Here is an 89290-nt window from a genome sequence, read left to right as displayed (position 1 = left end):
CGGCCCGGACGCGCCCGCCCGGTTCCTCACCGCCGACGCCCTCGACACCGAGGCCGTCCCGGCCGGCTCGGTCGACCTCGTGCTCAACAACCCGCCGTTCCACTCCCACATGGCGACCACCGACGCCACCGCCCGCACGATGTTCGTCAGCGCGCGCACCGCGCTGCGGCAGGGCGGCGAACTCTGGGTCGTGGGCAACCGGCACCTCTCGTACCACACCCACCTGCGCCGGATCTTCGGCAACTGCACCACGGTGGCGGGCGACCCGAAGTTCGTGGTCCTGCGCGCCGTCAAGCGCTGACCCCGAGGAGCCGCGTCCCCGGCCCTTCCGGATTCTTGCAACACGTTCTACTGTGTGCGCCGCCGCACACGGGCGACGCCGACGCGAGACTCCGGAGGGGCCGTGCACCTCGAATACACGCCTGAACAGCAGCGGTTGCGTACCGAACTGCGCCACTACTTCGCCGGCCTGGTCCCCGACAACGCCTACGCCCGTTACGCGGAACCCGCCGCCCAGAAGCGCTTCTACCGCGAGACGATCCGCCGGCTCGGCGCCGACGGCTGGCTGGGGGTGGGCTGGCCGAAGGAGTACGGCGGCCGGGGGCTCACCCCGATGGAACAGTTCATCTTCTTCGACGAGGCGGCCCAGGCGGGCGTACCGCTGCCGCTGATGGCCCTGAACACCGTCGGGCCCACGATCATGCAGTTCGGCACCGAGGAGCAGAAGAGCCACTTCCTGCCGAAGATCCTCGCCGGGGAGATCGACTTCGCGATCGGCTACAGCGAACCGGACGCCGGCACCGACCTGGCCGCCCTCAGGACCCGCGCGGTCCGCGACGGGGACACGTACATCGTGAACGGCCAGAAGATCTGGACCACCAACGGCGACACCGCCGACTGGGTCTGGCTCGCCGTGCGCACCGACCCCGGGGCCCCGCCGCACAAGGGCATCACCATGCTCCTGGTCCCCACGAGCGACCCCGGCTACTCCTGCACCCTGATCAACACGCTCGCCTCGCACGACACCACGGCCAGCTACTACGAGAACGTCCGCGTCCCCGTCTCCCACCGCGTCGGCGAGGAGAACAAGGGCTGGCGGCTCATCACCAACCAGCTCAACCACGAACGCGTCACCCTCGCCGCCCACGGCACGATGGCCGTCCGCGCCCTGCACAACGTCCAGCGCTGGGCCGCCGAAACGAAGCTCACTGACGGCCGCCGCGTCATCGACCTCGGCTGGGTCCGCACCCGCCTCGCCCGCACCCACACCCGCCTGGACGCCATGAAGCTGCTCAACTGGCAGATGGTCTCCGCCCTCCACGACGCGACCCTTACCCCGCAGGACGCCTCGGCGGTCAAGGTCTACGGTTCCGAGGCCCGCCGCGACGCCTACGCCTGGCTGATGGAGATCGTCGGCTCGGCGGGCCCCCTGAAGGAGGGCTCCGCGGGCGCGGTCCTCCACGGCGAACTCGAACGCGGCTACCGGTCCGCGGTCATCTTCACCTTCGGCGGCGGCAACAACGAGATCCAGCGCGAGATCATCTCCTGGATCGGGCTGGGGATGCCGAGGGTGCGGCGCTGAGAGCCCGCGACGAGCCGACCCCGGCGAACGTTCCCGGTCACAGCACGGGGTGGGCTCGGGGCGGTCAGCGGTCAGCGGCCCTCGGGCGTCGTCGTCGGGGCGTCGCGCAGTGCGGCCTCGACGCGGTCGACGTCGCCGCGTTCCCCGGGTGGCAGGGGCGCTCCGACGGAGGCGCGCAGCCGCGTCGCCGCGCCCAGCGTGGTCCTCGCGCGCCGGGGCCTCCCCGCCAGCAGCCGGGCTCCGGCCAGCCCTTCCAGCGCGAGCGCCACCGCCCTGGGGTCACCGGTGCGCCGTGCCGCGGCGAGTCCCTGGGCGTGCAGGTCGAGCGCGCTGTGCGGGTCACCGCGCTGCTCGGCTGCGAAGCCGAGTTCCGCGAGGATCAGCGCGGTGCCGTTGTCAGCCGCGAAACGGCGGTTCCACTCCAGCCACGGCAGGAGCAGCTCCTCGGCCCGGGCGGGGTCGCCGCGTCGCCGTGCGCTGAGGGCGAGGCCCACATCGGCGAACTCCTGGCCCGCCGGATCGCCGTGCGCGACGGCCACGGCGCGTCCGCGCTCGTGGAGGGCGTCCGCGCGGTCGTGGTCGCCCTCCAGCAGGGCGAGACGGCCCAGTTCGGACCATCGCATCGACACCTCCGGCCACAGCGCCAGCTCCTCCGCGAGCGCGACGCCTTCGCGCTGCCGGAGCGCGGCGGTGCCGTAGTCGCCCGCGATCTCGGCGAGCCTGCCCAGCACCGCGTACGTCTGGACGCGGCCCCACCGGTCCCCGGTCCTCCCGAACAGCGCGAGGCTCCGTTCGGCGTCCGCCGCTGCCGCGTCCAGACGGCCGCGGACCAGGTGCTGGAGGGCGCGCATGCTCGCGGCGGCCGCGACGCCCCAGTCGTCGCCGAGCCGCTGGAACTCGTCGAGTGCGGTCCCGATCAGCATCTCGCCCACCGGCAGGTCGCCGAACCTGGTCGCCGCGTGGCCGAGGAACCATCCGGCCCGCGCGCGCTCGTCCGGGTCGGTGACGGCGGCGTACAGGCGCGGCAGCTCCTGGCTGTCCACGGCCTCGCCGGTCAGCAGGCGGAACCCGGCGTGCCAGGCCGCGGCCACCGCGTCGCCGCTGTCCGCCGTCGCCCGGCGTGCCTCGGTGAGACGGCCGCGCAGGAACCAGTACCAGGTCAGCGCCCTCACCAGCCGCGGCGCCGCGCTCTCGTCCGTCAGCGCCCGGCGCAGATTGCCGGTCTCGGCGTCGAGCCGCCGCAGCCAGCGCCGCTGGTCCGGGCCGCGCAGCTGCCCGGCCGCCTCCTCCGCGAACTCGACGCAGTACGCGGTGTGCGAACGCCGGGCGCGGTCGCGTTCCCGGTCGTCCGACTGCCGTGCCCCGTAGGCGGAAACCGACTCCAGGAGCCCGTAGCGCGGCCCGTCGGCCGTTCGGGAGACGGTGACGAGGGAACGGTCGACCAGGCGTGCCAGCAGATCGAGGACCTCCGAGCGCCGCACACCTGTGCCGGAGCACACGGCCTCCGCCGCGGCGAGCGTGCAGCCGTCGGCGAAGACCGTGAGACGGCGCAGGACCGTCCGTTCGGCCGCGGTCAGCAGCTCCCAGCTCCAGTCGAGGACAGCGCCCAGGGTCCGCTGGCGCGGCGGCGCGTCGCGCGGGCCGCCGGTGAGGACGGCGAACCGGTCGTCGAGACGGTCGGCGAGCGCGGTGGTGTCCAGCACCCGCAGCCGGGCGGAGGCCAGTTCGATGGCGAGCGGGATCCCGTCGACGCGGCGGCAGATCAGGGCGACCGCCTCCACGTCGTCGGCCGACACCGTGAACCCGGGTACGGCGGCGACGGCCCGCGCGGCGAAGAGCCGTACGGCCCCGGACCGCAGCATGTCCGCGGGCGCGGCACCCGGTTCCGGGACGTCGAGCGGCTCCACCTCCCACAGGTACTCGCCCGTGACGCGCAGCGGTTCGCGGCTCGTGGCCAGTACGTGGATGTCCACGCCAGGAGCGCGCCGGATGAGGGAGACGAGGGAGGCGGCGGCTTCGACGACGTGCTCGCAGTTGTCCAGCACGAGCAGCCGCTCCGCGCCCCGCAGCGCGTCGGTGAGCCGCTGGACGGGAGGACACGGGCGGGAGCCGTCACGGATGCCGAGCGCGGCGGCGACGGCGTCCGCCAGACCGTCCACGGTCGTCTGCCGGGGCAGACCGGCGAGTTCGACGAACCGCGCCCCCTTCCACCCGCGTGCCACCTCCAGCGCGAGCCTGGTCTTGCCCACGCCGCCCGGCCCGGTGAGGGTCACCAGGCACCGCGCGCCGAGCAGTTCACGCACCTCGGCGACGGCGTCGTCCCGGCCGATGAGTTCGGTGACCGGGAGGGGCAGCCCGGTGTACGGGGCCTCGGCGGGCTGATCGGGAGGCTGCGGCGGCGCTTCCGAGGGCCCGTCCGAGGGCTCGCCCGAGGGCCGGGAGGATGTGGACGGCTCGGAAGGCGCGGAAGGCGCGGACGGCGTGGAGGACGCGGACGGCTCGGAAGGCGCGGAGGACGCGGACGGCTCGTACGGTTGGAACCGCTCGGGGGGTTCTCCGCGCAGGATACGCCGATGCAGTGCCGCGAGTTCCGGACCCGGTTCGAGCCCCAGCTCGTCGCGGAGGAGGCGGCGCAGCCCCTGGTAGCCGTCGAGCGCCTCGACGGTACGGCCCGCCCCGTGCAGCGCGCTCAGGTGGGCGGCGCGCAGCCGTTCGCGCAGGGGGTGTTGTGCGACGAACGCGCCCAGCTCGGCCGCGAGCGCCGCGTGGTCGCCCTGCCGCAGCCGCGCCTCGGCGTAGTTCTCCCACGCCACGAGGCGATGCTCTTCCAGAGCCGCGGCGGCCGTGAGCGCGAAGGGTTCGTCGGCGAATCCGGCGAACGCGGCGCCGCGCCACAGCCCGAGGGCCTCGGCGAACAGCGCCGCGGCGTCGTCCGGGCCGGTGGACCGCCCCGCCCGTAAGGCGAGTTCGGCGAACCGGACGCTGTCGACCGCGTCGGGCGGCACGTCCAGCAGATAGCCCGGCGGGCGGCGCGCCACCAGTTCTGCCCCGACGGCGCGGCGCAGGCGCGAGACGAGGGTCTGCAGGGCGCCACTGGGGCGGGCCGGGGTGCCGTTGCCCCACAGCTCGTCCACCAGCCGATCGGTGGAGACCACGCGCCCCGGCGTGACGAGCAGACATGCCAGCAGCTTCCGTACCCGCGCCTCGGGCACCGCGACGGGTTCACCGCTCGGCGACCACACGGCGAGCGGCCCCAGCACACCGAATCGCATGCGCACACGATAACCGCAAGAGAACCGACAGAAGATCGACAGCGCCCCCGGCCATCCTTCCCTCACCAACAACGGAGCTTCCCCGACCACCGGCACGGACCGGCGGGAGGGAAGGACGGGAGCAGATCATGAAGAAGGCTGTTGTCACCGGCGGCACCCACGGCATCGGACTCGCGATCGTGCGCGAACTGCTCGCACGCGGTGCCGAGGTGATCCTGACGGGACGCAACGAGCGCACCCTCGAAGAGGCGCGCACCGCGCTCAAGGGCGAGGCCGCACACGTCGTACGGTCCGACGCCGCCAGCATGGCCGACATCGCCGAGCTCGGAGACGTGGTCGGCGAGCGGCTCGGGCGGGTCGACCACCTCTTCGTCAACCACGGCATCGCGCAGTTCGCCGAGCTCGCGGAGGTGACCGAGGAGGCGTGGGACCGGCACTTCGCGGTGAACGCCAAGGGCACGTTCTTCACCGTGCAGCGGCTCGCGCCCCTGCTCAACGACGGCGGCTCGGTGGTCTTCACCACCGTGGCCAACGACGTGGTCTTCCCGGGGCTGAGCGCGTACTCGGCGTCGAAGGAGGCGATGCGCGCCTTCGCGCATGTGCTCGCGGCGGAGCTGCTGCCCAGGGGGATCCGCGTCAACAGCGTGGCCCCCGGCTACATCGACACGCCGACCATGGGCGTGCCCGGCCTGACCGAGGAAGAGCGCGAGGAGTTCCGGCGCGAGGGCGACCGGGCGACGCCGCTGCGCCGCAACGGCACCGTCGAGGAGGTCGCCGTGGCAGCGCTCTTCCTCGCCGAGGGGGCGACGTTCACCACCAACGTCGAGCTGGCGGTCGACGGCGGCTTCGCGCAGGGACTGGGGCGCTGACGTGGGTACGGACACGCACACGGGCACTGACGTGGGCACGGGCACGGACACGGGCCCGGAAACGGACACGGAAACGGACACGGGCATGGGCATGGGCACTGACGTGGGTACGGACACGGGCGAGGTGTTCGACAGCCCGGACCCGTCGGTCGCCGAGCACGTGCGCCGGTACCTCGCGACGGACGGCGCGAGCGGGCACCTGGAAGGAGGCTCGCCCAACCTTGTCCTCACCTACCGGGGCCGGAAGAGCGGCAAGCGGTACCGGACGGGGCTCTTCTACGGCGTGGACGGCGACCGGTACGTGCTGGTGGCCTCCGGATCGGCCATCACCCATACCCACCCCCTCTGGTACCTCAACCTGGTTGCCACCCCCGGGGCCCATGTCCAGGTCCGCGGGGAACACTTCGCCGTACGGGCCCATACCGCGCAGGGCGAGGAACGCGAGCGGCTGTGGCGGCTGATGACCGAGCTGGCACCGGTCTACCTCAGGTACGAGGAACGGACCCGCCGGACCATCCCGGTGGTGGTCCTGGAACGCGTCCCGGACACGGCACCAGCAGGCGGGATGAGGCGCGTGGAGGGCCCGCCGTAGGCTGACGTGGCCGGTGTCGGCGGCGGGGAGCGGCCGGCGTACGTCCATGGAAGAGGAATGCCGTGCACGACGGAGCAGAGCGGTCCGGGGAAAGAGCGATGGCCGGGCAGGCGTCCGAAGGGGAGGTGGCGGCCTTCCGGCTCGTGGGTCTGCACAAGACGTTCGGCGACCACAAGGCCGCCGACCACGTGGAGTTGACGGTGGCACCGGGCTCCTTCTACGGCCTGGTCGGACCGAACGGGGCGGGCAAGACCACCACGCTGTCCATGGCCGTCGGCCTGCTCAGACCGGACGAGGGCAGGGCCCTGGTCCACGGGACCGACGTATGGGAGGAGCCGCTGCGGGCCCGCCGCCTGCTGGGTGTCCTGCCCGACGGACTGGCCATGCCGGAGCGGCTCACCGGCCGCGAACTGCTGACCTACCTCGGCCAGTTGCACGGGCTCGACGCCGAGGAGGCCGACCGGCGGGCCGACGAACTGCTCGCCGTCATGGAACTCGACGGCTCCGCCGAACGCACCCTGGTCGTCGACTACTCCACCGGTATGCGCAAGAAGGTCGGCCTGGCCACCGCTCTGCTGCACGCCCCCAGGATGCTGGTGCTCGACGAGCCCTTCGAGGCCGTCGACCCGGTCTCCGCCGCCACCATCAAGAGGATCCTCAAGAGGTTCGTGGAGCGCGGCGGCTCGGTGCTGATCTCCAGCCATGTCATGGCCCTCGTGGAAGAGCTGTGCGACACCGTCGGCGTGATGGCCCGCGGCCGGGTCGTCGCGGAAGGCCCCCTGGACGAGGTCCGCGGCGGCCGGTCGCTGGAGGACACCTTCGTCGACCTGGTCGGCGTCGAGATCGGCGGCGGGGAGGGACTGTCGTGGTTGGCGTCCTGATCCGGATGAAGCTGGCCGTGCTGCGCCACCGCACGACCGAAGCCGGGACGGCGCTCAGTGGCCTCGGCCGGACCGTCGGCATCTGCCTCGCCGTCACCACCCTCGTGCCGGCCTTCCTCGACTTCTCCCAGCCCCGGCTGCTGATGGACCTGCTCGCGGTGACGTTCGCGCTGTGGGCGCTGGGCTGGATGGTCGGCCCGATCTTCGCGGGCGAACCCCCGCTCAACGGGGAGCACTTCCACCGCCAGCCGATCCCGCGCCGCACCCTGGCCACGGGGCTGCTCGCCGCCGCCCTGGTCGCCGCCACCACCGCCATCACCCTGACGGCCTTCGGGGCGCTGATCGTCTTCGCCGCCCGGCTGGACCCGGTGGCCGTCGTGGTGTCGGTGCCCGCGGTGGTGCTGCTCCTGCTGCTGGTGGTGCTGCTGTCCCGCGTGGTCACGCTGCTGTTCCGCAGCCTGGCCAGGTCCCGCGTCGGCGGGGCCGTCACCGCGACCGTCACGGCGGCGATGGTGTCGCTGTGCTCCTTCTCCTGGATCCTGCTCATCGGGATCCCCCTGCTGCTGGAGTACGGATTCCCGGCCGCCTTCTCCATGGTGGTGCGGGCGCTGCCGTCCAGCTGGGGTCTGCTCGCCGTCGAGGCGGCCGCCCGCGGCGACTGGGTGTGGGCCGTGGGACCGCTGGTGGCCCAGGCCGTGGTGGTGGCCGCGCTCTTCCTCGCCTGGTGCGCCCTGCTCGGACCGCAGCGGCTCGCCCGCCCGGTGATCCGGGGCTCCTCCGCGCGGCGGGCCGCCCGGCGGGGCCCGCTCTTCCGCGGCGACCAGGGGGCGTTCTACCTCAAGGAGCTGCGCACCTGGTGGCGCGACCCGGTGCGCACCCAGGGCATCGTGATGGGCCCGGCCTTCTCGGTCATCACCGTGCTGTTCCCGCTGGTCTTCGGCTTCACCGCCGGGTTCCCCTTCGCCGGTGCGCTGGGCGCGCTGATGGCCGCCGCGACCTGCGCCAACCTCTACGGACAGGACGGCACGGCGCTCTGGCTGACCCTGACGGTGCCGGGCAAGGAGAAGGCTGACGTCCGGGCCCGCCAGCTCGGCTGGCTGACCGTCTTCGGCCCGCTGACGCTGGTGCTGACGCTTCTCGGCCTTCTGCTGCACGGTGACGCCTCACTGGTGCCGTGGGCGCTGGCCGCCACCTTCGCCGCGCTCGGCGGCGGCTCCGGTCTGCTGATCTGGGTCTCCGTCGTCGCCCTGGTCCCCGGCCCGGACCCGCACCGGAGCAAGAACGCGCCGATGGACCACGGGGACGTCACCGGGCAGTCGTTCCTGATGTTCTTCCTGGTCGCCCTCGCGATGTGCCCCGCACTCGGGGTCGCCTGGGCGGGCCACGCCCTGGACCTGCCCGCCCTGCTGTGGGCGAGCGTCCCGGCCGGCCTGCTCACCGGCCTGCTCTGCCATGTGACCTTCGGGTCGCTCGCGGCGCGGGAGCTGCGGGACAGGGGCCCCGACCTGCTGCACCTGATGCGGTCCGGCGCACCGGCCGCCGCCCCCGACGAGCCGGACGGGGCCACGGGCACCTCCCCGTTCGAGACGCTGTCGGGCAGCCGTCTGACCCTCCTGTGGACCTTTCTGGCCGTCGGCATCGTCGGGCTGTTCCCCCAGGGCCTGGTGCCGCTGGCCATCAAGCTCGACGGGGCGCCGGACAAGGTCTGGTTCCTCGCGCTCCATGTGCCGGACCCCTGGCAGTGGCCGGTGGCCGCCATCATGATCGTGATCGGCCTCGCCGGGTTCCGCGGCGCCCATCTGGTGTACCGGACCGAGAAGCGGCGGCTCCAGGCCGTGGCCGACGCCACGACCCCGCACGACGAGGACGGCGGGGACGGCGGGGGCGTGCCGGAACCCGAAGCGGTGATGGCGGACGGGGCCGACCCGGTCGGGTCTGCGAGATGATCACGCCATGAACAAGATCGTCTTGATGTCGGACCCCGAGGTCGCCGCGATACCCGTCGTGGAATGCGGTGAACGCCTCGTGGACGTCCGCCGCACCGGCTCGCTGCTCGTCGACACACGGAAACAGGACCCCGCGGACACCTTCGCGTACCTGCGGGAGGGGGTGCTGGACCGGCTGCTCACGGCCCAGGCCACCCTCCCGCAGGGGCTGCGGCTGCTCTTCGTCGAGGGGTACCGGCAGCCCTCCCTCCAGCGCCGGTACTTCGAGGAGTACGCAGGCGGGCTGCGCGCCCGGCACCCCGACTGGCCCGCCGAACGGATCCACTCGGCGGCGAGCCGCTATGTGTCCCCGCCCGCCATCGCCCCGCACAGCGCGGGCGCGGCCGTGGACCTCACCCTGGCCGACGCCCAGGGGCGTGAGCTGGACCTGGGCACCCGGATGAACGCGGACCCGGAGGAGAGCGAGGGCGCCTGCTACACCGACGCCCCGGCATCGGTGCGGAGGCCCGCGCCAACCGAAGGGTGCTGGGCGCCGCGCTCACCGCCGCCGGACTGGTGAACTACCCGACGGAGTGGTGGCACTGGTCCTTCGGCGACCGGTACTGGGCCCTGCTCTCGGGTGAATCGGGGTCTGAGGAACATCGGTGTCAGATTGTGCGCTAAGCCTTCGTCGGCCCTGGTGGGCGGCCGATGGGTCGCTGGCGGTGGGGCCGGTCTGAAGTCGTTGCACAGATAACACCCCAATATCTGCGGTAGCTTGATCTGTCACCTGCGGTGAAGTTCTCCGGCGGCCGCGTGAAGCGGCCCTGTTATCTGCGGCAAGGGGAAAACGGTGCCCACGCTCGTTCAGTTGCCGACAGGGAAGGCGGTGACCGTCCGGACGGCGGCCGACCTGTTCCTCGAATCGCTCGGCAACTCGAACACCGTTCGGAACTACGGCATCGCCGTCGGGAAGACCGCCGAGCGCCTCGGCGAGGGCCGACCGTTCGCGTCGGTAGGGGACGCCGAGATCGGTGAGGCGCTGGAGCTGCTGTGGGGCCGCTCGGCGGTGAACACGTGGAATGCTCGCCGCGGCGCCGTGCTGTCCTGGACGGGCTGGTGCTCCGAGCGCGGGTACGAGGGCCCGAAGGTCCCGGCCTGGACGAAGCGGCTGGCGGTGCCGGACTCCGAGACCCCGGCCCGCTCGAAGATGGCCGTCGACCGGCTGATCGCCCGGCGCGAGGTGCACCTCCGGGAGAAGACCCTGTGGCGGATGCTCTACGAGACCTCGGGCCGGGCGGAGGAGATCCTCGGCGTGAACATCGAGGACCTGGACTTCGCCGGGCGCCGCTGCCCGGTCAAGGCGAAGGGCGCCCGGACCAAGGCCCGCCGCCGCGGGCAGGCTCGTGAGGACTACGTGCTGGAGACCGTGTACTGGGACGCCGGCACCGCCCGGCTCCTGTCCCGCCTGCTGAAGGGCCGCACCCGCGGACCGGTGTTCGTCACCCACCGCCGCCCTGGTCCCGGCAAGGTCGTCAGCCCGCGCGACGTCTGCCCGGACACCGGGTTCGCCCGTCTCTCGTACGGGCAGGCCCGCGCCCTGCTGGACGAGCACACCGCTGTACGCGGACCCGGGACGGGCTGGGATCTGCACGAGTACCGCCACTCCTCCCTGACTCACCTCGGCGAGCAGGGCGCATCGCTGCTGATGCTGATGGCGAAGTCTCGGCACAAGAAGCCGGAGAACGTCCGGCGCTACTTCAAGCCGTCCCCGGACGCGATCGCCGAGCTCACCAGCCTGCTCGCCCCGGGCGACAGCCGCCGCTGAGTGCGCAGCGGTTGGCCGGGGCGACGACTGGCCTGCGGGTGCTACACGACGTGCCCGTGGGTTCGGACGGGCACGGCCAGCCGGTCGCCGACCGCGGTGAGGACGTCGGGGCAGAAGTAGTACCAGCGCAGGCGCGTGATCCCGCCGTCGGCCGTCTCGGCGTGAAGGACGTCCTCGACCGCCTCAGCTAGAGGAGTGAAAAGCTTGGGTTTGCGGCCTATGGAAGGGGTCCGAGGTTTCCTTCCAGGACAGTCTGGATGATCTGGGGCCGGTCCCAGAGAGCCAGAATTTCGTTGGCGATGGCCACGATGGGCAGGGGGTCGTGGTCGCCGTACGCCTTGATGGACGCAGCCGACAGGCTCCGGGGGACGGCGCTGGAATCCAGAAGGACACGCCAATCCTGCGGGCCTAGTTCCAGGAATTCCAGGCTGGCGAGCTCGGCGATCTCCAGTGGGTCGGCGAGCGTACCGGCGTACGCGGCGAGGGTGCGCAGGCGGGGCAGCCCGATGACCGGGGAGAGGCTGAACGGCGCGCCGTCCCACACCCCAATCGAGAGGACTTCCAGGCCGGGGTGGGCGGCTTCCCGGACACTCTTGATGCTCGCGTGGTTGACGTGGGCCACGAGGGGTGGCTCCTCGCTGCGGTGCCGGTGCTCGTGCGTCTCCCGGTCCAGAACCCAGTCGGTGAGCGAGTCGGCCAGCAACTCGGCGCCGACGCTCTCCTCGTGGCTGAGCAGGATGATCTGCCCGGTGTGTCCGCGGGGGCCGGGCGTCAGGTCGACCGCCAGCTGGTCTCCTCCGCCGTTCTCGCCGAATACGATCCACCCGGGTGACCCGACGACGCCCTGTACCGCGGCGTCGGGGCGCGTGACGACCGCCTCCATGGCAGCGTGCTCCCAGCGGCAGTGGCGGGTCGAGGCTTCGGCGATGTACAGGTCGTCCACGGAGGAAAGTTCGCAGCGGACCGCTTCGAAGACACCGTCCGCCGTCTCGTAGTCGTCGCCCCAGTCTTCCCAGCGCGCCCGGGTCACCCGGTAGAGCACCTTGAGTTCCTCGGGCAGGCAGACGCCCAGGCGTGCTTCGGCGGCGGCGATCTCCCCCTCCGTCGCGCCGATGGCGTCGGGTAGCCGTTCCCACAGCGTCCGCTCCAGCAACTCCGGGTCCGCTGAGGAGGCCGGCCTCGCTTCGTGCGTCGGATCGGGGAGGCGGCGCCAGGGTTCGGGAAGGGAGTCTTCGATCAGAATGAGTGCGCCGGGATGAGGGTTTCCGATCCCGGGTTCGACCGCCGGGCTGGGGCCGAGCAGACGAAGCACGGTCGTCCCGGTCGGTTCGATCTTCGCCGAGAACGAGACGTCGTCGACACCAGCCTCCGTCATCGCGGTCTGCACCCGCTCCACCGCATCGAGCTCGTCCTGTATGTCCTCGGTCTGAAGGGCTCGACCGGGCGGTGGCACCGGGTGCGGGAGGGCCAGACTCCAACCGCTTCGCCCGATGCGACCCGCCACGCGCATGGGCTCGGCACCGGCCTTGTCCGCCTTGGCGGCCCGCAAGAGCCTCAGCACGGGCTGCCAAGTCGCGAAGTCACGTATCGATTGCCCGGGGAGTTTCTGAGTAGCCATGCGCAGACCGTACGCGAGGTGGCTGACGCCCGGTGTCACAGGAGGCAGGGCTGCTCGCAAAGGTAGCCGGTCGGACTCCCAATCCATGGATCGGAGTCACCGCGTACGGCCCGGTCCGGCTTTCCGCCCGATCGCCCCGCGTCGGCACCTACTCCTCGTCGGAGGCAGCGTTCTTGTCCCGCAGGGGCCGCAGGTCGCCGGGCAGGTCGGGGAGCTGGAAGGAGTACCGGCCCAGCATGGTGACGTGGTGCCGCACGAACGGGGAGAGGCGGGCGACGTCCTCGTCCCGAACGTCAAAGCCGTCGGCGCGGAGCTGGGTGACGGCGGCGTCCATGTAGCGGGTGTTGAAGAGGACCAGGGCGTTGAGGACGAGGCCGAGAGCGCCGATCTGGTCTTATCCGAACTAGCCCAGCTCGGCCGCAGGTCCGCTTGCGAGCCGTCGTTCACCACAGAAAGTAGTCGTGAAGAAGTTGGGTGGACAGGTTCCGTCGGGCGTGTCGTGGATGTCGTCCGCGCGCGCATTGCGGTCCTACTTGTCGACATACGAGTGCAAGGCCCCAGCTTGGTACGGATAAACGCCCCCAGTTCGGTGGCTCGGATAGTGATCGTGCGAGGATGTGCGGGTGGGGACTCCGAGGGCTTCTTTCCGCTGGAAGCGCATGATCGAAGCGCTTGCCGTACTTGGTGCGGACTCGGCCGATCAGCTCGCCTGGATCGACAAGCACAAGGTCGTGACCGACGAGCTGGCCCTGGAATTCGATGACGCCTTTCGCCTGATGGCCGACCTCCAGCAGGAAGAATTCCTGGATACGGAAGCCTTGGGCAAGCTGCAGCTGATTGACGCGGTGCTCGAGGAGATGAGCGGCAGAGAGAACGCCGAGCGTTGGTCAAGGGAAGCGCTGGCCACCGACGCAGGGTGGCGTCAGGTTCGGACCCTCGCGCGCGACCTGCTGGTCAGCTTGCAGGGTGATTGGCGCCGGACACTTCCCGAGATTCACGTCGTGCGATGACAGGATCGGGCGGTTCGTTGAGGCCACGTCGGCTCGGCGGCCGGGGGCACGATCAGTCGTCTTCGAGTCGCTGGAAAACCTCAGAGAACTCGTCGTTCTCGATCAGTCCGGCGATTACTTGGGTCATGTTGTCGATGCCGGGATCCCGGACGATCAGGCCGTCCGAGACCCAGAAGTAACGGCCGCCGAGAGCCTCGTCGGTTCCTGCCCAGGTCTGCATCAAGCGTTCGACCTCTGCGACCGTGAAGACGGTTGCGCTCCACCGGGAGCCGTCCGTGAGGTCCACGAAGACGTCGACGTTGCACACCAAGTCCAAGTCCTCGCGTGAGCTGGACAGGAACGATGCCTCGAAGTCGGCCGTCCGGACCCGGTACCAGGGCCCGTCCCAACCTCGTTCGACCGATCCGGCCAATGCACTGTGACTCATCGTGCGAGTGTCTCCGGCCAGCTTGACGATCTCAACCAGGATCCTCAGCCGTGCTCCTGCCCGCGACATAGCTGGGGACGTTCATCCATACGCGTCTGGGGAGCTTAGGTCGTACGCCGACACTACTGGGGAAACGGGTAGGTCCGGACAGGGTCGAGATGCAGTTCGAAGGGCCCGAAACAGTCGGCCGCGAGGGTCGCGACCGGAGCGCCGCAGGGGCAGGCTCGGTTGAGTCCCTCGTCGCCTGTCGGTCCGCAGCACCCACTGCTGTTCTCCCAGTTGGGCAGTGGCTGAAGACCGGCGGCGTCATCAGGGTGCACCAGCACTGTGTGTCGGCTGCCGGCCGAGATGACGAAGCCTTCTTCGCGGCAGACCACAGGTCCGCGCGACTGAGCTGGCTTCGGGTCCTCCTGATCGTTCTGCACCACGTAGGGAGGTCCCCAGGGCTCGGGATCGATCGCGTAGTGGCCCTGCGGAACGGTGGAAGGCGCCCGGCGCGTCTCCTTGTCCCGGTCGCGCTCGTCGTCTGAGACGCCAGGGACGGCGGCAAGCTCGGAGAGCTCCGGCGTGATCGCGGTGCCACACTTGGAACAGAGGAAGATGGTCATCCCCTCGTTGTAGTGCTCAGGGCTGCGGCTTCGCATCTTCGTTTCGCTGTTCGGAGTCGATGCGCGCGACGACGCCGCGGAGATCGGGCATGCCCAGGTGGACGGTTGTGTGCCGGGCCGCGAGGTCGCGCATGGCGGCGAGCTTCTGCTCCGCAGCGGCGAGGCTGGCCTCGATCGCGGCGACCTCGCCGAGCCATCCCTGTTCCTTTGCCTCCTGGAGCCGGTCGAGCAGGTTCGCGTGGATCTCCTCCAGGCGGGGCATCTGGTCGGGATCGGGCCGCAGGACAGGGCAGCGGATGCAGGCGTGTTCATGGACGCAAGGGGTGCCGAAGTCGCGTGCGCAGACGCCGAGGGCGACCTTCCGCAGCTCGAAGTGGGCGAGGAAGTCCTGCCACTCCTGGGCGGTGGGCTCGCGGTACTCCTCCCCGGGTCGCAGCGCCCGGCGGCGGGCGATGAAAGATCGGTGGTGGTTGACGACGTCCTCGGGATAGATCGCGGCATAGCCGAGGGTCGTGTCGACCGTCCGGTGGCCGCAGATGCGGGCGGCGATGTGCGGGGGCAGGCCGGAGCGGAGGGCATCGGTCACGAAGATTCTTCGGAAGTCGTGGGGCGTGTATTGCAGCTGCTCGTTGCCGGGCCCGGTCAGCCCGCTCGCGGCGAGGGCGTCGTTGAGGCAGGTGTAGATGTAGTTGCGCGGGATGGCCCGGTCCTCCGGGCCGCAGCGGCGCTGGAAGAGGAACGGCATCGGTGCACTCCAGAGCCGTTCCAAACTGTCGTAGGCGGAGACCAAGGGCATGGCCTGCTGCCCGCGCCGGACGCGATGAATGATCGCAGTGAGCACCTCGCCGAGCTCTGGTGAGACCAGCAGCAGCCGCTCTTGGTCGAGCTTGGACGGGGCGACCTGGAGCATGGGCACGATCTCGCCTGTGGTGGGCAGCTGGTAGGCGACGAAGCTGTGGTGGGTGAGTTCGAGTGCTTCCTCGTTACGCACGCCGGTGTGGCGAAGGACTTCGACGATGGCCCAGGCCCAGAAGGCGCGTTCCTCTTCCACGGTCAGGTCCCGGCGCTGGCCGGTGGCGGGGTCGTCGGCGTAGATGCGGGAGGACACCCCGGCGCGGCGGAGGAGGGTCTCGCCCGTCGGAGTGGTGAACGGGGCTCCGGCCGGGGTCTCCCGCCCGGTGGCGAGACAGGCCTGGGCGTCCTTGAGCTGGCGCTCGACGGCTTTGACCAGGGCCGGGAGTGCGGGAAGCAGGGTGCGGGTTCGCTGGTCCATGGCCGCCTTGCGGCGGGCGCGGTTCTTACTGTGGTCGGTGTCGCTGTCGCGGACCGGGCAGGGTGCGACCCACGGGCCCCAGCGCGTCGGTTCGTCGGCGGCCCAGCGGGCGAGGTCCTGGTAGAACGTGCGGACCCAGCTGAAAACGGTGTGCGCGTTGACCCGCGGCCGGATGGGGGTGCCGTGCCGGTCACGGACCATGCGGACGCGCTCCCGCCAGGCGGTGACAGCGGCGGCGTCCAGCCGCAGCGAGTCGATGCCCGGGTGGTGTTTCTCCAGGTCGCGCCAGAACAGTCCCGCCAGGGTGCGGGCCATGTCCTCCAGCGTGGTGTAGTCGACATCCACCGCGCGCTCGGTGAGGTAGTCGACCAAGAGGTCGCGTATCGCGGTGCAGGCGATGCCCTGCCGGTGGACCAGGTCTGCCGGGGTCAACTGCCCCGGCAGCATCACCGTCTTCAGCCGTGCCGGGGCGTCGGGGCCGAAGACGCCGAGGCCCGCGAGGAGCGCGTAGAAGAGGTGCTTGCCGTGGTAGCCGTTGGTCTGGTGCTCGCCGATGGCGTGCTGCAACTCGACGCAGTCGCCGATGGTGACGTCGTGGACGGTGCCGCCCTTGGAGGCCACGATCCAGGTGACGCGGTTGAGAGCGTTGTTGCAGTCGTTGGCTCCCGCGTGGCCTGTGGCGGTGTACTGGTCCTTGAGCGCCGCGAAACCGTCGGGATCGGTGACGCTGCGGATGTGTGCCAGCAGTTGCGAGGGGCGCTGCCGCAGCAGCCATCGGTAGGCGGGGCGTACGACTTGTCCGCCCAGCAGAGGGATCATGCCGCAGCACAGATCGGCGCGGTCGTACTTGCGTGCCCGCTGGTGCTCGGCGAGCCACTGCATCGGCAGCCGCGTCCACTCTCGGCCGGCTTCCAGGGCTCCGCTGGCCACCCAGCGCTCCTGCCAGGTGCGGCCGGGCTGATCCTCCAGCCAGTCCAGCAGCTTGATCAGACCGCGCTGCCGGGTGCGTAGGTTGGCGTCGCTGCCCGCGGTGAACGGCAGCGCGAGTGTGCGCTCCAGCACCTGCTCGCGCGGTTCCTCCGTCTGCCACCAAGTCTCCGGCGCTTCGCGTTCCTCCTGGCCGGGAGGCAAGGAAGCGTGACGGACGGGGGCGGAGAGCCGGGCAGTCACGGTGGCGGTGGTCATGCCGGGCCTCCACCGAGGGCAGCCGTGCCGAGCAGCGTCTGGAGAACCTCGGAACGGTAGCCCGGGGCGGGCATCACCGGTTTGACGGGCTCCGCAGCCTGCCGGGCGTGGTGGGCCAGCACGTGCGTGATGACCTCGTCTTCAGCGGGTTCGAGGTACTGCTCCGTGGTGCTGATGTGGAGATGGCCAAGGACCCATTGGACGTCGGTGAGCGAGAGCTTGGGGTCGCGCACCATGCGTTTGGCCGCGCTGTGCCGCAGGTCATGCAGGGCCCAGTTCGCTCCCAGGTTCTCGTTGGCCCGGGTGAACACCATGCGTGCCGCGTCGTAGGTCAACGGCCTGATCGGGCGCCGGAGGGTCCACCACAGCGGTTCCTCCGGCCCGTCGAGGGCCTGCGGGCGGATCTGCTGCTGGTAGAGCCGCAGCCATACGAACGCGTCGCTGGAGGCGGGGATCCATTGCAGGGCCCGGGAGCCCTTGCGGATGACGCCGATCGTCTGGTCACCGGGGCTGACACGGTCGCGGCTGACGCCGAGGAGTTCCGAGGCGCGCGGGCCGGCCGAGATGTAGAAGGCGACCAGTGCGCGGTCGCGGTGCGAGGGCAGGGCCGCGAACAGTTCGTTGAATGCCTGGTCGGGGATGCCGCGCGGGGTTCGCCGGGGTTCCTTTGGCTGGTAGGGGGCCCGGCGGGCAGGGCGTTTGAAGGCGTGCATCGGGTTGTGGTGGGCGTTGAGGTGCTCGTCTTCAGCGCGCTTGGTCTTCGGAAACGGGTTGAGCAGCGGCCGGCCGTGCATGTCGCGGTGGTACTCGTAGAAGCTGCGGACGACTGCCCGCGCGTGCCTCCGGGTGCGTGCCGCGTAGTTCTCGCCCGCGTACCGCTTGCCGGTCACCGGATTGACCGACCCGGGCGCCGGGGCCGCGGCGGCTTTTTGACCATCTTCAGCCACAGTGCGAAGTCTCGGGCCTCTGCCCGGCCAGCCCGGTCCCACGGCACGTCGAGGGCCCACAGGAACCGGAACCACGCCAGCAGCCCGTACGCGTACGAGCGGAGCGAGGCCGGGCTGTCGTCGTCGGCGAGCATGTCGAGCAGGAACTCGCTGACCGCCGCCACCTCAATCCCGTCCCGGTCGAGCAGCCGGTACGGCAGCGACGGATCGCCGGTCTCCTCCACCCGGCCGACCCTCGGCACCGCGAGCGCCGTGACGTCCCGTAACTGCGTGCCCTCTTGCACCTGAGCCTCCACGAGCTGCTTTGGTCTCCAACTGCTCGTGATGACAGCACATCAGGAAGGTGGCGTGGCACGGCTTCCGAGGCAAGCCGACCGGCCTGGTGCTTGGTCCCGTCACCGTGCGTCGATCTCCGGGGGATCGTCGGCTCACACCCCGGTAGTTCGGTCAACAGGTCCTCCATGCCGTCCTGGTAGCGTTGGTAGAGCTGCCCGGCGCGGCCGTGGAAGATCTTCCGGGCGAGTGCGTGGCGGCCTTCCTGGAGGTTGGCCTGGACCTTGATCTGGCGGCGGTAGCCGGGCTCGTCGGCCAGGCGCAGGATGTGCAGGGTCTTGGCGATCCGCCCGTAGTGGGCGATCGCGTCGCCGAGCGGGGTCGGGCGCCCGTCGCGGGAGAGCATCCGGATCACGTCGTAGGCGCGGACGGCTCCGGTGTGGATGGAGCCGATGATCCGCAGGATGTCCTCCCAGTGCCGCTCGATGCGGGCGAGGTCGACCCGGCCGCGGGCCGCGTCCTGGAAAGCTCCGTAGTTGGTCGTGCGGTCGATACGCCACATCTGATCCGGCAGGTCCGCGAGCTGCGGCGCGTACGCGAATCCGGCGAGCGTGAGCAGTCCGAAGACGATGTCGCTGTAGGTGGCGGTGTCCGTGACGATCATCTCCCGGCGCTTGCCTCCGTCGCGGTCGTAGAGGACGTCCAGCACGTACAGGGAGTCGCGCGGGGTGCCGGCCACGACCTTCCCGCCCAGGCCCGCCGCCTGGTCGTTGATCATGTTGAGCCAAGTTGCCCCGCCTCGGCGGCCGAAGTACTTCGGGTTCGGCCGCGCGTAGACCGAGGGGACCGGGACGACGAACCGCATCCCGTCGACCGAGGCGACCAGGCCGCCGCCCCACGCGCTCGCGAGGTCGATGGACGCCTGGTGTTCGATGAGCGTGGCGTTCGCGGCCCGGTAGGTCGCGAGCCGCAGGTAGGTCTGGTCGACGTGGGACAGCCGCCCGTACTTCAGCGCGTCGACCCCGCCGATGACCGGGGTATAGCCAACGTTGCAGCCGTGCGCGACCAGGAGCGCGGCGATGGTGACGTGCAGGTCCTTCAGTCGGGCCTCACCGCCGGTGACCGAGGTGAACGCCTGGTCGGCGCCGGTCCAGGAGAACACCTCCATCAGCACCTCGGGCAGGTCCACGCGGGGCAGCATCGCGTTCACCGCCGCCCGCAGATCGAGCAAGGAGGCCGGTTCGGGCTCCGGCTCCAGCGCGGCGAAGTGCAGTCGGCCGTCGTCGTCGAATACGACCTGCGCGTTGCCCGGCAGCCCAAGGGAAGCCAGCACGGTGGGCTTGGCCTGCTCCCACGCCTTACCGGCCAGCAGCTTCGCCCGCGGGTCCCCCCACTTCGACGAGTTCTTCGCGAACACCTGCTTGCTGCGCAGCATCCGGTGCAGCTGCTCCAGCACACAGAACGTGTACGCCTTCCAGTCCACCGTGCCCGGCTCCAGGTGCGGCGGCGAGAGCACCAGGCGCCGCCATGAGCCGACGAGCAGGCCGGTGTCGATCTTCGGCGGGGCCGACCCTCTTGCGTCCCATCAGGTCCGGCAAAGACTGGAGCGCGGTCAGGACCGGCGCCCCTTCCGGGGTGGCGCCGAAGTCGACGACCTTGACCAGGAGTTTCAGGAACGGCCGGACGGTGCCGAACCGGCTGACCAGCATGGATCGCCACGCCTCGTCCGCGTCGGAGTCCAGCGGCGGCGTCAGCTCGAACAGTGAGGCGATCGCGGCGGCCAGCTCGTGCCGGGGCACGACCGCCTCGATCCGCTCCCACATCGCCTCAAAGCTCTCGACGTGCGGGCCGGTCACCTCGCCGGTGTCGGTGTCGACCAGCTTGCTCGTGGTGTCGAAGACGACCTGGAAGGCGGTCGCGAGCTTCGCCGAGGCCCGCTCGGCCTTGGCCAGCAGCTTCGTCGCGATCAGCACCTCCAGAAGGTCGAGCGCGTCATCGACGGCCCGGGTCGTCAGGTAGACGGTGGTGGCCAGTAGCGTCGCCAGCCGCCGGGAATCGCCGTGTCGGCGCAGCAGCGACGCCTTGCCGTCCACCTCGTACCGGGACAACTCCGCCAGCCGCCGCGGCGGTCCCGCCGACAGGCCCTAGGCCGGAGATCTCCTCGGCGCTGGAGCGCCCACTTCATCTGCGGCCCGGACACGCGCACCGGGCCGCGGCGCAGCCGGTCCAGCTCCGAGACCCGCTCGCTGGGCGGCACCGTCAGCAGCGAGTCCGGCACCGCCCGCTGCCCTGTGTTCAGCAGCCCGTGCAGCGTGTCCCACAGCCGCTGGTTCGCCGCCTCGCGCACCGTGCCCACCAGCCGGGCCAGACAGCTCACCCCCGGCAGCAGCACCCGCTCCTCGCGCAGCCAGCCCGCTGCCGCGTCGAACAGCGCCTTCGGCCCGTCCCCGGTCGTCCACGCCCGCGCGTCCAGCCAGACCACCAGCTCCTCGCGGACCTCGGCGAAGTCCCGCCAGCTCCCGGCCTCCTGGATCTCCCCGGCATGGGTACGGGCCGTACCGGCCCGCTCGCCGTACAGCTTCAAACATGAGGCGTCCGCAATCTCCAACTGCTCGGCCAGGTACTCGGCCACCTCCGTCGGCACTGCCGCGGGTCCGGCATGAACCGGCCCAGGAACCGCATGCACGTGAGCTGGATCGCGAACCCGAGCCGGGTGTGGGCCCGGCGCTTGGCCTGCACCGCCTCCCGGTCCGCGTCGTCCAGGAAGAAGTACCGTTCCAGCTCCGTCTGCGAGGGCACCTCGTGAAAGGACCCATACCGGGCCGCCTGCTCATCCGTCAGGAACTTGACCGCCACAACAGTTCTCCGAAGATCGACAACAACGACCCACGAAGACTCCGACGCTCAATCATCCCAGGTCAAAGGCGCAATCAGCCTGAGGAAGGCTTAGAACTCCTAACGAAATGATCTTCCAGGTGGTTGGATCACTCCGGGGCCGTTGATCTGGGGGTGCGGGGTGGCTCGGCAGAAGCCGTGGGAGGTCGATGACGAGCTGTGGGCGGTGATCGAGCCGCTACTGCCGAAGGGCGAACGTCGCACTCGTCATCCCGGGCGGAAGCGTCATCCGGACCGGCTGGTGTTCCAGGGCATCTTGTTCGTGCTGCATACCGGGATTGCCTGGGAACACCTGCCGCAGGAACTCGGCTTCGGGTCGGGCATGACGTGCTGGCGACGCCTGGCCGAGTGGACCGAGGCCGACGTGTGGCGCCGACTCCATGAAGCACTCTTGGCCAAGCTCCGCAGCGCGGACGCCCTGGACTTCTCCAGGGCGGCGGTCGACGGCTCCCACATCCGGGCGTTAAAAGGGGCCCCAAGACGGGACGAAGCCCTGTCGACCGGGGCAGGACGGGCAGCAAGCACCACCTGATCACGGACGCCACCGGCATCCCGCTCGCCGTCACCCTCACCGGTGGCAACCGCAACGACGTCACCCAGCTCATCCCCCTGCTCCAGGCCGTGCCGCCCGTGCGGGGCAAGCGCGGCCGACCCCGGCGCCGCCCCGACGTCGTGCTCGGTAACCGCGGCTACGACCACGACAAGTACCGCCGCCTCGTCCGCGCGCTCGGCGTGAAGCCGCTGATCGCTCGACGCGGCACCGAACACGGCTCCGGACCCGGTACCCAACGCTGGGTTGTCGAACGTGCCTTCGCCCACCTGCACTGGTTCCGCCGCCTGCGGATCCGCTGGGAGATCCGCGACGACATCCACGAAGCCTTCCTCACCCTGGCCTGCGCGGTCATCTGCTGGCGCCGACTGGTCGCAGTTCAGCGCCGCCACTCATAGGCGCCCGGTGACGTCTGGAGAACCTCGCTCGGCCACTCCCGCTGTACCAGCTGGAGCAGTTTCCGCTGGTCGTCGATCCATCCGTCCTCAAGACACAAAGGAACGAACACAGAGATGCTGGAGCGCGCCACGTCTTCAACGTGGACGGCGGGCGTCTCGTGTTGCTTGTTGAGTGCCTGGACCCGGATCTCGGGACTACGGTCGTCATCTATCCAGCAGACGTCACCGCCCGCGGCAAGCACATCCAGGGCGCGTGACCAGCCAGCCAGATCGTCCGGAAACAAGCCCAGATCCAGCCGTCCGCTCACGAAACCACTCTCGATGAGCACCTCAGCATTGAGCAGGTCGTGCAAGGGCAGCACTCCCGGCATCCGGCGGCCCAGCACACGTACTCGGAAGCTGTTGTCCCCATCCGAGAGATGGATCAGATCCATCACGCACCCCATACCCCTCACCCGTCAACGTTCACAGCCCATCCTGTCGGCCGGCTCTTGTCACCACCACTGAGTTGTCCAAGAGTCATTCCGTTAGGAGCTCTTAGTGCACGATCTGGCACGGATGTTCCTCAGCCCCCGAATCCGCCGCCCGCTACGGCCCGAAGGAGATCACCCCGGACCGCTGACCACCACCCCGGCCCCGGCTGCTGGACAAGGGGCGTCTCCCGGCTCCGTGGGATGATGGCCGGGTGACGCTGGAGGACCTCGTCCGGCTGCGCCGGGCCCGCGACCGGATGGACCGCGACTACGCGGAGCCCCTGGACGTCCCGGCGCTGGCGCGCGGCGCGCTGATGTCGCCGGGCCACTTCTCCCGCAGCTTCCGTGCCGCGTACGGCGAGACACCGTACAGCTACCTCATGACCCGCCGGATCGAACGGGCCAAGGCCCTGCTGCGCCGCGGCGACCTCTCGGTGACGGAGGTCTGCTTCGCGGTCGGCTGTACGTCGCTGGGGTCCTTCAGCTCCCGCTTCACCGAGCTGGTCGGCGAGAGCCCCAGCGCCTACCGGGCGCGTCCCCATGAGGCGGGCGCCGCCATCCCGGCCTGCGTCGCCAAGATTCACACGCGACCGGTCAGGAATGGAGAAGCCAAACCTCCGCCCCCTCCGTAGCGTGAGGGACATGGAAATCAAGCTCGCACAGACCTTCATCGCCGTCGACGACCACGACAAGGCCCTCACCTTCTACCGGGACGTCCTCGGCCTGGAGGTACGCAACGACGTCGGGTTCGAGGGGATGCGCTGGGTGACCGTCGGCTCCCCGGCCCAGCCGGACGTGGAGATCGTCCTCGAACCGCCGCTCGCCGACCCGAACGCCCCGGCCGCCGACCGGCAGGCCATGGCCGAGCTGCTGGCCAAGGGGCTGCTGCGCGGCGTGATCTTCTCCACCGACGATGTCGACGCCACCTTCGAGCGGATCCGCGCCGCCGGCGGTGAGGTGCTCCAGGAGCCGATCGACCAGCCGTACGGGGTCCGCGACTGCGCCTTCCGCGACCCCTCCGGCAACATGCTCCGCTTCAACCAGCCCCGCAAGCACTGAAGTTCGCCGTTGTCTTCGTCTTCTTTCCGCTGTCGGGCGGGACCGGGGCGACGACAATGGGACGTGCTGTTCGAAGCTGGCGAGACCGAGCCGGGGCCGCCGGACCTGAGCGGTGAGCGGCGGCCCCGCGCAACAGATGGAGAGACGATGAGCAAGGCCGAGAGAGCCGGATCGCAGGCGACTGCGCAGCCGGTCGCCGACAGCCATGAAGTGATCCGTGTGCACGGTGCACGCGAGAACAACCTCAAGGATGTCGACATCGAGATCCCGAAGCGCCGGCTGACGGTGTTCACCGGGGTCTCCGGCTCGGGCAAGAGTTCTCTGGTGTTCAACACGATCGCCGCGGAGTCCCAGCGGCTGATCAACGAGACCTACAGCGCCTTCGTCCAGGGCTTCATGCCCACGCAGGCCCGCCCCGAGGTCGACGTACTCGAAGGGCTGACGACGGCGATCATCGTCGACCAGCAGCGGCTGGGCGCCCACCCCCGTTCCACGGTCGGCACCGCCACCGACGCCAACGCGATGCTGCGCATCCTCTTCAGCCGGCTCGGCGAGCCCCACATCGGCTCGCCCAACGCGTTCTCCTTCAACGTGGCCTCGGTCAAGGCGAGCGGCGCGATCACGGTCGAGCGCGGCGCCGGGACGAAGACGGAGAAGCAGACCTACACCCGTACCGGCGGCATGTGCGTGCGCTGCGAGGGCCGGGGCACGGTCTCCGACATCGACCTCACCCAGCTCTACGACGACACCAAGTCGATCGCCGAGGGCGCGTTCACCATCCCCGGCTGGAAGTCGGACAGCTGGTGGACCGTGCGGACCTACGCCGAGTCGGGGTTCCTCGACCCGGACAAGCCGATCCGCGACTACACCAAGAAGGAGATGCAGGACTTCCTCTACCGGGAGCCGACCAAGGTGAAGGTGGAGGGCGCCAACCTCACCTTCGAAGGGCTGATCCCCAAGATCCAGAAGTCGTTCCTCGCCAAGGACAAGGAGGCGATGCAGCCGCACATCCGCGCCTTCGTGGAGCGCGCGGTCACCTTCACCACCTGTCCCGACTGCGAGGGCACCCGGCTCAGCGAGGGCGCCCGGTCCTCGAAGATCAAGAAGATCAGCATCGCCGACGCCTGCGCGATGCAGATCAGCGACCTGGCCGACTGGGTCCGTGAGCTGGACGAGCCCTCGGTGGCGCCGCTGCTCAGCGCGCTGCTGGGGACGCTCGAATCATTCGTGGAGATCGGCCTCGGCTATCTCTCGCTGGACCGGCCCTCGGGCACCCTCTCGGGCGGTGAGGCGCAGCGCGTCAAGATGATCCGCCACCTCGGCTCCTCGCTCACGGACGTGACGTACGTCTTCGACGAACCCACCATCGGCCTGCACCCGCACGACATCCAGCGGATGAACGACCTGCTGCTGCGGCTGCGGGACAAGGGCAACACCGTGCTCGTCGTGGAGCACAAGCCGGAGGCGATCGCCATCGCCGACCATGTCGTCGACCTGGGCCCCGGCGCCGGTACCGCGGGCGGCACCGTCTGCTTCGAGGGCACCGTGGAGGGGCTGCGGGCCGGTGGCACCCTCACCGGCCGCCACCTGGACGACCGGGCCGCCCTCAAGGAGAAGGTCCGCACGCCCACCGGCACGCTGGAGATCCGCGGCGCCTCCACGCACAACCTGCGGGACGTCGACGTCGACATCCCGCTCGGGGTGCTCTGCGTGGTCACCGGAGTCGCGGGCTCCGGGAAGAGCTCGCTCATCCACGGATCGATCCCGGCGGGTGAGGATGTCGTCTCCATCGACCAGACCGCGATCCGCGGCTCGCGGCGCAGCAACCCGGCCACGTACACCGGGCTCCTCGAACCCATCCGCAAGGCGTTCGCCAAGGCCAACGGGGTGAAGCCCGCCCTGTTCAGCGCCAACTCCGAGGGCGCCTGCCCCACCTGCAAGGGCGCCGGTGTCATCTACACCGACCTGGCGATGATGGCGGGCATCGCCACCGTCTGCGAGGAGTGCGAGGGCAAGCGGTTCGAGGCCTCGGTGCTCGACCACCACCTCGGCGGCCGCGACATCAGCGAGGTCCTCGCGATGTCGGTGGACGAGGCCGAGACGTTCTTCGCCGAGGGCGAGGCGCGAACCCCCGCCGCGCACAAGATCCTCACCCGTCTCTCCGACGTGGGACTGGGCTACCTGAGCCTCGGCCAGCCGCTCACCACGCTCTCCGGCGGCGAGCGTCAGCGGCTCAAGCTGGCCACCCACATGGGTGAGAAGGGCGGTGTGTACGTCCTCGACGAGCCGACCACCGGTCTGCACCTGGCCGACGTGGAGCAGCTCCTCGGGCTGCTCGACCGGCTCGTCGAGTCCGGCAAGTCGGTGATCGTCATCGAGCACCACCAGGCGGTCATGGCGCACGCCGACTGGATCATCGACCTCGGCCCCGGCGCCGGACACGACGGCGGCCGGATCGTCTTCGAAGGCACCCCGGCCGACCTCGTCGCCGACCGCTCCACCCTCACGGGGGAGCACCTCGCGGAGTACGTGGGCGGGTGATCGGGGGCTGATCGGGGGGACGGGTGTACGGGGCCGGGGGAGAGGGCCCTTCCCGGGGCCCGGGCTCCGTGCACTCGGGCCGCGTACGTCGGGCTTCGGGCACCGGGCTCCGTGTACTTGGGGCCCGTACTTCGGGCCGCGGGCCTCGGGTTCCGTATGGCCGGGCTCCGTGCACTCGGGCTTCGTGCACTTGGGCCCCGTACGCCGGGCCTCGGGCTCCGGGCCCCGCCCCCGTACGCCGTGCACCGGGCCCCGTACATCGGGGGCGTCGCGACGCGGGCTCTACCGCTGCTGTACGCGGCGGCCGTCGCCGGGGCCGTCGCCGAGGGCTACTTGACCGCCGGACTCGCGGCGCGGGCCCCGCTCAGGACGGCCGGTCGCGGTTCAGCCATGACGGGACCTCGGGGACATCCGCGTCCCACGCCCGTGGCTGCTCCGGCGGGGGCGGCACGGGGCGGCGCACCGGTTCCGGCTCGGGCTCCGGGACGGGCGGAGGCGCGGGCTCCGGATCCGGCGCGGCGCTGTCGTACAGCTGCTCGATCACCGTGAACCGGCAGTGGAAGCTCTGCAACGCCCCGTCCAGCACGAGCACGAACCCGTCCTGCTCCCGGTAGAGCCTCCGCCGCTTCGGACTGGTCGGATGCACCGGCCGGTACGTCTCGGCCCGCTGCCGCAGGACCTCCAGCGCCTCCTCGCGCGTGCCGTCCACATGGTCCAGGACGCTTCCCGACCAGACCCGGCGCTGGCCCCCGAACCCGAGGTTCTGTTCCACCAGCAGACCCCACCTGGGCATGTCTTCCCCCGTTCGCCGACCGTCCCACCGTGCCGCGACCGTCCTCCGCCGTGGAAGGGCCGCGCGGCCCCGCCATTGTTCCTGATCTTGTTACGTGCCCCGGCAGCAGCCCCGCCGCGTACCGGCTCCGCCGGGAGGCCGCCATACTGGACACGGGCCGGGGAGGGTGCAGCGCCGGCAGCGGGGACAACGGGGGCGAGAAGCGGCAGATGGCGGAGAGCAGGCTGATCCAGAGCCGGTACCGGCTGCTCGATCTGATCGGGCGCGGGGGCATGGGCGAGGTGTGGCGGGCCCGTGACGAGTCGCTGGGCCGCCTGGTCGCCGTCAAATGCCTCAAACCCATGGGCCCCCAGCACGACCAGGCGTTCACCCGCATCCTGCGCGAACGCTTCCGCCGCGAGGCCCGGGTCGCCGCCGCCCTCCAGCACCGGGGCGTCACCGTCGTCCACGACTTCGGCGAGCACGAGGGCGTCCTCTACCTCGTCATGGAGCTGCTGGACGGGCAGAACCTGAGCCAGCTCCTGGCGGGGAACCAGCAGCGCCCGCTCCCCGTCGACCATGTCGTCGACATCGCCGAGCAGGTCGCCGACGCGCTCGGCTACACCCACCGGCAGGGCATCGTCCACCGTGATCTGAAGCCCGCCAACATCATGCGGCTGACCGACGGCACGGTGAAGATCTGCGACTTCGGCATAGCGCGCCTCGGCCACGACATCGGCGTCACCTCCCGCCTCACCGGCACCGGGATCGCCATGGGCACCCCGCACTACATGTCGCCCGAGCAGATCGGCGGGAAGGAGGTCGACCACCGCAGCGACCTGTACTCGCTGGGCTGTGTGCTGTACGAGATCGCCACCGGCGTACCGCCGTTCGACCTGGACGACGCCTGGGCCGTACTCGTGGGGCACCGCGACACCCAGCCCGAACCCCCGCGCACCCACCGCGCCGAACTCCCCGGCTTCTTCGACCGGGTCGTCCTGGACCTGCTGGCCAAGACCCCCGACGAGCGGCCCGCCGACGCGAGCGATCTGCGCCGCCGCATCGTGCTCGGCCGGACGGGGGAGCAGTCGGCCCCCGGGCCCGCGCACCCGTCGCCGGCCCTCCCCGGCACCTACCCCGGCCTGGCCCCCGCCGTTCCGCGCCCACGGCCCGAACTGCCCGCCTGGGCCCGGGACATGACCGCCGGACCCAAGGCAACCGGCGCCCCGGCCCCGGGAACCGGACTCCCGGACCCCGCCGCCGGACTGACCGTACGGTGGACCACGGCCACGAGCGCCACCCCCGCCTCCCCGCCCGGCACCGACGGCTCCGCCGTCCTCCCGCCCGCGCACCCCGTCCCCACCCCCGACCTGCTCACCGCGCTCGCGGGCCGCCACAGCGCGGGCATCGACCTGGGACGGCTGGGCCGCTGGGAGGAGGCGGGCGAGGTGCACCGCGCGGTCGCCGCCGAGCGCGAGAGCGTCCTCGGCCCCGACCACCCCGACACCCTCGCCAGCCGGTACGAGATCGGCTTCACCCTCAGCCGCACCGGCCGGGCCGCCGACGCGCTGCGCGAGTTCGGCCAGGTCGCCGCCGGGCGGGAACGCACCCTGGGCCCCGACCATCCGCAGACCCTCGCCGCCCGGCAGGAGACCGCGTACGTGCTCGGGCAGCTCGGCCGCCACTTCGAGGCCCACCAGGTCTACGCGGCGGTCCTCGCCGCCCGGACCCGCTCCATGGGCCCCGACCACCCGGACACCCTGCGCTGCCGCCACAACCTGGCCTTCAACCTCAGCCGGCTCGGACGGCCCGAGGAGTCCTGGCAACTGGCCCGCCAGGTGGCCGAGGACCGGGCCCGGCTGCTCGGCGCGACCCACCCCGACACGCTCGCCACCCGGTACGAAGTCGCCTACACCCTGGGGAGGCTGGGGCGCTGGGCGGAGGCCCTGGAGACCTACCAGGACGTCGCCCGGGCCCGCGCCGCCACCCTCGGCCCCGACCACCCCGACACCCTCGCCGCCCGCTACGAGGCGGGCATCAGCCTCGGCCGGCTCGGCCGCAGCGCGGAGGCCCTGGAGCTGTACCGGGCCCTGGTCGCCGACCGTACCCGGGTGGGCGGCCCGTCCGACGCCGAGACCCTGCGCGCCCGCCACGGACTGGGCGTCAACCTGGGGCGGATGGGGCGCTGGGAGGAGGCGCTGACCGAGGCGCGGGAGGTGTGCGCGATGCGGGGGAGCACGCTCGGCCCCGACCACCCGGACACGGTGATCAGCTGCCGCGAGGTCGCCGTCGCCCTCGGCTGGCTCGGCCGGTGGACCGACGCCCTCACCGCCTACCGGCAGGTCGCCGAGGCGCGCGGCCGGACCCTGGGCCCCGACCACGCGGACACCCTGGCCGCCCGCCAGGACGAGGCGCACTGCCTGGACCGGCTGGGCCGGGCCGAGGAGGCCGCCGAGCTGTACCGCACCCTCGCCGCACACCGGGCCCAGAACGCGCTGCCGCCGCACTGAGGGGGCGCGCCGGGGCTTCCGGTGTTTCCGGGCCGCCGGGAGCGGGGTCCCGGTGTTTCCGGCCCGGCCGGGCGTGGTCGGTCCTGGTGGGGCCGGGCTGGATGTTGTCGGGCCGGGCCCCTGCGTCTCCGGCCAGCCCGGGCGCGCGTACCGGGCACGCGCACCAGGCACGCATCGGGCGCGCACCGGGCACGCGCACCAGCCCCACCGCCTCCGACCGGCGGCCCGAGCAGGCGCGCGACCTGCTGAAACCGGCCCGGGACCTCTGGCCGGGACGGAGCCCCGCATGTTACGAAGGTGCATGCCCGCACCTGAGCCGTCCGCACCCCGGTCCTCCGCACCTCAGCACTCCTCCGCACCCCGGGAGCTCTCCGCACGGGTGCCCGGCGCGCCCGCCCGGGACCGCTACGACGCCGTGATCGTCGGCGGCGGCCACAACGGCCTGGTCGCCGCCGCCTATCTCGCCCGCGCCGGACAGTCCGTCCTCGTCCTGGAGCGCCTGGACACCACCGGGGGAGCGGCGATCTCCACCCGCCCCTTCGCCGGGGTCGACGCCCGTCTCTCGCGCTACTCCTATCTGGTCTCCCTGCTGCCGCAGAAGATCGTCCGCGACCTCGGCCTCGACTTCGCCGTACGCAAGCGGACCGTGTCCTCGTACACCCCGGCCCTGCGCGACGGACGCCCCACCGGACTCCTCGTCGGCGGCGACCGCACCCGCGAGTCGTTCGCCGCGCTCACGGGCGGCGAGCGGGAGTACGCGGCCTGGCAGCGCTTCTACGCCATGACACAGCGCGTCGCCGAACGGGTCTTCCCCACCCTCACCGAACCGCTCCCCGACCGGGACGCCCTGCGCGCCCGGATCGACGACGCGGAAGCCTGGCGGACGCTGTTCGAGGAGCCCATCGGGGTCGTCGTCGAGCGGAACTTCACCGACGACCTCGTACGGGGCGTGGTGCTGACCGACGCCCTGATCGGCACCTTCGCCGACGCCCACGACACCTCACTGCTCCAGAACCGGTGCTTCCTCTACCACGTGATCGGCGGCGGAACCGGCGACTGGGACGTCCCCGTCGGCGGCATGGGCGCCCTCACCGACGCCCTCGCCCGTGCTGCCCGTACGGCGGGCGCCGAGATCCGCGTACGGCACGAGGCGACCCGGATCGAGACCGACGGCACCCACGCCGAGGTCACCGTCCGCACACCCGAGGGCGAACACGTCGTCGCCGCCCGCCGCGTGCTGGTCAACGCGTCCCCGCAGGCGCTCGCCGCCCTCCTCGGCGAGACCCCGCCGGAGCCCGCCGAGGGCGCCCAGCTCAAGGTGAACATGCTGCTCACCCGGCTCCCGAAGCTGCGGGACCGGTCCGTCGACCCCCGGCAGGCGTTCGCCGGTACGTTCCACATCGCCGAGGGGTACGGGCAGTTGGCCGACGCCTACCGGGAGGCAGCGGCCGGACGGCTGCCCGCCGCCCCGCCGTCCGAGATCTACTGCCACTCGCTGACCGACCCCTCGATCCTCGGCCCCGACCTCGCCGCGCGCGGCTACCAGACCCTCACCCTCTTCGGCCTGCACGCCCCCGCCCGGCTCTTCACCGCCGACAACGACGCCGCCCGAGCCGCCCTGCTCAAGGCCACCCTGGCCGAGCTGGACGCCCATCTGGAGGAGCCGATCACCGACTGCCTGGCCCTCGACGAGAACGGCGAACCCTGTATCGAGGCCAAGACCCCGCTCGACCTCGAACGCGATCTGCGTCTGCCCGGCGGCCACATCTTCCACCGCGACCTCTCCTTCCCGTACGCGAGCGAGGCGACCGGCCGGTGGGGCGTGGAGACCGCCCACGCCAACGTCCTGCTCTGCGGGGCGGGCGCGGTGCGCGGCGGCGGGGTCAGCGGGGTGCCCGGCCACAACGCGGCGATGGCGGCCCTGGGTTAGGCACTACCGCAGGTGCCGGCGTTCGACTGCGGCCGCGATGGCGGTGTGGCCTGCGGGCCCCGGGTGCAGGCCGTCGCCGCTGTCGTACGCCGGCAGCAGCCGGGAGGGGCGGTCCGGGTCGCGGAGCGCGGCGTCGAAGTCGGCGACGGCATCGAAGATCCCGCCGCCGCGCACGGCCTCGTTGACCTGTCGGCGTACCGCGTCCTGCTCCGGTGTCCAGCGCGTCCACCCCTCGAACGGGGCGATGGTGGCACCCATCACCCGCAGCCCGGCGGAGCGGGCGCGCAGGGCCAGTTGGCGGTACGCGGCCACCATCCGCGACGGGTCGCGCTCGACGGGCACGTGGTGGAGGTCGTTGACGCCCAGGTGGATCAGGACCGTCCGCAGCCCCGGCAGCGAGAGGACGTCCCGGTCGAAGCGGGCCTGGCCGCTCACGCCGGAGCGGTCGTTGTCGAGCAGCAGCCGGTTGCCGCTGATGCCCAGGTTGGCGACGGCGGAGCCCGGCAGCCTGCGGGCCAGCTGGTCGGGCCAGCGGAGGTCGGCGTCGTCCGGTGTGCCGGTGCCCTCCGCGATGGAGTCGCCCAGCACGGCGAGGACCGGCCCGCGCGCCCCGGTCGTCTCGACCCCGGCCAGCAGGAGGACGGACCGGGTGCGGACGCCGTCGACGGTGTGCCAGGCGTGGGTGTTGCGGTGGAAGGAGAGCGGGCCCGTGGGGCCGGGCAGACGTGTCTCCACGGTCAGCAGGGCCCCGTCCGGCACCTGGAGACCCTCCACCGGGTCGCTGGTGAGGGACGCGCCCGCCGCCAGCCACTCCTGCCGCTGACCGGCGAAGGTGACCGGCCGCCCGTCGGCGGTCACCGGACCCACCAGCACCGGAGCGGCCCCGAAGGCGTGCGCGTACCGGAGTCTGACCTGCCCGCCCGCCGACAGCCGCAGCCGCGTGGTGCTCAGCCCGTCGGTGAGACCGGCGTACGCGACCGGGTCGGCCGTCGTGGGGGCGGTCTGCGCGGTGGCCCAGGAGGTGGTCCAGGGGGTGGCCGAGGGTGCGCGGCTGGGTGCGGACCGCGTGGCCGCGCGTGCGGCCGGGGCGGTGAGGGCCGCCCCGGCCCCGGCCGCCGCCGCGTACAGCAGACCCCGTCTCGCCGGTACGGGGAACCGGCCGCCGGTCACCGGGAGAGCACCCGGGCGGAGGGGGCGGTGCGCCGGACACTGCTCATGGGGTGTGCCTCCTGGGATCGGCCACGGGGAACGGGTGCGCCGAGCGGCTGCGCGCGGCCCGTACCATCCAACGGCCCCCGGATGAACCCGTGGTGACATCGTTCCGCTCCGGGCGCGACGCCATTGTGACGGCAGCGCCCGGCGGGCGGCGGCCCACCACGCGCGGCGCCGCCCGCCCCGCCGCTCAGTCGGCCGACAGCACCCAGCCCGCCGCCCCGATCCGCCCCGCGTCCCGGGGCCGGGCGGAGTCGAAGACCGTGACGCCGCCGTCCCGCACCCTCAGCGCGGCCACGTACGCGCCGCGCCCCACGTACAGCTGGTCCGTGGTGTAGCGCCACCGCAGCCGGACGCTCGTCCGCCGCCAGGCCGACAGGTCCGCCTCCACCCGGTGCCACACCCGCCCCGACCAGCCGGAGACCCACCCCTCCGGGTGCGGGCGCGGCTCCGGGCGGTGGTGGCCGGGGCCCGGGCCGACGGTGGTGAACGGCACCGGCCGCCACTCCTGCCCCGCCGACGCCTCCAGCACCTCCAGCACCAGCCGGTCGGAGCAGGGTTCGGTGTCCCACCACAGGGCGCACTCCAGCCGGGAGCGCACGGAGCCCAGGCGCAGTTCGGGCAGGGTCAGGGTGGCGGTGGACGCGCTCGCCATCCCGGAGAACCAGGCCGTCCGCCCCCGTTCCGGCCGGACCGGGACGGCCCGGGCCAGCTGGTTGGCGGTCGCCACCCGGGGCGCGCTGCCCGAGCGCCAGCTCCGTACGGGATGGACCGAGTTGCCCAGCACGATCAGAAACGTGTCGGTCGACGGGTCGAGCACCAGGCTGGTCCCGGTGAACCCGGTGTGGCCCGCCGTGCGCGGGGTGGCCATCGCCCCCATGTACCAGTGCTGGTAGAGCTCGAAGCCGAGGCCGTGCTCGTCGCCCGGGAACGCGGTGTTGAAGTCCGTGAAGAGCAGGTCGACCGAGTCCTCGGAGAGGATGCGGGCGCGTCCGTAGACGCCGCCGTTGAGCAGCGTACGGGCGAGGACGGCCAGGTCCCAGGCGCAGGAGAAGACCCCGGCGTGCCCGGCCACCCCGTCGAAGCTGTAGGCGTTCTCGTCGTGCACCTCGCCCCAGACCAGCCCGCGTTCCAGCCCGGACCACGGCAGCCGCGCGTCCTCCGTGGCCGCGATCTTCGGCTTCCAGGAGGCGGGCGGGTTGTAGCGCGTGCGGTGCATCCCGAGTGGAGCAGTGATCTCGTCGCGGAGCAGGGCATCCAGAGGGTGACCGGTGATCCGTTCCAGGATCAGTTGCAGCGAGATCAGGTTCAGGTCGGAGTAGAGATAGGTGCTGCCCGGGGTGGACGCCGGGACCTCGTTCCAGAGCCTCCGGAGCTTCCCCTCCCGCGTCGGCTCCTCGTAGAGCGGGATCCAGGACCGGAAGCCGGAGGTGTGGGTCAGCAGCTGACGGACCGTGATGTCCTGCTTGCCGCCGCCCGCGAAGTCCGGAAGATACGAGGCCACGGCGGCCTCCAGCTCCAGCGTGCCGCGCTCGATCTGCTGCACCGCCAGGATCGAGGTGAACAGCTTGGAGATCGAGGCCAGGTCGAAGACGGTGTCCTCGGCCATCGGGATCTGCCTCTCCGCCGGGAACTCCACCCCGGTGTCCGTCGTCTCGTCGTACGCCGCATAGCGCACCGCCTTGCCGATCGGCCGGTGCAGCGCCACCGTGCCGCCCCGCCCGGCGAGCAGCACCGCGCCCGCGTACCAGGGGTGCTTCGGCGAGTCGGTGAGGTAGGCCTCCGCCTCCCGCACCAGTTGGTCCAGCGGCCCCTGGAGCAGCCCGGCGCGGGCCGCGCTGCCCCGCCGCAGTGTGGGCCGGTGCGCCCCTGATGCCATGTTCGCTCCCGCGTCCGTCGCCACCGGGCGGCCTGCGCCCGGTGCACCCCGTTCCGCCGCCCCCGCCAGGGGGATCGGCGCGAGGGCGAGCGCGCCGCCCAGCGCCAGTATCCCGCCGCCCAGCCTCCGGCGGCCGATGCCGCTCCTGGTGGTGGCTCGCGGGGGCCCGCCTGCTGCCGTGTCCCCGTTCTCCGCCGCGTACCCGGTCATCCGCAACCCCTTCCCGTAACCGGAGCGGACCACGGGCCGATCCCCGTACGAAGGCCCCGGTGTGAAAGTAACTTCCGAAATACCGCCGAGCAGTGAAAGTTCCTGCCGCCGCAGAGGTTACTGTCACCTCCGCCGCCCCGTACGCCCCCGGCCCCGCAAAGAATCTGACACCGCATCAGAAAATCTCTTCCCTCGGTTGTCCGGCTGCGGCATCCTGCCGCCCATGGAGACGGAGCTGAGCAGAGAACTGGGCATCGAGCACGCCATCTTCGGCTTCACGCCGTTCCCCGCCGTCGCCGCGGCCATCAGCAGAGCCGGCGGGTTCGGGGTGCTCGGGGCGGTCCGCTACACCGATCCGCAGGAGCTGGCCCGCGACCTCGACCGGCTGGACAAGCTCGCCGACGGAAAGCCGTACGGCCTCGATGTCGTGATGCCCGCCAAGAAGGTCGAAGGGGTCACGGAGGCGGACGTCGAGGCGATGATCCCGGCCGGACACCGGGGGTTCGTCCAGGAGCTCCTGACCCGCTACGGCGTGCCCGAGCTCGCCGAGGGGGAGACGTCCGGCTGGCGCATCACCGGCTGGATGGAGGAGGTCGCCCGCAACCAGCTCGATGTGGCCTTCGGCTATCCGATCAAGCTCCTCGCCAACGCCCTCGGCTCCCCGCCCGCCGACGTCATCGAGCGCGCCCACGCCCACGGGGTCCTCGTCGCCGCCCTCGCCGGGAGCGCCGAACACGCCCGCCGGCACGCGGCGGCGGGCATCGACGTCGTCGTCGCCCAGGGGTACGAGGCGGGCGGCCACACCGGCGAGATCGGCTCCATGGTGCTGGTCCCCGAAGTCGTCGAGGCCGTCGCCCCGCTGCCCGTACTGGCCGCCGGAGGCATCGGCAGCGGTGAGCAGGCCGCCGCCGGGCTCGCCCTCGGCGCCCAGGGCGTCTGGCTCGGCTCCCTCTGGCTCACCACCGAGGAGGCCGACCTGCACTCGGCGGCCCTCACCCGCAAACTCCTCGCCGCAGGCTCCGGCGACACCGTCCGCTCCCGCGCCCTCACCGGGAAACCCGCACGTCAGCTCCGTACCGCATGGACGGACGCCTGGGACGACCCGGCCGGACCCGGCACCCTGCCCATGCCGCTCCAGGGCCTGCTGGTCGCGGAAGCCGTCTCCCGGATCCAGAAGTACGAGGTCGGGGAGCTGCTCGGCACCCCCGTCGGGCAGATCGTGGGCCGGATGACCAGCGAACGGAGTGTGCAGGCGGTCGTCGACGACCTGACGCGTGGCTTCGAACGGGCCGTCACCCGCCTCCACCGCATCGCCGGAAGGAGCGCCACATGAACCAGCCGGACCAGGTGAACCAGCCAGACCGTGTGAACCAGCCGCCCAACGGCTTCTGGGCCCAGGCCGCCGCCGACCCCGACCGGACCGTCCTCGTCGCGCCCGGCGGCGAGGAGTGGAGCGCGGGGCGGCTGCACGCCGACGCCAACCGCATGGTCCACGGGCTGCGCGCGGCGGGCCTGCGCGAGGGGGACGCGTTCGCCGTCGTCCTGCCCAACGGCACCGAACTCCTCACCGCCCACCTCGCCGCCTCCCAGGCCGGTTTCTACCTGGTGCCGGTCAACCACCACCTGGTCGGCCCCGAGATCGCCTGGATCGTCGCCGACTCCGGCACGCGCGTGCTGATCACCCACGAACGCTTCGCGGCCGCCGCGACCACCGCCGCCGATGAGGCCGGGCTCCCGGAGAGCCACCGCTACGCCGTCGGCACCGCCCCCGGCTGCCGCCCCTACGCCGAGCTGCTCGACGGCCACCCCGCCACCCCTCCGGAGCACCGAACCCTCGGCTGGGTCATGAACTACACCTCGGGCACCACCGGCCGCCCGCGCGGCATCCGCCGCCCCCTGTCCGGCAGGCTCCCGGAGGAGACGTACCTCGGCGGCTTCCTCGGCATCTTCGGCATCCGGCCGTTCGACGGCAACGTCCACCTGGTCTGCTCACCGCTCTACCACACAGCAGTGCTCCAGTTCGCGAGCGCCGCTCTCCACATCGGCCACCCGCTCGTCCTGATGGACGGCTGGGCGCCCGAGGAGATGCTGCGGCTCATCGACGCCCACCGCTGCACCCACACGCACATGGTTCCCACGCAGTTCCACCGGCTCCTCGCGCTGCCCGACGAGGTGAAGGCCCGCTACGACGTCTCCTCCATGCGCCACGCCATCCACGGGGCCGCCCCCTGCCCCGACCACGTAAAACGCGCCATGATCGACTGGTGGGGGAGCTGCGTCGAGGAGTACTACGCGGCCAGCGAGGGCGGCGGCGCGTTCGCCACCGCCGAGGAGTGGCTGAAGAAGCCCGGAACCGTCGGCAAGGCCTGGCCGATCAGCGAGCTCGCCGTCTTCGACGACGACGGAAACCGGCTGACGGCCGGTCAACTGGGCACGGTCTACATGAAGATGAGCACCGGCGGCTTCAGCTACCACAAGGACGAGACGAAGACCCGCAAGAACCGCATCGGTGACTTCTTCACCGTCGGCGACCTCGGTGTCCTGGACGCGGACGGCTATCTCTTCCTCCGCGACCGCAAGATCGACATGATCATCTCGGGTGGCGTGAACATCTACCCCGCCGAGATCGAGTCCGCCCTGCTCACCCACCCCGCCGTCGCGGACGCCGCCGCCTTCGGCATCCCGCACGCCGACCGGGGCGAAGAGGTCAAGGCCGTCGTCGAACCGGCCGAGGGGTACGAGGCGGGGGACGCGCTCGCCGCCGGACTCCTCGCCCACTGCGAGCAGCGGCTCGCCGGCTACAAACGGCCCCGCTCCATCGACTTCATCGCCGCGATGCCCCGCGACCCCAACGGCAAGCTCTACAAACGGCGACTGCGCGAACCGTACTGGGAAGGCCACGAACGGCCCCTGTAGGAAGCCCGGTTCCGTGAGAGGCATCGCACCTCTCACGGAACCGGGCCCATCAACCGGTCAGCGCCGCTCGTGCACCCGCACCACCCGCAGGTGCGGCGAGCGGGCGATGTCCTTCTCGCAGAACCGGGACGTCACCCAGCGCTCACCCGCGTACAGCCGCGTCTGGTCGCTGTAGTGCGGCGAGTTCGGGTTCGACGACTGGGAGTACGAGAGCAGCGTCCGGGCCACCGGGCACCGGCTGCCGTCCCAGCCGACGGCCTGGATGTAGCTGGAACCGCTCGCCACCTCGGTGTAGCCCCCGGCCGCCGGGTTCCACACCGGTTCGATCTTGTTCCAGATGCCGAGCGACTCCGTGCCGCCGTTGACCGGGATGCGCTTCCCGTTCCGTACGACGAACTGGTGCTTGCCCAGCGGAGCGTCCAGGGCGATGCCCGCCGCCCGCAGCTCCGTCACGGTGTCGGCCAGGGCCCTGCCCAGCCCGGGGGCGGCGGTGTTCAGGCCACGCGGAGTACGTACCGGATCGGCTGGGTCGAACGGCACCTGCCACAGCTCGGCGGCGGGCACCGCCGAGGCCTTGCGCCAGAACCGGTCGAAGAGCAGCGCGCCCCTGCTGTCGCTGTCCACGCTCCGGTCCCACCGCCGCACCACCGGGCAGGCCGCCGACACGTCGACCGCCGACCCGCCACTGCCCACGGCCGTCCCGCCGGGCAGCGCCGCGCACCACTTCGCCACATCGGCCGCGACCAGATCCCCGGTCGGCGCCCGGTTCGCGAACTGCTGGCCCTCCAGGTCCCCGACGCGCAGCTTCCCCCGCTCCGCCATCGCCGCGACATCCTCGATCGCACCCCGGGTCCGGATCGACCGCTGGGTGGCGATCGTGCCGAAGACCCGCTCATAGCCGGTCAGCGGCCGGTCGGCGTTGGTCAGCCAGGCGCTGTCGTTGGAGTTCTCGACGTACGGGGTGTTCTTGAGCGTGGGCATCCGGCCCGGCCCGAAGATCCCCGGCTGGAGCGCGTCCCGGTCGCTCCCGAGCGCGCACGCCTGCGTCGATCCGTCCAGCACCGCGAGCCCGGCGGTCGGGTAGGTGGCCCGGCCCAGCGGGGTCGAGCAGCGGGCGGCCAGCTCGTCGGTGATCCTCGGCACCACCTGCGACTGGGAGAAGTACGTGTTCCCCGATCGGTCGGCGGCGATCGTGTTGACCCAGGGCAGCCCCTGGGTCCGCCGGAGCGACCGCTCGATCCCGGCGGTGGAGCGGGCCTTGCTGAAGCCGAGCGCGGTGTCGGCGGCGCGCAGGTTGCCGGCGTTCGGGTCGTTCAGCGCGTACGCGGTGGTCGCCGTCCAGGGCAGCGGCAGTTCCGCACCGAGCGAGGTGACCACCGGGCCGTACCGGGTCCACCACTGGGTCCGGGTCACCGGGTCGGCGCCCTTCACCGGAACGGTGACCGTGCGCTGCGTCATCCGGTGCGGCTTCCCGTCCACCAGATAGACCGTGGGATCGGCCGGATCCAGCGTCAGCTGATGCAGGTTCATCGGGACGCCGGTCGAGACCGTGTGGCTCCACGCCACATCCGCGTTGTGCCCGATCGAGACCGTCGCCGAGCCCAGCAGCGAACCGCCTGCCACGTTCAGCTCACCGGGGATCGTCTGCTGCGACTGCCAGAACCGGCGGCCGCCGTCCCACGGGTAGTGCGGATTGCCGAGGAGCAGCCCGCGCCCGTTCGCCGTCGTGGACCCCTGGAAGGCGACCGCGTTGGAGCCCTTGTCCGAGTTCTGCGGCGACAGCAGCCGCTCGGCCGCCGCTGCCGCCTTCTCCGGGGTGATCCCGGCGGGGGGCGGTGCGACCGTCGGCGGCCGGGCGGCCGTGATGCTGTCGATGGCGCGCCCCTGGCCGCCGAGCACCGACAGGGCGAAGCCGTGCGTGGCCACGTCCAGCGCGGTGACCGGCCGCACCCAGGAGGCGCCCCGGCAGGCGGGGTCGGTGGTGCGGTTCTGCGCGATCCAGGCGTTGTACCCGGCGGCGAACCCGCGCATCGCCTCCTTGGCGGCCCGGCTCGGACCCGCCGGAGCGGGCACCTTCAGCAGCTTCTCCACGGTGCCGCTGTCCCGGACGCCCCGGAAGTACAGATCGCTGGAGAGGTTGTTCCTGGAGGAGGAGAGCGAACCGTCCGGGGCCGCGTCCGGGCCGAAGAACTTCGACCGCTCCCCGCGCACCGTGACGAACCCGTCCGCCAGGGTGCACACCTGGTCGGCGGCCTGCGCCCAGCCGGTGCCGAAGCCCAGGTTCGCGTAGTCCTTCGCCACGATGTGCGGAATGCCGTACTCGGTGTACCGGACGGTGGCGGACAGCCCGCCGCCCGCCGGATGTCGGGTCTCCGGCGCTCCGGAGGCGGCGGCCGGCGGCAGCGACGCCGACACGGTGAACAGGGCGAGTCCGGAGACCGCGAACAGTCTCAGGCGGTTACGGAAGGTCAAGGGTGTTCCTCCCAACAAGGCGGACGGCCGGGGTGGTTGCCCGCTTCCGCGGACAGCCACGCGTCACTCAGTCAGGACGCCCCGCCCCTGTCAACCGGTTGATCGGTATCCAGCCGTTCGACACTCCACGACAGCCCCTTGACCCGCCGGGCCCGGCCGCACAGGATCACGCCATGACCGGTGTACGCAGCAGTACCGTCGACGGTGTCCTCACCCGCAGCGCCCGCCGCACCCCGGAAGGGACCGCCGTACGGTACGGGGAACGGGCCTGGACCTACCGCTCCCTGGAAGCCGCGGTCTCCACCGCCGCCGCCGTTCTGACGGGGGAGCACGCGCTGCGCCCCGGCGACCGGGTGGCCTCGTACGCCCACAACTCCGACGTCTACCTGATCGCCTTCCTCGCCTGCGCCCGGGCCGGGCTCGTCCATGTCCCCGTCAACCAGAACCTCACCGGGGAGGACCTGGCCTACCTCCTGGACCAGTCCGGCTCCGCCCTCGTCCTCACCGACCCGGACCTCGCCGGGCGGATTCCCGCAGGCCGTCCCGTACGGGCACTGCGCGACGCGCCGGGATCGCTCCTCGACGCCCTGGCCACCGAGCGGCCCTTCACCCCGGAGCACGCGCCCGGCGCCGACGACCTCGTGCAACTGCTCTACACCTCCGGGACCACGGCCCTCCCCAAGGGCGCGATGATGACCCACGGGGCCCTGGTCCACGAGTACGTCAGCGCGATCACCGCCCTCGGCCTGGCCCCCGGCGACCGGCCCGTCCACTCGCTGCCGCTCTACCACTCCGCCCAGATGCACGTCTTCCTGCTGCCGTACCTGGCGGTCGGCGCGGAGAACACCATCCTGGACGGGCCGGACGCCGGGCGGATCCTCGACCTGGTCGAAGCGGGGCTGGCCGACAGCCTGTTCGCCCCGCCCACCGTCTGGATCGGCCTCTCCAACCACCCCGATTTCGCCACCCGCGACCTCACCGGGCTGCGCAAGGCGTACTACGGGGCGTCGGTCATGCCCGTACCCGTCCTGGAACGGCTGCGCGCCCGCCTGCCGGAGCTGGCCTTCTACAACTGCTTCGGCCAGAGCGAGATCGGCCCGCTCGCCACCGTCCTCGGCCCCGACGAGCACGAGGGCCGGCTGGAGTCCTGCGGCCGCCCGGTCCTCTTCGTGGAGGCCCGGGTCGTCGACGAGGAGGGTCGCGAGGTCCCGGACGGCACTCCGGGCGAGGTCGTCTACCGCTCACCGCAACTGTGCACCGGCTACTGGGACAAGCCCGAGGAGAGCGCGGAGGCCTTCCGCGACGGCTGGTTCCGCTCCGGAGACCTCGCGGTCCGCGACACCGAGGGCTACTTCACCGTCGTCGACCGGGTGAAGGACGTCATCAACTCCGGCGGGGTCCTGGTCGCCTCCCGTCAGGTGGAGGACGCCCTCTACACCCACCCCGCCGTCGCCGAGGCAGCGGTGATCGGCCTGCCCGACGAACGCTGGATCGAGGCCGTCACCGCCGTCGTCGTCCTGCGCGGCGAGGCGACCGGCACCGAACTGATCGACCACGCCCGCGAGAGGCTCGCCCACTTCAAGGCGCCCAAACGGGTCGTGTTCGTGGACGGGCTCCCGCGCAATGCCAGCGGGAAGATCCTCAAGCGGCAGCTGCGGGACCGGCTGGCCTGACGGGCCGCGCCCGCCGGGAACCGGAGAACCGGAAAACCGGAAAACCGGAAAAGAGGCCCGCCCTCCCCCGGGCGGGGGAGGGCGGGCTCGGGGCCGTACGGGAGATTACTTCAGGCCGTTGCTGATGGCCTTCACGAGTTCGCCGTCGGTGGTGTCACCGTTGAACTCCCAGAAGAACGCGCCACCCAGGCCCTGTTCCTTGGCCCACGCCATCTTGGTGCCGATGGTGGCCGGGGTGTCGTAGCTCCACCAGTTGTTGCCGCAGTGGGCGTACGCCGTGCCGCCGATGGTGCCGGTGGCCGGGCAGGTGGTCTTCAGGACCTTGTAGTACTGGTTGCCGGGCTCGATGCCGGCCGCCGGGCCGGTGGCGCTGCCGCCGGGGGCGGACTGGGTGACGCCGGTCCAGCCGCGGCCGTAGAAGCCGATGCCGAGGAGCAGCTTCTCGGCCGGGACGCCCTTGGCCCTCAGCTTGGCGATCGCGTCGGCCGAGTTGAAGCCCTGCGCCGGGATACCGGGGTACGCGGTCAGCGGGGAGTGCGGGGCGGTCGGGCCCTGCGCGGACCAGGAGCCGAAGTAGTCGTACGTCATCACGTCGTACCAGTCGATGTACTGCGCCGCGCCGCCGTAGTCGGCCGCGTCGAGCTTGCCGCCGTTGGAGCCGTCGGCGGTGATGGCCGCGGTGAGCAGGTTGTCCGGGCCGAACTCGGCGCGCATGGCCTGCATCATGTTCTTGATCGCGGCCGGGCCGCTGTTGTCACAGGTCAGACCGCAGGCGTTGGGGTACTCCCAGTCCAGGTCGATGCCGTCGAAGACATCGGCCCAGCGCGGGTCCTCCACCAGGTCGTGACAGGACTTCGCGAAGGCGGCGGGGTTCTGGACGGCCTGGCCGAAGCCGCCGGACCAGGTCCAGCCGCCGAAGGACCAGAGGATCTTGATGTGCGGGTACTCCGCCTTCAGCTTGCGCAGCTGGTTGAAGTGACCCCGCAGCGGCTGGTCCCAGGTGTCGGCGACACCGTCGACCGAGTTGGCGGCGGTGTAGGTCTTCTCGTAGTCCTCGTACGCGTCGCCGATCGTGCACTTGCCGTTCTGCACGTTGCCGAAGGCGTAGTTGATGTGCGTGATCTTCTCGGCGGAGCCGGAGGTCACGAGGTTCTTCACCGTGTAGGAGCCCCAGTTGGTGAAGTAACCCAGGTTGATCTTGCCCCCGCCCGGGGTCTCGCCGTCGCCGCCGGTGGTGCGGACCGTCGTGGCGGCCGAGGCCGGGCCGGTCTGGTCGGCGGTGTCACGGGCGACCACGGTGTAGCTGTAGTTGGTCCCCGCGGTCAGACCGGTGTTGGTGTACGTGGTGCCGGTGACGGTCGCGACGGTGGCGCCGTCGCGCTTGACGTCGTAGTTCTTGATGCCGTTGTCGTCCGTGGCGGGCGCCCAGGAGAGCTTCACCGAGGTGTCGGTGATGTCGCTCGCGGTGGGCTTGCCCGGGGCGGAGGGGGCGTTGTCACCGGGGGTGGAGCCGTCGCAGGGGTTGCCGTTGAGCTTGCAGCCGGAGGGCGCGCCGGAGCCGGAGCCGTTGAACCCGAAGGAGACGGACGCGCCGGGGGCGAGGGTGCCGTTCCAGCCGACGTTCTTCGCGGTCCAGCGGTTCGCGGAGTTGGTGACGGTCGCGTCCCAGGCGGAGTTCACCTTGGTGTTCGCGGGGAAGTCCCACTCGACGGTCCAGGAGGAGAGCGTGGTGGTGCCGGTGTTCTTCACCGTCCACCTGCCCTCGAAGCCGGAGCCCCAGTCGGAGGCCTTGGCGTAGCTGGCGGTGGCCGAGGTGGCGGCTTCGGCGGGCGAGGCGAGGCCGACCATGGCGGCCAGCGGGAGGACCAGCGCGGTGGCGCCCGCGAGAGCCTTGGAGCGCTTGTTCGGGCCGGCGTTCCGCGGCGATCTGATACGGCGCCATCGTGGTTCGGTGCTCAAGGGGGGCTCCTCGGGTGACGTCCGGAGGGCAGGGGTGGGTCCCTGGCCCGACGACCCTGCGTGGCCTTGGGTACGCGGTGTCTCTTCGGTACCCCCGCAGTGTCTCCGCGACCCTAAGAAGGCCTAGACCAATCGTCAAGAGGTCTGGACCAAAAGATCGTTGAGCGTCCGAAGTGATCCGTCGGCTCGCGCGGCGCCGCTCCCGCCCGCGAGGCCCCCGGCGGCCTCGGGGGTCAGGTGCTCGGGTCACCGGCCGCACGGCACTGCGTGCCCCGGAGCCCGAGCGCGGACGGCAAGGGCCTGGAGTGGACGATACGGAGGTGGGAGACGGTCCGGGTGAGCGCCACGTAGAGGCGGTTGAGGCCCCGGGGTTCGGCGTCGACGATGGCCGCGGGCTCGACCACGACCACCTGGTCGTACTCCAGTCCCTTGGCGGCCGAGGCCGGCACCACGGTGACGCGCGCCCCGAGGGTGTCGGGGCCCGACGCCTGGACACCGGCCGCATCCAGGGCGTCGTGGAGCCCGCGCGTCTCGGAGTCGGCCGCGATCACGCCGATGGAGCCCGCGCGTTCCAGCGCCGTACGCACGGCCGCGACGGTCGCCGCCGCCGTGTCGCGCGTCGCCTCGATCCTCGCCTCGCCGTCGCGGCGCAGGGAGCGGGCGGGCGGTACGTCGACATCGAGGTGGTCCAGAAGGCGGTTGGCGAGTTCGGCGACGGCGCCCGGGACGCGGAGCCCCGCGGTGAGCGGGGTGGTGACGGCGTCCGGCTTGCCCAGGTGGGCCAGGAACCGCGCCCAGTCGCGGGCGGCCCACGGCGTCGTGCCCTGGGCCAGGTCCCCGAGGACGGTGAGGGAGCCGGAGGGGGAGCGGCGGGCGATGGCGCGGCACTGCATGGGCGACAGGTCCTGCGCCTCGTCGACCACGACGTGCCCGTAGCTGACGGGCCGCTCGATGAGCCCCGCGAGCTCGTCGAGCAGCACCAGATCGGCCGCCGACCAGCGGGCCGACCGGGCGGAGCGCGGCGGCCCGGGCCGCAGGAGGGCCTTCTGCTCGTCCGGTTCCAGGACACCGTCGGCCGCCGCTGCCAGGGTGTCCGGGTCGGTGAGCAGCCCGGCGAGGATCCGCTCGGGCCGCACGGTGGGCCAGAGGGCGTCGAGCAGGGCGGTGAGCGGGCGGGCCCGGGAGACCTTCCGCACCCAGGCGGGGGTACGGGGTCCGGCCCGGCGCTCGGCCTGCTGCTGGACGGAGCGGACGATACGGGTGCGCACCCGTTCGCGCCCCACGGCGTACGGCGGCTCCTCGGCCCGTACGTCCCGGACGATCCGCTCCACCTCGTCGGCGGACACCCGCCAGCGGTACGAGCCGTCCGGCAGGGCCAGAGGCCGTACGCGGTCGGCGCGCACATGTGCGTAGAGCGCGCGGCGCAGGACCCCGGCCATGCGGATGTCGTGCTTGAGGGCCGCCGCGGCGTCGCTGTCCTCGGCCCCGACCGGGTGGCGGGCGATCTCCTCGTCGAGCGTCGACTGCCGCACGCCCGTCTCACCGAGCGCGGGCAGGACTTCGGAGATGTAGGAGAGGAAGGCGCGGTTGGGGCCGAGGATCAGCATGCCGCCGCGCTGGACGCGCTGCGGACAGGTGTAGAGGAGGTAGGCGGCGCGGTGCAGCCCGACGGCGGTCTTGCCCGTGCCCGGGGCGCCCTGGACGCAGAGGGACGTGGTGACGTCCGCACGGACCAGCTCGTCCTGCTCGGGCTGGATGGTGGCGGCGATGTCGCGCATGGGGCCGATACGGGGACGCTCGATCTCCCCGGCGAGGATGCCGCTCTCCCGCGCCTCGCCCCTGCCCAGGTGCTCGTCCTCCAGGCCGGTCAGGTCGGGGGTGCCGCCGCGCCCGGCCGCCGACCAGCCGAAGCGGCGCCGTACGGCGAGACCGTGCGGGTCACGGGCGCTCGCCTGGTAGAAGGCGCGGGCGACCGGTGCGCGCCAGTCGATCACCAGCGGCGGTGCGGACGGATCGGGGGCGATGCGCATGCGCCCGATGTGGTACGTCTGCCCGGCGTGGTCGCCCGCCGCCGGGTCCCGGGCGAAGTCGAGGCGCCCGAAGAACAGCGGGCCCCCGGGCAGCTCCCGGAACTCCTTGGCCCGGCCGCGCAGTTGGCGGCCGAGCACTTCGGCATCGGCGCCGGAGGCGGATGCGTGTTCCCCGACGACGACCTGTTCCTGGGCGCCTTCGGCCATGGCGCGCAGCGCCGTCCGGCAGGTGTCGTGGTGGGCGCGTTCCTGGCTGAGCGTGTCACTGAGTACGGAGTCGGAGTTCGGCACCCCATGAGAATAGCGTTACTGGGTAATGTTTGTGACTAAATTGCTTTTCGTGGTCGGGTCAGGCGGGGTGACCGGGGCAGGCGTGGTGGCCCGGCCTCACAGTCGCCCCGCCTCCACGATCCGTCGCAGGAACTTCTGGGTGCGCTCCTCCCTCGGCGCGCCGAAGACCTCCTGCGGTGTGCCGCGTTCCAGCACCACCCCCGCGTCCAGGAAGCAGACCTGGTCGGCGACCTCGCGGGCGAAGGTCATCTCATGGGTGGCGATGACCATCGTCATGCCCTCGTCCTTCACCTCACGGACGAGGCTCAGCACCTCGCCCACCAGCTCCGGATCCAGGGCGGCGGTGATCTCGTCCAGGAGCAGCAGCCGGGGCCGTACCGCCAACGCCCGTACAATGGCCGTACGTTGCTGCTGCCCGCCGCTCAGCCGGTCCGGGTACTCGTCGGCCTTCGCGCCCAGCCCGAGCCGGTCCAGGAGCTCGCGGGCCTGCGACTCGGCCTCGGCCCGGGAGAGGCCGTGGACGCGCTGCGGGGCGAGCGTGATGTTCTGCAGGACGGTCAGGTGCGGGAAGAGGTTGTACGCCTGGAACACCACCCCGATCCGCCTGCGCACCGCGTCCGCGTCGACCCGGGGATCGGTGATCTCCTCGCCCTCCAGCCAGATCGCCCCGTCGTCGACCTCCTCCAGGAGGTTGGCGCAGCGCAGCAGGGTCGACTTCCCGGACCCGGAGGTGCCGATCAGCGCGGTCACGGTGTGCGGGGCGACCTCCAGGTCCACGTCCCGCAGGACGAGCGAGGTGCCGAACGACTTGCGGACAGCCTCCATCCGCAGCACGGGCGCTGTGCTCATACCAGTCCTCCCTGGGCCCGCCGCCGGTCCATCCGGGCCGTCACCCAGTCGGTGAGCCGGGTCATGGGGATGGTCAGCGCGACGAAGACCAGGCCCGCCACGACGTACGGGGTGTAGTTGAAGTCCTTGCTCGCGATGATCTGCGCCGCGTAGACGGCGTCGACCGCTCCGGCGATCGAGACGAGACCGGTGTCCTTCTGGAGGGACACCATGTCGTTGAGGAGCGGCGGCACCACCCGGCGCACCGCCTGGGGCAGGACGACGAAGCGCAGCGTCTTGCCGCTGCTGAGCCCCAGCGACCGGGCGGCGGCCCGCTGCGAGGGGTGCACGGACTCGATGCCCGCCCGGAAGACCTCGGCGACGTACGCCGAGTACGTCAGGACGAGCGCGGTACCGCCCAGCACGACCGGATCGGTCGTCACCCCCTCCAGACGCAGCGCGGGGATCCCGAAGACCACCATCAGCAGGCAGATGATGAGCGGTAGTCCGCGGAAGAAGTCCGTGTAGGCGGTGGCCAGCGCCCGGATCGGGAAGAACACCGGCCCGCGCAGCGTCCGCGCCACGGCCAGCAGCAGGCCGAACGCCAGCACGGCACTGCCGCACACCGCCAGCAGCCGCAGGTTCAGCCACAGGCCCTCCAGGACCTGCGGCAGCGCCACCCGCGCGTAGTGCGGGCTGAAGAACGTCTCCCGCGTACGGTCCCAGCCGGGCGACCCCGTGATCAGCAGGAACAGCACCACGCCCGTGACCAGCGTGCTGGTCGCGGCGATCGCCGTCGCCCGCCGGGTGCGGGCGCGCCGGTGGCGTTCGCGGGCGATCCGGCGCTCGGAGGGGACGTAGGTGTCCTCCCCGGGGAGCGTCTTGAACAGGGTCACTTGAGCACCGGCGCGTCGACGGCCTCGGAGAGCCACTCCTTCTCCAGGGCGGCGAGCGTGCCGTCCTCGCGCAGGGCGTCCACCGCGCCGCTCACGCAGGAGGTGAGCGTGGAGTCCTTGTCGAGGACGAGGCCGAACTGCTCCGGGTTCTCGGGAGAGTTCGGGAACTGGCCGACGACCTTCGCCTCGGGCACCTCGGCCCCGGTGATGTAGAAGGCGGTGGGCAGGTCCACCACGATGGCGTCCACCTGGCCGTTCTTCAGAGCCGACTTGGCGAAGTCGTTGCGCTGGTAGACGGCGGGCTTCGTGTCGGGCTTCACCAGGTCGTTGACGAAGTCCAGGCTGGTCGTGCCCACTTGGGCGCCCAGCCTCACCTTCTTCAGATCGACCACGCTCTTCGCCCCGGCCGCCTTCGACGACTTCAGGGCGACGACCGCCTGGCGCACGTCGTAGTAGCCGGAGGAGAACGCCACGGCCTTCTTGCGGGGTTCGCTGATGGAGACCTGGTTGATGTCGAAGTCGAACGTCTTGGCGCCGGGCGTGATCGCGCTGTTGAACGGAACGTGCTGCCAGACCACCGCATCGCGGCCGTAACCGAGCTGCTTCGCCACGGCGTACGCCACCGCCGACTCGAACCCCTTGCCGTTGGACGGCTCGTCGTCGGAGAACCAGGGGGCGTAGGCGGGCTTGTCCGTGCCGACGGTCAGCTTCCCCGGGACCTCGGTGGCGAGCCCGCCCGGTGCGCAGGCCTCGGCCGTCTCCCCGGACCGGCCCGACGCCTCCTTCTTCTCCTCCGGTTGCGGGGCGCAGCCGGTCAGGGCGGCGCAGAGGACGGCGGCGGAGCAGACGGCGGTGACCAGGGAACGGTTGGCGAGATGCATAGCGGGAGAGTGGCAGTGCCCGGGCCCCTCTGTCGAGATTTTCGAGCAGGTGTCCGCATAGTGGGAACGGGTGTTGCGGTGGTGTGAACAACAGGCCCGCCAGCAGGCATGATGTGTCCCTGGCTCACTCCGCGCCGGACTCCCGCAGACCCACGGTCACCGGATCCTCCTCACCCCGTGCCGGGCCCCGCAGGTCCACGATCCGCTCGATCCTCCTCACTCCGCGCCGGACTCCCGCAGGTCCACGATCCGCCGGATCTTGCCCACCGAGCGCTCCAGCGACTCCGGGTCCACGATCTCGACCCCCACCGACACCCCGACCCCGTCCTTCACCGCCACCGCGATCGCGAGCGCCGCCTTCTCCCGGTCGGCCGCCGTCGCGTCCGCCCGCGCCTCCGCCCGGACCGTCAGCGCGTCCAGGCGCCCCTGCCGGGTCAGCCGGAGCTGGAAGTGCGGGGCGACGGCGGGCGTACGCAGCACGATCTCCTCGATCTGGGTCGGGAAGAGGTTCACCCCGCGCAGGATCACCATGTCGTCGCTGCGGCCGGTGACCTTCTCCATCCGGCGGAAGGTCCGGGCCGTCCCCGGAAGCAGCCGCGTCAGGTCCCGGGTGCGGTAGCGGATGACCGGCATCGCCTCCTTGGTGAGCGAGGTGAAGACCAGCTCGCCCTCCTCGCCGTCCGGCAGCACCTCACCGGTGAAGGGGTCCACGACCTCCGGATAGAAGTGGTCCTCCCAGATGTGCAGCCCGTCCTTCGTCTCCACGCACTCCTGCGCCACCCCGGGGCCCATCACCTCGGAGAGCCCGTATATGTCGACGGCGTCGATGGCGAACCGGTCCTCGATCTCCCGGCGCATCGCCTCGGTCCACGGCTCCGCGCCGAAGATGCCCACCTTCAGGGAAGTCGTACGCGGGTCGACGCCCTGCCGCTCGAACTCGTCCAGCAGCGTCAGCATGTAGGAGGGCGTGATCATGATGATCTCGGGCCGGAAGTCCTGGATCAGCCGCACCTGGCGCGCCGTCATCCCGCCGGACGCGGGGATCACCGTGCAGCCGAGCCGTTCGGCCCCGTAGTGCGCGCCGAGGCCGCCGGTGAACAGCCCGTACCCGTACGCCACATGCACCTTGTGGCCGGGCCGGCCGCCCGCCGCGCGGATCGACCGGGCGACCACGTCCGCCCAGGTGTCCAGGTCCCGTTCGGTGTAGCCGACGACGGTCGGGAGCCCGGTCGTGCCGCTGGAGGCGTGGATGCGCCGGACGTCCCGCTCCGGCACCGCGAACATCCCGAACGGGTAGTTGTCGCGCAGATCGGCCTTGGCCGTGAAGGGGAAACGGGCCAGGTCGGCGAGTGTGGCGCAGTCCTCGGGCCGCAGCCCGGCCCCGTCGAACGCCGCCCGGTATAAGGGCACGTTCTCGTAGGCGTGACGCAGGGTCTGCCGCAGCCGTTCGAGCTGGAGGGCCTCCAGGTCCGCGCGGCCCAGCTGCTCCGCCGCGTCCAGCATGGCCGTCATAGGGGCCCTTCCTCTCCCGAAGCGGGCGACCGATCATTCGGTCGATCTTCCTGGGAGCAGTAATTCAGGCGGCCGGGTCCGCTGGCAAGAGGGGCGCACGGATCGGGTGCGGATCGGCCCGCGGCCCGCTGCCGACCGGCCCCCTGCCGGTCGCCCCGCTGCCGGTTGCCCCCCTGCCGGTCGGCCCCCTGTCGATCGGCCCACAGAGAAGTCCGGTGCGGCCTGCCCGGTGTTCCTGTTTGGATGGACGGCATGCCGAACTTCTCCGCGTACGACACGACCCGGCTCGCCTACCACCTGGTGGGGGAGGGCGAGCCGCTGATCTGCCTGCCCGGCGGACCGATGCGGGCGAGCGCGTACCTCGGTGACCTCGGGGGGCTCGCGGACCGGCGTCAGCTCGTCCTGCTGGACCTGCGCGGCACCGGGGACTCCGCCGTGCCCGACGACCCCTCGACGTACCGCTGCGACCGGCTCGTCGGCGATGTGGAGGCGCTGCGGGAGCACCTCGGCCTGGACCGGATCGATGTGCTGACGCACTCCGCGGGCGCCGGTCTGGCCCTGCTGTACGCCGCCCGCCACCCGGAGCGGCTGCGCACCCTGACCCTCGTCACGCCCGGCGGCCGGGCCGTGGGCATCGAGGTGACCGACCAGGACCTCCGCGAGGCCGCCGAGCTGCGCCGCGACGAGCCCTGGTACCCGCAGGCGCGGGCCGCCCAGGAGGCGCTGCTCGCCGGAGGGCCGTTCGCCGAACTGTGGCCCGCCGTCCGGCCGCTCACCTACGGCCGCTGGGACGAGGCGGCCCGCGCGCACGCCGCCGCCTCCGCCGGACAGACCAACCCCGAGGCACGTGACCGCTATGCGGAGGCGGATGCCTTCGACCCCGGCGCCACGGCCGCCGCCCTGCGCGAACTGGCCGCCCCGGTGCTGGTCCTGGCCGGGGAGCTGGACGGCCACCCGAGCCCGGACCGGGCCACGGAGCTCGCCGCGCTCTTCCCGCACGCCGAGTTCACCGTCCAGCGCGGTGCGGGGCACTTCCCGTGGCTCGACGACCCGGGAGCCTTCTCCCGTACGGTCGCGGCCTTCCTCGACGGGGATGTCCGCAGCGTGCAGGCGGGCGGGGTCCGGCTCGCGTACCGGGTGTGGGGCGAGCCCTCCGCCCCGCCCGTCGTCCTCCTCCACGGCCGGTCCGGCTCCTCCCTCACCTGGACCCGGATCGCCGAGGAGCTGGCCGCCGAACACCGCGTGTACGCCTTCGACTTCCGGGGCCACGGGCTGAGCGACTGGCCCGGCCGCTACTCCTTCGAGCTGTTCCGCGACGACCTGCACGCCTTCCTGGAGGCCCGCAACCTGGCCGGAGCCACCGTGATCGGGCACTCCATGGGCGGGGTGGCGGCCTGCCTCCTGGCCCAGCGCGAGCCCGGGCTGATCGGGCGGCTGATCATCGAGGACGCCCCGCCCCTCCTCCCGCTCGACCCGCCGCGCCCGCCCGCCGTCCGCCCCGAAGGCGCCCTCGACTTCGACTGGCCCGTGGTCCCGGACACCGACGCCCAGATGAACGACCCCGACCCCGAGGCCCGCGAACGGCTGTCGGAGATCACCGCCCCGACCCTGGTGATCGGCGGCGGCTCCACCAGCCACATCGACCAGAAGCAGCTCGCCGACCTGGCGGACGCCATCCCCGGTGCCGTGTTCACCACCATCGAGGCGGGCCACCTCGTCCACACCACCCGGCCGGACGCGTTCCTCGCGGCGATCCGGTCGTTCGGGCTGGGGTGAGGGGTGGCCCGTGAGCCGTGGCCCGTGACTCGTGAGTTGTCAGCCGTCAGCCGTCAGCCGTCAGCCGTCCGTCTCCGCTCCGGCCGCTGTCGCTGCTGCGGCCGCCGCCACCGCCTTCGCCCAGCGGTAGTCCGCCTTGCCGCTCGGTGAGCGCTGGATGCGGTCGGCGAGGACCAGGGCGCGCGGGATCTTGTACCCGGCCAGCCGGGACCGGCAGTGGGCCTGCACGGTGGCCAGGTCCAACGCCCGTGCGCCCTGCCGCAGTTCGAGGACGGCGGCGACCCGGCTGCCCCAGCGCTCGTCCGGGACGCCCGCCACGAGCGCGTCGTACACGTCCGGGTGGGACTTGAGCGCCTGCTCGACCTCCTCCGGGTAGACCTTCTCCCCGCCCGTGTTGATGCACTGCGAGCCCCGGCCCAGCACGGTGACGATGCCGTCCTCGTCCACGGTCGCCATGTCGCCCAGCAGGACCCACCGCTCATCGCCCTTGCGGAAGAAGGTGTCGGCGGTCTTGGCCGGGTCGTTGTAGTAGCCGAGCGGGACATGGCCGCGCTGCGCGATGCGGCCCGGCTCGCCCGGCGCCACCGGCTCGTACGTCACCGGATCGACCACCGCCGTACGGGAGTTGACCTGGACCCGGAACCCCCGCTCGGGGCCTGAGTCGGCGGTGGCCGTGCCGTTGAAGCCGGACTCGGACGAGCCGAAGTTGTTGAGCAGCAGCACGGTCGGCACGAGCGCCTGGAACTCCGCCCGCACCGAATCCGACATGATCGCCCCGGAGCTGGAGACGGAGAAGAGCGACGAACAGTCCGTGCCGCGCAACGGCCCGTCGAGAGCATCGATCAGCGGACGCAGCATCGCGTCTCCCACCAGCGACACGCTGGTGACCTTCTCCTTCTCGATCGTCCGCAGCACCTCCTCCGGGGCGAACTTGCGGTGAATCACCACGCGTTGGCCGAAGTTGAATCCGATGAACGCGGTGAGTGTGGAGGTGCCGTGCATCAGCGGGGGAGTGGGGAAGAAGGTGATGCCGTCGCCGCCCGCCGCCACCCGTTCGGCCAGCTCCTGCGGGCTCTTCACCGGCTCACCGGTCGGCGCGCCGCCGCCCAGGCCCGAGAAGAACAGGTCCTCCTGACGCCACATCACCCCCTTCGGCATGCCCGTCGTGCCGCCGGTGTAGATGATGAACTGGTCGTCGGCGGAACGTCGTTCGAAGCCGCGCGACGGTGAGCCGGACGCCTCGGCCTCGGCGAAGGGGACAGCCCCCAGATCCTCGGGTGCGACCGTGGACCCCACCCGGACCAGGTGACGCAGGGCCGGGGCCTGCGCGGACGCCGCCGCCACCCGCTCGTCGAACTCGCCGTCGAAGACCAGGGCCGCCAGGTCCGCGTCCCGGTAGAGGTAGACCAGCTCCTCTTCCACGTAACGGTAGTTGACGTTCACCGGCACCAGTCGGGCCTTCAGTACTCCCAGCACCGTCTGGAGGTACTCGATGCCGTTGTAGAGGTGGAGGCCCACGTGCTCGCCCGGCCGGAGGCCCGCGTCGATGAGGTGATGGGCGATCCGGTTGGCGGCGGCGTCCAGTTGGGCGTAGGTCATCCGCCGCTCGGCGCCCGTACCGGGATGGTCGACGTACAGGAGCGCCTCGCGGTCGGGGACCACGTCGACGACCGATTCGAACAGGTCGGCAAGGTTGTACTCCACCGTTCCTCCTGACCCCGGGATGACTGGCGACTCGGCCGTCATTAGAGCGCCGGGCGGCACAAGTGGGAAGGGGTGGCGTCGAAAGAATCTGACTGCCTGTCAGAAAACTATTGAACTGCGACCCCGCCTACTGCAACCTGTTCCAGGTCTGGAGACGGGAGTTCGTCATGGGCGGTACGGAAGACCTCGGTACGGAACACCTCACCGTGGAGCGCCGGGGCGCCACGCTGGTGCTCACCTTGAACCGGCCACAGGCCAGGAACGCGTTGTCGCTGCCGATGCTCGTCGGCCTGTACGACGGTTGGCTCGCGGCCGACGCCGACGACGAGGTCCGCTCCGTCGTGCTGACCGGGGCGGGCGGTGCGTTCTGTTCCGGCATGGACCTCAAGGCGCTGGCGGGCGGCGGGATGGCGGGCGAGGAGTACCGGGAGCGGATGACCGCCGACCCGGACCTGCACTGGAAGGCGATGCTGCGCCACCACCGCCCCCGCAAACCGGTGATCGCCGCAGTGGAAGGGCCCTGTGTCGCCGGAGGCACCGAGATCCTCCAGGGAACGGATATCCGTATCGCCGGGGCGGGCGCCACCTTCGGGCTCTTCGAGGTCCGGCGCGGCCTCTTCCCGATCGGCGGCTCCACCGTCCGGCTGCCCCGCCAGATCCCCCGCACCCACGCCCTCGAAATGCTTCTCACCGGCCGCCCGTACACCGCCGGGGAGGCCGCCGCCATCGGGCTCATCGGCAGGGTCGTACCCGACGGCGCCGCGCTGGAGGAAGCCCTTGTCGTCGCCGAGCGGATCAACGCCTGCGGGCCCCTCGCCGTCGAGGCCGTCAAGGCCTCGGTCTACGAGGGCGCCGAGCTGACCGAGACCGAGGCCCTGGCCGCCGAACTCAAGCGCGGCTGGCCCGTGTTCGCCACCGAGGACGCCAAGGAGGGTGCCCGCGCCTTCGCCGAGAAACGCCCGCCCGTCTACCGGCGCGCCTGAGCCCTCAGCCTACGGAGAGAGTCATGACCGACATCCTCAGCGCACCGCTGGTGGTCGAATTCCCCTTCACCCGCTCCCTCGGCCCCGTCCAGAGCGCCTTCCTCACCGGGCTGCGCGAACGCACCGTCCTCGGGGTCCGCACGGACGACGGCAGGGTGCTCGTCCCGCCCGTCGAGTACGACCCCGTCACCGCGAACGAACTCCGCGAACTCGTCGAGGTCGCCCCCACCGGCACCGTCACCACCTGGGCCTGGAACCCGTCCCCGCGCCGCGACCAGCCGCTGGAGACCCCGTTCGCCTGGGTGCTCGTCCGCCTCGACGGCGCCGGCACCGCCCTCCTGCACGTCCTGGACGCGCCCGGGCCCCACGTCGTACGCACCGGGATGCGGGTCCGGATCCGCTGGGCCGCGACCCGCACCGGCGCCATCACGGACATCGCCTGCTTCGAACCGTACGAGGGTGAGCCGGGCCCGTCCGAACCCGCCCCGCACGCAGGGGAGTTCACCGACCCCGTCACCGGTATCGTCACCCCGGCCCGCCTCGACTACGTGCACACCCCCGGCCGCGCCCAGAGCGCCTACCTCAAGGCCCTCGAAGGCCACCGCACCGTCGGCGAGCGCTGCCCCGCCTGCCGCAAGGTCTACGTACCGCCGCGCGGGGCCTGCCCCACCTGCGGCATCGCCACCGAGGAGGAGGTGGAGGTCGGGCCGCGCGGGACCGTCACCACCTTCTGCATCGTCAACATCAAGGCGAAGAACCTGGACATTGAAGTCCCGTACGTCTACGCCCACATCGCCCTCGACGGGGCCGGCCTCGCCCTCCACGGCCGCATCGCGGGCATCCCGTACGACCAGGTGCGCATGGGCCTGCGCGTCGAGCCGGTATGGGTCGAGGGGGCCCGTCACCCCGACCACTACCGGCCCACCGGGGAGCCCGACGCCGACTACGACACGTACAAGGAGCTGGTGTAGATGCGAGACGTGGCGATCGTCGCCTTCGCCCAGAGCGCGCACCGGCGGCGTACCGACGAACTTTCCGAGGTCGACCTGCTGATGCCCGTCCTCCACGAGGTGCTCGGGGCAACGGGGTTGAAGGCGAACGAGATCGGGTTCACCTGCTCCGGCTCCGCCGACTACCTCGCCGGGCGTGCCTTCTCCTTCACCATGGCGCTCGACGGTGTCGGCGCCCACCCGCCCATCTCCGAGTCCCATGTCGAGATGGACGGGGCCTGGGCGCTGTACGAGGCCTGGGTGAAGATCATGACCGGTGAGGCGGACACCGCGCTCGTCTACTCCTACGGCAAGTCCTCGCCCGGCGAGGTGCGTGACGTCCTCACCCGCCAGCTCGACCCGTACTACCTCGCCCCGCTCTGGCCCGACTCCGTCTCCCTCGCCGCCCTCCAGGCCCAGGCACTCATCGACGCGGGCCACACCGACGAGGCGGCCCTCGCCGCCATCGCCGTACGCAGCCGCACCGCCGCCACCACCAACCCGTACGCCCAGCTCACCGGGGACGTCCCGGCGGGGGACCACCTCGTGCACCCCCTGCGGACCGGCGACTGCCCGCCCATCGGCGACGGCGCCGCCGCCGTGGTCCTCGCCGCCGGGGACACCGCCCGCTCCCTATGCGCGCGGCCCGCCTGGATCCGGGGCATCGACCACCGCATTGAGGCCCACGGCCTCGGCGTCCGCGACCTGACCGACTCACCTTCCACCAGGCTCGCCGCCCGGCACGCCGGAGCCTTCGAACGGCCCGTCGACACCGCCGAGTTGCACGCCCCGTTCACCTCGCAGGAGGTGATCCTGCGCAAGGCACTCGGGCTCGGCGACGACACCTGCGTCAACCCCTCCGGAGGAGCCCTCGCCGCCAACCCGATCATGGCGGCGGGCCTCATCCGGCTCGGCGAGGCCGCCGCCCGCATCCACCGGGGCGAGTCCGACCGGGCGCTCGCCCACGCCACCTCCGGGCCCTGTCTGCAACAGAACCTGGTCGCCGTCCTGGAAGGGGAGAGCGCTCATGCCTAAGGAGCCCGTGGCCGTCGTCGGCATCGGCCAGACCAAGCACGTCGCCGCCCGGCACGACGTCTCCATCGCCGGACTCGTCCGCGAGGCGGCTCTCCGCGCCCTGGCGGACGCCGGGCTGGCCTGGAGCGACATCGACGCCGTCGTCATCGGCAAGGCCCCCGACTTCTTCGAGGGCGTCATGATGCCGGAGCTGTATCTCGCCGACGCGCTGGGCGCTGTTGGCAAGCCGATGCTCCGGGTCCACACGGCGGGCTCGGTCGGCGGGTCGACCGCGCTCGTCGCCGCCAACCTCGTCGCCGCCCGCGTCCACCGGACGGTCCTGACCCTCGCCTTCGAGAAGCAGTCCGAATCCAACGCCATGTGGGGGCTCTCCCTGCCCGTTCCGTTCCAGCAGCCGCTGCTGGCCGGGGCGGGCGGCTTCTTCGCCCCGCACGTCCGCGCGTACATGCGCCGTACGGGAGCCCCCGACACGGTCGGCTCCCTCGTCGCGTACAAGGACCGCCGCAACGCGCTGAAGAACCCCTACGCGCACCTCCACGACACCGGCATCACCCTGGAGAAGGTCCAGGCCGCCCCCATGCTCTGGGACCCGATCCGCTACTCCGAGACCTGCCCCTCCTCCGACGGGGCCTGCGCGATGGTCCTCACCGACCGGGACGGCGCGGCCCGGGCGCCCCACCCGCCCGCCTGGGTGCACGGAGGCGCCATGCGCAGCGAACCGACGCTCTTCGCCGGGAAGGACTTCGTCTCCCCGCGGGCGGGCAAGGACTGCGCCGCCGACGTCTACCGGCAGGCCCGGATCACCGACCCGCGCCGGGAGATCGACGCCGTCGAGATGTACGTCCCCTTCTCCTGGTACGAGCCGATGTGGCTGGAGAATCTCGGCTTCGCCGATGAGGGCGAGGGGTGGAAGCTCACCGAGGCGGGCGTCACCGAACTCGACGGTGACCTCCCGGTCAACCCCTCGGGCGGGGTGCTGTCCACCAACCCCATCGGCGCGTCCGGCATGATCCGCTTCGCCGAAGCGGCCCTCCAGGTACGGGGGCGGGCGGGCGAGCACCAGATCGACGGGGCCACCAGGGCACTGGGCCACGCCTACGGGGGCGGGGCCCAGTTCTTCGCCATGTGGCTCGTCGGGTCGCAGCCCCCGCCGGGGTGAGGCCCGCACCGAGGGGCCGCGAGGCGGCCTCAGGGCAGCGGGCAGCTGAGCGGCAGCACGCGTTCGGTCAGCCGCCCCGTGAGGCGGCCGTCGGCGGTGGCGGCCTCCTCCAGCCAGTCCGCCACGGTCAACTGCTCCACCAGGGAGTCCAGTTCACCGGGTTCGACGGCACACCAGGAGGTGAGGGTCGCCAGGTCGATGCCCTCGCCCTCGGCCCCCAGCCCCCCGTCGGTACTGGTCCGGACGGCCAGGCCCAGGGCGAGGAGCCGGGTGGCGGCGCCGGTCTTCTTCTTGCGGAGCTTCTTGTCCCCGACGACCCGCTGGGCCCATCCGCTGAGCTTGGGCCGCGTCTTCCTGCCGAAGTCGAACGGGCCGGGGCCGTCGTCGTCGGGCATCAGCGACGGGATGGTGATCGGGGTGGGGCTCTCGGGGCGGGAGTCGAGCAGATCGTCGGCGGTGCCGGGGAAGGACAGCCAGCCGGACTCCACGAGCCGGTCGATCAGCTCCTCCGGGCCCGTCAGGGGCAGCCCCCTGACGTCCTGCCCCACCAGGTTGCCGGTGCCCGTGAGAGCCGAGCGCAGGGTCAGCATCACCACCATCAGGCGCGCCTCCGGGCCGGGCAGCGGGGTGTTGTCGGCGACATGGGCGAGGATCGACCGCGCGTGCTCCCAGTGCGTGGGGGCGGTCAGCAGACGGCTCGTGACCTGCCCCTCGCCGACCGGGCTCAGGCCGGTGCGGTACTGGTGCTGGATGAGGGCGGCGGCGGCCGCCTGCTCGGCGCGCTCCGCGTCCAGCCGCAGCCCGGTGTCACCGGTGACCTCCGCCCAGGTGGTGAACGCCTTCGCCTTGCGGGTGTGGAGCTCGGCGAGCTCGGCGAGGTCGGGTTCGGTCCGCTGCTGGTAGGCGCGGAAGAGGTCGCCCAGCTCCATCAGCTCCTCGCGCAGGGCGACGGGGTGGAGATCGTGCGGCACGATCCGCTGGGCGATCTTCCCGCCCCGGGGCCGGCGCTTGGCCTTCGCCGCCTTCGCCGAGCGGGAGGCGGGCACCCTCCGGGGAGCGGCAGGCGCGGGTGAGGCGGAGGGGGCGGACGAGGCAGAGGCGGCGGACGGGGCGGCGTGCGAGAACTGCGGGCCGGTCGCGGCCACCCCGGCCGGGCGGCGGGCGGCGGCATGGGCCGCGGTCACCGGGGCCGGTCCGGCGGTGGCGACGATCTTCGCCAGGGGCTGTGCGGCCGCGCACCGCGCACAGCACTCCATCGCCCGCCACCAGCGGCCCTGCCGGTCGGTGACGACGGCCAGGACGACCGGGCCGCCGCACCGCCACGGCGGCGTACGGTCGCGGGGGCCGGCGGGCCGGATGTGCAGGCGGCACTCCTCGGCCTTGCAGACGCAGTACGCCTCGGGCCGGGGCCCGGCGGCGGCCTGCAGATGGGCCTTGATGTGCGCGACCGCAGCCGTGCGGCCGGCGGCGGCGGAGGGCAGGAGCTGAGGGGCGCAGGCCGGACGGCTGCACGAGACGCGTACCGCCGCACCGCCCCGGTCGGCCGCGTCCACGCGCACCATCCACTCGCGTCCCACCCGTCGGTCTTCCGCCCCGCCTGCTGTGGCCTCCACCGTCATGCTGTTCCGTCCCCTCCGATTTCCGATGCGTCGCCGTACCCGCGCGTGCCGCTGCCGCGACGGCGGGCACGGCGGTGGACCCAACGGTATGCGGCAAGGGGCCCGGGAGCGGTGGAATTCGCCGCGATCCACTCCTTCAGGGGGTGCGCCGCTTCCCGGTCACCACCGGGCCGGGCATGCGGCGTTCCCGGCGCGGGCCCGGCTCCGCAACGTGAGCCGGGCCACGTAACATGTCAGCATGTCCTTCCTCCGCCGCCGTAGCGCCGCAACACCCGCGGGCCCGGACTTCGACGTCCTGGCCATGGACCCGGGGGACTGGCCCGGCAATCTCGGCGCCGGTCTGCTCCCCGCGCCCGACGGCAGCTGTCAGGGCGTCTTCCTCCGTTACGACCTGTACGGCGGCCGCGGCCCGGCCATGATCATCGGCAATCTCCCGGCCGGTTCGCCCGCCCGCGAGACCGAGGACGGCCAGGTTCCCTTCGAGGTCGCGCAGCTGCTGCTGGCCCTGGAGAACGACGAGCCGATCGAGGTCGTCAGCAGCGAGGACGTCCCCGTGATGCAGGGCGACAACCTGCTGATCGTCCGCCGGGTGAAGCTCTCGGAGAGCCGCATCGCCTGCGTCCAGTTCGACCGCAGCGACGGGGTCCTCGTGACCATCGCCAGCTGGGACCGGCCCATCACCGACGATCTGTACACCCTCCTCAAGCCCCTGCCCGCGGAGCTCTTCCAGCAAGGCTGAAACCAGTACGGCTGAAACGTATCTGCATAGGCCGCCCGCATATGCCGGGCGGCCTTTTCTCATGCCCGGACGACTCTCCCCGGGGTCGGCTCCCGCCCTGAACGCGGCCGAAAATCCCCGTTGACACGGATGGCTGGGGAACGGCTACGGTCGGAAAATGTAACGACCGTTCAATGTGTAACATTCGTTCAGGTTCTTCTTCTCCCGTCCCGGAGGTCACTTCCCATGGCCAACCCCTATGGCGCGCTCTTCGCGGCGCCGGGCTCCCTCGCCTTCTCCGCCGCCGGGTTCGTCGCCCGTATGCCGCTCTCGATGGCGGGCATCGGGATCATCACGATGCTGTCGCAGATGAGAGGGGAGTACGGCCTGGCCGGAGCCGTCTCCGCCACCTTCACCCTCTCCATGGCCCTCTGCGGCCCCCGGATCTCCCGGATCGTCGACCGCCGGGGCCAGAGCCGGGTGCTGCTGCCCGCCACCGGAGTCAGCGTCCTCGCGATGGGCGTGCTGCTGCTCTGCGCCCGCTACGACGCTCCCGTCTGGACGCTGTTCGTCAGCGCGGCGGTGGCCGGGACCATGCCCAACATGGCCGCGATGGTCCGTGCCCGCTGGACCCACGTCTACCGGGGCTCCGCCCGGCTGCACACCGCCTACTCACTGGAATCGGTCGTCGACGAACTCACCTTCGTGATCGGCCCCGCGCTCGCGGTCGCGCTCGGCACCGCCCTCTTCCCGGAGGCGGGGCCCCTGGTGGCGGCGGTCCTGCTCGCTCTCGGCGTGCTCATGTTCGTACCCCAGAAGCGCACCGAACCGCCGGTGATCCAGCCGTCCGCGCACACCGCCCCGGCCGCCTCGGCGCTGCGCGGCGGACCGCTCGCCCTGCTGGCCCTCACCCTCGTCGGGGGCGGCACGATCGTCGGCACCGTCGACGTGGTCAGCGTCGCCTTCGCCGAGGAGCAGGGGTCACCGGCCGGTGCGGGCATCGTGCTCTCCGTCTACGCGGTCGGCTCGGCCGGCGCCGGACTGGTCTTCGGCGCCCTGAAGCTCACCACGCCGCTGCCCCGGCTGCTGCTCCTGAGCACGGTCGGCACCGCCCTGACCACGCTTCCGCTGCTGCTCGTCTCCGGTATCGCCACGCTCTCCGCAGCCGTCTTCCTCTCCGGCCTCTTCTTCGCCCCTACCATGATCGTCGTGATGGGACTGGTGGAGAGGACGGTGCCCCCGGCCGCCCTCACCGAGGGGATGACCTGGGCGATCACCGGCCTCAGCGTCGGTGTGGCGCTCGGCGCCTCGGTGTCGGGCAGTACGGTCGACCGCTTCGGCCCCTCCGGCGGCTTCGCCGTGGCCATCGTCGCGGGCGGCGCGACGGTGCTCGCGGCGCTGCTCGCCCAGCGCCCCCTGGGCCGGCGCCTGCGGGAGACCGCCGAGGCGCCCGCCGACCGCCCGGCCGACGAGGAGCACGTGAAGTGCGCCCCGTAGAGCCACCCCCGGGACGGCCCGCCGCCCCCGTCCCGCTCCGACCCCGACGCCCGGAGGGCACGATGCACACACCCCAGACCGACGGACGCCTCCTCAAAGGCGAACTCCGGCGGCAGGAACTCATCGAGGCCACCCTCCGGGTGGTCGCCCGCGAGGGCGTCGCGGGCGTCAGCCACCGGGCGGTGGCCCGCGAGGCGAACCAGCCCCCCACCGCCGCCGCCTACTACTTCAAGAGCATCGACGACCTGCTCACCGCCGCGCTCACCACCTGCATGGACCAGGACGCCGAACGGATGCGGCGCCTGGCCGAGGACACCGACGGCAGCCCCGAGAGCCTCACCGCCCTCGCCGAACTGCTCGCAGACGTCGTTTCGGGCGCCGACCACCTGCTGGCCGAGTACGAGCTCTACCTGCTCGCCGCCCGCCGCCCGGAGCTGCGCGCCTCCACCGGACGCTGGCTGGACGCCATCGCCGGGTACGCCCACCGCTACACGGCCGACCCGGTCCGGGTGCGGGTCTTCAAGGGCGTCGTCGACGGCCTGCTCCTCCAGGGCCTGCTGACCGACACACCGCCCACCGCGACAGAGTTCGAGGCCGTCCTGCGCCACGTACTGCTCTGAGCGCGTGGCCGGTCCACGGTGCGCCCACGGCCGCCCGGAGCTCAGAACGCGTAACGGATCGGGAGCCACGGCGTGTGGCGCTCCACCAGACGCCGTACGGTCTCCACCGCCCCGGCCTTGACCCCGGTGGCGTACCGCACGTTCCAACTGCCGTTCTCGGAGCGCTTGGGCTGCTGGATCTCCGGACGCCACAGAGCGGCCTCGGCACGGGGATGCCAGGCGAGGTTCACCTCGTGCAGGTCCTGATTGTGCGTCAGCATGATCACCTCGGCCGCGGCCTGGTCCTTGACCGTACGGGGCAGAACGTCGTCCATCTTGCGCAGCAGCTCTGACCACGCCTCCTCCCAGCCGGGCCTGATGACCACGGGGGAGAAGTTGAAGTGGACCTCGTACCCCGCCTCGACGAAGTCCCCGGCCGCGGCGATCCGGTCCTCGACGGGGCTGGTGCGGATGTCGAGCAGCCGAGCGTCGTCCGGGGGCATCACCGAGAAGCGGATCCGGGTGCGGCCCCGAGGGGCGAGCAGCAGCAGATCGGGATTGACGAACTTGGTGGCGAAGGACGCCTTGGCGGTGGGCCACCGGGTGAAGGCGTGCACCAGGTCGGCGGTGTTCTCGCTGATCAGGGCGTCGACCGAGCAGTCGCCGTTCTCCCCGATGTCGTAGACCCACGCCTGCGGGTCGCACTGGTTCGGCTCGCGCTTGGGCCCCGAGGCCGCCACATGACGTTCCAGGCGGCCGATGACGCGCTCGATGTTGGTGAAGACGGTGACCGGGTTGGCGTACCCCTTGCGGCGCGGTACGTAGCAGTACGCGCAGGCCATCGCGCATCCGTTGGCCGCGCCGGGGGCGATCCAGTCGGCGGACCGGCCGTTGGGGCGGACGGTGAGCGTCTTCCGCTCGCCCAGGACCAGGACGGTCTTCTTGGTCCGCACCCAGTTCTCGGCGTTGCCCGGGTTGCCGTGCAGGCCCGGGATCCGCCAGTGCGAATCGACGGGGATCACCTCGGCGTCCGGGAAACGGGCGAGGATCTCCCGGCCCCGCGCGGAGGCCGCCGCCGCGGGCTCCGCGTGGACCTCCCGCACCTCCAGCATCCGCCGGGCCTCCGCCGAGTCACGGAAGGACGGTCCGGAGGGCCGGGGGACCGGCGGGCCCGGGCGGATCTCCTCCAGGCCGAACAGGGCTTCGGGGTCACCGGGCCCGGAAGGCGTTGGGAAGGTGCTCACTCCCGCACCGTACAAGGCGGCCGGAGGACAGGCGGTGCGCCACCACCCGGGGGCGGGGACGCACCCGGGGTCACCGGAACACCGGGGTCAAGGGAGCACAGGGATCAGGGAGCACAGGGGTCAAGGGAGCACAGGGGTCAAGGGAGCACAGGGATCAGGGAGCACAGGGGCCACGGGAGCACCGGGGTCAGGGAGCGCCGGGGGCAAGGGAGCACCGGGATCAGGGAGCGCCGGGTTACGGGAGCAACTGCCGCTTGTGCGCCTCGCCGACGGCCGCCGCGCGGTCGTTGACGCCCAGCTTCTCGTAGATGTGCAGCAGGTGGGTCTTCACCGTGGCCTGGCTGATCACGAGCTTGCCGGCCACCTGGCGGTTGGTGTTCCCCTCCGCGATGAGCCGCAGTACCTCCAGCTCCCGCTCGCTCAGCGGGCCGCGCGGCTTGCCGCGCACCTGGTTCAGCACCCGGCTGGTGACGGCCGGGGAGAGTACCGACTGGCCGTCCGCCGCCGAACGCACCGCCCGGATCAGCTCCTCGCGGGAGGTGTCCTTGAGCAGATAGCCCGTCGCCCCCGCGGCGAGCGCGCCGACCACGTCGCTGTCGGTGTCGTAGGTGGTGAGGACCAGGATCCGGCACGCCGGGTCGAGCTCCATCAGCCGCCGGGTGGCCTCCACCCCGCCCATGCGCGGCATCCGCAGGTCCATCAGGACCACGTCCGCCGTGTGCGCCCGGTACAGCGCCACGGCCTCCTCGCCGTCCGCCGCCTCGGCGGTCACGGTGAACGTGGCGTCCCGCTCCAGCGATCCGCGCAGACCGTCCCGGACCACCGGATGGTCGTCCACGATCAGGATGCGGATGGGGGTGCCCTGCGTGGTCATGGACCTGCCTTCCCGAACGCCAAGTGCTGTGTGTCGAAGGGTACGCAGGCACTGATCGCCGTGCCCTCACCCGGAGCGCTCTCCACCTCCAGGGTGCCCGCCACGCGCTCCAGTCGGCTCCTCATGGCCACCAGCCCCAGCCCGTGGCCGTCGCGGATGCCGGCCACCGCCTCGGCGGCCGTCGGGTCGAAGCCGATCCCGTCGTCGATGACGTCGAGGACCGCCATCTCCTCCATGTACGACAGAGTGATGCCGACCTTTCCGGCCCGCGCGTGCTTGGCGATGTTGGCGAGAGCCTCCTGGGCCACCCGGAACAGGGTCGCCTCCAGGTCGGCGTGGAGCGGCCGCACGGCCCCGTTGGTCGCGAAACCGGCGGGCAGCGCATGCTTCTGGGACCACTGGGCCGCGATCGTCGTGAGCGCGCCGGGCAGCGTGGAGCCCTCCAACTGCTCCGGGCGCAGCGCCTGTACCGACCTGCGGGCCTCGGCGAGGCTCTCGCGGGCCAGCTCCCGCGCGGTGGTGATGTGCCGGCGCCACTCCTCGTCCGGCCGTACGCGTTCGTCCTCCGCACCGACGGCCTCCAGCTGCCGGATGATCCCGGCGAGCCCCTGGGCGAGCGTGTCGTGGATCTCGGCCGCCAGCCGCCGCCGTTCGTCGTGCACACCGGCTTCCCGGGCCTGGGCCATCAACTGGGTGTGCAGGCCCTCGTTCTCGGCGAGCGCGGCGCGCAGTTCGCGGACGGTCCGCTTGCGCTGCTCGGAGAGTGCGTCGAGCTTGCTGACCAGCAGGTTGATCCAGCCGACCACCACGGTCTGCACCACGATCGCCCCCACGTATCCGGTCCAGGCGGGGACCGTCCGCTCGGGGAATCCGCCGGGGACGGTGTTCACCACGAACGAGGCGCAGAACACGCACAGGAACGCCCAGCTCGTCGGGAGCAGGACGAGCGCCTGGAGGAACGCGGTGGCCGCGAAGAGCAGGAAGATCTCGTCGCGGCTCAGCAGCACCGCCGCCAGGGCGAGCAGGCCGATGAAGTAGATGACCGTCAGCGGGTGCCCCCGGGCCGTCCGGTAGTGGCCCCGGGTGGGGAAGGTGGCGGCGGTCCAGACCGCCGCCACACCCGCCCAGACGATGGTGACGACGTGCTCGCGGCGCCACACCCCGAGCGGGGAGTCGGTCACCGCGAGCAGCAGGGAGAGCCCGAGCAGCAGATAGGGCAGCGCCCCGAAGAGGAGATCGGAGCGGCGTTCCCACCCCCGGTACTCGTCACGCATCGCCTCGTCCTACTCCCAGCGGAAGAACTTCGCCGCCACCGTACTCGCGATCACCGCCGTGACCACCAGGACCAGCAACTGGGTGGCGCTCGGCATGTCACCGTCCCACGCGTTGCGCAGGGCCTCCAGGGAGGCACCGAGGGGGGTGTAGTCGCCGATGGTGCCCACCACGCCGGGCAGATCCTCCTTGGGGACCAGCGCTCCGCCGAAGAAGAGGCTGGGGAAGAGCAGCGAGAGGCCGATGGCCGTGGCCGCCTTGCTGCCGGGTGCCGTCGCGGCCACGCACAGGCCGACGGAGAACAGCGCCCAGGTGCCGAGGAAGAACGCTATGAGGAACGCGGGCACACTGTCCGGCACCCGGGTGTCGAAGACGGTCTGCCCGACGACCAGCACCAGCACCGCGGCGATCACGGCCGTGACCATATTGATGAGCAACTGTGCGAACAGCAGGTTCGCGGGGTGCACCGGGGACGCGGCCATCCGGCGCAGGATCTGCTTCTCGCGGTACGTGGCCAGCGTCGTCGGCAGCACGTTCAGCGCGAGCATCGTGACGCACATCGAGATGGCCATGGCCGGGACGAACGCGGCCATGGACTCCTTGGTCGCGGCATCGTCGGTGGAGCTGCCGCTGATGATGTCGAAGACGGCCAGCAGCATGACCGGCAACGCGATCACGAAGAAGACCGCGGTGGGGTCTCGGAGGAACAACTTGCTTTCAACAAAGGTGAGTCTCGCTCGCCCTGCCATGGGTGGTTCTCCTCGTGGGAAGGGGTCAGCCGGCCGGCTGGGAGCCGGTCAGGGCGACGAACGCGTCATCGAGGCTCGGCTGCTCCAGACGGAGCTCGTTGGCCACAATCCGGTTGCGGGCGAGCACCGAGATCACCGAGTAGAGAACGTTCCCCCTGCCCACCACCGTGATCCGGGACCCCGACCGCGTCATACGGGTCACCTCGGGCAGCGGCATCAGCAGCTCCTCCTTGACCGGGACCGAGGGGACGAACCGGATGACCTGCTCGTCACTGACCTGCGACACCAGGCCGGAGGGGGTGTCGAGAGCCACCACACGGCCGCCCTTGATGATGGCGATCCGGTCGCAGAGCCGCTCGGCCTCCTCCATGAAGTGCGTGACGAGCAGCACGGTGACGTTCTGGGAGCGCACCTTCTCGATCAGCTTCCAGGTCTCCCGCCGCGCATGCGGGTCGAGCGCCGTGGTCAGCTCGTCGAAGACCGCGATCCTCGGCTTGCCCACCAGGGCCAGCGCGATGGAGAGCCGCTGCCGCTGGCCGCCCGAGAGCGACTCGTAGGAGGCATCGGCCTTCTCGGCCAGTCCCCAGTCCTCAAGGAGCTCGCGCCAGTCGGCCGGGTCGCGGTAGAAGGAGCCGTACAGCTCCAGCGCCTCCCGGACCTTGAGCCGTGGCGGAAGTTCGCTCTGCTGGAGCTGGACGCCGATGCTCTGACGCAGCTCCGCCGTGTCGTGCAGCGGATCGAGCCCCATGACGCCGACCCGGCCGCCGTCCCGCTTCCGCAGTCCCTCGACGCACTCGACCGCGGTGGTCTTGCCTGCGCCGTTCGGGCCGAGGACTCCGAAGATCTCTCCCTCTTCCACATCGAACGACACATCGGCCACGGCCACGTGGCCGGGGTATTCCTTCCGCAGATTCCTGACTTCGATCAACGGCATCGTTCCCGCCTTTCCGGTGGTTCTGCCTCACACCGGAAAGGCTAGGAACGCGGCGGCCCGCGGACATCGGCCCATGAGGCGCGGGAACGGCTGATCCTCTTGTCCACCGACCGGCCGATGGCGGGCCGGCCGACCGGTCGATGCCCACCATCAGCCGATCGGCCGCCCCTCGGGTCGTCGGCGCGGGTAGAGCGGCGGGCGCCTGCCGCCCGCAGCCCTCCCGTACGGGCTCCGGACTACGCCCTGCTGCCCGCCAGTTCGGCCATCAGACGGGTCACCTGTGCCGCCGAGGTGCCGAGCCCCGTGGGGCCGTTGAGCCGCCAGGGGGCGCCGTGGCCGCGCCGCAGGTCCTCCTCGCGGTACCGGCGGCAGCCCCGGTGCCAGATCAGGATGCCCGCGATCCAGTGCTTCAGCTCCTGCACATAGCCCGCCAGCACCTCCCGCGCCTCGGCGTCCAGGTCGAAGTCGTCGTAGAGCACCGGCAGTTCGACCTCCGCCACGTGCAGGAACTGCCGCAGCCGGGACTTCATCAGGTCGTGCACGATCGCCACGCCCGTCGGGTAGTCGACCCCGAAGAAGTTCTGCACGACCAGGACGCCGTTGTGCACCTCGCCCTCGTACTCGATCTCCTTCTGGTACGAGAACAGGTCGTTCAGCAGGCATGCGTAGTCGGCGGCGGCGTTCTCCAGCGACTGCATCGGGCCGCTGCGGTAGATGGCGTCCGGCACCTTCCTGCCGTGCCCGAGCCGGCACAGGCTCATCGTCAGGTTCGAACCGAAGGTCGCCCGCCGCATCTCCATGTAGTCGACCGGGTCGGGGATACGGTTCTGCGCCTGGTTGGCCAGTTCCCACAGCCAGCTCTCGGTCATCGACTCGATGGCCTCGCGGAAGGTGCGCCGTTCGCCCAGGTTCATCGGCGCCGCCGTCCTGTGCCACAGATCGCCCAGCGACCGCTCCAGCGCGTTCACCGGCTCGGGGGTGGACTCGCCGTCCAGCGGCATGAACAGCGAGAGCCGCTCGTTGGCCAGCCGCGCCCCGGTCAGATCCCTCGCCTGCCCGTGCACCACGGGGAACCAGTCGTCCCCGTACGTGCCCCAGGCCAGCCACGCCGAGGAGATGTCCAGCTCGTCCGGTGAGGCCTCCGGATGGATGCCCGCCGCGCACAGGGGCAGGTCGATCGCGATGATCCGCTCCTCGTCCCAGATGTGCGAGCCGGGAACCCCGGGCTGTGCCTCCAGGATGCCCATCCGGCGCGCCCAGTCGACGAGCCGGACCCGGGCGCCCTCCAGGTGCGGGCTCAGCGTCGTGCCGAACGGCAGGTCGAAGTCGGGGAGGAGCGAGGGGCCCACGTGCTGGTAGGGCCGGTGGCTGTGGCTGCGGGCCCGTGCCGTCTCCGAGCGCAGGGTGAACTTGATGGAGGCGGCGGACATGCCGAAGCCCGCCACCGCCTCGCCTGCCCCGCCGCCGTTCATGTACCGGCTGGAGCGCATGTGCCACTCGTGGCCGCCGGACTGCCAGTCCTGGAGCCCCTTGACGTACGCGAGGACGGAAGCGGTCTGCGCCGGGTCGAGGCCCTTCTCCGCGCAGAGCGGGCCCAGTTCGGTGAGGGCGGTGTTCTCGAACTGCTGGAGCCGTGAGGTCAACAGGTCGTTGACGGCTTCGGCGGCCTCCTGCGTGGTGCAGCCGAGGAACTTCTCCAGGACCAGCACCCCGTTGCTGTTCTCGCCCTCCTCCTCGACCTCGCGCTGGTACGAGAACAGGTCGTTGCGCAGGTGCACCCCGTCGGAGAAGGCGTCGCGCAGCACCCGCAACGGGCGGGAGGCGGCCACTTCGGCCGGCACCTCGGCATCGGCCGCGTACTCCACGAGCCCGGCCGACCAGGGGGCGCCGCCGACCTTGCGGCGCATCTCGATGTACTCGACGGGGTTCGCGATGCGGCCCTCGTTGATGTTGGAGAGCTCCCAGAGCGACTCGTTGAGCAGGTTCTCCGTCGCCTCCGCGAACCGCGCCCGCCAGGCGTCCGACATCGCCGGGACCGTCCGCGTCCACAGATCGGCGAGGCCCGCCTCGACGGGGTTCTCCGGTTCCGGGGTCGCGGCCCCGCGCTCCATCGGCATGAAGGCGGGCAGCCGGTCCAGATACCGCTTGGCGCCCTCACGGTCGGGCGTGCGCTTGAACAGCTCCAGGAAGTGGTCGTCGAAGAAGAAGACCCACACGTACCAGTCGGTGACCAGGGACAGCGCCTCGGCCGAGCAGTCGGGGTGGGTGTAGGCGCAGAGCAGGGCGTAGTCGTGCGCCTCCAGGTCCTTCTCCTCCCAGATGCCGGATCCCTCCAGCATCCCCATCCCGCGCGCCCACTCTCGGGTGTGCGTCCGTGCCGCCTCCACATGAGGGTTGAGCCGCGCCGGATACGGAACATAGAAGTCCGGCAGTGAGAAGGGCTGTGCCATGTGCGTCAGGCCTTTCCAGAAGGCTCCGCGCGGAGTGCGCGCGGACCGTTGGTGTCCGCGCCAGCACTACCCTTCGGCCATCCGGGGCACGCATAACCGCGATTAGTCAGATAATCGCGGTCGGGTTCGCGCCTGCTCGGTGGCGGTCGCTCCGTATCGGTGGCGGCCCGCTCGCCGGGTGGATCAGTAGGCGGAGTCGACGTTGTCGATCGAGCCGTACCGGTCCGCGGCGTAGTTGGCGGCGGCGGTGATGTTGGCGACCGGGTCGGTGAGCTTCTTCGGGGTGCCCTTGACGTGGTACGCGTCGAAGGTCGGCTGGATCACCTGGAGCAGGCCCTTGGAGGGAACGCCGTTGCGCGCGTTGATGTCCCAGTCGTTGACGGCGTTCGGGTTGCCGCTGGACTCGCGCATGATGTTGCGGTGCAGCCCCTCGTAGGAGCCGGGGATGTTCTTCTTCTTCATGATGTCGAGCGACTCGCGTATCCAGCCGTCGAGGTTGTTCTTGTACTGCTTGGGCGCGGCGACGGCCTTGCGCTCGGTGGAACGGTTGGCGGCCTGCTTCTCGGAGCGCGCCTTCTCGGCGGCCTTCTTCGCGGTCGCCTTACGGTCGGCCGCGGCCTTCTCGGCAGCCGCCTTCCGCTCGGCCACGGCCTTCTTCGTCGCGGCTTCCTTGGCGGCGGTCGCCGCGGCGGCCTTGCGCTCGGCGGCGGCCTTCTTCGCGGCGGTCTCCTTGGCGGCGGCCTTCCTGGCCTCGGCCGCCTTCGCCGCGGTGACCTCGGTGGCGGTCTTCTCGGCGGCGACGGAGGACCGGGCCGCGGCGGGCTGTGCGTCGCTCTGCCCGCCGGTCGCGGCGATGGCCGTGACGGAGCCGGCCGCGACGAGCACGGCGGTGGCGAGCTTGTGCGAGCGGGTGATGCGGAGGGTGCGGGGCATGCGTGAGCTCTTCCTGTTGGGGACGGGATCTGCGGCCTGGTACGCCGCGTGAGCAGAGACCGAGGGGGATCGGCTGCCGACCGCCGTGGGCGCTCGTCGCAGGCTCGGTCTCGGTGCTTGCCGGAATCCATGGTTAACGGGCACCCGAACAGGAAGCAATGACCCCATTTACTACCAGTGGTAGGAGGTGGGGTGGAATACGCGCTTTGGGCTTTTCATCGCGCCGCCGGGGAGGCCCCGCACCCACTACCGGAGGTCGTAGGTGACGTGGGTCTCGTGGCGCGCCTCACCCGGGGAGGACCTCCGGATGGCAGTCGGTCAGTGCACGGTCACGGAGGGGTGCCGTTTCCGTGGCGCGGGAAAGCGGCACCGCGCCCCGCCCCCGGAAACAGCACAGCGCGCCGCGGGACCGGTGTGTCGGCACCGGTCCCGCAGCGCGCTTTCCCCGCACAGCGGCTTCTTCACCCGCCCTCTCCAGAAGGCGGGCGTACTCAGCGGGTGCCCACCGCCGCCCGCACGGCCCGGCGCGCCATCGCGCAGTCGTCGTGCAGCCTGCGCAGCAGCAGCCGCTGTTCCTCTCCCGAGGAGAGGACACCCGGCCGGTCCTGGCCCGCGCTCACCGGGGGCGCCTCGCGCATGGTGCGCTGTACGGCCGTCTCGTAGTTACGGATCTCGCGGGTCAGCACCAGCATCAGGTTCACCAGGAACGCGTCCCGCGCGGCCGGCCCGTTGACCTGGGCCAGCTGGCTGATCTGACGGCGCGCCCCGGGGGCGTTGCCGAGCACCGCCCACAGGGTGGCCAGGTCGTAGCCCGGCAGATACCAGCCCGCGTGCTCCCAGTCGACCAGCACCGGCCCGGTCGGTGACAGCAGGATGTTGGAGAGCAGCGCGTCACCGTGGCAGAACTGCCCCATGCCCTGACGGCCGCCCGCGTGGGCCAGACCGTGCAGCAGCTTCTGGAGATCACCGAGGTCACGGTCGGTGAACAGGCCGAGCTCGTGGTAGCGGGAGATCCGCGAGGCGTAGTCGAGCGGCGCCTCGAACACCCCGGGCGGCGGGCGCCAGGCGTTCACCCGGGCGACCGCGCCGAGCGCGGCACGGATGTCGGCCCGGGGCGGAGCCTCCGCCGGATGCCGGGTCAGCGCGGCCACCCGGCCGGGCATCCGCTCGATCACCAGCGTGCAGTTCTCCGGGTCCGCCGCGATCAGCCGGGGCACCCGAACCGGGGGGCGGTGCCGGACGAACGCGCGGTATGCCGCTATTTCGTGCCGGAACCGCTCCGTCCACGCGGGGGAGTGGTCCAGTAAACACTTGGCCACGGCGGTGGCCCGTCCGGTGGTGCCCACGATCAGGACGGACCGGCCGCTGCGCCGCAGCACCTGGACCGGGTTGAACTCGGGGCAGATGCGCTGCACGGAGGCGATGGCCATCCGCACCTGCGCGCCCTGCGGCCCGGAGAGGTCGATTCTTCCGCTGAGGGGCCCAGCGCCCGGTCCCGCCGCCCGCCGGGTCCGGCCCAGGCCCTGCGCCGGTGCGCCGGCGTGGGGGGCGAGATACGGCCCGCCGCCCGTCCCCATGGGACGGAGCGGCCGGGGCGGGGCGGACACGGAGGACGATGCTGTGTACATGGGCGAGACAGATCCCTTCGTGCGCCGACAAGTCACGTGCGCCAACCCGGCCGGCGGCCGTTCGGCACCCTGGGGAGTACCTAGGGCTGCCGGGCGGGGTGGCGCTTTCCTACCTGACACCGGGGCGCGGGTGGCAGACCATCTGGCGGACCCTGGCGAACCCTGGCGAATAGTCACAGCGCATCTGACAGGGGGTTAGTGTCAAGTCAGCCGAGAACCTGGGGGCTTGACGTGACCGGAGAACCCAACACCCGCCTTTCTGACCTGTTCGGCCTGGCCGGCTGGTCCAAGGGCGAACTCGCGAGAATGGTGAACCGGCAGGCGGCGGCCATGGGCCACCCGCAGCTGGCCACCGACACCTCGCGGGTCAGGCGCTGGATCGACATGGGGGAGTCCCCCCGTGATCCCGTGCCCGAAGTGCTGGCAGCCCTGTTCACCGAGCGGCTCGGCCGTGTCGTGACCATCGAGGACCTCGGGTTCGGCCGACGCGGGCGTGTGGGGAAACGGCGTGACTCGGGGACGGAACACGACCCCGACCGACTGCCGTGGGCGCCCGAACGGACGGCAGCGGTCCTCACCGAATTCACGGGAATGGACCTCATGCTCAACCGACGCGGCTTGGTGAGCGCGGGCGCCGCGCTCGCCGCCGGCTCAACCATCGCCGGACCCATGTACGACTGGCTGCACAGCGACCCCGTTCTGGCGGCCGACGCTCCACGCGCCAACGATCCCCAGCACGCCGACCCCGCCGGTCTCGACCGGTACGAGGCCGCGCCCGTGGGCTCCGAGGAGATCGAGGCCCTGGAGCACTCGGTCGAGGTGTTCCGCGCCTGGGACGCCTCCCGGGGCGGCGGACTCCAGCGCAAGGCCGTCGTGGGCCAGCTCAACGAGGTGGGCGGCATGCTCGCCTACCGCCACCCCGACCATCTCCAGCGCCGCCTCTGGGGCGTCGCCGCCAACCTCGCCGTACTCGCGGGCTGGATGTCCCACGACGTCGGCCTCGAACCCACCGCCCAGAAGTACTTCGTCATCGCCGCCCACGCAGCCAGGGAGGGCGGTGACCGGCCGCGCGCCGGGGAGGCGCTCTCCCGCGCCGCACGCCAGATGGTCCACCTGGGCCGCCCCGACGACGCCCTCGACCTGATGAAGCTGGCCAAGTCCGGTTCAGGGGAGGAGACCCTGCCCCGTACCCAGGCGATGCTGCGCACCATCGAGGCCTGGGCCCAGGCGGCGATGGGCCGGGGCCAGGCCATGCGGCGCACCCTCGGTGAGGCGGAGGAGCTCTTCGTCTCGGACAAGGGCGATGTGCCGCCGCCCAGTTGGATGCAGATGTTCGACGAGGCCGATATGCACGGCATGCAGGCCCTTGCGTTCCGCACCCTGGCCGAGCACGACCCGGCGGCCGCGACCATCGCCCAGTACCACGCCAAACAGGCACTGGAGCTGCGGGTCAACGGACGTCAGCGGTCCAAGCTCTTCGACCACATCTCGCTCGCATCGGCCTGCTTCATCGCCAACGACCCCGAACAGGGCGACCGGTACGCCCGGCTCGCCCTGGTGTCGATGGGGGAGACCTCCTCGCACCGCACCTGGGACCGGCTGCGCGAAATGTACCGGCTCACCGGCCAGTTCGCGGGTTACGCCAAGATCCAGGACCTCCGCGAGCAGATCGAGCTCTCACTGCCGCAGAGCCCGGTCGCCAAGAAGGTCAGGGGCGCCCAGGCCTGACCCCGTACACCCGCATTCGCCGGCGGAGGCCGTAACCGCCCGCGATCCTATGCCGCCCTGACACTCCGGCAGGTCTGCCCACACACCGTCCCGCGCGCACGCGCTCCCTCATGCCCCGACACGGGCCACCAGCACACACGCGTCGTCCAGCCGTTCGGTCCCGCCGAACTCCTCGACCACACCCCGTACGCACTCCTGTGCCGTACGGGCCTGTGCGAACCGGGAGGCGAGGGCGAGCAGCGCCTCCGGGCCCGCACCCCGGTCGCCGCGCCGCGTCAGGCCGTCCGTGTGCAGCACCAGCACGTCACCGGGGAGGAGGCGTACCTCGTCCTGCTCGTGCGCGACCGGGGACGCGGCACCGAGCAGCACCCCGTCCGGGGACGGCAGTACGCGTCCCGTTCCGTTGCGGAAGAGCAGCGGTGCGGGGTGTCCGGCCTGTGCCCAGGAGAGGGTGCCGGTCGCCGGGTCGAAGAGGCCGCACAGGGCGCTGCCCAGGGCGGGCCGCACCGACGTTTCGAGGAGGTGGTCGAGGTGGCCCATCAGGGCGCCCGGCTCGATACCGGCGACGGCCATGCCTCGCAGCGCGCCGACCGTCATGGCCAGGGCCGGGGTCGCGGGGATCCCGTGCCCGGCCAGTTCGCCGACGGTCAGCAGGGTCCGGCCGTCCGGCAGCTCCATCGCGTCGTACCAGTCGCCCCCGATGGGGCCGCTGGAGGCGGAAGGGAGGTGGTGGGCGGCGATGTCCAGGGCGCCGGGGCGCTGCTGCGGGAGCCGTAACACACCGCGCCACGGCGGCGGAACGGGTTCCTGGAGCTCCACGGCCGTCCGGTGCTCCGCGCGTTCCACGTGCTCGTCGTGGTGTGGCGCATCCGAGCCGCGCCCTGCGTTCCCCTCGTCGCGCCCCGGCTCGCCGACCTCCCGCAGGACGGCCCACATGGAGGCGGTGCAGCCCTCGGTGTCGAGGACCGGCTCGCCCGCCATGTGCAGCGTGCGCACCCGGCCGTCCGGGAGCACGATACGGAACTCCCCGTCCATGGGGCTCCCGTCGACGAGGCAGCCGGTCACCATGGAGGTGAGCCGTGGCTGGTCCTCGGGCAGGAGCACCGACGGCAGGTCGTCCAGGGAGAGCGGCGGTGAACCGGGCGGGCGGCCGAAGATCTCGTACAGCTCGTCGGACCAGCTCACCTCGTCGGTGAGGAGATTCCATTCGGCGGTGCCCGACCTGCTCTGCGGAGAACCGTCCGCCGGGCCGTCCGGGACCATGCCGCCGTCCCCGGCGGTGGAGCGCTGGGCCGGCAGACCGGCCCTGAGCTGCCCCAGATGCCGGTCCAGGTCGTCGAGGTGCTGGACGGCCAGATCGAACAGTGCGCGCTGCCGCCGTGCCTGGGGGCCGTCCTCGTCGGTCGCCACCGCGCTCCGCCCGACGGCGTCCACGTCCCCGCGCAGCTCACGCGTGCGGTGGATCAGGGCGTCGACGGCATCGTGCGCGGGGGGCTGAGGTGCGGGGCGGTCCGCGAACAGATGGGACGGCATCTCGTACTCCGATACAGGCGCGGCACGGCCGGGTCTCAGGGGTGGACCGCTATCGACTGTCGCACAGGCTGCGGCAGCCCGTAAGGGATTCGGCAACACTCGATGAGAGGTTGCTTCTGGCATATGCCAGCGGCTCGGTGGAGTGAGGGTCGCCCCGAACGGGCGTACGCATGCGGGGTGTTGGCCTACCTCTGTGGCAGATGCCAGTCCAGGGGGCGGGTCGGGAATGCCGAGGGGGTGGGGCGCGTTACCCCACCAGAACGAAAACGAATCCCATTTCCGTTCGGGATTCGGGTGCGCCGCTCCGTTCGGGGTTCGTGCGCGCCGCCGCCACCGCATCGGCAGCAGGAAGGAACGCATCCATGAAGCCTCGTATCCACCCCGTCTCCCGCCCCGTGGTCTTCCGCGATCGTGCTGCGGGCGCCGCCTTCCTGACCCGCTCGACCGCCGACTCCGGCGAGCGCGTGGCCTGGGGGGACGGCAACACCTACCCCGTCATCGACGTGGAGACCTCGTCGGCGAGCCACCCGTTCTACACCGGGGGCCGCCAGGTACTCGATGCGGCGGGCCGCGTCGAGCGGTTCCGTCGCCGTTACGGCACCGATGGGGCGTCCGGGAACTGACCGCGTCGCCGGTGGCCGAAGGTGTCACCGACGCCGGTCGCCGTAGCCGAAGTCGGCGCCGAGGGCGGAACCGGGAATTCCGTGCCGTGGATCACATCCATGGGGCGGGTTCCCGGGAACACTCCAAGATGGTTTATCGTTCATCTATACGTGGGTGTGAGGGGGATCGTGTCCCCGGGCCTCACCGACAGCCCATGGGGAACATCGCACAGCCGAAGCCCCATGGAGTTCCTCGCCGAGAGGCGACCGCCCTTCATTCCCGCACTCAAGCCGCCCCGGCTGGATTCCCCCGATCCGGCCGGGGCTTCCTCTTGCCCGGCCGCCGCCGCCCACCTCCGCGCGGCACGGTTTCGAGGGCCAGTGCCCCCGCCGCCAGAACCACCGCACCCAGGGCGGCCCCGGGGCTCCACCACCGCTCCGCCAGAGCCGCGAGCGCCGCCCCGGCCACCACCGCCGCCAGCCTGCCCAGCACCCAGACGTCACCCGGCTCCAGCTCCCGCGCCGCCGCGCGGCCCGCGAGTGAGGTGAGGGTCCCGGTGAAGTAGTTCGTCGGTGTCACCCGGACACGGCCCTGGATGCCCATGGCCAGCGCCACCAGGGCCAGCAGCCCGAGCCGGTCCCCGTACGACGTGACGAGACCCAGCCCCCAGAACGCGGCCGCCGCCCCGAGCAGGACGACCTCGGCCGCCAGCATCACCCCGGTCCGCAGCCCGAACCGCCCCGTCATCAGCGCACCGGACGCGGCCCCGCAGGCGTACGCCGCCAGGGCGGTGACCACCCGCAGCGCCACACCGTCCTCGCCCGCTCCGGCGGCCGAGGCCCCCAGCAGAACCAGGTTCCCGGTCATCACCCCCGCGAAGACCTGGCCCACACAGAGGAAGGCGAACGCGTCCGCCGCCCCGGAAGCCGCGGACAGGAACAGCAGCGCCCACGCACCGCGCCGAGGAACCGCGTCAGCCCCCGGCACGGCGGAAGAAGAGGAGGGAGGGGAGGAGGAAGGCGGGGGAGCGGAGTGCACGCGAGCATTCTCGGTACGCCCGCGCCACGGCACCGCGACCGGCCGCCACCGTGGCGCGTCGCGACCCGGCGCACTCGGTCACGCGAGCCGGTGGCCCCCCCGGGGGCACACGGGCCGACGCTCCCAGCCTTGCCCACCCCTCCACCACCCCCCCCGCCCCCTGCTCACATCGTTTCGTTGAGGTCCTTCGCGTAGTGCTCGATGGCCGACCGGTACTCCTGCACGTGCCGGTCGTCACTGGTCGACGCCACCAGCCGTAGCAGCAGCTGCATGGCCTCGTGGTGCTCGTCCGTGTTGAACAGGGCCATCGCCAGGAACGTCTGCATCGCCCCGTCGTCCGGGAACTCCTCGATGCCCCGGCGCAGGGTCTCCACGGCCTGCCCGTACCGCCCCAGCACCCGGTAGGTGCTGCCGAGCCCCAGCAGTGCCCCCCGCCGGTCCTCCGCCCCGAGCCCCGTCCCCGCCAGGCTGCGTTCGTAGTACGCCACCGCCTCGCTCTCCAGGCCCAGCACGTCATGGATCCACGCGGTCCGGTAGGCCACCTCCGCGTCGTCGGGGAAGCGGGCGGTCAGGGCGAGCAGCCGCTCGCGCGCCTCCCCGGCCCGCCCCTCCTCGCGCAGCCGGTCGGTCTCGGCCAGCAGGTCCTTCTTCTCACGTGCGCTCATGCGCCCATCGTCGCAGGCTCCACCGGGCGGCAGACGATATTCGAGGTCCGGATCCTCGCCCGGGTGTTTTCCGCTCCGGCGGGGGCATCCGTCCGCCATGACTGCCGAGACGAAACCCCGTACGCGACAGGGGACATGGAGACGCGTGCTGCTGAGGGTGAGCGTCCTGACGGTGGTGCTGCTGGGGCTGGTGGCGTTCTCCGTCTTCCTGGCCAAGGTGACGCTCACGCCCTCACCGGCCTCCGAGGACCTCGTCACATCGAACCTGCGGCCGGGCCGGTCGCTGCGCCAGTACGCCGAGGACTACACCTTCCTCGCCGCGTGCAAACAGGCGGGCGGAAACCTGCTGCTCGGCGTGCCCTTCGGGCTGCTGCTGCCGTTCATCGTGCCGCGCCGCCTGCGGATGATCAGCATGACGCTGCTGACCGTCGCCGTCATGGCCGTCGTGGAGCTGGTCCAGGGCGCCCTGATCACGGGGCGCGCCTTCGACATCGACGACGTCATCCTCAACACGGCGGGAGCCCTGCTCGGCTACTTGCTGCTGGGGCGCCGGATCAGCCACCGCTACCACGCGTACGCGCATCCCCCGCGGGTCACGGAGGAGAAGCCCGCGCCGGAGCCGAAGTCCGAGGCGACGACGGCAGCCTCCCGGACGAGGGCGAAGACCCCGGCCAGGACGGGAACGAAGCCCCCGGCAGACATCGGGACGAAGGCCAGGGGTTCAGGCGGGCGTCCTACCGGCGACGGCGAAAAGCCCGGCTCCGGGCGTGCCCTGCTGGACCGGCTCCGCAGGCGCTGACCGCGAGGGCTCGGGCTCACCGGAGCAGGGGGAGGGGCAGAGCAAAAGGAGCAGGAGCAGGAACAGGGGCAACAGGAGCAGCGGCAGGGCGAGGGGCAAAGGGCGTCCACTCGTTCGGGCCGTGGCCGTTTGCGGGCCGCCCCGTCCGGCCGCAGCGTGGGGACACGTCCTGCGCGCGGATGCCGTACGGACCCCCTGCCGAGGAGGCGCGACATGGCCGACGGCCGATGGAGCCCGGGCCGCAAGGAGGCCGACGCCGACGAGTTCCGGCCCGTCCTCGACATCATCGAGCCGGGCCGTCAGCGACGGCTGACGGTGCTGGTGCGACTGCTGCTTCTGATCCCCCACTTCATCGTGCTGTTCTTCCTGCACATCGCGGCCTTCTTCGCCGTGATCGTGGGCTGGTTCGCCGCCCTGGTGCTGGGACGGCTGCCCGATCCCGTCTTCCGCTTCCTCGCCGGGTTCCTCGGCTACGACATGCGTGTGTCGGCGAGCCAGATGCTGCTGATCGACCGCTACCCGCCCTTCGCCCTGACCCCGCCGCCGGACTACCCGGTCCAGATCGACGTACGACCCACCCAGCTCAACCGGCTGGCAGTCCTGTTCCGGGTCTTCCTGATGATCCCGGCGGCGGTCGTGCAGAGCCTCGCGGTCTACGGGTGGTGGGTCCTGGCCTTCGTGTGGTGGCTGATCACGCTGGTCCTGGGCCGGATGCCACGCCCCCTGTTCGAGGCGACGGCGGCCACCCTGCGCTACCGGATGAGGTTCTCCTCGTACGTCATGATGCTCACCCCCGCCTACCCCAAGGGGCTCTTCGGGGACGACGACCTCGCCGTGTCGCAGGGGCACTCCGCCAGCGCCACCCGGCCGCTGGTCATGAGCAGCGCCGGGAAATGGCTCGTGGTGCTGTTCCTGGTGCTCGGCCTCGCGGGCCACATCACCACACCGGTCACCACCACCACGATGACCTCCGACGACGACACCGTGAGGGTCTCCGGCCGTCCCTAGGGTCTCTGCGCTCGCGTACCTCAACTGGCCCATTTCACACGGGAGACGGGTTGAAAGCCCGGCGGCGGGTCACACGGAGTCCATGACGTCCAGCGACGCGACCACGGATCACGCCCCGCAGAGCGGGAAGAAGCGCACCCCCCGCCGGGGCCGGGGGGTGCTGGCGGTTCTCGGCATCGGCGTGGCCGTCCTGGCCCTGCTGTTCGCGGGTGGCAGGCTCAGCCTCCTGCCGGGCCTCGACAGCCTCTTCGGGGAGAAGACCCACGACCGGTCCGGCCCCGCGCTCCTCAAGTCGATCCAGGACATGAGCGCGTACGAGGCGGCATCGGGCAACTTCCAGGTCGTCGTCGACCTGGAGAGGGACGCGAAGTTCCTGCCCGACGGGATACGCGGCACCCGGACCCTCTTCGTCGGCGCGGGCACCGTCGGGGCCTCCGTCGACCTGGGGAAGGTCACCGAGAGCGAGGTCGTCGTCAACGAGGACCGCACGGTCGCCGAGATCCGGCTGCCGCGCGCGGTGCTGGGCAAGCCCGCGCTGGACCCGGACCGCTCCTACACCGTCTCCAAGCAGCGCGGACTCCTCGACCGGCTCGGCGACTTCTTCTCCGACAACCCGAGCAGTGAGCAGGCGGTCAACCAGCTGGCCGTCCGGCACATCGGCGAGGCGGCGAAGGAGAGCGGGCTGACCGCCCGCGCCGAGAAGAACACGGCCGACATGCTGAAGGGGCTGCTCGGCTCCCTCGGCTTCGAACGCGTCACGGTCCGCTACGGCGGCGAGCAGGGGTGACGAGCAAGGGCGACGCCCCCCACGGCGACGCCCCCCGGCGACGACCAGGGATGATGGCCCCCCACGGCCGGGCGCGGTGACGATACGTCGCGGTTCCCGCCCGGTCGGCGCCTCGACGGCCCCTCCCGCAGCTCCCTTGACGCGTACGCGACGGTGAGTATGGTCTAGGCCAAGTGCAAGGCCTTTCCGGTACCGGTCATCCGGCCTGTCCGGCAAGGGACTTGCAGCCCTTCGCGCCTCGTAGGCCCCACACTCGCGAGGCCTCGCCGTCGAAGCCGGGTCCCCCACGGCCCGCCACCGCGCGGTGCGGTCTCATGTGAAGGAGACAGCATGCACGCGAAAAGGAAGACCGCACTCGCCGTCGGTGCCGTCCTCGCCCCGGTTCTCGCCCTGAGCCTCCCGGCGGGCTCCGCCCATGCCCACGGCTACATCTCCGACCCGCCCAGCAGGCAGGCGCAGTGCGCCGCCGGTACGGTCAGCTGTGGATCGATCAGCTACGAACCGCAGAGCGTCGAGGGCCCCAAGGGGCTCAGCAGTTGCAGCGGCGGGAACAGCGGATTCGCCGAGCTCGACGACGACTCCAAGGGGTGGGCGGTCACCCCGGTGAACCGCTCGCAGCAGTTCGAGTGGAGGCTCACCGCCCGCCACGCCACCAGCACCTGGCAGTACTTCGTCGGCGGCGAGAAGATCGCCGAGTTCGACGACGGCGGCGCCCAGCCCGGCGCGACCGTCACCCATCAGGTCGACTTCGGCAGCAAGACCGGTCAGCAGAAGGTCCTCGCGGTCTGGAACATCGCGGACACCCCGAACGCCTTCTACGCCTGCATCGACGTCAATGTGAGCTGACCGCAGGTTCTGTTCCCTCCACCGCGCCCCGGCCGGGCCCGTGCTCCTCCCGGCCGGGGCACGGTGCTGTTCCGGGCCGGTCCGGCCTGGCCGGAAAGCGGCATGGCGCAAACGCTCCAGGTAGCCGAGCGGTTACCCTTCGTCAGCTGTCTGATTGATCATCAGTGCTTGAGGGGATTCCTGAATGAACCGTATGCGTACCGTACTTGCCGCGCTCGGCATCACCGCCGGACTGATCACCGGCCCCGCCGCGAGTGCCGCCCCGAAGCCCGACGCCCCCGTCGCCGCCGAGCGGCACGCACCCTGCACCGGCGAATACCGCGGCGACGCCCGGCTCGGCCCGAAGTGGCTGCCGAACAACCGGCTGGCCCCGGTCGGCCCGCTCCTGAAGGGCTACCAGCGCACCGGAGACCTCTCCCCGCAGGCCTTCCTCAAGAAGTACTGGGAGGGGCCCGCGGACACCGGAAGCTGGAAGTACCCGCCCAACGACGGCTTCGGCGAGGTCAACGGGGAGATCGACAAGGAGCCCGCCAAGCTCCGCCCCGGCCAGCGGCTGGACCGGTTCGGCTCGGAGTACGGCGCCTACCTGGCCCCGGCCGGTGACGCCTACGCCGAGCGTGCGCTGCCCCCGCAGAACCTCAACACCCGTGAGGCGGCGACCCCCTGCGACTACCGCGTCTACAAGGTGGCGAAGCCCTTCTGGGTCTGGCAGGGCAGCATCGCCCCGTGGTTCGAGCAGCCCGGCGGCGGCCAGCAGATCAAGCTCGACCCCGTCTTCCTGAACCCGGGCGAGGGCGAGCGGCTGAACGTGAAGTGGCTGCTGGACCACGGCTACCTCACGGCCGCGGGCGCGTAGTAACCGTGGACCGTCAGGCGCTGCACGCCGCACTCGTGGAGGCCCGGATCCCCGGCGGCTACTACCGGATCGAAGGCGTCCACGAACCGGCCCCCACCCCGCCCGACTTCCTCTTCGTGCGGCGGGCGGCGGACGGCGGGTGGGAGACCGGCGCGTACGAACGCGGCCGGGACGAGGTCCTCGCCCGCCATCCGGACGAGGCCGCCGCCTGCGCCCATCTGCTGCGGCTGCTCGTCTGACGCTCCTCAGCGGACGGGGCCCCGGGCGGCCGCCGTGGCCCGGAGGAGATCTCGTACGAGAGTGAAGTCGATCCTCTCCGGGCCGCGGAGGCGCAGACACCTCTTGCCCAGGTCATGGCTGGCCGGCCGGCTGGCCGGCCGGCTGGCCGGTCGGCGAACGCGCCCCGCAGCCCGACGCCCCGGCGGTGGCGCGCGTGTGTCGGAGCGGACTTCCCCGGCCACGGGAGGTGAAGGTGAACGGATGAACAGTGCAGGCATGCTGGCCGAGGCGTTCGACCGGGTCAGGGAAGCGGTCCACGCGGCGGCCGAGGGGCTCTCGCCCGACGACCTCAACGCCCGGCTCGACGACGGGGCGAACTCGATCTCCTGGCTCCTGTGGCACCTCACCCGGATCCAGGACGACCACATCGCCGACGCCGCCGGGACCGGCCAGGTCTGGCTCACCAAGGGCTGGGCCGAGCGCTTCGGGCTCCCGTTCGACGAGACGGCGACCGGCTACGGGCACAGCGGCGACGAGGTCGCCGCCGTCCGCGTCGACTCCGCCGAACCGCTCCTCGGCTACTACGACGCCGTCCACGAGGAGACCCTCGCCTTCATCCACGGACTGGACGGCCGCGCCCTCGACCGGATCGTCGACGAGGCGTGGTCGCCCCCGGTCACCCTGGGCGTCCGGCTGATCAGCGTCGTCGCCGAGGACCTCCAGCACGCGGGCCAGGCAGCGTTCGTCAGGGGTGTGCTGGAGCGCGCGTGAGACGGTGCGGCGGACGAGGCGCCGCCGCACCCCGTGCACCCGCCCGACGGCAGTGCGATACTCGGAAGAAGTCCGCCGCAGAGGCTTGTCATTGTCCGAAAGGCGACGCGTATGAGCTGGGCATCGTGGACGACCAGCAGTGTCTACGCGGGAACCGGCGGAGTCCGTACCGAAGAAGCCGGCATCCTGAGCGGAGACCTCACGGTGCACACGACGTGGTCGGACGGCCAGGCGTCGGTGGCCGTGCAGTACAGCGGCTCGTCGGACTGGTTCACCCTGGCGGGCAGCCCCGTGCCGTGCGCCTCCGAGGAGGAGAGCCGCGCCTTCCACCAGAGCGTGGTCGAGGCCGTACGCGCCGGAGCGGGAGCCACGGTCCCGCCGGACGGCACCGCCCCCGCCGGACCGCCCGCACCCGCCTCCTGACCTCCCCGCCGCACCCCGTCCCACGGAGTCCGCCGCACCCCGTCCCACGGAGTCCGCCGCACCCCGTCCCCCGGAGTCCGGCCGGGAGCCACGACCGGAGTCCGGCCGGGAGCCGCGACGCGCCGCATCCGTCGCGCCCCATAGAGTGACCCGACAAGATCCGTTCCCCACCGGGGCGGAGGTGCGGGACACGGGGCGAGGAGCGGTGTGATGGCGCGTGCGGGCGGACGGCGGGCGGGCACGAGGAAACACCGGCCGTTCTGGGTGGAACTCCCGCTGCTCATCGGGATCGCCCTGGTCCTGGCCCTGCTCATCAAGACCTTTCTCCTCCAGGCCTTCTCCATCCCGTCGGACTCGATGCAGAACACCCTTCAGAAGGGCGACCGGGTCCTCGTCGACAAGCTGACCCCGTGGTTCGGATCCGAACCGGAACGGGGTGAGGTGATCGTCTTCCACGACCCGGCGGGGTGGCTCGACGATCTGCCCGTCGACCCGCCCAACACCGTGCAGAAGGTGCTCAGTTTCGTCGGCGTGATGCCGTCGGCCGAGGAGAAGGACCTGATCAAGCGGGTGATCGGCGTCGGCGGCGACACCGTGGAGTGCGCGGGCGACGGACCGGTGAAGGTCAACGGCAAGGCGCTGGACGAGCCCTATGTGTTCCCCGGCAACACCCCGTGCAGCAACGACGCCAAGGGCACCTTCAAGGTCACCGTCCCGCCGGACCGGCTCTGGGTGATGGGCGACCACCGCCAGGCGTCCTCGGACTCCCGCTACCACAGCGACGACCGGAACAACGGCATGGTCCCGGTGGACGAGGTCGTCGGCCGCGCCGTCGTCATCGCCTGGCCGGTCAGCCGCTGGAGCAGCCTCCCCGTCCCGGACACCTTCTCCACCGTGGCCGGGGCGGCGCTCCTCCCGGGATCGGCGGCCGTGGCCGCCGCCGTCCCGCTCCTCCTGCTGCGCCGCCGCCGGGCCCTGCACTGACGGCGGCCACCGGCCGGAGCGTCACATCACCCCAGCGGCTCGAACTTCCGTACATAGCGGCGCTGCCACGGCGTCTCCACGGCCCTCGGGTGGTACCCGCTGCGCACGAACGCCACCGCGTCCTCAGCGGGGACCCCGTCCAGTACGGCCAGACAGGCCAGCGCCGTCCCGGTCCGCCCGATCCCGCCCCCGCAGGCCACCTCGACCCGCTCGTCGGGGGCCCGCCGCCACGCCTCCTCCAGCAGCTCCCGGGCCTGCTGCCGGTCCGACGGAAGCCGGAAGTCCGGCCACCGCAGCCACCGCGACTCCCAGCCGGCCGGGGAGGGCGCATGCCCCAGCAGATAGACGGCGAACTCCGGCTCCGGGCCCTCGGGCAGAGGCCTGCGGAGCCCCCGACCTCGTATCAGGCGCCCGGAGGGCAACGTCAGCACGGCCCGGTCGGCCGCATCCCAGCTCTCGGTCATGCCCTCAATCTAGCGACCGGGAGCGGGGCGGACGTACGGAATGGGGCACATGATCGGATCATGTGCCCCATTCCGTGAGCGCGACCGTCAGGCGGTGGCGCCGACCCGGGCCCCGGCGGCCGTGGTCTCCGTCTCCCCGGCCGGGACCGCCGCCGTCCGGCGGGCCCCCTTGAGCAGGACGACCAGAGCGGTCGCCACAAGGGTGCCCGCGGCGATCGCCAGCAGGTAGAGGAACGGTTCACCGATCAGCGGTACGACGAAGACGCCGCCGTGCGGAGCGCGCAGGGTGCACCCGAAGGCCATCGACAGCGCACCCGTGACCGCGCCGCCCGCCATCACCGACGGGATCACCCGCAGCGGGTCGGCGGCGGCGAACGGAATGGCGCCCTCCGTGATGAACGAGGCACCCAGCACCCAGGCCGCCCGGCCGTTCTCCCGCTCGGTCTTCGTGAACAGCTTCTTGCGTACGGTGGTAGCGAGGGCCATCGCCAGCGGCGGGACCATCCCGGCCGCCATGACCGCGGCCATCACCTTGAGGCTGCCGTCGGTCGGATCGGCGAGACCGCCGACCGCGAAGGCGTACGCCACCTTGTTCAGCGGGCCGCCCATGTCGAAGCACATCATCAGGCCCAGGACGACACCCAGGATGACCGCGTTGGTGCCCGACAGCCCCTTCAGCCACTCCGTCAGGGCGCTCTGGAGCGCGGCGATCGGCTGGCCGACCACGACGAACATCAGGAACCCGACGACCGCCGACGCGATCAGCGGGATCACCAGCACCGGCATGATCCCGCGCAGCGTGGCATGGACCGGGACCCGCTGGATGGCCATCACCACCGCACCGGCCAGCAGACCGGCGACCAGACCGCCGAGGAACCCCGCCTTCACGGTCAGCGCGATCGCCCCGCCGACGAAGCCGGGCACCAGCGCGGGACGGTCCGCCATCCCGTACGCGATGTACCCGGCCAGCACCGGCACCAGGAAGCCGAAGGCGGCGGAGCCGATCTGGTTGAGCAGCGCGGCCCAGCTGTCCGCCTGACCCCAGACGAAGTGGTCGGCCACCGACTTGGCGTCCGCGATCTCGTAGCCGCCGATGGCGAACGACAGGGCGATCAACAGACCGCCCGCCGCGACGAACGGCACCATGTAGCTGACGCCGGACATCAGATACGTACGCAACCGGACGCCGAAGTGCGCACTGCCCGCACCGGATCCGCTGTCCGCACCGGTCTCCGGCCCGTCCCCGCCCTTCGGTACGGCGGCGATCTCACCGCGCTCCGCCTTGCGGCGGGCCTCGGCGATCAGCTCGGCGGGCCGGTTGATGCCCGCCTTGACCCCGACGTCCACGAGCGGCTTGCCCCGGAAGCGGGCCTTCTCCCGCACCTCCACGTCGTGCGCCCAGATGACCGCGTCGGCGGCGGCGATCACGGCCGGGTCCAGCTTGCTGAACCCGGCCGATCCCTGGGTCTCCACCGTCACCTCGACGCCCTCGGCACGGCCCGCCGCCGTCAGGGACTCGGCGGCCATGTAGGTGTGGGCGATGCCGGTGGGACAGGAGGTGACGGCGACGATCCGAAAGGGGACGTCGTCCGGGTCGGGGGAGGCCGTTCCGGCCTGCTCCGTGACGTCGTCGGCCGCCGGTATCGCCGCCGCCGAGTCCTCCGTTTCCGGCGAGGGCTCCTCGGAAGGTCGCTCGCGCGGTTCCTCGCCCCGGATCAGCCCGGCGACCGTGCCCGGGTCGTCCGCGGAGCGCAGGGCTGCGGTGAACTCCGGGTCCATCAGCCGACGGGCCAGGGCCGACAGGATGGTCAGGTGGTCGTCGTCCGCCCCGGCCGGGGCCGCGATGAGGAAGATCAGGTCGGCGGGACCGTCGGCCGCGCCGAAGTCGATGCCCCGGGCGCTGCGCCCGAAGGCCAGCGTCGGGGCGCTCACATGTTCGCTCCGGCAGTGCGGGATCCCGATCCCGCCGTCGAGGCCCGTCGGCATCTGCGCCTCGCGGGCGGCGACATCGGCCAGGAAGCCGTCCAGGTCGGTGACGCGGTGCGCGGCCACCATCCGCTCGGCGAGCGACCTCGCGGCGGCGTCCTTCGTTTCGGCGGACAGATCGAGGTCGACCAGTTCCGCGGTGATCAGCTCACTCATCGCGGTGCTCCTTGCTCGGGGGACCGCCCTGCGGCGGCTCGGGGGACGTGGGGCGGCGGGCTCGTTCGGACGGGGGCCACGGGGGCGGGGGCTGCGGCGGTCATGAGGGGGCAGGACATTCAGGGGGATTCAGCAGGATCCACGGGCGTTGAGGGGCTCTCATGGGGCGGGCTCCGTCAGCGGGCGGCCCACGGGGACCTCGGCGCTGGTCACGACCGCCGACAGGTCCACATCGCCCGGGGTGGGCATGAGGCTCCCCGCCAGCTGTACCGCCGCCGCGCCATGGGCGACGGCCGAGGCCAGCGCCCCGGGACCCTGTCCGCCCGCCGTCAGGAAGCCGGCGAGGGAGGCGTCCCCGGCGCCGACATTGCTGCGTACGGTCTCGACCCGGGCGCTCGCGAAGTACGCGCCCGACGCCTCCACCAGCAACTGCCCGTCGGCGCCCAGGCTGGCCAGCACCGAGCGGGCACCGAGCCCGCGCAGCTCCTCGGCGGCCTTGAGCACGTCGCCCACCGTGGCGAGCGGGCGGCCGACGGCCTCGGCGAGCTCCTGGGCGTTGGGCTTGATCACATCGGGGCCCTCCCGGAGCGCGGCGGTCAGCGCCGCACCGGAGGTGTCCAGCGCGATCCGCGCCCCGGCCCGGTGGCTCCGGGCGACCAGCTCCGCGTACCACTCCGGCGGCAGCCCGCGCGGCAGACTTCCGCAGCACGCGATCCAGTCGGCGGAGGCGGAGCGGGTCCGCACGGCCTCCAGGACGTCCTCCGCCTCGGCGGCGCTGAGCTCGGGTCCGGCGGCGTTGATCTTGGTGAGGGTGGAGTCGGGTTCGACGAGGGTGACGTTGATCCGGGTGCTGCCGGTGACCTGCACCCCGGCGGCCTCGATGCCGTGCTCACCGAGGAGCCGGGCGAGCAGTGCGCCCTCCGGCCCGCCCATCGGGGCGACGGCGACCGTGCGGTGCCCGGCCGCCGCGACCGCGCGGGAGACGTTGATGCCCTTGCCGCCGGGGTCGACACGGTCCGCCGTGGCGCGCAGCACGGTGCCCCGGACCAGGTCCGGCAGCTCGTAGGTGCGGTCCAGGCTCGGGTTGGGGGTGACGGTGAGGATCATGCGCGTACTACTTCCGTGCCCCGGCTCTCGATGGAGCGGGCGTCGTCGGGGCTGAGGCCCGTGTCGGTGATGAGCAGGTCCACATCGGTGAGGTCGCCGAAGCGGGCGAAGTGCTGCTGCCCGAACTTGCCCGAGTCGGCGAGCAGGACGACCCGGCGGGCGGCCTTCACCACCGCGCGCTTGACGGCCGCCTCGGCGAGGTCGGGCGTGGTGAGGCCGCTGCCGGGCGCGAAGCCGTTGGTGGCGAGGAAGACGACATCGGCGCTGATCTCCGCGTACGAGCTGAGCGCCCAGGCGTCGACCGCCGCCCGCGTCCGGTGCCGGACCCGGCCGCCGACCAGGTGCAGCGCGATGCCGGGGTGGTCGGCCAGGCGGGCGGCCACCGGCAGCGCGTGCGTCACCACGGTCAGCGAGGCGTCGACGGGGACGGCCGCGGCGAGCCGGGCCGTCGTGGTCCCGGCGTCGATGATCACGTTGCCGTCCGCCGGGAGCTCGGCGAGCGCCGCCTGTGCGATGCGGTCCTTCTCGTCGGCGGCCACGGCGTCGCGCTCGGCGAGGTCCGGCTCGAAGTCGAGCCGCCCGACCGGGATGGCGCCGCCGTGCACCCGGCGCAGCAGCCCCGCCCGGTCGAGCGCCTTGAGGTCGCGCCGGACGGTCTCGGCGGTCACCTGGAACTGCTCGGCCAGGGAGAGCACATCGACCCGGCCGCTCTCCTGGGCCAGGCGGAGGATCGCCTGCTGACGCTCCGGTGCGTACATGTGGTTTCGTATCCGTTTCATGCCCGAGTCTGTGGTTTCGCGCTCAGATTACGTTCGGGGTTCGGGAATGTAAACACATTCGGGCGAGAAGTGGGCATGAACGGATAGGAGGTCGGGGCATACGTCGGCGGGGGGGCGGCCGGGGCAGGGGGGCCCCCCCCGGCGGCCACCGCCCCCCGCCCACCCGGCCAGCCCCCCCCCACAGACCCCGGCGGGCAC

At 71.8% G+C, this 89290-nt stretch carries 70 protein-coding genes and 4 pseudogenes; 37 read left to right on the top strand and 37 right to left on the bottom strand.

What is annotated here, in order from left to right; genetic code table 11:
• Positions 1 to 301, top strand: a 301-nt coding sequence (locus tag ACFW9Z_RS23685; RefSeq protein ID WP_384644128.1) for a class I SAM-dependent methyltransferase, incomplete at its 5' end; no start/stop codon positions are given.
• Positions 302 to 403: 102 nt separating this feature from the next.
• Positions 404 to 1582 carry an acyl-CoA dehydrogenase family protein gene (locus ACFW9Z_RS23680; protein WP_384644126.1) on the top strand — a complete coding sequence of 393 codons (1179 nt, stop codon included), beginning with the start codon at positions 404 to 406 and terminating at the stop codon, positions 1580 to 1582.
• A 71-nt stretch (positions 1583 to 1653) separates the two neighbouring features.
• On the opposite strand, the gene ACFW9Z_RS23675 is transcribed toward ACFW9Z_RS23680, so the two are convergent.
• Positions 1654 to 4854 carry a BTAD domain-containing putative transcriptional regulator gene (locus ACFW9Z_RS23675; RefSeq protein ID WP_384644124.1) on the bottom strand — a complete coding sequence of 1067 codons (3201 nt, stop codon included), beginning with the start codon at positions 4852 to 4854 and terminating at the stop codon, positions 1654 to 1656.
• Positions 4855 to 4982: 128 nt separating this feature from the next.
• Here ACFW9Z_RS23675 and ACFW9Z_RS23670 point away from each other — a divergent pair, with 128 nt between their 5' ends.
• From ACFW9Z_RS23670 to ACFW9Z_RS23645, 6 genes and pseudogenes are all read left to right on the top strand, one after another.
• A complete protein-coding gene (locus ACFW9Z_RS23670) occupies positions 4983 to 5723 on the top strand; it encodes an SDR family oxidoreductase (protein WP_384644122.1) in 741 nt (246 codons plus the stop codon).
• A gap of 85 nt (positions 5724 to 5808) precedes the next feature.
• The gene (locus ACFW9Z_RS23665) at positions 5809 to 6315 is read left to right on the top strand and encodes a nitroreductase/quinone reductase family protein (RefSeq protein WP_384644120.1); all 507 of its coding nucleotides are present in this window, start codon (positions 5809 to 5811) and stop codon (positions 6313 to 6315) included.
• Between the two features lie 98 nt (positions 6316 to 6413).
• On the top strand, positions 6414 to 7196 hold the full coding sequence (locus ACFW9Z_RS23660; protein WP_384644151.1) for an ABC transporter ATP-binding protein: 783 nt from the start codon (positions 6414 to 6416) through the stop codon (positions 7194 to 7196).
• Positions 7181 to 9142 carry a hypothetical protein gene (locus ACFW9Z_RS23655; RefSeq protein WP_384644118.1) on the top strand — a complete coding sequence of 654 codons (1962 nt, stop codon included), beginning with the start codon at positions 7181 to 7183 and terminating at the stop codon, positions 9140 to 9142. Before ACFW9Z_RS23660 ends, ACFW9Z_RS23655 begins: the two co-directional genes overlap by 16 nt.
• A 7-nt stretch (positions 9143 to 9149) precedes the next feature.
• A pseudogene (locus tag ACFW9Z_RS23650) lies at positions 9150 to 9805 on the top strand (M15 family metallopeptidase).
• Positions 9806 to 9974: 169 nt separating this feature from the next.
• Positions 9975 to 10949, top strand: a complete 975-nt coding sequence (locus ACFW9Z_RS23645) for a tyrosine-type recombinase/integrase (RefSeq protein WP_384644116.1) — start codon at positions 9975 to 9977, stop codon at positions 10947 to 10949.
• Between the two features lie 217 nt (positions 10950 to 11166).
• On the opposite strand, the gene ACFW9Z_RS23640 is transcribed toward ACFW9Z_RS23645, so the two are convergent.
• Complete coding sequence (locus ACFW9Z_RS23640) at positions 11167 to 12567, bottom strand: SMI1/KNR4 family protein (protein ID WP_384644114.1); 1401 nt, start codon at positions 12565 to 12567, stop codon at positions 11167 to 11169.
• Between the two features lie 148 nt (positions 12568 to 12715).
• Positions 12716 to 12961, bottom strand: a pseudogene (locus ACFW9Z_RS23635) (Tn3 family transposase); the annotation flags it as partial.
• Between the two features lie 265 nt (positions 12962 to 13226).
• On the opposite strand from ACFW9Z_RS23635, the gene ACFW9Z_RS23630 reads away from it, so the two are divergent.
• On the top strand, positions 13227 to 13577 hold the full coding sequence (locus tag ACFW9Z_RS23630; protein WP_384644112.1) for a hypothetical protein: 351 nt from the start codon (positions 13227 to 13229) through the stop codon (positions 13575 to 13577).
• Positions 13578 to 13629: 52 nt separating this feature from the next.
• Here the strand turns inward: ACFW9Z_RS23630 and ACFW9Z_RS23625 are convergent, their stop codons facing one another.
• The 5 genes and pseudogenes from ACFW9Z_RS23625 to ACFW9Z_RS23605 form a co-directional block, all read right to left on the bottom strand.
• Complete coding sequence (locus ACFW9Z_RS23625) at positions 13630 to 14004, bottom strand: hypothetical protein (RefSeq protein WP_384644110.1); 375 nt, start codon at positions 14002 to 14004, stop codon at positions 13630 to 13632.
• Between the two features lie 122 nt (positions 14005 to 14126).
• The gene (locus tag ACFW9Z_RS23620; protein WP_384644108.1) at positions 14127 to 14612 is read right to left on the bottom strand and encodes a hypothetical protein; all 486 of its coding nucleotides are present in this window, start codon (positions 14610 to 14612) and stop codon (positions 14127 to 14129) included.
• A 16-nt stretch (positions 14613 to 14628) separates the two neighbouring features.
• Entirely contained in the window at positions 14629 to 17070 is a 2442-nt protein-coding gene (locus ACFW9Z_RS23615) for a tyrosine-type recombinase/integrase (RefSeq protein WP_384644106.1), read from the bottom strand.
• Positions 17067 to 18017, bottom strand: a complete 951-nt coding sequence (locus ACFW9Z_RS23610) for a tyrosine-type recombinase/integrase (RefSeq protein WP_384644104.1) — start codon at positions 18015 to 18017, stop codon at positions 17067 to 17069. Before ACFW9Z_RS23610 ends, ACFW9Z_RS23615 begins: the two co-directional genes overlap by 4 nt.
• A gap of 439 nt (positions 18018 to 18456) precedes the next feature.
• A pseudogene (locus tag ACFW9Z_RS23605) lies at positions 18457 to 21146 on the bottom strand (Tn3 family transposase); the annotation flags it as partial.
• Between the two features lie 160 nt (positions 21147 to 21306).
• Between ACFW9Z_RS23605 and ACFW9Z_RS23600 the strand changes: the two are divergent.
• A protein-coding gene (locus ACFW9Z_RS23600) for an IS5 family transposase (protein ID WP_384644102.1) occupies positions 21307 to 22133 on the top strand; the annotation gives its coding sequence in 2 pieces (ribosomal slippage) (positions 21307 to 21633 and positions 21636 to 22133; 825 coding nt in all).
• On the opposite strand, the gene ACFW9Z_RS23595 is transcribed toward ACFW9Z_RS23600, so the two are convergent.
• Positions 22115 to 22567, bottom strand: coding sequence for a DUF5959 family protein (locus ACFW9Z_RS23595; protein ID WP_359748589.1), 453 nt, complete (start codon positions 22565 to 22567; stop codon positions 22115 to 22117). The two genes, ACFW9Z_RS23600 and ACFW9Z_RS23595, sit on opposite strands and share 19 nt — an antisense overlap.
• Positions 22568 to 22818: 251 nt before the next feature.
• Here ACFW9Z_RS23595 and ACFW9Z_RS23590 point away from each other — a divergent pair, with 251 nt between their 5' ends.
• The 3 genes from ACFW9Z_RS23590 (at position 22819) to ACFW9Z_RS23580 (ending at position 26206) form a co-directional block, all read left to right on the top strand.
• Positions 22819 to 23238, top strand: a complete 420-nt coding sequence (locus tag ACFW9Z_RS23590) for a helix-turn-helix transcriptional regulator (protein ID WP_384644100.1) — start codon at positions 22819 to 22821, stop codon at positions 23236 to 23238.
• A 10-nt stretch (positions 23239 to 23248) separates the two neighbouring features.
• Complete coding sequence (locus ACFW9Z_RS23585; protein ID WP_384644099.1) at positions 23249 to 23665, top strand: VOC family protein; 417 nt, start codon at positions 23249 to 23251, stop codon at positions 23663 to 23665.
• Between the two features lie 147 nt (positions 23666 to 23812).
• The gene (locus tag ACFW9Z_RS23580; protein ID WP_384644097.1) at positions 23813 to 26206 is read left to right on the top strand and encodes an ATP-binding cassette domain-containing protein; all 2394 of its coding nucleotides are present in this window, start codon (positions 23813 to 23815) and stop codon (positions 26204 to 26206) included.
• 364 nt (positions 26207 to 26570) lie between these two features.
• Here the strand turns inward: ACFW9Z_RS23580 and ACFW9Z_RS23575 are convergent, their stop codons facing one another.
• Positions 26571 to 26999 carry a hypothetical protein gene (locus ACFW9Z_RS23575; protein WP_384644095.1) on the bottom strand — a complete coding sequence of 143 codons (429 nt, stop codon included), beginning with the start codon at positions 26997 to 26999 and terminating at the stop codon, positions 26571 to 26573.
• Positions 27000 to 27208: 209 nt separating this feature from the next.
• On the opposite strand from ACFW9Z_RS23575, the gene ACFW9Z_RS23570 reads away from it, so the two are divergent.
• Both ACFW9Z_RS23570 and ACFW9Z_RS23565 read left to right on the top strand, forming a co-directional pair.
• Positions 27209 to 29488 (top strand): tetratricopeptide repeat protein, encoded by a 2280-nt coding sequence (locus ACFW9Z_RS23570; RefSeq protein WP_384644093.1) that lies wholly within the window; start codon positions 27209 to 27211, stop codon positions 29486 to 29488.
• A gap of 301 nt (positions 29489 to 29789) precedes the next feature.
• Positions 29790 to 31418 (top strand): phytoene desaturase family protein, encoded by a 1629-nt coding sequence (locus tag ACFW9Z_RS23565; RefSeq protein ID WP_384644091.1) that lies wholly within the window; start codon positions 29790 to 29792, stop codon positions 31416 to 31418.
• A 3-nt stretch (positions 31419 to 31421) separates the two neighbouring features.
• On the opposite strand, the gene ACFW9Z_RS23560 is transcribed toward ACFW9Z_RS23565, so the two are convergent.
• Positions 31422 to 32588, bottom strand: a complete 1167-nt coding sequence (locus ACFW9Z_RS23560) for an SGNH/GDSL hydrolase family protein (RefSeq protein WP_384644090.1) — start codon at positions 32586 to 32588, stop codon at positions 31422 to 31424.
• A 232-nt stretch (positions 32589 to 32820) separates the two neighbouring features.
• Positions 32821 to 34719, bottom strand: coding sequence for a serine hydrolase (locus ACFW9Z_RS23555; RefSeq protein WP_384644088.1), 1899 nt, complete (start codon positions 34717 to 34719; stop codon positions 32821 to 32823).
• Between the two features lie 223 nt (positions 34720 to 34942).
• Here ACFW9Z_RS23555 and ACFW9Z_RS23550 point away from each other — a divergent pair, with 223 nt between their 5' ends.
• Positions 34943 to 36052 carry an NAD(P)H-dependent flavin oxidoreductase gene (locus ACFW9Z_RS23550; RefSeq protein WP_384644086.1) on the top strand — a complete coding sequence of 370 codons (1110 nt, stop codon included), beginning with the start codon at positions 34943 to 34945 and terminating at the stop codon, positions 36050 to 36052.
• Between the two features lie 32 nt (positions 36053 to 36084).
• The gene (locus ACFW9Z_RS23545; RefSeq protein ID WP_384644149.1) at positions 36085 to 37635 is read left to right on the top strand and encodes an acyl-CoA synthetase; all 1551 of its coding nucleotides are present in this window, start codon (positions 36085 to 36087) and stop codon (positions 37633 to 37635) included.
• A gap of 57 nt (positions 37636 to 37692) precedes the next feature.
• Here ACFW9Z_RS23545 and ACFW9Z_RS23540 read toward each other — a convergent pair whose 3' ends face one another.
• On the bottom strand, positions 37693 to 40107 hold the full coding sequence (locus tag ACFW9Z_RS23540) for an acylase (protein ID WP_384644085.1): 2415 nt from the start codon (positions 40105 to 40107) through the stop codon (positions 37693 to 37695).
• 173 nt (positions 40108 to 40280) lie between these two features.
• Between ACFW9Z_RS23540 and ACFW9Z_RS23535 the strand changes: the two genes are divergently transcribed.
• A complete protein-coding gene (locus ACFW9Z_RS23535; protein WP_384644083.1) occupies positions 40281 to 41780 on the top strand; it encodes an acyl-CoA synthetase in 1500 nt (499 codons plus the stop codon).
• 105 nt (positions 41781 to 41885) lie between these two features.
• On the opposite strand, the gene ACFW9Z_RS23530 is transcribed toward ACFW9Z_RS23535, so the two are convergent.
• From ACFW9Z_RS23530 to paaK, 6 genes are all read right to left on the bottom strand, one after another.
• A complete protein-coding gene (locus ACFW9Z_RS23530) occupies positions 41886 to 43739 on the bottom strand; it encodes a glycosyl hydrolase family 18 protein (RefSeq protein WP_384644081.1) in 1854 nt (617 codons plus the stop codon).
• Positions 43740 to 43972: 233 nt separating this feature from the next.
• Positions 43973 to 46060, bottom strand: coding sequence for a HelD family protein (locus ACFW9Z_RS23525; RefSeq protein ID WP_384644079.1), 2088 nt, complete (start codon positions 46058 to 46060; stop codon positions 43973 to 43975).
• 96 nt (positions 46061 to 46156) lie between these two features.
• On the bottom strand, positions 46157 to 46909 hold the full coding sequence (locus tag ACFW9Z_RS23520; protein WP_384644077.1) for an amino acid ABC transporter ATP-binding protein: 753 nt from the start codon (positions 46907 to 46909) through the stop codon (positions 46157 to 46159).
• Positions 46906 to 47784 (bottom strand): amino acid ABC transporter permease, encoded by an 879-nt coding sequence (locus ACFW9Z_RS23515; RefSeq protein ID WP_384644075.1) that lies wholly within the window; start codon positions 47782 to 47784, stop codon positions 46906 to 46908. Before ACFW9Z_RS23515 ends, ACFW9Z_RS23520 begins: the two co-directional genes overlap by 4 nt.
• Entirely contained in the window at positions 47781 to 48665 is an 885-nt protein-coding gene (locus tag ACFW9Z_RS23510) for an ABC transporter substrate-binding protein (RefSeq protein ID WP_384644073.1), read from the bottom strand. Before ACFW9Z_RS23510 ends, ACFW9Z_RS23515 begins: the two co-directional genes overlap by 4 nt.
• A 216-nt stretch (positions 48666 to 48881) precedes the next feature.
• Entirely contained in the window at positions 48882 to 50177 is a 1296-nt protein-coding gene (gene paaK, locus ACFW9Z_RS23505) for a phenylacetate--CoA ligase PaaK (protein WP_384644071.1), read from the bottom strand.
• 252 nt (positions 50178 to 50429) lie between these two features.
• Between paaK and ACFW9Z_RS23500 the strand changes: the two genes are divergently transcribed.
• A complete protein-coding gene (locus ACFW9Z_RS23500; protein WP_384644069.1) occupies positions 50430 to 51953 on the top strand; it encodes an alpha/beta fold hydrolase in 1524 nt (507 codons plus the stop codon).
• Between the two features lie 60 nt (positions 51954 to 52013).
• On the opposite strand, the gene ACFW9Z_RS23495 is transcribed toward ACFW9Z_RS23500, so the two are convergent.
• Positions 52014 to 53657 carry an acyl-CoA synthetase gene (locus ACFW9Z_RS23495; protein WP_384644068.1) on the bottom strand — a complete coding sequence of 548 codons (1644 nt, stop codon included), beginning with the start codon at positions 53655 to 53657 and terminating at the stop codon, positions 52014 to 52016.
• Between the two features lie 167 nt (positions 53658 to 53824).
• Between ACFW9Z_RS23495 and ACFW9Z_RS23490 the strand changes: the two genes are divergently transcribed.
• The 4 genes from ACFW9Z_RS23490 to ACFW9Z_RS23475 are packed head-to-tail and all read left to right on the top strand — an operon-like array spanning position 53825 to position 57823.
• A complete protein-coding gene (locus ACFW9Z_RS23490; RefSeq protein WP_384644067.1) occupies positions 53825 to 54640 on the top strand; it encodes a crotonase/enoyl-CoA hydratase family protein in 816 nt (271 codons plus the stop codon).
• 23 nt (positions 54641 to 54663) lie between these two features.
• Positions 54664 to 55611, top strand: coding sequence for a Zn-ribbon domain-containing OB-fold protein (locus ACFW9Z_RS23485; protein WP_384644065.1), 948 nt, complete (start codon positions 54664 to 54666; stop codon positions 55609 to 55611).
• The gene (locus tag ACFW9Z_RS23480; protein WP_384644063.1) at positions 55612 to 56664 is read left to right on the top strand and encodes a thiolase domain-containing protein; all 1053 of its coding nucleotides are present in this window, start codon (positions 55612 to 55614) and stop codon (positions 56662 to 56664) included.
• Complete coding sequence (locus ACFW9Z_RS23475) at positions 56657 to 57823, top strand: thiolase domain-containing protein (RefSeq protein ID WP_384644061.1); 1167 nt, start codon at positions 56657 to 56659, stop codon at positions 57821 to 57823. Before ACFW9Z_RS23480 ends, ACFW9Z_RS23475 begins: the two co-directional genes overlap by 8 nt.
• A gap of 29 nt (positions 57824 to 57852) precedes the next feature.
• Here the strand turns inward: ACFW9Z_RS23475 and ACFW9Z_RS23470 are convergent, their stop codons facing one another.
• On the bottom strand, positions 57853 to 59442 hold the full coding sequence (locus ACFW9Z_RS23470) for a hypothetical protein (protein WP_384644059.1): 1590 nt from the start codon (positions 59440 to 59442) through the stop codon (positions 57853 to 57855).
• Between the two features lie 238 nt (positions 59443 to 59680).
• On the opposite strand from ACFW9Z_RS23470, the gene ACFW9Z_RS23465 reads away from it, so the two are divergent.
• The 3 genes from ACFW9Z_RS23465 to ACFW9Z_RS23455 all read left to right on the top strand — a co-directional run bounded on the left by ACFW9Z_RS23465 (position 59681) and on the right by ACFW9Z_RS23455 (position 62277).
• On the top strand, positions 59681 to 60181 hold the full coding sequence (locus ACFW9Z_RS23465) for a hypothetical protein (protein ID WP_026242033.1): 501 nt from the start codon (positions 59681 to 59683) through the stop codon (positions 60179 to 60181).
• Between the two features lie 225 nt (positions 60182 to 60406).
• Positions 60407 to 61657, top strand: a complete 1251-nt coding sequence (locus ACFW9Z_RS23460) for an MFS transporter (protein WP_384644057.1) — start codon at positions 60407 to 60409, stop codon at positions 61655 to 61657.
• Positions 61658 to 61719: 62 nt separating this feature from the next.
• Positions 61720 to 62277 carry a TetR/AcrR family transcriptional regulator gene (locus tag ACFW9Z_RS23455; protein ID WP_384644055.1) on the top strand — a complete coding sequence of 186 codons (558 nt, stop codon included), beginning with the start codon at positions 61720 to 61722 and terminating at the stop codon, positions 62275 to 62277.
• A 41-nt stretch (positions 62278 to 62318) separates the two neighbouring features.
• On the opposite strand, the gene ACFW9Z_RS23450 is transcribed toward ACFW9Z_RS23455, so the two are convergent.
• The 8 genes from ACFW9Z_RS23450 to ACFW9Z_RS23415 all read right to left on the bottom strand — a co-directional run bounded on the left by ACFW9Z_RS23450 (position 62319) and on the right by ACFW9Z_RS23415 (position 72340).
• On the bottom strand, positions 62319 to 63500 hold the full coding sequence (locus ACFW9Z_RS23450) for a spore photoproduct lyase family protein (protein ID WP_384644053.1): 1182 nt from the start codon (positions 63498 to 63500) through the stop codon (positions 62319 to 62321).
• 235 nt (positions 63501 to 63735) lie between these two features.
• Positions 63736 to 64374 carry a response regulator gene (locus tag ACFW9Z_RS23445; protein WP_384644051.1) on the bottom strand — a complete coding sequence of 213 codons (639 nt, stop codon included), beginning with the start codon at positions 64372 to 64374 and terminating at the stop codon, positions 63736 to 63738.
• A complete protein-coding gene (locus ACFW9Z_RS23440) occupies positions 64371 to 65648 on the bottom strand; it encodes a sensor histidine kinase (RefSeq protein WP_384644049.1) in 1278 nt (425 codons plus the stop codon). The genes ACFW9Z_RS23445 and ACFW9Z_RS23440 overlap by 4 nt, the downstream gene beginning before the upstream one ends.
• A gap of 9 nt (positions 65649 to 65657) precedes the next feature.
• Positions 65658 to 66395 (bottom strand): ABC transporter permease, encoded by a 738-nt coding sequence (locus tag ACFW9Z_RS23435; protein WP_384644047.1) that lies wholly within the window; start codon positions 66393 to 66395, stop codon positions 65658 to 65660.
• A 25-nt stretch (positions 66396 to 66420) separates the two neighbouring features.
• Positions 66421 to 67329: an ABC transporter ATP-binding protein gene (locus ACFW9Z_RS23430; protein ID WP_384644046.1), complete on the bottom strand. Its 909-nt coding sequence runs from the start codon at positions 67327 to 67329 to the stop codon at positions 66421 to 66423.
• A gap of 236 nt (positions 67330 to 67565) precedes the next feature.
• Positions 67566 to 69779: a germacradienol/geosmin synthase gene (locus ACFW9Z_RS23425; RefSeq protein WP_384644044.1), complete on the bottom strand. Its 2214-nt coding sequence runs from the start codon at positions 69777 to 69779 to the stop codon at positions 67566 to 67568.
• A gap of 183 nt (positions 69780 to 69962) precedes the next feature.
• The gene (locus tag ACFW9Z_RS23420; RefSeq protein ID WP_384644042.1) at positions 69963 to 70712 is read right to left on the bottom strand and encodes a transglycosylase SLT domain-containing protein; all 750 of its coding nucleotides are present in this window, start codon (positions 70710 to 70712) and stop codon (positions 69963 to 69965) included.
• 491 nt (positions 70713 to 71203) lie between these two features.
• Positions 71204 to 72340, bottom strand: coding sequence for an aminoglycoside phosphotransferase family protein (locus ACFW9Z_RS23415; RefSeq protein ID WP_384644040.1), 1137 nt, complete (start codon positions 72338 to 72340; stop codon positions 71204 to 71206).
• A 231-nt stretch (positions 72341 to 72571) separates the two neighbouring features.
• Here ACFW9Z_RS23415 and ACFW9Z_RS23410 point away from each other — a divergent pair, with 231 nt between their 5' ends.
• Positions 72572 to 74068 carry a hypothetical protein gene (locus ACFW9Z_RS23410; RefSeq protein ID WP_384644038.1) on the top strand — a complete coding sequence of 499 codons (1497 nt, stop codon included), beginning with the start codon at positions 72572 to 72574 and terminating at the stop codon, positions 74066 to 74068.
• A 108-nt stretch (positions 74069 to 74176) separates the two neighbouring features.
• Here ACFW9Z_RS23410 and ACFW9Z_RS23405 read toward each other — a convergent pair whose 3' ends face one another.
• Positions 74177 to 75601 carry a PP2C family protein-serine/threonine phosphatase gene (locus tag ACFW9Z_RS23405; protein ID WP_384644036.1) on the bottom strand — a complete coding sequence of 475 codons (1425 nt, stop codon included), beginning with the start codon at positions 75599 to 75601 and terminating at the stop codon, positions 74177 to 74179.
• Positions 75602 to 75963: 362 nt separating this feature from the next.
• Between ACFW9Z_RS23405 and ACFW9Z_RS23400 the strand changes: the two genes are divergently transcribed.
• Positions 75964 to 76224 (top strand): type B 50S ribosomal protein L31, encoded by a 261-nt coding sequence (locus ACFW9Z_RS23400; RefSeq protein WP_384644034.1) that lies wholly within the window; start codon positions 75964 to 75966, stop codon positions 76222 to 76224.
• 265 nt (positions 76225 to 76489) lie between these two features.
• Here ACFW9Z_RS23400 and ACFW9Z_RS23395 read toward each other — a convergent pair whose 3' ends face one another.
• On the bottom strand, positions 76490 to 77146 hold the full coding sequence (locus ACFW9Z_RS23395; protein WP_384644147.1) for a DUF1275 family protein: 657 nt from the start codon (positions 77144 to 77146) through the stop codon (positions 76490 to 76492).
• A gap of 260 nt (positions 77147 to 77406) precedes the next feature.
• Positions 77407 to 77907 carry a tetratricopeptide repeat protein gene (locus tag ACFW9Z_RS23390; protein ID WP_384644032.1) on the bottom strand — a complete coding sequence of 167 codons (501 nt, stop codon included), beginning with the start codon at positions 77905 to 77907 and terminating at the stop codon, positions 77407 to 77409.
• Between the two features lie 145 nt (positions 77908 to 78052).
• Here ACFW9Z_RS23390 and ACFW9Z_RS23385 point away from each other — a divergent pair, with 145 nt between their 5' ends.
• The 6 genes from ACFW9Z_RS23385 to ACFW9Z_RS23360 all read left to right on the top strand — a co-directional run bounded on the left by ACFW9Z_RS23385 (position 78053) and on the right by ACFW9Z_RS23360 (position 82442).
• Entirely contained in the window at positions 78053 to 78706 is a 654-nt protein-coding gene (locus tag ACFW9Z_RS23385) for a VanZ family protein (protein WP_384644031.1), read from the top strand.
• A gap of 213 nt (positions 78707 to 78919) precedes the next feature.
• Positions 78920 to 79714, top strand: a complete 795-nt coding sequence (locus ACFW9Z_RS23380) for a DUF4389 domain-containing protein (RefSeq protein WP_384644029.1) — start codon at positions 78920 to 78922, stop codon at positions 79712 to 79714.
• A gap of 82 nt (positions 79715 to 79796) precedes the next feature.
• The gene (locus ACFW9Z_RS23375) at positions 79797 to 80501 is read left to right on the top strand and encodes a DUF4230 domain-containing protein (RefSeq protein ID WP_384644027.1); all 705 of its coding nucleotides are present in this window, start codon (positions 79797 to 79799) and stop codon (positions 80499 to 80501) included.
• A gap of 330 nt (positions 80502 to 80831) precedes the next feature.
• Positions 80832 to 81347 carry a lytic polysaccharide monooxygenase auxiliary activity family 9 protein gene (locus ACFW9Z_RS23370; protein ID WP_384644025.1) on the top strand — a complete coding sequence of 172 codons (516 nt, stop codon included), beginning with the start codon at positions 80832 to 80834 and terminating at the stop codon, positions 81345 to 81347.
• Positions 81348 to 81531: 184 nt separating this feature from the next.
• Complete coding sequence (locus ACFW9Z_RS23365; protein WP_384644023.1) at positions 81532 to 82203, top strand: TNT domain-containing protein; 672 nt, start codon at positions 81532 to 81534, stop codon at positions 82201 to 82203.
• A gap of 5 nt (positions 82204 to 82208) precedes the next feature.
• Complete coding sequence (locus ACFW9Z_RS23360) at positions 82209 to 82442, top strand: hypothetical protein (protein WP_384644021.1); 234 nt, start codon at positions 82209 to 82211, stop codon at positions 82440 to 82442.
• Positions 82443 to 82448: 6 nt separating this feature from the next.
• On the opposite strand, the pseudogene ACFW9Z_RS23355 reads toward ACFW9Z_RS23360, so the two are convergent.
• Positions 82449 to 82577, bottom strand: a pseudogene (locus ACFW9Z_RS23355) (DUF1801 domain-containing protein); the annotation flags it as partial.
• Between the two features lie 106 nt (positions 82578 to 82683).
• On the opposite strand from ACFW9Z_RS23355, the gene ACFW9Z_RS23350 reads away from it, so the two are divergent.
• From ACFW9Z_RS23350 to lepB, 3 genes are all read left to right on the top strand, one after another.
• Complete coding sequence (locus ACFW9Z_RS23350; RefSeq protein ID WP_384644020.1) at positions 82684 to 83193, top strand: DUF664 domain-containing protein; 510 nt, start codon at positions 82684 to 82686, stop codon at positions 83191 to 83193.
• 111 nt (positions 83194 to 83304) lie between these two features.
• Positions 83305 to 83616: a hypothetical protein gene (locus ACFW9Z_RS23345; RefSeq protein WP_384644018.1), complete on the top strand. Its 312-nt coding sequence runs from the start codon at positions 83305 to 83307 to the stop codon at positions 83614 to 83616.
• 210 nt (positions 83617 to 83826) lie between these two features.
• A complete protein-coding gene (lepB, locus tag ACFW9Z_RS23340; RefSeq protein WP_384644016.1) occupies positions 83827 to 84600 on the top strand; it encodes a signal peptidase I in 774 nt (257 codons plus the stop codon).
• A gap of 26 nt (positions 84601 to 84626) precedes the next feature.
• On the opposite strand, the gene ACFW9Z_RS23335 is transcribed toward lepB, so the two are convergent.
• The 4 genes from ACFW9Z_RS23335 to ACFW9Z_RS23320 form a co-directional block, all read right to left on the bottom strand.
• Positions 84627 to 85064 (bottom strand): protein-tyrosine phosphatase family protein, encoded by a 438-nt coding sequence (locus ACFW9Z_RS23335; protein ID WP_384644014.1) that lies wholly within the window; start codon positions 85062 to 85064, stop codon positions 84627 to 84629.
• An 87-nt stretch (positions 85065 to 85151) separates the two neighbouring features.
• Positions 85152 to 87206, bottom strand: coding sequence for a fructose-specific PTS transporter subunit EIIC (locus ACFW9Z_RS23330; protein WP_384644012.1), 2055 nt, complete (start codon positions 87204 to 87206; stop codon positions 85152 to 85154).
• 159 nt (positions 87207 to 87365) lie between these two features.
• Entirely contained in the window at positions 87366 to 88313 is a 948-nt protein-coding gene (gene pfkB / locus ACFW9Z_RS23325; protein WP_384644010.1) for a 1-phosphofructokinase, read from the bottom strand.
• Positions 88310 to 89071 (bottom strand): DeoR/GlpR family DNA-binding transcription regulator, encoded by a 762-nt coding sequence (locus ACFW9Z_RS23320; protein WP_384644145.1) that lies wholly within the window; start codon positions 89069 to 89071, stop codon positions 88310 to 88312. The genes pfkB and ACFW9Z_RS23320 overlap by 4 nt, the downstream gene beginning before the upstream one ends.
• Positions 89072 to 89290: the final 219 nt, after the last annotated feature.

Origin of the sequence: Streptomyces sp. NPDC059452, from assembly GCF_042750035.1 — a bacterium.
GTDB lineage: Bacteria > Actinomycetota > Actinomycetes > Streptomycetales > Streptomycetaceae > Streptomyces.
Note: the sequence above shows the minus strand (reverse complement) of the source record. Positions and strands in the feature narration are given on the sequence as shown.

Coding starts and splice junctions, on each gene's coding strand:
- ACFW9Z_RS23445 (WP_384644051.1), bottom strand. CDS start 64,374: ATGACCACGCAGGGCACCCCCATCCGCATCCTGATCGTGGACGACCAT.
- ACFW9Z_RS23615 (WP_384644106.1), bottom strand. CDS start 17,070: ATGACCACCGCCACCGTGACTGCCCGGCTCTCCGCCCCCGTCCGTCAC.
- ACFW9Z_RS23485 (WP_384644065.1), top strand. CDS start 54,664: ATGACCGACATCCTCAGCGCACCGCTGGTGGTCGAATTCCCCTTCACC.
- paaK (WP_384644071.1), bottom strand. CDS start 50,177: ATGACGGCCATGCTGGACGCGGCGGAGCAGCTGGGCCGCGCGGACCTG.
- ACFW9Z_RS23390 (WP_384644032.1), bottom strand. CDS start 77,907: ATGAGCGCACGTGAGAAGAAGGACCTGCTGGCCGAGACCGACCGGCTG.
- ACFW9Z_RS23470 (WP_384644059.1), bottom strand. CDS start 59,442: ATGACGGTGGAGGCCACAGCAGGCGGGGCGGAAGACCGACGGGTGGGA.
- ACFW9Z_RS23425 (WP_384644044.1), bottom strand. CDS start 69,779: ATGGCACAGCCCTTCTCACTGCCGGACTTCTATGTTCCGTATCCGGCG.
- lepB (WP_384644016.1), top strand. CDS start 83,827: ATGGCGCGTGCGGGCGGACGGCGGGCGGGCACGAGGAAACACCGGCCG.
- ACFW9Z_RS23460 (WP_384644057.1), top strand. CDS start 60,407: ATGGCCAACCCCTATGGCGCGCTCTTCGCGGCGCCGGGCTCCCTCGCC.
- ACFW9Z_RS23535 (WP_384644083.1), top strand. CDS start 40,281: ATGACCGGTGTACGCAGCAGTACCGTCGACGGTGTCCTCACCCGCAGC.
- ACFW9Z_RS23455 (WP_384644055.1), top strand. CDS start 61,720: ATGCACACACCCCAGACCGACGGACGCCTCCTCAAAGGCGAACTCCGG.
- ACFW9Z_RS23520 (WP_384644077.1), bottom strand. CDS start 46,909: ATGAGCACAGCGCCCGTGCTGCGGATGGAGGCTGTCCGCAAGTCGTTC.
- ACFW9Z_RS23630 (WP_384644112.1), top strand. CDS start 13,227: ATGATCGAAGCGCTTGCCGTACTTGGTGCGGACTCGGCCGATCAGCTC.
- ACFW9Z_RS23465 (WP_026242033.1), top strand. CDS start 59,681: ATGTCCTTCCTCCGCCGCCGTAGCGCCGCAACACCCGCGGGCCCGGAC.
- ACFW9Z_RS23345 (WP_384644018.1), top strand. CDS start 83,305: ATGAGCTGGGCATCGTGGACGACCAGCAGTGTCTACGCGGGAACCGGC.
- ACFW9Z_RS23660 (WP_384644151.1), top strand. CDS start 6,414: ATGGCCGGGCAGGCGTCCGAAGGGGAGGTGGCGGCCTTCCGGCTCGTG.
- ACFW9Z_RS23350 (WP_384644020.1), top strand. CDS start 82,684: ATGAACAGTGCAGGCATGCTGGCCGAGGCGTTCGACCGGGTCAGGGAA.
- ACFW9Z_RS23365 (WP_384644023.1), top strand. CDS start 81,532: ATGAACCGTATGCGTACCGTACTTGCCGCGCTCGGCATCACCGCCGGA.
- ACFW9Z_RS23435 (WP_384644047.1), bottom strand. CDS start 66,395: ATGGCAGGGCGAGCGAGACTCACCTTTGTTGAAAGCAAGTTGTTCCTC.
- ACFW9Z_RS23430 (WP_384644046.1), bottom strand. CDS start 67,329: ATGCCGTTGATCGAAGTCAGGAATCTGCGGAAGGAATACCCCGGCCAC.
- ACFW9Z_RS23675 (WP_384644124.1), bottom strand. CDS start 4,854: ATGCGATTCGGTGTGCTGGGGCCGCTCGCCGTGTGGTCGCCGAGCGGT.
- ACFW9Z_RS23580 (WP_384644097.1), top strand. CDS start 23,813: ATGAGCAAGGCCGAGAGAGCCGGATCGCAGGCGACTGCGCAGCCGGTC.
- ACFW9Z_RS23335 (WP_384644014.1), bottom strand. CDS start 85,064: ATGACCGAGAGCTGGGATGCGGCCGACCGGGCCGTGCTGACGTTGCCC.
- ACFW9Z_RS23500 (WP_384644069.1), top strand. CDS start 50,430: ATGCCGAACTTCTCCGCGTACGACACGACCCGGCTCGCCTACCACCTG.
- ACFW9Z_RS23570 (WP_384644093.1), top strand. CDS start 27,209: ATGGCGGAGAGCAGGCTGATCCAGAGCCGGTACCGGCTGCTCGATCTG.
- ACFW9Z_RS23475 (WP_384644061.1), top strand. CDS start 56,657: ATGCCTAAGGAGCCCGTGGCCGTCGTCGGCATCGGCCAGACCAAGCAC.
- ACFW9Z_RS23550 (WP_384644086.1), top strand. CDS start 34,943: ATGGAGACGGAGCTGAGCAGAGAACTGGGCATCGAGCACGCCATCTTC.
- ACFW9Z_RS23375 (WP_384644027.1), top strand. CDS start 79,797: ATGACGTCCAGCGACGCGACCACGGATCACGCCCCGCAGAGCGGGAAG.
- ACFW9Z_RS23665 (WP_384644120.1), top strand. CDS start 5,809: ATGGGCATGGGCACTGACGTGGGTACGGACACGGGCGAGGTGTTCGAC.
- pfkB (WP_384644010.1), bottom strand. CDS start 88,313: ATGATCCTCACCGTCACCCCCAACCCGAGCCTGGACCGCACCTACGAG.
- ACFW9Z_RS23420 (WP_384644042.1), bottom strand. CDS start 70,712: ATGCCCCGCACCCTCCGCATCACCCGCTCGCACAAGCTCGCCACCGCC.
- ACFW9Z_RS23620 (WP_384644108.1), bottom strand. CDS start 14,612: ATGACCATCTTCCTCTGTTCCAAGTGTGGCACCGCGATCACGCCGGAG.
- ACFW9Z_RS23575 (WP_384644095.1), bottom strand. CDS start 26,999: ATGCCCAGGTGGGGTCTGCTGGTGGAACAGAACCTCGGGTTCGGGGGC.
- ACFW9Z_RS23480 (WP_384644063.1), top strand. CDS start 55,612: ATGCGAGACGTGGCGATCGTCGCCTTCGCCCAGAGCGCGCACCGGCGG.
- ACFW9Z_RS23595 (WP_359748589.1), bottom strand. CDS start 22,567: ATGGATCTGATCCATCTCTCGGATGGGGACAACAGCTTCCGAGTACGT.
- ACFW9Z_RS23585 (WP_384644099.1), top strand. CDS start 23,249: ATGGAAATCAAGCTCGCACAGACCTTCATCGCCGTCGACGACCACGAC.
- ACFW9Z_RS23330 (WP_384644012.1), bottom strand. CDS start 87,206: ATGAGTGAGCTGATCACCGCGGAACTGGTCGACCTCGATCTGTCCGCC.
- ACFW9Z_RS23320 (WP_384644145.1), bottom strand. CDS start 89,071: ATGTACGCACCGGAGCGTCAGCAGGCGATCCTCCGCCTGGCCCAGGAG.
- ACFW9Z_RS23380 (WP_384644029.1), top strand. CDS start 78,920: ATGGCCGACGGCCGATGGAGCCCGGGCCGCAAGGAGGCCGACGCCGAC.
- ACFW9Z_RS23415 (WP_384644040.1), bottom strand. CDS start 72,340: ATGTACACAGCATCGTCCTCCGTGTCCGCCCCGCCCCGGCCGCTCCGT.
- ACFW9Z_RS23490 (WP_384644067.1), top strand. CDS start 53,825: ATGGGCGGTACGGAAGACCTCGGTACGGAACACCTCACCGTGGAGCGC.
- ACFW9Z_RS23440 (WP_384644049.1), bottom strand. CDS start 65,648: ATGCGTGACGAGTACCGGGGGTGGGAACGCCGCTCCGATCTCCTCTTC.
- ACFW9Z_RS23640 (WP_384644114.1), bottom strand. CDS start 12,567: ATGGCTACTCAGAAACTCCCCGGGCAATCGATACGTGACTTCGCGACT.
- ACFW9Z_RS23405 (WP_384644036.1), bottom strand. CDS start 75,601: ATGCCGTCCCATCTGTTCGCGGACCGCCCCGCACCTCAGCCCCCCGCG.
- ACFW9Z_RS23510 (WP_384644073.1), bottom strand. CDS start 48,665: ATGCATCTCGCCAACCGTTCCCTGGTCACCGCCGTCTGCTCCGCCGCC.
- ACFW9Z_RS23370 (WP_384644025.1), top strand. CDS start 80,832: ATGCACGCGAAAAGGAAGACCGCACTCGCCGTCGGTGCCGTCCTCGCC.
- ACFW9Z_RS23670 (WP_384644122.1), top strand. CDS start 4,983: ATGAAGAAGGCTGTTGTCACCGGCGGCACCCACGGCATCGGACTCGCG.
- ACFW9Z_RS23565 (WP_384644091.1), top strand. CDS start 29,790: ATGCCCGCACCTGAGCCGTCCGCACCCCGGTCCTCCGCACCTCAGCAC.
- ACFW9Z_RS23625 (WP_384644110.1), bottom strand. CDS start 14,004: ATGAGTCACAGTGCATTGGCCGGATCGGTCGAACGAGGTTGGGACGGG.
- ACFW9Z_RS23555 (WP_384644088.1), bottom strand. CDS start 34,719: ATGACCGGGTACGCGGCGGAGAACGGGGACACGGCAGCAGGCGGGCCC.
- ACFW9Z_RS23400 (WP_384644034.1), top strand. CDS start 75,964: ATGAAGCCTCGTATCCACCCCGTCTCCCGCCCCGTGGTCTTCCGCGAT.